The 107,203-nt window shown below is 64.4% G+C and carries 103 protein-coding genes, 3 tRNA genes, 1 other RNA gene and 1 pseudogene (1 of these 108 cut by a window edge); 74 read left to right on the forward strand and 34 right to left on the reverse strand.

What is annotated here, in order from left to right; genetic code table 11:
• On the forward strand, nt 1–603 hold the 3' portion of the coding sequence (locus ACOXXX_RS12885) for a TRAP transporter small permease (RefSeq protein WP_422826999.1). Its footprint begins 81 nt before the window's first position; 603 of the gene's 684 nt are visible here — the last part of the coding sequence; its start codon lies off the left edge, out of view; the stop codon is at nt 601–603.
• Between the two features lie 3 nt (nt 604–606).
• On the forward strand, nt 607–2,034 hold the full coding sequence (locus ACOXXX_RS12890; RefSeq protein ID WP_422827000.1) for a TRAP transporter large permease: 1,428 nt from the start codon (nt 607–609) through the stop codon (nt 2,032–2,034).
• 123 nt (nt 2,035–2,157) lie between these two features.
• Here the strand turns inward: ACOXXX_RS12890 and tpiA are convergent, their stop codons facing one another.
• From tpiA to ACOXXX_RS12915, 5 genes are all read right to left on the reverse strand, one after another.
• Entirely contained in the window at nt 2,158–2,901 is a 744-nt protein-coding gene (tpiA, locus tag ACOXXX_RS12895) for a triose-phosphate isomerase (protein ID WP_422827001.1), read from the reverse strand.
• Between the two features lie 120 nt (nt 2,902–3,021).
• Entirely contained in the window at nt 3,022–3,405 is a 384-nt protein-coding gene (locus ACOXXX_RS12900) for a HesB/IscA family protein (RefSeq protein WP_422827002.1), read from the reverse strand.
• Between the two features lie 58 nt (nt 3,406–3,463).
• Entirely contained in the window at nt 3,464–3,991 is a 528-nt protein-coding gene (locus tag ACOXXX_RS12905; RefSeq protein ID WP_422827107.1) for a sugar O-acetyltransferase, read from the reverse strand.
• A gap of 23 nt (nt 3,992–4,014) precedes the next feature.
• Nucleotides 4,015–4,377 (reverse strand): SUF system Fe-S cluster assembly protein, encoded by a 363-nt coding sequence (locus ACOXXX_RS12910; protein ID WP_422827003.1) that lies wholly within the window; start codon nt 4,375–4,377, stop codon nt 4,015–4,017.
• Nucleotides 4,378–4,455: 78 nt separating this feature from the next.
• Nucleotides 4,456–5,283: a LysR family transcriptional regulator gene (locus ACOXXX_RS12915; RefSeq protein WP_422827004.1), complete on the reverse strand. Its 828-nt coding sequence runs from the start codon at nt 5,281–5,283 to the stop codon at nt 4,456–4,458.
• Nucleotides 5,284–5,377: 94 nt separating this feature from the next.
• Between ACOXXX_RS12915 and ACOXXX_RS12920 the strand changes: the two genes are divergently transcribed.
• Nucleotides 5,378–5,539 (forward strand): hypothetical protein, encoded by a 162-nt coding sequence (locus ACOXXX_RS12920; RefSeq protein ID WP_422827005.1) that lies wholly within the window; start codon nt 5,378–5,380, stop codon nt 5,537–5,539.
• Nucleotides 5,540–5,733: 194 nt separating this feature from the next.
• On the opposite strand, the gene rimK is transcribed toward ACOXXX_RS12920, so the two are convergent.
• Nucleotides 5,734–7,140, reverse strand: coding sequence for a 30S ribosomal protein S6--L-glutamate ligase (gene rimK / locus ACOXXX_RS12925; RefSeq protein WP_422827006.1), 1,407 nt, complete (start codon nt 7,138–7,140; stop codon nt 5,734–5,736).
• Between the two features lie 200 nt (nt 7,141–7,340).
• Between rimK and ACOXXX_RS12930 the strand changes: the two genes are divergently transcribed.
• The 3 genes from ACOXXX_RS12930 (at nt 7,341) to lon (ending at nt 12,196) form a co-directional block, all read left to right on the forward strand.
• A complete protein-coding gene (locus ACOXXX_RS12930) occupies nt 7,341–8,474 on the forward strand; it encodes a Hint domain-containing protein (RefSeq protein ID WP_422827007.1) in 1,134 nt (377 codons plus the stop codon).
• On the forward strand, nt 8,443–9,567 hold the full coding sequence (tgt, locus tag ACOXXX_RS12935) for a tRNA guanosine(34) transglycosylase Tgt (RefSeq protein WP_422827008.1): 1,125 nt from the start codon (nt 8,443–8,445) through the stop codon (nt 9,565–9,567). Before ACOXXX_RS12930 ends, tgt begins: the two co-directional genes overlap by 32 nt.
• Nucleotides 9,568–9,787: 220 nt before the next feature.
• The gene (gene lon / locus ACOXXX_RS12940; RefSeq protein ID WP_422827009.1) at nt 9,788–12,196 is read left to right on the forward strand and encodes an endopeptidase La; all 2,409 of its coding nucleotides are present in this window, start codon (nt 9,788–9,790) and stop codon (nt 12,194–12,196) included.
• Between the two features lie 75 nt (nt 12,197–12,271).
• Here the strand turns inward: lon and ACOXXX_RS12945 are convergent, their stop codons facing one another.
• Complete coding sequence (locus tag ACOXXX_RS12945; RefSeq protein ID WP_422827010.1) at nt 12,272–12,727, reverse strand: tail fiber domain-containing protein; 456 nt, start codon at nt 12,725–12,727, stop codon at nt 12,272–12,274.
• A gap of 406 nt (nt 12,728–13,133) precedes the next feature.
• Here ACOXXX_RS12945 and ACOXXX_RS12950 point away from each other — a divergent pair, with 406 nt between their 5' ends.
• Entirely contained in the window at nt 13,134–13,583 is a 450-nt protein-coding gene (locus tag ACOXXX_RS12950; protein ID WP_422827011.1) for an HU family DNA-binding protein, read from the forward strand.
• 18 nt (nt 13,584–13,601) lie between these two features.
• Nucleotides 13,602–13,676, forward strand: a tRNA-Val gene (locus ACOXXX_RS12955).
• A 50-nt stretch (nt 13,677–13,726) separates the two neighbouring features.
• Here ACOXXX_RS12955 and ACOXXX_RS12960 read toward each other — a convergent pair.
• Nucleotides 13,727–13,885 (reverse strand): hypothetical protein, encoded by a 159-nt coding sequence (locus ACOXXX_RS12960; RefSeq protein WP_422827012.1) that lies wholly within the window; start codon nt 13,883–13,885, stop codon nt 13,727–13,729.
• On the reverse strand, nt 13,879–14,094 hold the full coding sequence (locus tag ACOXXX_RS12965; protein ID WP_422827013.1) for a hypothetical protein: 216 nt from the start codon (nt 14,092–14,094) through the stop codon (nt 13,879–13,881). Before ACOXXX_RS12965 ends, ACOXXX_RS12960 begins: the two co-directional genes overlap by 7 nt.
• Before the next feature lie 69 nt (nt 14,095–14,163).
• Here ACOXXX_RS12965 and soxR point away from each other — a divergent pair, with 69 nt between their 5' ends.
• Nucleotides 14,164–14,652 carry a redox-sensitive transcriptional activator SoxR gene (soxR, locus tag ACOXXX_RS12970; RefSeq protein WP_422827015.1) on the forward strand — a complete coding sequence of 163 codons (489 nt, stop codon included), beginning with the start codon at nt 14,164–14,166 and terminating at the stop codon, nt 14,650–14,652.
• Nucleotides 14,653–14,687: 35 nt separating this feature from the next.
• Nucleotides 14,688–14,763: transfer RNA gene (locus ACOXXX_RS12975), tRNA-Val, on the forward strand.
• 119 nt (nt 14,764–14,882) lie between these two features.
• Here ACOXXX_RS12975 and ACOXXX_RS12980 read toward each other — a convergent pair.
• The 4 genes from ACOXXX_RS12980 to ACOXXX_RS12995 all read right to left on the reverse strand — a co-directional run bounded on the left by ACOXXX_RS12980 (nt 14,883) and on the right by ACOXXX_RS12995 (nt 21,406).
• Nucleotides 14,883–18,008 carry an efflux RND transporter permease subunit gene (locus ACOXXX_RS12980; RefSeq protein ID WP_422827016.1) on the reverse strand — a complete coding sequence of 1,042 codons (3,126 nt, stop codon included), beginning with the start codon at nt 18,006–18,008 and terminating at the stop codon, nt 14,883–14,885.
• A complete protein-coding gene (locus ACOXXX_RS12985; RefSeq protein WP_422827017.1) occupies nt 18,005–19,165 on the reverse strand; it encodes an efflux RND transporter periplasmic adaptor subunit in 1,161 nt (386 codons plus the stop codon). The genes ACOXXX_RS12980 and ACOXXX_RS12985 overlap by 4 nt, the downstream gene beginning before the upstream one ends.
• Before the next feature lie 276 nt (nt 19,166–19,441).
• Nucleotides 19,442–20,371, reverse strand: coding sequence for an NADP-dependent oxidoreductase (locus ACOXXX_RS12990; protein WP_422827018.1), 930 nt, complete (start codon nt 20,369–20,371; stop codon nt 19,442–19,444).
• A 261-nt stretch (nt 20,372–20,632) separates the two neighbouring features.
• The gene (locus ACOXXX_RS12995; protein ID WP_422827019.1) at nt 20,633–21,406 is read right to left on the reverse strand and encodes a hypothetical protein; all 774 of its coding nucleotides are present in this window, start codon (nt 21,404–21,406) and stop codon (nt 20,633–20,635) included.
• A gap of 112 nt (nt 21,407–21,518) precedes the next feature.
• Between ACOXXX_RS12995 and ACOXXX_RS13000 the strand changes: the two genes are divergently transcribed.
• The gene (locus tag ACOXXX_RS13000) at nt 21,519–22,394 is read left to right on the forward strand and encodes a glycosyltransferase family 2 protein (protein ID WP_422827020.1); all 876 of its coding nucleotides are present in this window, start codon (nt 21,519–21,521) and stop codon (nt 22,392–22,394) included.
• 3 nt (nt 22,395–22,397) lie between these two features.
• Here ACOXXX_RS13000 and ACOXXX_RS13005 read toward each other — a convergent pair whose 3' ends face one another.
• From ACOXXX_RS13005 to ACOXXX_RS13015, 3 genes are all read right to left on the reverse strand, one after another.
• Entirely contained in the window at nt 22,398–23,273 is an 876-nt protein-coding gene (locus ACOXXX_RS13005; protein WP_422827021.1) for an alpha/beta fold hydrolase, read from the reverse strand.
• Nucleotides 23,270–23,809, reverse strand: coding sequence for a hypothetical protein (locus ACOXXX_RS13010; RefSeq protein ID WP_422827022.1), 540 nt, complete (start codon nt 23,807–23,809; stop codon nt 23,270–23,272). Before ACOXXX_RS13010 ends, ACOXXX_RS13005 begins: the two co-directional genes overlap by 4 nt.
• Before the next feature lie 130 nt (nt 23,810–23,939).
• Entirely contained in the window at nt 23,940–25,316 is a 1,377-nt protein-coding gene (locus ACOXXX_RS13015) for a M20/M25/M40 family metallo-hydrolase (RefSeq protein WP_422827023.1), read from the reverse strand.
• Nucleotides 25,317–25,598: 282 nt separating this feature from the next.
• Between ACOXXX_RS13015 and hemA the strand changes: the two genes are divergently transcribed.
• From hemA to ispG, 3 genes are all read left to right on the forward strand, one after another.
• Nucleotides 25,599–26,822, forward strand: coding sequence for a 5-aminolevulinate synthase (gene hemA, locus ACOXXX_RS13020; protein WP_422827024.1), 1,224 nt, complete (start codon nt 25,599–25,601; stop codon nt 26,820–26,822).
• Between the two features lie 129 nt (nt 26,823–26,951).
• On the forward strand, nt 26,952–28,214 hold the full coding sequence (locus ACOXXX_RS13025; protein WP_422827025.1) for a helix-turn-helix domain-containing protein: 1,263 nt from the start codon (nt 26,952–26,954) through the stop codon (nt 28,212–28,214).
• 99 nt (nt 28,215–28,313) lie between these two features.
• Nucleotides 28,314–29,444, forward strand: a complete 1,131-nt coding sequence (gene ispG, locus ACOXXX_RS13030; protein ID WP_422827026.1) for a flavodoxin-dependent (E)-4-hydroxy-3-methylbut-2-enyl-diphosphate synthase — start codon at nt 28,314–28,316, stop codon at nt 29,442–29,444.
• A gap of 106 nt (nt 29,445–29,550) precedes the next feature.
• Here the strand turns inward: ispG and ACOXXX_RS13035 are convergent, their stop codons facing one another.
• Together ACOXXX_RS13035 and ACOXXX_RS13040 are read right to left on the reverse strand one after the other, a co-directional pair.
• Nucleotides 29,551–30,300 carry a DsbA family protein gene (locus ACOXXX_RS13035; RefSeq protein WP_422827027.1) on the reverse strand — a complete coding sequence of 250 codons (750 nt, stop codon included), beginning with the start codon at nt 30,298–30,300 and terminating at the stop codon, nt 29,551–29,553.
• A 27-nt stretch (nt 30,301–30,327) separates the two neighbouring features.
• Nucleotides 30,328–31,650, reverse strand: coding sequence for a M48 family metalloprotease (locus tag ACOXXX_RS13040; protein WP_422827028.1), 1,323 nt, complete (start codon nt 31,648–31,650; stop codon nt 30,328–30,330).
• 75 nt (nt 31,651–31,725) lie between these two features.
• On the opposite strand from ACOXXX_RS13040, the gene ACOXXX_RS13045 reads away from it, so the two are divergent.
• The 6 genes from ACOXXX_RS13045 (at nt 31,726) to ACOXXX_RS13070 (ending at nt 40,275) form a co-directional block, all read left to right on the forward strand.
• Nucleotides 31,726–32,868, forward strand: a complete 1,143-nt coding sequence (locus tag ACOXXX_RS13045; RefSeq protein ID WP_422827029.1) for a pyridoxal phosphate-dependent aminotransferase — start codon at nt 31,726–31,728, stop codon at nt 32,866–32,868.
• Nucleotides 32,869–32,981: 113 nt separating this feature from the next.
• Complete coding sequence (locus ACOXXX_RS13050; protein WP_422827030.1) at nt 32,982–34,187, forward strand: N-acetylmuramoyl-L-alanine amidase; 1,206 nt, start codon at nt 32,982–32,984, stop codon at nt 34,185–34,187.
• 130 nt (nt 34,188–34,317) lie between these two features.
• A complete protein-coding gene (locus ACOXXX_RS13055) occupies nt 34,318–36,867 on the forward strand; it encodes a penicillin-binding protein 1A (RefSeq protein WP_422827031.1) in 2,550 nt (849 codons plus the stop codon).
• Nucleotides 36,868–37,032: 165 nt separating this feature from the next.
• Entirely contained in the window at nt 37,033–38,157 is a 1,125-nt protein-coding gene (gene prfB / locus ACOXXX_RS13060) for a peptide chain release factor 2 (protein WP_422827032.1), read from the forward strand.
• 87 nt (nt 38,158–38,244) lie between these two features.
• Entirely contained in the window at nt 38,245–39,021 is a 777-nt protein-coding gene (locus ACOXXX_RS13065; protein ID WP_422827033.1) for a DUF2189 domain-containing protein, read from the forward strand.
• A gap of 57 nt (nt 39,022–39,078) precedes the next feature.
• Nucleotides 39,079–40,275, forward strand: coding sequence for a DegT/DnrJ/EryC1/StrS family aminotransferase (locus tag ACOXXX_RS13070; protein WP_422827034.1), 1,197 nt, complete (start codon nt 39,079–39,081; stop codon nt 40,273–40,275).
• 18 nt (nt 40,276–40,293) lie between these two features.
• On the opposite strand, the gene ACOXXX_RS13075 is transcribed toward ACOXXX_RS13070, so the two are convergent.
• The gene (locus tag ACOXXX_RS13075) at nt 40,294–40,746 is read right to left on the reverse strand and encodes a CreA family protein (protein WP_422827035.1); all 453 of its coding nucleotides are present in this window, start codon (nt 40,744–40,746) and stop codon (nt 40,294–40,296) included.
• 75 nt (nt 40,747–40,821) lie between these two features.
• Nucleotides 40,822–41,298 (reverse strand): pyridoxamine 5'-phosphate oxidase family protein, encoded by a 477-nt coding sequence (locus ACOXXX_RS13080; protein ID WP_422827036.1) that lies wholly within the window; start codon nt 41,296–41,298, stop codon nt 40,822–40,824.
• A gap of 137 nt (nt 41,299–41,435) precedes the next feature.
• On the opposite strand from ACOXXX_RS13080, the gene ACOXXX_RS13085 reads away from it, so the two are divergent.
• The 34 genes from ACOXXX_RS13085 to ACOXXX_RS13250 all read left to right on the forward strand — a co-directional run bounded on the left by ACOXXX_RS13085 (nt 41,436) and on the right by ACOXXX_RS13250 (nt 72,472).
• Nucleotides 41,436–42,599: an isovaleryl-CoA dehydrogenase gene (locus ACOXXX_RS13085; RefSeq protein ID WP_422827108.1), complete on the forward strand. Its 1,164-nt coding sequence runs from the start codon at nt 41,436–41,438 to the stop codon at nt 42,597–42,599.
• A 38-nt stretch (nt 42,600–42,637) separates the two neighbouring features.
• Entirely contained in the window at nt 42,638–42,970 is a 333-nt protein-coding gene (locus ACOXXX_RS13090; protein ID WP_422827037.1) for a hypothetical protein, read from the forward strand.
• Nucleotide 42,971: 1 nt separating this feature from the next.
• The gene (locus ACOXXX_RS13095; RefSeq protein WP_422827038.1) at nt 42,972–43,478 is read left to right on the forward strand and encodes a lysozyme inhibitor LprI family protein; all 507 of its coding nucleotides are present in this window, start codon (nt 42,972–42,974) and stop codon (nt 43,476–43,478) included.
• The gene (locus tag ACOXXX_RS13100; RefSeq protein ID WP_422827039.1) at nt 43,478–45,031 is read left to right on the forward strand and encodes an AMP-binding protein; all 1,554 of its coding nucleotides are present in this window, start codon (nt 43,478–43,480) and stop codon (nt 45,029–45,031) included. The genes ACOXXX_RS13095 and ACOXXX_RS13100 overlap by 1 nt, the downstream gene beginning before the upstream one ends.
• Entirely contained in the window at nt 45,028–45,612 is a 585-nt protein-coding gene (locus ACOXXX_RS13105; RefSeq protein ID WP_422827041.1) for a hypothetical protein, read from the forward strand. Before ACOXXX_RS13100 ends, ACOXXX_RS13105 begins: the two co-directional genes overlap by 4 nt.
• Nucleotides 45,613–45,615: 3 nt before the next feature.
• A complete protein-coding gene (locus ACOXXX_RS13110; protein WP_422827042.1) occupies nt 45,616–47,223 on the forward strand; it encodes a carboxyl transferase domain-containing protein in 1,608 nt (535 codons plus the stop codon).
• A 53-nt stretch (nt 47,224–47,276) separates the two neighbouring features.
• A complete protein-coding gene (locus ACOXXX_RS13115; protein ID WP_422827043.1) occupies nt 47,277–49,229 on the forward strand; it encodes an acetyl/propionyl/methylcrotonyl-CoA carboxylase subunit alpha in 1,953 nt (650 codons plus the stop codon).
• Nucleotides 49,226–49,909, forward strand: coding sequence for a glutathione S-transferase family protein (locus ACOXXX_RS13120; protein WP_422827044.1), 684 nt, complete (start codon nt 49,226–49,228; stop codon nt 49,907–49,909). Before ACOXXX_RS13115 ends, ACOXXX_RS13120 begins: the two co-directional genes overlap by 4 nt.
• A 3-nt stretch (nt 49,910–49,912) precedes the next feature.
• Nucleotides 49,913–50,770: a hydroxymethylglutaryl-CoA lyase gene (locus ACOXXX_RS13125; RefSeq protein ID WP_422827045.1), complete on the forward strand. Its 858-nt coding sequence runs from the start codon at nt 49,913–49,915 to the stop codon at nt 50,768–50,770.
• 34 nt (nt 50,771–50,804) lie between these two features.
• Nucleotides 50,805–51,587: a crotonase/enoyl-CoA hydratase family protein gene (locus ACOXXX_RS13130; RefSeq protein WP_422827046.1), complete on the forward strand. Its 783-nt coding sequence runs from the start codon at nt 50,805–50,807 to the stop codon at nt 51,585–51,587.
• A 227-nt stretch (nt 51,588–51,814) separates the two neighbouring features.
• A complete protein-coding gene (locus ACOXXX_RS13135) occupies nt 51,815–52,180 on the forward strand; it encodes an NADH-quinone oxidoreductase subunit A (RefSeq protein ID WP_422827047.1) in 366 nt (121 codons plus the stop codon).
• Entirely contained in the window at nt 52,171–52,788 is a 618-nt protein-coding gene (locus ACOXXX_RS13140) for a NuoB/complex I 20 kDa subunit family protein (RefSeq protein ID WP_422827048.1), read from the forward strand. The genes ACOXXX_RS13135 and ACOXXX_RS13140 overlap by 10 nt, the downstream gene beginning before the upstream one ends.
• Nucleotides 52,785–53,393 (forward strand): NADH-quinone oxidoreductase subunit C, encoded by a 609-nt coding sequence (locus ACOXXX_RS13145; RefSeq protein ID WP_422827049.1) that lies wholly within the window; start codon nt 52,785–52,787, stop codon nt 53,391–53,393. The genes ACOXXX_RS13140 and ACOXXX_RS13145 overlap by 4 nt, the downstream gene beginning before the upstream one ends.
• The gene (locus tag ACOXXX_RS13150; protein WP_422827050.1) at nt 53,393–53,566 is read left to right on the forward strand and encodes a hypothetical protein; all 174 of its coding nucleotides are present in this window, start codon (nt 53,393–53,395) and stop codon (nt 53,564–53,566) included. The genes ACOXXX_RS13145 and ACOXXX_RS13150 overlap by 1 nt, the downstream gene beginning before the upstream one ends.
• Nucleotides 53,567–53,762: 196 nt before the next feature.
• Nucleotides 53,763–54,983 (forward strand): NADH-quinone oxidoreductase subunit D, encoded by a 1,221-nt coding sequence (locus ACOXXX_RS13155; RefSeq protein WP_422827051.1) that lies wholly within the window; start codon nt 53,763–53,765, stop codon nt 54,981–54,983.
• On the forward strand, nt 54,980–55,303 hold the full coding sequence (locus tag ACOXXX_RS13160) for a hypothetical protein (RefSeq protein WP_422827052.1): 324 nt from the start codon (nt 54,980–54,982) through the stop codon (nt 55,301–55,303). Before ACOXXX_RS13155 ends, ACOXXX_RS13160 begins: the two co-directional genes overlap by 4 nt.
• Nucleotides 55,304–55,397: 94 nt before the next feature.
• On the forward strand, nt 55,398–56,564 hold the full coding sequence (locus ACOXXX_RS13165; protein ID WP_422827053.1) for an NADH-quinone oxidoreductase subunit E: 1,167 nt from the start codon (nt 55,398–55,400) through the stop codon (nt 56,562–56,564).
• Between the two features lie 38 nt (nt 56,565–56,602).
• A complete protein-coding gene (locus ACOXXX_RS13170; protein WP_422827054.1) occupies nt 56,603–57,382 on the forward strand; it encodes an endonuclease in 780 nt (259 codons plus the stop codon).
• Nucleotides 57,383–57,394: 12 nt separating this feature from the next.
• Nucleotides 57,395–57,616 (forward strand): DUF5337 domain-containing protein, encoded by a 222-nt coding sequence (locus ACOXXX_RS13175; protein ID WP_422827055.1) that lies wholly within the window; start codon nt 57,395–57,397, stop codon nt 57,614–57,616.
• Nucleotides 57,617–57,704: 88 nt separating this feature from the next.
• Entirely contained in the window at nt 57,705–58,031 is a 327-nt protein-coding gene (locus ACOXXX_RS13180; protein ID WP_422827056.1) for a hypothetical protein, read from the forward strand.
• Nucleotides 58,032–58,155: 124 nt separating this feature from the next.
• Nucleotides 58,156–58,557 carry a DUF5333 domain-containing protein gene (locus ACOXXX_RS13185; protein ID WP_422827057.1) on the forward strand — a complete coding sequence of 134 codons (402 nt, stop codon included), beginning with the start codon at nt 58,156–58,158 and terminating at the stop codon, nt 58,555–58,557.
• Between the two features lie 4 nt (nt 58,558–58,561).
• A complete protein-coding gene (gene nuoG, locus ACOXXX_RS13190) occupies nt 58,562–60,580 on the forward strand; it encodes an NADH-quinone oxidoreductase subunit NuoG (protein WP_422827058.1) in 2,019 nt (672 codons plus the stop codon).
• Between the two features lie 5 nt (nt 60,581–60,585).
• Complete coding sequence (locus ACOXXX_RS13195; RefSeq protein ID WP_422827059.1) at nt 60,586–60,987, forward strand: hypothetical protein; 402 nt, start codon at nt 60,586–60,588, stop codon at nt 60,985–60,987.
• 7 nt (nt 60,988–60,994) lie between these two features.
• Nucleotides 60,995–62,032, forward strand: coding sequence for an NADH-quinone oxidoreductase subunit NuoH (nuoH, locus tag ACOXXX_RS13200; protein ID WP_422827061.1), 1,038 nt, complete (start codon nt 60,995–60,997; stop codon nt 62,030–62,032).
• Between the two features lies 1 nt (nt 62,033).
• On the forward strand, nt 62,034–62,528 hold the full coding sequence (nuoI, locus tag ACOXXX_RS13205; RefSeq protein ID WP_422827062.1) for an NADH-quinone oxidoreductase subunit NuoI: 495 nt from the start codon (nt 62,034–62,036) through the stop codon (nt 62,526–62,528).
• Nucleotides 62,529–62,598: 70 nt separating this feature from the next.
• Nucleotides 62,599–63,003, forward strand: coding sequence for a carboxymuconolactone decarboxylase family protein (locus tag ACOXXX_RS13210; protein WP_422827063.1), 405 nt, complete (start codon nt 62,599–62,601; stop codon nt 63,001–63,003).
• Nucleotides 63,000–63,602 (forward strand): NADH-quinone oxidoreductase subunit J, encoded by a 603-nt coding sequence (locus ACOXXX_RS13215; protein WP_422827064.1) that lies wholly within the window; start codon nt 63,000–63,002, stop codon nt 63,600–63,602. The genes ACOXXX_RS13210 and ACOXXX_RS13215 overlap by 4 nt, the downstream gene beginning before the upstream one ends.
• A gap of 77 nt (nt 63,603–63,679) precedes the next feature.
• Complete coding sequence (nuoK, locus tag ACOXXX_RS13220) at nt 63,680–63,985, forward strand: NADH-quinone oxidoreductase subunit NuoK (RefSeq protein WP_076446015.1); 306 nt, start codon at nt 63,680–63,682, stop codon at nt 63,983–63,985.
• A gap of 4 nt (nt 63,986–63,989) precedes the next feature.
• The gene (gene nuoL / locus ACOXXX_RS13225; protein ID WP_422827065.1) at nt 63,990–66,149 is read left to right on the forward strand and encodes an NADH-quinone oxidoreductase subunit L; all 2,160 of its coding nucleotides are present in this window, start codon (nt 63,990–63,992) and stop codon (nt 66,147–66,149) included.
• Nucleotides 66,149–67,699, forward strand: coding sequence for an NADH-quinone oxidoreductase subunit M (locus tag ACOXXX_RS13230; RefSeq protein WP_422827066.1), 1,551 nt, complete (start codon nt 66,149–66,151; stop codon nt 67,697–67,699). The genes nuoL and ACOXXX_RS13230 overlap by 1 nt, the downstream gene beginning before the upstream one ends.
• Nucleotides 67,700–67,710: 11 nt before the next feature.
• Entirely contained in the window at nt 67,711–69,153 is a 1,443-nt protein-coding gene (nuoN, locus tag ACOXXX_RS13235; RefSeq protein ID WP_422827067.1) for an NADH-quinone oxidoreductase subunit NuoN, read from the forward strand.
• 114 nt (nt 69,154–69,267) lie between these two features.
• On the forward strand, nt 69,268–70,014 hold the full coding sequence (locus tag ACOXXX_RS13240; protein WP_422827068.1) for a biotin--[acetyl-CoA-carboxylase] ligase: 747 nt from the start codon (nt 69,268–69,270) through the stop codon (nt 70,012–70,014).
• A 13-nt stretch (nt 70,015–70,027) separates the two neighbouring features.
• Complete coding sequence (locus ACOXXX_RS13245) at nt 70,028–70,801, forward strand: type III pantothenate kinase (RefSeq protein WP_422827069.1); 774 nt, start codon at nt 70,028–70,030, stop codon at nt 70,799–70,801.
• Between the two features lie 3 nt (nt 70,802–70,804).
• The gene (locus tag ACOXXX_RS13250; protein WP_422827070.1) at nt 70,805–72,472 is read left to right on the forward strand and encodes a ribonuclease J; all 1,668 of its coding nucleotides are present in this window, start codon (nt 70,805–70,807) and stop codon (nt 72,470–72,472) included.
• Between the two features lie 18 nt (nt 72,473–72,490).
• On the opposite strand, the gene ACOXXX_RS13255 is transcribed toward ACOXXX_RS13250, so the two are convergent.
• Nucleotides 72,491–72,718: a sulfurtransferase TusA family protein gene (locus tag ACOXXX_RS13255; RefSeq protein WP_422827071.1), complete on the reverse strand. Its 228-nt coding sequence runs from the start codon at nt 72,716–72,718 to the stop codon at nt 72,491–72,493.
• Nucleotides 72,719–72,811: 93 nt separating this feature from the next.
• Between ACOXXX_RS13255 and ACOXXX_RS13260 the strand changes: the two genes are divergently transcribed.
• The 4 genes from ACOXXX_RS13260 (at nt 72,812) to ACOXXX_RS13275 (ending at nt 77,566) form a co-directional block, all read left to right on the forward strand.
• Nucleotides 72,812–73,564 (forward strand): cytochrome c biogenesis CcdA family protein, encoded by a 753-nt coding sequence (locus tag ACOXXX_RS13260; RefSeq protein ID WP_422827072.1) that lies wholly within the window; start codon nt 72,812–72,814, stop codon nt 73,562–73,564.
• Nucleotides 73,565–73,966: 402 nt separating this feature from the next.
• Nucleotides 73,967–75,199 (forward strand): hypothetical protein, encoded by a 1,233-nt coding sequence (locus ACOXXX_RS13265; RefSeq protein ID WP_422827073.1) that lies wholly within the window; start codon nt 73,967–73,969, stop codon nt 75,197–75,199.
• Nucleotides 75,196–76,545 (forward strand): cytochrome P450, encoded by a 1,350-nt coding sequence (locus tag ACOXXX_RS13270; protein ID WP_422827074.1) that lies wholly within the window; start codon nt 75,196–75,198, stop codon nt 76,543–76,545. The genes ACOXXX_RS13265 and ACOXXX_RS13270 overlap by 4 nt, the downstream gene beginning before the upstream one ends.
• A 118-nt stretch (nt 76,546–76,663) precedes the next feature.
• A complete protein-coding gene (locus ACOXXX_RS13275) occupies nt 76,664–77,566 on the forward strand; it encodes a fructose bisphosphate aldolase (protein ID WP_422827075.1) in 903 nt (300 codons plus the stop codon).
• 70 nt (nt 77,567–77,636) lie between these two features.
• Here the strand turns inward: ACOXXX_RS13275 and ACOXXX_RS13280 are convergent, their stop codons facing one another.
• From ACOXXX_RS13280 to ACOXXX_RS13330, 11 genes are all read right to left on the reverse strand, one after another.
• Complete coding sequence (locus ACOXXX_RS13280; RefSeq protein WP_422827076.1) at nt 77,637–77,867, reverse strand: N-(5'-phosphoribosyl)anthranilate isomerase; 231 nt, start codon at nt 77,865–77,867, stop codon at nt 77,637–77,639.
• A gap of 23 nt (nt 77,868–77,890) precedes the next feature.
• Nucleotides 77,891–78,109, reverse strand: a complete 219-nt coding sequence (locus ACOXXX_RS13285) for a ribbon-helix-helix domain-containing protein (RefSeq protein ID WP_422827077.1) — start codon at nt 78,107–78,109, stop codon at nt 77,891–77,893.
• Nucleotides 78,106–78,282, reverse strand: coding sequence for a DUF4169 family protein (locus tag ACOXXX_RS13290; protein ID WP_422827078.1), 177 nt, complete (start codon nt 78,280–78,282; stop codon nt 78,106–78,108). Before ACOXXX_RS13290 ends, ACOXXX_RS13285 begins: the two co-directional genes overlap by 4 nt.
• A complete protein-coding gene (fumC, locus tag ACOXXX_RS13295) occupies nt 78,283–79,677 on the reverse strand; it encodes a class II fumarate hydratase (RefSeq protein ID WP_422827079.1) in 1,395 nt (464 codons plus the stop codon).
• Between the two features lie 74 nt (nt 79,678–79,751).
• Entirely contained in the window at nt 79,752–80,237 is a 486-nt protein-coding gene (locus tag ACOXXX_RS13300; protein WP_422827081.1) for an SspB family protein, read from the reverse strand.
• Nucleotides 80,238–80,333: 96 nt separating this feature from the next.
• Nucleotides 80,334–80,984: a DUF1194 domain-containing protein gene (locus ACOXXX_RS13305; protein ID WP_422827082.1), complete on the reverse strand. Its 651-nt coding sequence runs from the start codon at nt 80,982–80,984 to the stop codon at nt 80,334–80,336.
• Between the two features lie 86 nt (nt 80,985–81,070).
• Nucleotides 81,071–82,192, reverse strand: coding sequence for a calcium-binding protein (locus tag ACOXXX_RS13310; protein ID WP_422827083.1), 1,122 nt, complete (start codon nt 82,190–82,192; stop codon nt 81,071–81,073).
• A gap of 251 nt (nt 82,193–82,443) precedes the next feature.
• Nucleotides 82,444–82,794: a transfer-messenger RNA gene (gene ssrA / locus ACOXXX_RS13315) on the reverse strand.
• Between the two features lie 14 nt (nt 82,795–82,808).
• On the reverse strand, nt 82,809–83,258 hold the full coding sequence (locus tag ACOXXX_RS13320; protein ID WP_422827084.1) for a DsrE family protein: 450 nt from the start codon (nt 83,256–83,258) through the stop codon (nt 82,809–82,811).
• A gap of 91 nt (nt 83,259–83,349) precedes the next feature.
• Nucleotides 83,350–83,700, reverse strand: coding sequence for a DUF4345 family protein (locus ACOXXX_RS13325; RefSeq protein WP_422827085.1), 351 nt, complete (start codon nt 83,698–83,700; stop codon nt 83,350–83,352).
• A gap of 111 nt (nt 83,701–83,811) precedes the next feature.
• Entirely contained in the window at nt 83,812–84,522 is a 711-nt protein-coding gene (locus tag ACOXXX_RS13330; RefSeq protein WP_422827086.1) for a FadR/GntR family transcriptional regulator, read from the reverse strand.
• Between the two features lie 76 nt (nt 84,523–84,598).
• On the opposite strand from ACOXXX_RS13330, the gene ACOXXX_RS13335 reads away from it, so the two are divergent.
• From ACOXXX_RS13335 to acuI, 5 genes are all read left to right on the forward strand, one after another.
• Nucleotides 84,599–85,387, forward strand: a complete 789-nt coding sequence (locus ACOXXX_RS13335; protein ID WP_422827087.1) for a DUF2182 domain-containing protein — start codon at nt 84,599–84,601, stop codon at nt 85,385–85,387.
• Between the two features lies 1 nt (nt 85,388).
• Nucleotides 85,389–86,096 (forward strand): DUF1326 domain-containing protein, encoded by a 708-nt coding sequence (locus ACOXXX_RS13340; protein ID WP_422827088.1) that lies wholly within the window; start codon nt 85,389–85,391, stop codon nt 86,094–86,096.
• A complete protein-coding gene (locus ACOXXX_RS13345; protein WP_422827109.1) occupies nt 86,096–86,611 on the forward strand; it encodes a DinB family protein in 516 nt (171 codons plus the stop codon). The genes ACOXXX_RS13340 and ACOXXX_RS13345 overlap by 1 nt, the downstream gene beginning before the upstream one ends.
• A gap of 76 nt (nt 86,612–86,687) precedes the next feature.
• Nucleotides 86,688–87,791 (forward strand): dimethylsulfoniopropionate demethylase, encoded by a 1,104-nt coding sequence (locus tag ACOXXX_RS13350; RefSeq protein ID WP_422827089.1) that lies wholly within the window; start codon nt 86,688–86,690, stop codon nt 87,789–87,791.
• A gap of 106 nt (nt 87,792–87,897) precedes the next feature.
• Nucleotides 87,898–88,887: an acryloyl-CoA reductase gene (acuI, locus tag ACOXXX_RS13355; RefSeq protein ID WP_422827090.1), complete on the forward strand. Its 990-nt coding sequence runs from the start codon at nt 87,898–87,900 to the stop codon at nt 88,885–88,887.
• A 77-nt stretch (nt 88,888–88,964) separates the two neighbouring features.
• Here the strand turns inward: acuI and ACOXXX_RS13360 are convergent, their stop codons facing one another.
• Complete coding sequence (locus tag ACOXXX_RS13360) at nt 88,965–90,587, reverse strand: BCCT family transporter (RefSeq protein WP_422827110.1); 1,623 nt, start codon at nt 90,585–90,587, stop codon at nt 88,965–88,967.
• 276 nt (nt 90,588–90,863) lie between these two features.
• Between ACOXXX_RS13360 and ACOXXX_RS13365 the strand changes: the two are divergent.
• The 11 genes and pseudogenes from ACOXXX_RS13365 to ACOXXX_RS13415 all read left to right on the forward strand — a co-directional run bounded on the left by ACOXXX_RS13365 (nt 90,864) and on the right by ACOXXX_RS13415 (nt 106,017).
• Nucleotides 90,864–92,534 (forward strand): annotated as a pseudogene (locus tag ACOXXX_RS13365) (BCCT family transporter).
• A 283-nt stretch (nt 92,535–92,817) separates the two neighbouring features.
• The gene (locus ACOXXX_RS13370; protein ID WP_422827091.1) at nt 92,818–94,017 is read left to right on the forward strand and encodes an aminotransferase class V-fold PLP-dependent enzyme; all 1,200 of its coding nucleotides are present in this window, start codon (nt 92,818–92,820) and stop codon (nt 94,015–94,017) included.
• Between the two features lie 66 nt (nt 94,018–94,083).
• Nucleotides 94,084–95,505 carry a cryptochrome/photolyase family protein gene (locus ACOXXX_RS13375; RefSeq protein ID WP_422827092.1) on the forward strand — a complete coding sequence of 474 codons (1,422 nt, stop codon included), beginning with the start codon at nt 94,084–94,086 and terminating at the stop codon, nt 95,503–95,505.
• Nucleotides 95,506–95,508: 3 nt separating this feature from the next.
• On the forward strand, nt 95,509–96,795 hold the full coding sequence (locus ACOXXX_RS13380) for a class I SAM-dependent methyltransferase (protein WP_422827093.1): 1,287 nt from the start codon (nt 95,509–95,511) through the stop codon (nt 96,793–96,795).
• A 3-nt stretch (nt 96,796–96,798) separates the two neighbouring features.
• Nucleotides 96,799–97,239 (forward strand): TrgA family protein, encoded by a 441-nt coding sequence (locus ACOXXX_RS13385; RefSeq protein ID WP_422827094.1) that lies wholly within the window; start codon nt 96,799–96,801, stop codon nt 97,237–97,239.
• 5 nt (nt 97,240–97,244) lie between these two features.
• Nucleotides 97,245–98,366 carry an NUDIX domain-containing protein gene (locus ACOXXX_RS13390; protein ID WP_422827095.1) on the forward strand — a complete coding sequence of 374 codons (1,122 nt, stop codon included), beginning with the start codon at nt 97,245–97,247 and terminating at the stop codon, nt 98,364–98,366.
• 55 nt (nt 98,367–98,421) lie between these two features.
• Nucleotides 98,422–99,456, forward strand: a complete 1,035-nt coding sequence (locus ACOXXX_RS13395; RefSeq protein ID WP_422827096.1) for a cysteine synthase A — start codon at nt 98,422–98,424, stop codon at nt 99,454–99,456.
• A 2-nt stretch (nt 99,457–99,458) separates the two neighbouring features.
• Entirely contained in the window at nt 99,459–101,906 is a 2,448-nt protein-coding gene (locus tag ACOXXX_RS13400) for a DUF3772 domain-containing protein (RefSeq protein WP_422827097.1), read from the forward strand.
• Nucleotides 101,903–102,622: an alanyl-tRNA editing protein gene (locus tag ACOXXX_RS13405; RefSeq protein WP_422827098.1), complete on the forward strand. Its 720-nt coding sequence runs from the start codon at nt 101,903–101,905 to the stop codon at nt 102,620–102,622. Before ACOXXX_RS13400 ends, ACOXXX_RS13405 begins: the two co-directional genes overlap by 4 nt.
• Nucleotides 102,623–102,751: 129 nt before the next feature.
• Nucleotides 102,752–102,841, forward strand: a tRNA-Ser gene (locus ACOXXX_RS13410).
• 650 nt (nt 102,842–103,491) lie between these two features.
• Nucleotides 103,492–106,017 (forward strand): hypothetical protein, encoded by a 2,526-nt coding sequence (locus tag ACOXXX_RS13415; protein WP_422827099.1) that lies wholly within the window; start codon nt 103,492–103,494, stop codon nt 106,015–106,017.
• Nucleotides 106,018–106,020: 3 nt separating this feature from the next.
• Here ACOXXX_RS13415 and ACOXXX_RS13420 read toward each other — a convergent pair.
• Nucleotides 106,021–107,147, reverse strand: a protein-coding gene (locus ACOXXX_RS13420) for an IS3 family transposase (RefSeq protein WP_422824954.1) whose coding sequence is annotated in 2 segments (ribosomal slippage) — nt 106,021–106,883 and nt 106,883–107,147 — 1,128 coding nt in all. Because the reading frame shifts where the segments join, the coding sequence is not laid out codon by codon here.
• Between the last annotated feature and the right edge of the window lie 56 nt (nt 107,148–107,203).

The raw sequence follows: 107,203 nt of genomic DNA on the forward strand, positions 1-107,203 counted from the left end.
GGCCTGATGACGATGCTGACCTTCATAAACGTCATTCTGCGCTATGTCTTCAACAGCTCGCTGATCTGGAGCCTTGAGGTCGTTCTTGTGCTCTTCAGCTGGCTGGTGCTTTTCGGGGTGTCCTACGCCTTCAAGGTCACGGCGCATCTGGGGGTCGACGCGGTCACGAACCTGCTGTCGCCCAAGGGCCGCAAGATTGCCGGGCTCTTTGCCGGGGCGGTCTGCATCTTTTACGCGGTGCTGCTGTGCAAGGGCGCCTGGGACCAGTGGGCCCCCTTCGCCGATCTGCCGCCGACGACCGGCACCTGGTTCCCCACGGGCCTGGATACCGAAGCGCGTGGCCGGTCGTTCTTCGAGACCGACCAGATCCCGATGCTGGAATGGATGCGTCCTCTCGAGGACTGGATCAACTACGGCGAACGCTACTCCAAGATGCCGCGTATGATCCCCTATCTGATCCTGCCCATCGCCTCTGTGCTGATCCTGTTCCGCATCTGTCAGGCCACCTGGCGTATCTGGAAGGACGAAGCCACGAGCCTGATCGTCAGCCACGAAGCCGAAGACGCCGTCGACGACGTCGCAGCCATGAACCGCGGAGATTGATCGATGGAAGTTCTTCTGCTTTTCGTAATGATCATCGGCCTGCTGTTCGTCGGCGTGCCGATTGCCGTGGCGCTTGGTGTCAGCTCGATGATCTTTCAGCTGGCGTTCTCGGAAACCTCGCTGGCCGCAGTGGCGCAGACGCTCTATCTCGCCATGGCCGGGCACTACACGCTGCTCGCCATCCCGTTCTTCGTGCTGGCATCGAGCTTCATGTCCACCGGCGGCGTCGCGCAGCGGATCATCCGCTTTGCCATCGCCTGCGTCGGGCACCTGCAGGGGGGGCTGGCCATCGCCGGGGTTCTGGCCTGCATGATGTTCGCCGCCCTGTCGGGGTCATCCCCCGCCACCGTGGTCGCCATCGGCTCCATCGTCATCGCGGCGATGCGGCAGGTCGGCTATACCAAGGATTTCGCCGCCGGGGTGATCTGTAACGCTGGCACGCTTGGCATCCTGATCCCGCCCTCCATCGTGATGGTGGTCTATGCCTCGGCCACGGACGTGTCGGTGGGCCGGATGTTCCTGGCCGGCGTCATTCCGGGCATCCTCGCGGGGACCATGTTGATGATCACGATCTACGTGATCGCCCGCATCCGCAACATGCCCAAGGGCGACTGGAAGGGCTGGGGCGAAGTGTTCGAATCCTTCCGGGATGCGGTCTGGGGCCTGCTGCTGATCGCGATCATCATGGGCGGCATCTACGGCCACCCCTGGATCCGCTTCGACGGGGGCAGCTTCCTCTACTGGCAGCCGGGGGCGTTTACCCCGACCGAAGCCGCCGCTGTCGCCGCCGTCTATGCCTTCTTCGTCGCAAGCTTCATCTACCGCGACATGGGGCCGCTGGCCGCGACCGAAGAGGGGGGGGCGCCCATCCCGCTCATCCGTAAACCCATCGCCATCGTCACGGCGTTCTTTCACCGTGACACCCAGGCGACGCTGTTCGAAGGGGGCAAGCTGACCATCACGCTGATGTTCATCATCGCCAACGCGCTGCTGCTGAAGCACGTGCTGACCGATGAACAGATCCCGCAGGCCATTGCCAACGCGATGCTGGGCATGGGCTTCGGCGCGGTGATGTTCCTGGTGGTCGTCAACGTGATCCTGCTGATCGGCGGGCAGTTCATGGAACCCTCGGGCCTGATCGTGATCGTGGCACCCCTGGTGTTTCCGATCGCCATCGAGCTTGGCATCGACCCCATTCACCTGGGCATCATCATGGTGGTGAACATGGAGATCGGAATGCTGACCCCGCCGGTCGGTCTGAACCTCTTCGTGACCTCGGGTGTTGCGGGCATGTCGATGATGCGGGTCGTCAAGGCGGCGCTGCCGTTCCTGGCCGTGCTCTTCGTCTTCCTGCTGATGGTGACCTATATTCCGGCGATTTCGACCTGGCTGCCCAACAGCGTGATGGGGCCGGAAGTCATCATCAACTAGCGCTTTCCATACAGGCAAATGACGAAGGCGGCGCTGTGACCCAGCGCCGCCTTTTCTGTTTCCGTCGTGTCTGAGTATTTTGGCCAAGAAGAAGCAGGGGCGCGGTGCCGGTGGCCCGAGCGGTCAGGCGCTGGCGTTCAGCGCCTTGACGATTGGCCCGAAATCGGCGGCCTTGAGGCTTGCGCCGCCGACCAGTGCGCCGTCCACGTCCGCCACTGCAAAGATTTCGGCGGCATTGGACGCCTTGACGCTGCCGCCGTAGAGCAGCCGCACGTCATCGGCCACGGCCTGGCCGAACCTGTCGGTGAGTTTCTTGCGCATGAATTCATGCACCTCGGCGATCTGGTCGGTGTTGGGGACCTTGCCGGTGCCGATGGCCCAGACCGGCTCGTAGGCGATGACCAGCTGATCGCCGGTGACGCCGTCGGGTACTGATCCGGCCATCTGTTCGGCCAGCACGTCCAGCGTCTTGCCAGCTTCGCGCTCTTCGAGCGTTTCGCCGATGCAGAGGATCGCCACAAGGCCCGCCGCCCAGACCGCTTCGGTCTTGGCGCGGACCACGGCATCGGTTTCGCCGTGATCGGCCCGGCGTTCGGAATGGCCGGTGATGATGTGGCTGGCGCCCGCGTCCTTCAGCATCGGGGCCGACAGATCGCCGGTATGGGCGCCCTTGTCCTCGGTATGGCAATCCTGCGCGCCGATCATCACGCCCTGTGCGGCGCTGGCCGCGGCCTGGATCAGGGTTGCGGGCGGGCAGATCAGCACCTCTGCCGCGCCACCGGCGGCGTCGAACAGGGCCGAAATCTCGGTCAGGCTGTCGCGGGTTCCGTTCATCTTCCAATTGCCGGCAGCAAGCTTGCGGGGCATGTCGTCTCCTTTGCTTTGGATTTGCGCCATCATCGGGCCTGGCGTGGCGGGGTCAAGCCTCATCCTTCAGGGTGCGGTATCCAGCGCCCTGCCGCAATCAACAGCGAGAAAAGGGCAGGGTCAGCCTTGGCTATGTGAGGTCGCGTCCAGTTCGGTCACGTCCTTGAACTTGATCGACTCGCCGCAGCCGCAGGCGTCCACGACATTGGGGTTGTTGAACTTGAACCCGGATTCCAGAAGCGAGATTTCATAGTCAATCTCGGTGCCAAATAGGAACATCTGCGCCATCGGTGCGATCATCACCCGCGCGCCGTCCTGTTCCACGACCTCGTCATGGGTGTCGGCGGCATCGACGTATTCCATGGTGTATTCCATGCCGGCGCAGCCGCCTTTCTTCACGCCGATGCGCAGACCGGCGCGGTTGTCGCGGGTCATGAGCTTGGTGATCTGCGTGACGGCGGCCGGGGTCATGGTGACCGGCGCCTTTCCGGGGATGCCGAACATGGGTCTCTCCTATCGTCTTGGGTAGCAACCTAAGGTGTAGGCGCGTGAATTCCAAGGGTCAGCGCCGCAGGGGCCGTGCCGGAACGCCGCCCACCGTGGTACCGGGGGCGACATCGCGCGTGACCACCGCGCCCGCGCCGATGATCGCATCGGCACCGATGGTCACGCCCGGCATCAGCATCGCGCCCGCGCCGATCCAGACATTATCGTGGATCGTGATGGGCTGGCCGAACTCAAGGCCCGCGTCGCGGGTCGCGGCATCGCGGGGATGATCGGCGGTGAGGATCTGAACGTAGGGCGCGATATCGACGCGGTTGCCGATGGTGATCGGGCAGACATCAAGCAGCACGCAGCCATAGTTCAGAAAAACATTGTCACCCAGCGTGATGTTGCTGCCGTAATCGACGTAGATGGGCGCGCGCACCGCGCAATCCGAGCCGACGCGCCCCAGCAAATCCGCGAGGATCGCCCCGCGCCCGTCATCGCCATAGATGGTGGCGTTGTAATCGGTCATCAGCCGCTGCGCGCGCTTGCGCCGCGCCACGAGGTCGGAATCGCCGGGGCGGTAAAGCTCTCCGGCGATCATCTTGTCCCATTCGCTGGGGCCGCTCACATGAAGCCCAGTTCCAGCCGCGCCTCGTCCGACATCATGTCCATGCCCCAGGGCGGCTCGAACACCATTTCCACATCGACCTGCTTGACGCCCGGCAGGGGTTCGATGGCGTCGGCCACCCAGCCCGGCATCTCGCCCGCCACGGGGCAGCCCGGGGCTGTCAGCGTCATTGTGACGTTGACCGCGTTTTCGGTGTCGATATCGATGGTGTAGATAAGCCCCAGATCGTAGATATTCACCGGGATTTCAGGGTCATAGACGCTGCGGCAGGCGGCGACCACCTCATCGTAGAGCGGATGGTCGGTGCTGGAGGGCGCAATGAGCGGGGCCCCTTCAAGCGGCGGTGTGGCGTCATTCATGGCCGGACCTCTGCGGTGTCTGGTGGCAATTCTTACAAAAGATATAGGGAATGGCGCGGGCGGCGTAAAGGGCAGGCCTCAGCTGCCGTCGGGCGCGGCCAGCAGCCCGGCCAGCGCGTCGAGGGCCGCGCGTACCGGCGGGTCGTGGCGGCCGTCGTGGTGGCACACCAGCCATTCGTCGTGGCCAAGCGCGTCGATGGCGGGGCCGATCTGTTGCAGGTCGGAGGGCGCGGCAAAGACCGGCAGGATCACTCGGCCGAGCCCGGCACGGGCCATGTCGCAGGCCAGCCGCATGTCCGAGGCGACGGTGACGATCCGGTCGGGGTGGGTGGCGCGCAGCCAGCGTTCCGAGGGGGTGGAGCTGCTTTGCGCGGGCAGGGTGATGTAGCCCTGAACCGAGGCATCACCGGCGAAGGCGGCATAGTCGATCCACCGGGTGCGCCTGCCTGCGAGCCAGGGCTGCTCCGGGCGGCGGTTGCGCACGCCGATATCCGCCTCGCGCCGGGCGATGTCGACATTGGCGTTCGAGGCGAGAAGCTCGGGCCACCAGTCGGTGCCCGCTCCGGTCAGGCGCGCGGCGTTGCGGGCGATATGGCGGGCGGTCCACATCCCGGCGGTGATCCGCACCCGGGGATGCGGCGCAGTGTCGGCAAAGGCGGACAGGTCGGCCGAGAGGCGCCGCAGGTCGGCCATCTCCTCCAGCAGTGCCCGGCCGCGCATGGTCAGCCCATAGCCTTGCGCGCCCCGTTCGAAGAGCCGCGCCGACAGGGCATGCTCCAGCGCGGTCATACGGCGGCCCAGCGTGGGGGCAGAGACGCCAGTGGTTCTGGCCGCCCCGCCAAGGCTGCCCGCATCGGCGATGGCCAGGAACAGGCGCAGGTCGTCCAAAGAGGGTTGGTCTTTCATATTTGAAAGTCCTGTCTTGGTTTTGCCCAGTTTTTGAATGCCATGTGTGGATGTAGATTGGCGTCAGGATATCAATAATGCAAGGAGACAGACGATGACCGCGCGAAATGACATCGGTGAAACGGGGCCGCAGGACCGGTTGACGGCATATGAGGCGGAACGCGCTCTGCGCGAGGCAGAGCATCGCAAAGTCCTGTCGCAAAGGCGCCGCGCCCGCTGGCAGGCGCTGCGGCGGGTGGTGGTACCCTGGGCGTGAGGGTGCGGCACGCGATGGCCAGACCGCGGGATGGCGATCCGACGGTTTCGCGGTGCGCTTTATGGTTGCCGTGTTCGGACGACCTTATTGCGCCGCGTTACCGTCGAACCATCGCCAGCCCGGGGGGCGATCTGGCGATCGCGCGCCGCACCTGCGGTGCTATTCGCGCGGGGCGCATATCCTCAGAGAACCGCTCAGACAGCCGGCTTCCTGCGCCGCACCGGCGTCGGGCGCACGTTCGTTTCGATATGATCGTACAGCAGCCCCGCGATGTTCTTTTTCGACGCGGTTTCAATGCCTTCCAGGCCGGGGCTCGAGTTCACCTCAAGCACTTTCGGCCCTGCCTCGGCGCGCAGCAGATCGACCCCGGCCAGGTTCAGCTTGAACGCCTTGGCGGCGCGGATGGCGGTGTCCCGCTCGTCCTTGGTGATGCGCACCACCTTGGCCGACCCGCCGCGGTGCAGGTTGGAGCGGAAATCGCCCTCGGCCCCGGTCCGTTTCATCGCGGCCACGACCTTGCCGCCGACCACGAGGCAGCGCACGTCCTCGCCCGCCGCTTCCTTGACGAAATCCTGCACCAGGAAATTCGCCCGCAAGCCGCGGAACGCGTCGATCACCGACTGCGCCGCCTTCTTGGTCTCGGCCAGCACCACGCCCTTTCCTTGAGTCGATTCCAGAAGTTTCACGATCAGCGGCGCGGTGCCCACCAGCCGCATCAGCGAATCCGTGTCCTTGGGAGATGAGGCAAAGGCGGTGTTGGGCATGCCGATCTTGTGCCGCGCCATCAACTGATGCGCATGCAGCTTGTCGCGGCTGGCGGTGATCCCGTCCGACCCGTTGACGCAGAAGGTGCCGATGGTTTCGAACTGCCGGATGACGGCGGTGCCATAGGCGGTCACGCTGGCGCCGATGCGCGGGATCACGGCGTCGTAGCGGGGCAGGCGGGCGCCGTCGTAATGCACCTCGGGCGCCATGGCGTTGATCGCCATGTAACAGCGCGTGGTATCGATCACCTCGACTGTGTGACCGCGCTTTTCGCCTTCCTCGACCAGACGACGGGTGGAGTAGTTGTCCTCGCGGCTCAGCACCGCGATGCGCAGCGCGCGGTTGGGTGCGGCGGTGCGGACCTGCTTGCTGGAGTAGACGTCATAGCTCAGCTCGGGCTGGCAGAACCGGTCGGTGGCGACGATGGAGATGTGATCCTTGAGCGCCTCGCGCCCCAGCAGCATGCGGCTGTTCATGCGGTCGCGGTTGGTCAGCGTCAGTTCGATCCGCCAGCTGTCGTCGCCCACCCGCAGGGTCGACGCGATGACGTAGCGCTGTTCGGATTCGCCGTTGGACGAGGTCACGGTGCGCCGGTCGACGATCCGGGCCGAACAGGGAATGATCAGGTCGTCGCGCCCCGGCACCGGATGCACGGTAAAGCGGACCTTGGGGGCCGAGGCAGGCCCGAAGGTTTCGATGTCGAAGGCGTGCAGCGCCGAGGTCCGCGCGCCGGTATCGACCTTGGCCCTGAGGGCAGGCAGGCCCAGATCGGGCAGCGACACCCACTCCTCCCAGCCAAAGCGGATGAGGTCGGGGATCGGGGTGTCGTCGGTCATGGCGCGTCCTTCTGGTCAGAGCGCAGCCCTACCAAGCGGGCCGCGGGCTCGCAAGATCACCTACGAGAGAGGTGTGACACGCGGGTTAAGGCACACGCGTCCCCGGGGCCGATCCCCGCCGGTTCGGCGAAGGGCTTCAGACTTTGTTGACCTTTCTTTCCGAAACTGCGGCGGCGCCACGCCCGATCGGACCCTACAGCATGCCCACCGCAGGCCTTATCTACATCGGTACCTTCGCGGACGCCGATACCAATGAATTCAACTATTCGAACGAAAACGACGCGGTCTTCGCGGGAACGCACGATTCATCGGTCCTGCGCCCGGTCACGGCGACCTTCAACACCGCGCTGCTGAGCAACCTGGTCGAGGATGCTGACATTCTGGCCCTGGCGAGCGGGTTCCAGTACACGCTGGACGGGGTTTCCTATAACACCGTGCAGGATTCCAGCTCGCTTTACTCCGCGAACATCCTGCTGGGCGACGGATCGACGCTGGTGACCGACGTCATCGTGATCCAGATGACGAACGGCCAGACCTTCATCAACGAATTTTCGACGCCGCTTGACGGGCTGCAGATCCAGTCGGTCACGCTGGGCAGCGCGTCGCTGAGTGACAATTACGACGGCTGGACGCTGGGGCCCAGTGTCACCGGTGTGCAGATCGTCTGTTTCGCCAGCGGCACGCGGATCGCCACCCCCGGCGGGCCGGTCCCGGTCGAGGCGCTGCGCGCTGGCGATGCGGTGACGACGCTGGACCATGGCGCGCAACCTCTGATCTGGGTCGGGCGGCAGCGTGCCGACGGGGCCGGGCAGGCGGTGCGCATTGCCGCGCAGGCGCTTGGCCCGGATTGTCCGGCCCGGGCGCTGACCGTGTCGCGCCAGCACCGCGTGCTGCTGCGCAGCCCGATCGTGCAGCGCATGACCGGCACGCCCGAGGTGTTGGTGCCCGCCTGGACGCTCGCGGCCTTTCCCGGGGTGCAGGTGCTTGGCCCGGCAGCGCCGGTGACGTGGCATCACCTGATGCTGCCGCGCCATGCGATCCTATTGGCCGAGGGCGCCCCGGCCGAAAGCTTTTTCCCAGGTGCGCAGGCGCTGAGCGCGCTGCCTCCGGCGGCGCGGCGTGCCATCGGCCTGCTGGCGGCGGGGCCGGGCGGCTATCCGCTCTGCCGCCCCGAACTGCGCGGCAAACGTGCGCTCCAGATGGTGGCGCGCCACCTGCGCAACCGCAAACCGCTGGTGGGTCCCGTTCCCGGGGCCTTGCAGGACGCTTGTCCAGCGCGGGCGCAGGGCCTAAAGGGGCGTCATGAGCACCTCTTTCACCTTGCACGCCACTGACGGCGCCGCCCGCACCGGCGTGATTTCGACCCCCCGAGGGGACATCCGCACGCCCGCCTTCATGCCCGTGGGCACGGCGGGAACTGTAAAGGCCATGCTGCCCGAGTCGGTGCGCGACACCGGGGCGGATATCCTGCTGGGCAACACCTATCACCTGATGCTGCGGCCCACCGCGGAACGGGTGGACCGGCTGGGCGGGCTGCACAGGTTCATGAACTGGGACCGGCCGATCCTGACCGACTCGGGCGGGTTCCAGGTGATGAGCCTCGCCGCGCTCCGAAAGCTCACCGAAAAGGGCGTCACGTTCAAAAGCCATATCGACGGGTCGAAACACGAGATCACGCCGGAACGGTCGATGGAGATCCAGCGGCTTCTGGGCTCGGATATCGTGATGTGTTTCGACGAATGTCCGGCCTTGCCCGCGACCGAGGACGAGGTGGCGAAATCCATGCGGCTGTCGATGCGGTGGGCGGAGCGGTCTAAGGTTGCGTTCGGCGACCGGCCCGGGCACATGCTCTTTGGTATCCAGCAGGGTGGCGTCACCCAGGATCTGCGCGCGGAAAGTGCGAAGGCGCTAACGGGCATCGGCTTTGACGGCTATGCCATCGGCGGGCTGGCGGTGGGCGAAGGGCAAGAGGCGATGTTCGGCGTGCTGGACTATGCCCCGGACATGCTGCCCAAGGACCGGCCGCGCTACCTGATGGGCGTGGGCAAGCCCGACGATATCGTCGGAGCGGTGAAGCGCGGCGTGGACATGATGGATTGCGTGCTGCCGTCGCGGTCGGGCCGCACGGGCCAGGCATTCACCCGCCACGGCGTGGTCAACATCAAGAACGCCCGCCATCAGGACGATCCGCGGCCGCTGGACGAGGCATGCAGCTGTCCCGCCTGCAGCAGCTATTCGCGCGCTTACCTGCACCATGTCTTTCGCAGCCAGGAAATGATCTCGGGCATGCTGCTGACCTGGCATAACCTGCGGTATTATCAGGACATCATGCAGGGCATGCGCAACGCCATCGCCGCGGGCACCTTTGATGCCTGGGAAGCGGCCTTTCACGCGGACCGGGCCGAAGGCGATATTCCCCCGCTTTGACGCTTTTGCCCGCGGGGTAACCCTTGGCACCGAAATCCACAGCTTTCCGGCAAACCGCGCTTGCGCCCGCCGCCGGGCGCGGTCATGCTTCGCCCAGCAGGGTGGGCGCGTGCTTGAAATAGAGGCACCTGCGCCCCACCTTTAGCATCCAGACCGGGGATGGCCGGAGCTGCCGCACAGCGGGGCCGGTGCCATCCTGCCAAGAACCAAGGAAACGAGCATGAAAAAGCCCCTCAATACCTCTTACCCGGTGCTGCCGCTGCGCGATATCGTGGTTTTCCCGCACATGATCGTGCCGCTTTTCGTGGGGCGCGACAAATCCGTCCGCGCGCTGGAAGAGGTGATGGCCGATGACAAGCAGATCCTGCTGTCGAGCCAGATCGACCCGGCCGAGGACGATCCCGCAAGCGACGGCATCTACAAGGCCGGCGTGCTGGCCAACGTGCTGCAACTGCTGAAACTGCCCGATGGCACCGTCAAGGTGCTTGTCGAAGGGCAGGCGCGGGTGCGCATCACCGAATACCTTGAAAACGACGATTTCTTCGAGGCGCGCGCCGAGTACCTGACCGAAATGCCCGGCGACGAAGAGTCGATCAAGGCCCTCGTGCGCACCGTCGCCGAGGAATTCGAACGCTATTCGAAGATCAAGAAGAACATCCCCGACGAGGCACTTTCGGCCGTCAGCGACGCGACCGAACCGGCCAAGCTCGCCGACCTGGTGTCGGGCCATCTGGGCATCGAAGTGGACCAAAAGCAGGACCTGCTGGAAACGCTGTCGATTTCCGAGCGGCTCGAGAAGGTCTATGGCCTGATGCAGGGCGAAATGTCCGTGCTGCAGGTCGAGAAGAAGATCAAGACCCGCGTGAAAAGCCAGATGGAGCGGACCCAGCGCGAATATTACCTGAATGAGCAAATGAAGGCCATTCAGAAGGAGTTGGGTGATGGCGAGGACGGCCAGAACGAAGTGGCCGAGCTTGAGAAGAAGATCTCGGAAACGAAGTTGTCGAAAGAGGCCCGTGAAAAGGCCGATGCCGAGATCAAGAAGCTCAAGAACATGTCGCCGATGTCAGCCGAGGCCACGGTTGTGCGCAATTACCTCGACTGGATGCTGGGCATTCCTTGGGGCGTGAAAAGCCGCGTGAAAAAGGACCTGGGCCGGGCGCAGAAAATCCTCGACGATGACCACTACAGCCTTGAAAAGGTGAAAGAACGGATCGTCGAGTATCTGGCTGTCCAGCAGCGTTCGAAAAAGCTCAAAGGCCCGATCATGTGCCTTGTCGGGCCTCCGGGCGTCGGCAAGACCAGCCTGGGCAAATCGGTCGCCAAGGCCACGGGGCGCGAATTCATTCGCATCTCGTTGGGTGGCGTGCGCGACGAGTCGGAAATCCGCGGCCACCGCCGGACCTACATCGGCTCCATGCCCGGCAAGATCATCCAGGCACTGAAAAAGGCCAAGACGACGAACCCGCTGATCCTGCTCGATGAGATCGACAAGATGGGCCAGGATTTCCGGGGCGACCCGGCGTCGGCCATGCTCGAGGTGCTGGACCCCGAACAGAACGGCACCTTCGTCGATCACTACCTCGAGGTGGAATACGATCTGTCGAACGTGATGTTTCTGACCACGGCGAACTCCTACAACATGCCGGGGCCGCTTCTGGACCGGATGGAGATCATTCCGTTGTCGGGCTACACCGAGGATGAGAAGGCCGAGATCGCCAAGCGCCACCTGATCGAGAAAGTGGTCAAGAACCACGGCCTCAAGAAGGGCGAATTCGAGGTGACCGACGAGGGTCTGACGGATGTGATCCGCTACTACACCCGCGAGGCGGGCGTTCGAAACCTGGAACGCGAGCTGGCGAAGCTGGCCCGCAAGGCGGTGACCAAGATCGTGCGCGGGGCCGAAAAGAAGGTGGTGATCACGCCCGACGTGCTGCCCGACTATCTGGGCGTGCGCAAGTATCGCTATGGTCTGGCCGAGGACGAGCATCAGATCGGTGTTGTCACCGGACTGGCCTATACCAGCGTCGGCGGCGATCTGTTGCACATCGAGGCGCTGCGCCTGCCGGGCAAGGGCCGGATGAAGACCACCGGGACCCTGGGCGATGTGATGAAGGAAAGCATCGACGCGGCTTCCAGCTACGTGCGCTCGATCTCGCCGCAGATCGGGGTGAAACCGCCCCGGTTCGAAAAGTGGGACATCCACGTGCACGTGCCTGACGGTGCCACCCCAAAGGATGGCCCGTCGGCGGGTCTGGCGATGGTGACCTCCATCGTGTCGGTGCTGACCGGCATCCCGGTGCGCAAGGACATCGCCATGACCGGCGAGGTGTCGTTGCGCGGCAACGCGATGCCTATTGGCGGGCTCAAGGAAAAGCTGCTGGCGGCGCTTCGCGGCGGGATCAAGACCGTTCTCATCCCGAAAGAGAACGAAAAGGATCTGGCCGAGATTCCGGACAACGTGAAGGAAGGGCTGGAACTGATCCCGGTCGAGCACGTGTCCGAAGTGCTCAAGATCGCGCTGATCCGCGAACCCGAAGGGGTGGATTGGGATGAAGAGGCCGAAGAGGCCGCAGCCCAGGCCCGGCGCGACGCGGCGGACACCATCGGCTCTGCCATCGCGCACTGAGCCTTACGCCTGACAAGACAAACGCCGCCGAAAGCGATTTCGGCGGCGTTTTGCGTTTCAAGTGCTGCGTCGCGCTTAGCGGATTTGCCGCAGCGGCACGTCGATCTGCGAATAGTTCACCATCAGGTATCCCGCTTCGCCCCTCGTCACCGCGCCCGGCACGTGCCGCTGCACGTCCTGCGCGATGGCCCCGCGGAACACCTGCGGATGCCCCTTGTAGCGGTATTCGTAGATGCCGATGCCGGAGGGCGACACGCCCACCTTGCGAATGTCGGTCTTGAGGTTCTGGTCGCTGATGAGCGCATCTGACAACCCGTCCGATCCGCCCGCGGACGCCGCCGCCGCGACCACCGCAAGGAACAACAGAAGGATCACGACCGACCCGCTAGAGGAGCTTTGCGCATTCCGCGACGAGGTGATCATGTCGGCCCTCAGAACCGGTGCCTTGAGACGCGTGTTCTGGGCGACATCGGCGGCAGAGGCGGTGGCCAGGGTCAGCCCCAGGGCCGTGCTGAACAGAAATTTTTTCATGCGGTTTCTCCTGAAATTTTCAATGCAAAGCATTTCAGAAAAGACGTCAGCCAGCGGTCGGACGGCCGACATAACTCTGTAAATACGGTGCAAAAAGACTAACGCCAGAGCAGTCCGTCAGGCAAGACATTTGCGCCCCGCATGAACTTCGCGCATTAGCGTCTTGTTTTTGTTTTATCTTTCCGGAGGAGGTCGGCCTCCTGCTGCGCCCCAAAAAGGGCGGTGGCACCGCCTATGCCGGGATTTTATCGGAGCGCGGATCACGCCCTGTCGCCAGCGCATCTGCCTCCGATCACCGCCAGGCCGGGTACAAAGCGACAACACTGGATTTCAACGGCTCTTCTGCTATAGTCGCGCCAGGGCTGAGCAGCTCAGAAAAAGAACAACGACGAGAAAGTGACAGGCCATGACCACACCGTCCGCACGCAAGCCGCGCGCCACTTCGAAGGCGAGCACGCGAAAGACGACTGCCACACGCACCAGCAAGACCAGCACGACCGCGCCGCGCGATGATCACCCCGAAACGCCCCAGGCCGCTGAGACAAGCCCGGTGGTCGTGACCAGCGACGCGCCGCTGGTGACCGCGCCCGACCTGAAGAAACGCGACCTGATCAACGCCGTCGTTGCTCGCAGCGGCGTGAAAAAACGCGATGCCAAACCGGCGATTGAAGCGGCCCTGGCGATCCTTGGCTCCGCGCTGTCCGAAGGCCGTGACCTCAATCTGCCGCCGCTCGGCAAGGTCAAGGTGCAGCGTCAGAAGAAGATCGCGCAGGGCCAGGTGGTGACGATCCGGCTGCGTCAGAAGGACGAAGACATAACAGATGCGCCGGACCCTCTTGCACAGGCAGCCGAGTAGGGCTAAGACGCCGCGCACGGGTGATTAGCTCAGTGGTAGAGCGCTTCGTTCACATCGAAGATGTCAGGAGTTCGAATCTCTTATCACCCACCAGAATTCCTGAAAAGCGCGCCGATCACCGGCGCGCTTTTTGCTTTTCCCGGTCATCGGCAGGCGCTGCGCTGCCCTTGACGACAGAGCAGCCGGTCGACATCCGCGCGGTGCTGGAGGGAGGCGAGCTCGTCCGCGATCCGCCGGTCCAGCGCGCGCGGCTGCGGCGGCTGGGTGAAGAGCGCGCGAATGGCGCGACGCAGATTTACCATCTTTCCCTCCTGTCCCGCTCTGCCTGATTTTGCGACTGCGTTGCGGGTTCCGTCGGGCGCAGCCCGATATCACGGGCCAGATGCGGCGTGCGGCGCAGCGCCTCCAGCCGACGCATCTGACGACCGCGGTCCAGCCGACGCGCGATGCGCTGCCACAGGCCGGGTCGGCGGCGGCGCGGGAAAAGCGGGGTAAGGTCTTGGGCGGGCATGGTCATCTCCTTGCAGATTCGGTTTACTTTGCTAGGCTGCTTCCTCAAGCGAACTTGAGGTCAAGAAAAATGTCGCAACCTGGCAAACGCGCGGTGCCGAATGATCTGACCGTCGGGCAGATGGCCCGCCGGGCTGGTGTCGCGGTGTCGACCCTGCATTATTACGAGGCCGAAGGGCTGATCCAAAGCTGGCGCACCCCGGCCAATCACCGCCGGTATGACCGACGCGAGTTGCGCCGCGTGGCGGTCATCCGGGTGGCGCAATCGCTGGGCATCCCGCTGGCCCAGGTGCGCGAACTGCTCGATCGCCTGCCCAAGGGCGCCGCGGTGCGCAAACAGGACTGGGCCGACGTGTCTGCGCTGTGGCGCGACGAGATCGACCAGCGGCTGGCGCTGCTCAACCGGCTGCGCGACCAGCTGGATCACTGCATGGGCTGCGGTTGCCTGTCGCTTGAAAACTGTCCGCTCTACAATCAGGGCGATGCACTGGGCCGACAGGGCCCGGGTCCGCAACGCTGGCTGCCGGGGCAGCGCGACGCGCCCGAGAAAGAGGCTTGATCTCGCCCCCGACCGGCCCTAAACCGCGCCTTGGCGGGTGATTAGCTCAGTTGGTAGAGCGCTTCGTTTACACCGAAGATGTCGGGAGTTCGAGTCTCTCATCACCCACCATGCCAACGCATTGATATCGCATAAATCCCGGTTGATCCGCGACCTGCGCCGCCTTGACAGTTCGTCAGGCGGACCACGCAGTGACGAGCGCAATGTCCCATGCCGACCCCGCTACACCCCTATTCCGCTGGCACCGCGTCCCCCGTCACCGCCCGTTTTTCGCGCTTTTCGCCCAGCATCAGCATCGCCGGCGTGACCACCAGCGTCAGGATCGTCGCGACCACGAGCCCGCCTGCGATGGCCGAGGACAGTTCGGTCCACCATTGCGTCGAGGGCGCGCCATAGACAATCTCGCGGGTGAAGAAGTTGAGGTTCACCCCGATCACCATCGGCATCAAACCAAGCGCCGTCGTCACCGAGGTCAGCACCACGGGTCGCAGACGCTGCGCGCCGGTGCGCAAGGCCGCCTCCAGCGGCGATTGACCGGCGCGTTTCAGATCGTTGTAGGTGTCGATGAGGACGATGTTGTTGTTCACCACGATGCCCGCGAGGGCGATCACGCCGATGCCGCCCATCACCACGCCGAAGGGGCGGCCGGTGACGATCAGGCCCAGCAGCACGCCGGCCACGGAGAAGACGATGGCGCTCATCACGACGAAGGCCTGATAGAAGCTGTTGAACTGCAGCACGAGGATCACGACCATCAGCAGCAGCGCGGCAATGAACGCCCCGGCGAGGAAGGTCATCGCCTCCTGCTGGTCCTGCGCCTCGCCTGCGAAGGAATAGCTGACCCCCTCGGGCAGGTCCGCCGCGTCTAGGCGGGATTGCAGCGCGGTGATCTGGTCGTTGACCAGTACGCCGGGGGCCACGTTCGCCTCGATCGTCACGACCCGCCGTTCGTCGACCCGGCGCAGGGTGCCGACCCGTTCGGTCGGGGCGAAGGTCACGAAGTTCGAAATCGGCACGAGCCCGGCAGAGGTCGGCACCCGCAGGTTGCCAAGCTCCGACAGCGACCGCTCATCGCGCGGAAAGCGCACGCGGATATCGAGCTCGCCCTCGGTGTCCTCGGGTCGGTAGTCGGCCACCGTGATGCCTTGCGTCAGCAGCTGGATCGCCTGTCCCAGCAGGCTGACATCGGCGCCGTAGCGGGCGGCCTCTTCACGGTCCACGAGGATCGACACCTCGACTCCGGGCAGGGGCCGCGTGTCGGTCAAGTCGGTGAAACCGCCGATGTCCTGCATGAGCGCCAGAACATCCTCGACCGCGGCGGATTGCCTGTCGGGATTGCGGGCGGCGATCTGAAGCTGCACCGGCTTGCCGGAGGCCGGTCCGCCGCTGTCGGTCTGCACCTGCACGTCGATGCCTGCGATGTCCGACACATCCGCACGGATGCGTTCGCCGATCTGGGCGGCGGTTTGGCGGGTGTCCCAGTCGGTCAGGTCAAGCTGCAGGATGCCGATGGTTTCCTCGTCGCCCTGGCCCGCGCTCATGGTGGTGCGGGCATAGACGCTGTCGACGCCGTCATAGTCGAGCAGGCGGTTTTCGACCTCGCGCACCAGCGTGTCCCGTTCCCAGATCGAGAAATTGTCGCGGGCGCGCACCTGCACCTGCATGAATTCCGGCTCGACCGAGGGGAAAAAGCTCAGGCCGCGCCCGAATTCGCCGTAAAGCGCGAAAGCGCCCAGCAGAAGGGAGATCGCGAAAAGCAGCGTCGCGCCTGGCCGCAGTATCGCCCGTTCCAGCAGCCGGACATAGGCTCCGGTCGCGCCGCCCATTTGGCGCGGGTCCCCCAGTTCGGCGGCATGAAGCGCTGCCTTGGCGCTGGCGGTTTGCGGTTGCCGCTTGCCGATGACACCGCCCACGACCGGGATGAAGACCAGCGCCATGAAGAGCGAGGCAAAGAGCGTGAGCAGCACCGTGATCGGCAGGAATTTCATGAACTCGCCCACAAGGCCGGTCCAGAAGAGCAGGGGAAAGAACACTGACAGCGTCGTGGCGGTCGAGGCGATGATGGGCCAGGACATGCGCTTGGCGGCGAAGGCATAGGCCTCTTTCTTGCCGGCGCCTTCCTGCAAGCGGCGGTCGGCCAGTTCGACCGTGACGATCGCGCCGTCCACCAGCATCCCCACCACGAGGATGAGCGAGAAGAGCACGACGATGTTCATCGTGTACCCCATGGCCCAAAGCGCCGTCACCCCGGCCAGGAACGCGCCGGGAATGGCAAGCCCCACAAGGATGGCCGAGCGCAGACCAAGGGCAAAAACGACGACGATCATCACAAGGATGATCGCCGCGATCACGTTGGCCTCGAGATCCGAGAGCAGCGATTTGACCTCTTCGCTCTGGTCCTGAAGATACGTGACCTGCACGGTGTCGGGCCAGTCGATGCGCAATTCCTCGATCCGCGCCTGAACGTCGGCCACGGTTTCGATGATGTTGGCGCCCGAGCGTTTCTTGGCCTCGAGCGATATCGCGGGCTGGCCGTTGATCCGGGCAAAGCTGGTCGGGTCGTCAAAGGTGCGCCGCACGGTCGCGACATCGCCGAAGGTCACGACGGCATCGCCGCGCACCTTGATCGGCATGTTCATCACATCCTCGACGTCCTCGATCAGTCCCGGCACCTTGAGCACGATGCGCCCGCCGCCGGTCTCGATGGCCCCGGCCGCGATCAGCCGGTTGTTGCGCTGTAGCTGACCGATGACCTCGTCAAAGCTGAGGTTGTAGGTCTGAAACACCGTAGGGTCGATCAGAACCTCAAGGAATTCGGTGCGCTTGCCGCCGATATCGACCTCGAGCACGCCGGGAAGCCCCTCAAGCTCTTCCTGCACGTCGTCGGACAGCGCGTTCAGCGTCCGTTCGGGCACCGGGCCGGACAGCACCACGGTGATGATCGGGAAAAGTGCGGTGTTGATTTCGGTGATCGTCAGGTCGCGCGCGTCCTCGGGCAGATCGCTTTCGACCCGGTCGGCGGCTTCGCGCACCTTGTCGAGCGCCTCGTCGATGTCGCCCCCGGCAGTGAATTCAAGCTGGACGCTGGCAAAGCCTTCGGAGGCCTCGCTCGACATCTTCTCAAGCCCTTCGATGCCGCCGAATTCGCTTTCCATCGGTTCGAGCAACAGCCGTTCGGCATCGGTGGGGCTGATGCCGTCAAGGCCGGTCGACACGTAGATCAGCGGCAGCGGCACCTCGGGGTTGGCTTCCTTGGGGATCGCGACATAGGCGAAGGTGCCGACGCCCAGGATCATCGCCAGCGCCATGATCACCACGCGGCTGCGCGAAAAGACCGCGTCAATCAGCCCATTCATTCCGTGGCCTCCGGCACCGGGGTATTGTCCGCGGCGGACGCCAGTTCCGGGCGCGCCTCGACCGCTTCGCCGTCCCGCACGAAGCCTTGTCCGATCGTGATGATCTCGGCCTCGTCCGGCAGACCCGTGACCCAGATGCCGTCGACCTCGGCGCGGACGACCTCGATTTCGTGGAAGGTGGCGACGCCGTCCTCGACCGTCTTGACCCCGGTGATGCCATCGGGGCTGAGCGAGACCACAGAGGGGGAGATGAAATGCGCCTGCCGTTCACCCGTGGGGATGCGGATTTCGGCGGAAATGCCTGCCGGAATGGCGCCGTCGTCGTTCGGCACTTCGATCTCGGCCAGGAAGGTGCGGGTTTCGGCGGAAGCGGAGGTGCCGACAAAGGTCACGCGCCCCTCGCGTTCCTCGCCGGTGATGAAGGATACCGCGGCCATCTGGCCATTGCGGATGCGCCCGAGGGCCTGCTGCGGCACCTGCAGCGTGACGGTCAGCGGGCGGTTGTCGACGATCCGGCCGATGTCGCTTCCGGAAGACACGTACTCTCCGGCATCGAGGGTCAGCGTTTCGATCCGACCGTCGAAGGGGGCGGTGATGTTCGTGCTGTCGAGCGCCTCTTCGGCTGCCGTTACCGCGGCTTGTGCGGCGGCGAGCGTGGCCTGGGCCTGGGACACGCGGTCCTGCGTGCCCACACCCCGTTCGAGCAGTTCGGTCGCGTTGTCGAATTCGCGTTGCGCCCGGTCCTGTTCCTCTCGGGCGCGGTTCAGGTCGGCCTCCACCCGGTTGCTGGAGAGCCGCGCGATGATGTCGCCCTGAGACACGTCATCGCCTTTCTCGACCAGAACCTCTGCCACGTCGCCCGAGGCCTCAGTTCGGATCGCCGTGTCACGATCCGGCTGCGCCTGGCCTTCGGCCTGAAAGAACAGCGTGACGGGCCTTGCCTCAGAGGTACGGACGGCCACCGCGACGGGGGCTGGGTCTTCGGCCGCTGGCGTGGCGCTGGCGTCTTCTTCGCCGGGCAGGACAAAGCCGCTGCCCATCCAGGCGACGATGGCGACAAGAATGGCCGCCGCGATCCAGGTGGAGCGGGACGCGCCCTTGTCATTGTCGAAGGTCAGCGCCTGGCGGCTCTCCGTTTGGTCCTGGGGCTTGGTCATGTGGTCTCCGTCAGGCAAATTAGCGTGTGATGCTCCAGCACGGCCCCGACCCGGCGCGCTCCGAAGGCGGGCCGCTTGGTTCGACGCGGATGTTCCGGGGCGGGCTTGCGCATTCAGATAGCAGTATTCTTGATGCCACAATACGACAGGGCGTCAAATTGGTCACCCAAAGACGGGGCGGGCGGAGCATCCGACAGACAGACGATCTGGCAGCGCCCCGCAGGTGTCAGCGGGCGCGCGCCCTTACGTACCGCATTGGGAAGCGGGATCAGTCGCTTAGCCCTGGTCGATCGCCACGACGATCTTGCCCACGGCGTGCCCGTCCTTGAGCGTAACATAGGCGTCGGTCGTCTCCTGCATCGGATAGACGCGGTCGACCACGGGGCGAACGATCCCGTCCTCCATCAGCTTGGCCAGATCCGCCAGCATCGCGCCATCCGGCTGCATGAAGAACCATTCGAACCGGACGCCGTACTTGTCGGCAAGGCCATCGGTATCCTGCCCCTTGATCGACACCAGCGTCCCGCCTTTCCTGAGCACCTTGAAAGACCGGTTCAGCGTTTTCCCGCCCAGCATATCAAAGACGATGTCGTAATCCGACAACTCCTCGTCAAAGGCCTGGCTGTGATAGTCGATCACCACGTCCGCGCCGAGGTCGCGCACCAGATCGACGTTGCGCGGGCTGCAGGTGGTGGCGACATGAGCGCCGAAGTGTTTCGCGATCTGGATCGCCAGCGTGCCGACCCCGCCCGAGCCTGCGTGGATCAGAACCTTGTCGCCCGACTTCAGCCCGGCCTTGGTGATCAGCGCCTGCCACGCCGTCAGCCCCGCCAGCGGGACCGAAGCCGCGTCTTCGTGGCTGATGTTCGCGGGCTTCAGCGCCATTTCGTCGGCCTTCAGGCGCGCAACCTGCGCGATGGCCCCGGCGTCCTCCTGGTTGGCGCGGGCAAAGACGGCATCGCCGACCTTGAAACCGGTGACGTCCTCGCCGACCTCGGTGATCTCGCCCGAGACGTCAAAGCCCATGACATGCGGAAAGGCGAGCGGGATGTTGTCCTTCATCGCCCCGGACTGCAGGATGTAATCGATGGGGTTGATGCTGGCCGCATGCACGGCGATCAGGACGGAATCGTCCTTCAGCGCGGGCGGGTCGATGTCGGCGATGTCGATGGCGGTGTCGTAGTCACGAATGATCGCGGCTTTCATGCTCGTGTCTCCTTGATGCGTGAATGTTCGGCCGCGGTGTGCGACGGCCCATTCGACCGGGTTTGTGCATAGCTATGGCTGCAAAGCGTGAATACAAAGGGGGGCCGCGAAATAGGGCACCGTGGCATGGCCTTTCGTCAGGATTGATCGAGGCCGGTCAGGTGCTGCATGCGATTGCGGGTGACTGGAGATCAGTTCCGTGCGCTGCGACAGCCCCTTAAGACACGACGACAGGGGTTTGATAATAAAAGATTATCACTTCTAAGGCGTGGTGCCGTAGCTATATCCCAGCGCGGCTTCCATCGCCGTGTCGACCTGCGCGCGCAGCCAGGCCAGGTCGTCGGCGTTCAGGCTGTCGGGGGTCGCGGGGCGGGACGGGATCGCAGGTTTGAACTTGGAGCCAAGCCGCTTCATCACCGGGCGATAATCTGCGGCAGGGCTCTCGACGCCAACGCCAAGGCAGACGTCGGACAGAAACCGTTCCGGTGCTTGCTGAACCGCCTCAAGACGGCAGAGCACCACCGACGCGCCGCGCCGTAAGAAGGACAGCAACCCCAGCAGCTTGGCCTGCCGCAACGCAAAAAGATTGGCGAAGGGCGCGCCGGTCAGCGGGTGGCGGTCGTGCTGCAGCGGCTGGCCCAGACCGCCCAGGGCCGCGACCTGCGGGAAATACCGGGCGCGGTCGGCCACGGTGGCCCATTCGGCACGCAGGAAATCGGAGAACGCCAGCGCCTGCATGTCGGGCGGACAATGCCAGGGTTTGGCGTGCATCGACAGCGCCCAGGCCCGCGCGTCGCGCACCACGCAGATCAGCGCCACATCCTCGGGCACCGCCGTCATCTGCGCAAAGCCGTGTTTCCAGCCAAGATCCTCGATCGGTTGCAGCGGCGTGTTGCGGCCCAGAAGGCGCTTGACGAAGTTCGTCCCCGAAGAGCGTTCGCCAAACACCTGGAAGCGCTGCGGGGCGGCTCCACGATGCGTCACCTGCCATCCGCGCTGCGCGAAATCCTCTGTGATCCCGGTGTGTTGGATCATCCTGCCTGCCCGAAATTATGCTTTGTGCGCAACGATACGACAGGCTCGCGCAGATTGCGATTCTCTAATCGCGCGGCCTGCGCTAGGGTTGCGAAAAAGAACGAGGCCCCCGATGCAGACCACAGCCGCCGCGGTCACGATGGTGCGCGATGACGCGTTCTTTCTGCGCGCCTGGCTGCGCCATTACGGCGGCCTGCTGGGGCGCGAAAACTGCTATGTGATCAACCACGGCCGTGGGGCCGAAGTTGCGGAACTGGCGCAGGGCTGCAACGTCATCGGTCTGCCGGGCGATCCGCATCCGAATTTCGACATGAAGCGCTGGCGGCTTCTGAACGGTTTGGTCGGCGGTCTGCGCAGCTACTACAACCACGTGATCGTGGGGGATGTGGACGAGTTGGTCGTCGTCGATCCGGCGGCGGGGCAGGATCTGCTGCAGTTTCTGGCCGATCAGCCGCTGCGCCGGGTGCTGACGCCTCTGGGGCTCGAGGTGATCCACCGCTTCGATATCGAGGATGCGCCGATCACTGACCACATCCTTGGGCCGCGTCGGCACGTGCGGCTGGCGCCGCATTATTCCAAGCCCTGCATTCTGAGCCAGGGCACCAAGATCGCGCGCGGCGGGCACTTTACCCAGGCGTCCAAGCTGTTCACGCCCGATGCGCTCTACCTGCTGCATCTGAAGTTCTGCGATTTCGCCAATTACGCGCAGGTCATGGACCAGCGCAACGCCGTGACCGAGGCGGTAGGCGTGGGGGTCAGGGACGCCGCCATCGGGCGCCACTGGTTCGCCGAGGCGCGGGGCGAGGATCGCGCGGTGTTCGAGGCCTTCACGGCGCTGGAGATGAACGACGGCTTTGATCTGGGCTGGGTGCGCAAGCGCATGCACCGGACATGGAAGCCGCGCGGCGAAACTGGGTTCTGGCAATTCGACCGGCCGGACTATCCGGGTCAGTATCTTTTGCCCGAGCGGTTCAACGGGCTGATCTGACGGTCAGAGTGCGGTGAGGAAATCTCGCAGCGCCTCTGCGGTCGCCTTCGAGCTTTGATCGGGAAAGAAATGCCCGCCGGGGATCGCGGCGTGGCGCATATTGGCCAAGCGGTCGGCCCAGGTGGCGGGGACATCCATCGCCTTGGCCATCGCGCCATCCGCGCCGTAAAGCACCAGCGCCGGTGCTTCAACTTTTCGATGCAAATCCATGGCATCATGTCCGAAATCGACATCTATGGCGGCGCGGTAGTCGTTGCACATGGCGTGGATGCACGCCGGATCGCGCCAGCTTTGACGGTAGGCAACGAGCATGTCTGGCTCGAAATCCGACAGCGTCGCCTTGCCGAAACCCAACAGGCAGCGTTCGAAATAGGCATCCGGGTCGTGGCCGATCAGGGTTTCGGGGAAAGGCGCCGGTTGTGCCAGGAAAAACCAGTGATAGTAGGCCCTTGCAACCTCTTTCGAAAGTTGGGCCAGCAGCAGGTGCGTGGGCACGATGTCCATCAACGTCAGGCTGTCGATCGTGTCGGGCGCGTCCAGTGCAAGGCGGTGCGCGGTGCGCGCGCCGCGGTCATGCCCGGCGAGGTGAAACCGTTCAAACCCAAGCTGTTGCATCAGCGCCTTCATGTCCTGCGCCATGACGCGAAAGCTCATGTCCGGCATGGTTTGCGGTTTGCTGCTGTCGCCATAGCCGCGCAGGTCTGCGGTGACGACGGTGAAATCCCGCGCTAGCATCGGGGCGATGCGCATCCACATCGCGCGGGTTTGCGGAAAGCCGTGCAACATCAGCAGCGGCGGGCCGGATCCTGCGATGCCATAGCAGATCGACTGGCCGTTTACATTTGCAAAACTGTTTTCTGACAGGCCGTTATCGCTCATTTTCCGAGCGAGGATACCAACGTCACATTGTTCCAGTCAACGCCGGGGACAGAGCTTGTCACGGTCGAGTGTGCCGCCATGAGGATCGAGCGGGAGTTCGAATCCAGCATGCCAATCGCCGTATCAACGACGCTGGGCGGGGTGTAGATCAGCGCGAAGGCGGCCGTGGCACCGGTCAGCAAGCCCTTGCTGTTGCTGCGCTTGTTGCCGCTTCCCGTCAACACGCGGAAGAGGTGCAGGAGAAGCATCACGCCCGATACCGCCAGAACCGCGCCGAGACCGATGATGATCATGTCGTGGTAATCGGCCGGGAGCGTGCCCTGGCTCAGGCTGTCCCTGATCTGGTCCTTGCGGTTCGCGATGAGGATTACGACGTAGAACCAGCCAAAGCCCGCCAACATGGAAAGGCCGGGACGGCGTTGGGTGGCGTCCGTCTTGCTGCGCAGACCAGTGCCGTCGGCAAAGGCCGGGTCCAGCCGCTTGAGCCGGCTTTCGAAATCCCCACGGGTCTGTTTTCTGAAGGCGTATTTTCTCATACGCAAAGGGGTAGGCGGCAAATGTGGCGGAGATAAGGACAAAAAAGGCCCGCAGATAGGCCTTAACTCGTTCATTTTCAGTGAATTTGACCGAATTCCGGGGAAATCGCCGGTCTTTCGCGAGGTGACGTTAGGTCACCTTGAGAGCCTCCAGAATCCGTGCCCAACTGCGCGTGCCTTTGTGAAAGCTCTCCAGATCGTATTTCTCGTTGGGCGAGTGGATCTGGTCATCGTCCTTGCCAAAGCCGATAAGCATCGAATCCATGCCCAGGATATCCTGGAAGTGCCCCGCAATCGGGATCGACCCGCCAGAGCCGATATAGGCGGCGGGATCGGGCCATTCGTCTGTCATCGCATGCCGCGCGGCTTCGAAAGCGGGGTGGTCCGTCGGCATGGTCGAGGCCGACGAGGCGCCGTGATCGTGAAACTCCACGCTGCAATCTGGCGGCAGTTGCTCCTTTACATAGGCGCGGAAGTTTTCGCGTATCACGTGTGGGTCCTGCTGGCCGACGAGGCGAAAGCTGATTTTGGCGCGGGCCTTCGATGGCAGCACCGTCTTGAAGCCATCTCCGGTGTAGCCGCCCGAGATGCCGTTGACCTCGCAGGTGGGGCGCGACCAGATCATCTCGAGCGCGCTGCGCCCGTGTTCACCCGCGGGGGTGGTCAGCCCCACGTCGCCCAGGAACGCCGCCTCGTCAAAGCCCAGTCTGCGCCACTGTTCGGCCACTTCGGGCGAAAGCTCGGGCACGCCGTCGTAGAAGCCCGGCACGGTCACGCGCCCCTCGGCGTCGTGCAGACCGGCGATGATGCGCGATAATACGCGGATGGGGTTGATCGCGGGGCCGCCGTACATGCCGGAATGCAGATCCTTGGACGGGCCGGTGATCGTCAGCTCTTCGCCCAGCAGGCCGCGCAGCATCGTGGTGATCGCGGGCACCCGCGAATCGAACAGCCCGGTATCGCAGATCAGCGCGATGTCGGCGCGCAGTTCCTCGGCATTGTCCTTGAGGAAGGGCACCAGCGACGGCGAGCCGGATTCCTCTTCTCCTTCGAACAGGAAGGTGATCCGGCAGGGCAGGGTGCCGGTTTCTTCCTTGTAGGCCCGGCACGCCTCAAGAAAGGTCATGAGCTGGCCCTTGTCGTCGGAACTGCCGCGGCCGCGGATCACCCGGCCCTTGGGCGTATCCTCGACCTGCGGATCAAAGGGGTCGCGGTCCCACAATTCCAGCGGATCGACCGGCTGTACGTCGTAGTGCCCGTAGAAAAGCACATGCGGCCCCGGTCCGTCGATATGGCCCACGACCATGGGATGGCCGGGTGTCGCGCGCTTGCTGGCCTCGATCCCCATGCTTTGCAGGTCGGCCACCAGCCAGTCGGCGGCGCGGTCGCAATCGGCCTTGAAGGCCGGATCGGTCGAAATCGACGGGATGCGCAGAAGATCCTTCAGCCGGTCGGTGGCGGCATCGAGATCGGCATCGATTCGGGACAGAACGGCATCTAGGCTCATGGCTGGGCATCCTTTGGCGGGCGAGCGGTGGCGGGACGGTAGCACCCCCGGGCGCGGTGTCCAGCCGCAGCTTGGCCGAGCCTTGGATGAGACCTTGGGCGCGGTTGCGGGGGGCATGCGGCGGGGCCTAGGTTTGCGATAGATCAAGGCTGCGACCGTAAGTCGTAGGATAAGAGAGTTGCGAAAGGCCGTGGCGGACTATATCCATTCACAAAGTTGAATGCGGGTCTGCCGGTCTGCAACACGGCCGTTTCCGAATGGCCCCGACGACAGGAGGAGCGGGTGAACTATACCGCGAAACTCGATCAGGCCCTTAACCGCCTTCACGAAGAAGGGCGTTACCGCACGTTCATCGACATCGAGCGCAAGCAGGGCCAGTTCCCCCATGCCACCTGGCGCAAGGAAGACGGATCGGAAACGCCGATCACCGTCTGGTGCGGCAACGACTATCTGGGCATGGGCCAGCACCCGGTGGTTCTGGCCGCGATGCACGAGGCGCTCGACGCGACGGGCGCAGGCTCTGGCGGCACACGCAACATCTCGGGCACGACGGTCTATCACAAGCGGCTCGAGGCCGAACTGGCCGACCTGCACGGCAAGGAATCCGCACTTCTCTTTACCTCGGCCTACATCGCCAACGACGCGACCCTGTCGACGCTGCCGAAGCTGTTCCCGGGATTGATCATCTATTCCGATGCGCTCAACCACGCGAGCATGATCGAAGGCGTGCGCCGCAACGGTGGGGCCAAGCGCATCTTCCGCCACAACGACGTGGAACACCTGCGCGAACTGCTGGAAGCGGACGATCCCGAGGCGCCCAAGCTCATCGCTTTTGAATCGATCTATTCGATGGACGGCGATTTTGGCCCGATCGAGGCGATCTGCGATCTGGCCGATGAATTCGGCGCGCTGACCTATATCGACGAGGTGCACGCCGTCGGCATGTACGGCCCGCGCGGGGCAGGGGTGGCAGAGCGCGACCGGCTGATGCACCGGCTCGACATCATCAACGGCACGCTCGCCAAGGCCTACGGCGTGATGGGCGGCTATATCGCCGCCTCCGCCAAGATGTGCGATGCGATCCGGTCTTATGCGCCTGGCTTCATCTTCACCACCTCGCTGCCACCTGCGGTTGCGGCAGGTGCCGCGGCCTCTGTCGCGCATCTCAAGCGTGACCAGAAGCGGCGTGAAGAGCACCAGACCCAGGCGAAGATCCTGAAAACCCGGCTGAAAGCCATGGGAATGCCGCTCATTGACCACGGCAGCCATATCGTGCCGGTCATCGTCGGAGATCCCGTACATACCAAGCAGTTGTCGGACATGCTGCTTGAGGGTTACGGCATCTATGTGCAGCCCATCAACTACCCCACGGTGCCCCGCGGGACCGAGCGTTTGCGCTTTACCCCGTCGCCCGTACATGGCCCGGACGAGATGAATAAGCTCATCCGCGCCATGGATGAGCTTTGGTCACATTGTGCGCTAAATCGCGCCGATCTAACGGCTTAACCCTGTTATTCGTGTATCTTGTCTTGCGGTGTGCTAGGCTCGTCGCAATAAACGCGCGACTCGAATCGTCATGTGTCGCGACCGCAGGGCAGGATCGGGACAACCTATGGGGACAGTGGGGCAAACCGTATGATTGGGCGCAAGTCACCGCGCAAAGAGACGACGGAAGAGGCAAAACCGCGCGGTTTTGACGATTTCGAGTTGCGTCTTGGCGACGTGATGCGCGGAGAGCGGGCCACGCTCGGCAAGTCGCTTCTGGATGTGCAGCGCGAATTGCGGATCAAGGCAAGCTACATCGCCGCCATCGAAAACTGCGATCCGTCGGCGTTTGATACGCCTGGCTTTATCGCGGGTTACGTGCGGTCCTACGCGCGTTACCTCAACATGGATCCCGACGATACGTTCGCCGCGTTCTGTGCTGAAAGCGGCTTTGCCACGGCGCACGGGATGTCCGACAAGGCATCCGTCATCAAAAAGCGCGACGACCTTGGCGGGCAGCCAAAGCCGAAAGCGCGCGATCCCTTTGCCCAGCCCAACATGGCCTTTGTGCCGCAAAGCGATTCCATCCTGTCGCGGATCGAACCGGGTGCCATCGGGTCGTCGCTGGTGCTGTTGGCATTGATCGGCGGCATCGGGTTTGGCGGCTGGACCGTGTTGCAAGAGGTGCAGCGCGTGCAACTGGCCCCGGTTGATCAGACGCCGGTGGTGCTGTCGGACCTCGATCCCTTGGACACCGTGCGCCCGAGCGGGGAAGAACCGACCGATGCGCCCGATGTCGCCGGGGTTTTCACCCCGCCCTCGAACGAGGCGCTGGACCGGCTGTATCGCCCGCAGGCGCTGGACGTGCCGGTGCTGGTCGCGCGCGATGCGCCGATTTCGACCCTCGATCCCGGCAGCGTCGGGGCCTTTGCCGATGCCGCGCAGCGCGATCTGCCGCAGGTGCCGGGCACCGAAGATGCCACGCTTGGCGACGTGGACCGCGCCATTGCCGAAGCGCTTGCCCCGACGCGCGGGCCGCAGGTTCTGGAAGACAGCGTTCCGGGCGTGACCATGCTGGCCGTGCGTCCCGCCTGGGTGCGCGTGCGCGCCGCGGACGGTACCGTGATCTACGAGGCGATCATGAACGCGGGCGACACCTACGAGGTGCCGCAGACCGAGGAACCCGCCACCCTCCGCGTGGGCGAATCCGGGGCAATCTACTTTGCCGTGAACGGTCAGACTTACGGGCCGTCCGGCGCGCGTGGGCAGGTCACCTCGAACCTGCCGCTGTCGGTGGCCAATCTGACCGAAAGCTACAGCGTCGCGTCGATCGAGCAGGATCAGGACCTGGCCCGCGTCGTGGCCGAGCTGAACGCCCCCGCCGCGATCGACGCCCCGGCCGCCGATCAGTGACCGCCTGTCGCGGTTGAACCCTCTGCCAACCATGGCTAGCTATAGACCAGCGCGAAGTGTACACTTCGCCTGACACCTGCCTGTCGAGGGAGCCGCCGCATGAGCCTCAATCACGTCCGTCCATGGCGCAACATCTACCGCCGCACGTCGCGTCAGATCATGGTGGGATCGGTGCCGGTGGGCGGCGATGCGCCGATCACCGTGCAGACCATGACCAACACCCTGACCCCTGACGTGGCAGCCACCGTGGCGCAGATCAGGGCCGCAGCGGATGCGGGCGCGGATATCGTGCGCGTGTCTGTCCCGGACGAGGCGTCGTCAGCCGCGCTCAAGCACATCGTCGCGCAAAGCCCGGTGCCGATCGTCGCGGACATCCATTTCCACTACAAGCGCGGGATCGAGGCGGCAGAGGCGGGTGCGGCCTGCCTGCGCATCAACCCGGGCAACATCGGCAGTCAGGAACGCGTCAAAGAGGTGATCCGCGCCGCACGGGACAACAACTGCTCGATCCGCATTGGCGTGAACGCGGGCAGCCTGGAAAAGCACCTGCTCGACAAATATGGCGAGCCGTGCCCCGACGCGATGGTGGAATCCGGCATGGATCACATCAAGATCCTGCAGGACAACGATTTTCACGAATTCAAGATCAGCTGCAAGGCCTCTGACGTCTTCATGGCCGCCGCCGCCTATCAGCAGCTGGCCGAACAGACCGACGCGCCGATCCACCTGGGCATCACCGAAGCGGGCGGTCTGACCTCGGGCACGATCAAAAGCGCCATCGGGCTGGGCAACCTGCTCTGGATGGGCATCGGCGACACGATCCGGGTGAGCCTGTCCGCCGATCCGGTCGAAGAGGTCAAGGTCGGCTACGAGATCCTGAAATCGCTGGGCCTGCGCCACCGCGGCGTCAACATCATCTCATGTCCGTCCTGCGCGCGGCAGGGGTTCGACGTGATCAAGACCGTGGAGGCGCTGGAACAGCGGCTGGAGCATATCAAGACGCCGATGAGCCTGTCGATCATCGGCTGCGTGGTCAACGGCCCCGGTGAGGCGCTGATGACCGACGTGGGCTTTACCGGCGGCGGCAATGGTGCGGGCATGGTCTATCTGGCGGGCAAGCAAAGCCACAAGCTGGGCAACGAGGCGATGATCGACCACATCGTCGAACAGGTCGAAAAGAAGGCCGCAGAGCTCGAGGCGGCAGAGGCGGCTGCTCAGGCGGCGGAATAAGCCCGCCGTCCGGTGCCATCGTCCGTAGTCTTCTCCGGTTTTCAAATACCTCGGGTCGGGGGGGGGGGGCGGCCCCCCCCCCCCCCCCCGCCCCCCGCGCCGCAGGTCAGGACCGCTCTGCCGCGACGATTTCCTGCATGGTGTCCAGCGGCACGTAGCCGCGCACCAGTTCCTCGCCCATGACGAAGGTCGGCGTGCCGTTGATCTTGAGCGTTTGCGCCAGCGCGCGGGTTTCGGCAATGACCTGCTGAACCTCGTCCGAGTCCATCTTTTCCATCACCGCGTCGGCATCGACACCCAGGGTGTCCGCCAGGCGGCGCAGCACCGGGTCCGACACGTCGCCGGTCAGCGCGATCAGCGCATCATGCGCGGCCTTGTAGGCGTCGTCGCCCGCGACCATCCGCGTGGCGATGGCAAATTGCGACGACCGCAAGGACGCCTCGCCCAGGATCGGGAACTCCTTGACGATGAAGCGGATGTTGCCGTCGCTGGCGATCAGCTCTTCGACCTCGTCGCTGGCACGGCGGCAGTAGCCGCAGCGATAGTCGAGGAATTCCACGACCGTGATGTCGCCGTCGGGGTTGCCGCCGACCCAGGACATGCCGTCCTCAAAGATTGCCTGCGCATTGTCGCTGACCAGGCTTTCGTCGGCGGCGGCCTGCTCTGCGGCCTGCCGTTCCTCGAGCGCGTTGACCGCTTCGATGATGACCTCGGGATTGGCCATGAGGTAGTCGCGCACCGCGTCGCCAAAGGCGCTGCGTTCGGCATCGGTCATGGCGGTGGGGTCGAAGGCCGCCGCCGGGGTGGCCAGAAGCGTCGTCGCCAAAAGGGCGGCGGTCAGGGATCGGGTCATCATACTCTCCTCAGGAAATTGTCATGTCTGTCAGCGCCGGGCCGCGCGTTCCGCTGCCCCTAGCACATCCTGCGATCTTCGCCACGCCGCCGATCCGCGCGGCAGCAGGTCGACCGCGCGCTTGGCATGGATGCCGGCATCCTTGAGCCGCCCCATAAGCGCGTAGCGTTCCGCCGTCGCGGCCGAGGCCATGCCCGCCTGACCGGTCTGGGCATAGGCCGCCCCCAAGTCGCGCAGCACCCGCGCATCGCGCCAGTCGCGCGACCGGGCGCGTTCCAGCGCCTGCAGCGCCGCCTTTGGGTTGCCCGAAGCCAGCAGCGCGCGGCCCAGCCCGCCCTGGATCAGCGCATTGTTGGGGGCCAGGTTGGCGGCGTTCTGATACGTCCGCACCGCCGGGCCCGCCTGCCGCGATTCCAGCAGGATCTGGCCCTTGAGCTCCATCAGGAACGGATCGCGCGGGCGCAGCGCCAACGCACCGTCGATGGCGGCGACGGCGCGGCGCAGGTCGCTTTGCCGGTGATATGCGATGGCCTCGCGCATCAGCGCGATGTCGCGGCTGGGGCTGTCATCTGCGCGCCGCAGGGTCCAGCGCGGCGCGCGGGTAAAGGCCGAAAGTTTGCCCTGCACCCGGGCGAACCAATAGACCGCCGAATTGTCCTCGGGCACGGATTTGCCGTAGGCGGCGACGAATCCCTCCATTGCGCGCAACCGGTCGCGGGTCAGCGGATGCGACAGCAGGTACGGGTCCTGTCGGCCGACCGACAGCGCCTCTTGCCCGCGAAAGATGTCCAGTACCTCGACAGCGCCCTGCGGATCGATTCCGGCGCGCACCAGCGACCGGACCGCCGCCTGATCGGCCGAAGCCTCTTCGGCGCGGGTATGCGCCAGAAACGCCCGCATCGCCGAAGAGGACGTGCCAAAGGCCAGCCCCGCCGCCGCCTGGCCGCTGCCGGTGGCGGCCCCGGTGGCCGCTGCCAGCACCAGGCCCAGCCCCACGGCGGTGCGAGCGTTGCGCATGTTGCCGGCGCGCCGGGCGATGTGCCCGTTGGTGATATGCGCGGCCTCGTGGGCGATCACCGCCTGCAGGGCGCGGGCGGTCTGTAGCTTGTTGATCAGCCCCGCATTGATAAAGATGTGCTGGGTGTCCGCGACAAAGGCGTTCAGCGAATTGTCATCGACGACAAGTATGCGCACCTGGTTCGGGCTCAGACCCGCGGCGCGCAGCACGGGTGCTGCAAGCTGTTCCAGCCCGTATTCGATATCCGCATCGCGCAGCAGCGACACGGCCCGCGCCGGGGCGGCCGCCATCAGCGTCAGCGCCAGCGCGCAGATCAGAAGCTTGAGGTGAGACATTGACGTACCGCTCCGTAAGCCCTTTAACCGCCGGGGCGTCGCCCCCGGGGTTTCGCGCAGTGTAGGGAGGTCGCCATGAAAAACTCAAGCCGTGGGGCAGTCGATCCCTTCATTGTGATGGATGTGATGGAGGCCGCCCGCCGGGCCGAGGATGCAGGCCGCCACATCATCCACATGGAGGTGGGCCAGCCCGGCACGCCCGCCCCGTCCGCCGCCCGCGATGCGCTGGCCCGCGCGATGCAGGACGATGCGCTCGGTTATACTGTTGCGCTGGGGCTGCCTGCGCTGCGCGCGCGCATCGCGAGGCTTTATGGCGAATGGTACAATGTCGATCTCGACCCGGCCCGCGTGGTGGTCACGCCGGGCTCTTCGGGGGCGTTCATCCTGGCCTTCACGGCGCTTTTCGACGCGGGCGACAGGGTGGCGCTTGGGGCGCCCGGCTATCCGTCCTACCGACAGATTTTGCGCGCGCTCGACCTTACCCCGGTCGAGGTGCAGACCGCAGCGGAAAACCGCCTGCAACCGGTGCCGTCCGATCTGGCCACGCTCGATTATCAGGGGCTGATGGTCGCGTCACCGGCCAATCCCACCGGCACGATGCTGGACAAACCTGCGATGTCGGCGCTTATCGATGCCTGCCATGACCGCGGCGCGGCGTTCCTGTCGGACGAGATTTATCACGGCATCGAATACGACCGCCGCGCGGTCAGCGCGCTTGAGATCAGCGACGACGTTTGCGTGATCAATTCCTTCTCGAAATACTTCAGCATGACCGGCTGGCGCGTCGGCTGGATGGTGGTGCCACCCGCGCAGGTCCGTCAGGTTGAACGGCTGGCGCAGAACATGTTCATCTGTGCCCCGCACGCGGCCCAGGTGGCAGCGCTCGCGGCGATGGACGCGGGGGCGGAGTTGCAGGCCAACATGGCCGTCTATGCCGAGAATCGCCGCCTGATGATGCAGGGCCTGCCCGAGGCCGGGTTCGACCGCATCGCACCACCCGACGGGGCGTTCTACGTCTATGCCGATGTGTCGCATCTGACCGGTGACAGCCGCGCCTTTGCGGCGGACATTCTGGAGCATGCGGGCGTGGCCGTCACGCCGGGGCTGGATTTCGACCCGGTGCGCGGTGCGGGCACGCTGCGGTTCTCCTACGCCCGCAGCACCGAGGATATCCGCGAAGGTCTGCTTCGGCTCAAGATCTTCATGCAGAGCCGCTGAGCCTCATCGCCGATCACTTCTTTGTTGAGAGGGGTCGCATCCGGGGTGCCTTTTCGCGCGGTTCGGCGTAGACTTTTCCGCAAAGAAGCCGGGGCAACGGGCGGATGAGCGGTATGATCAGGATATGGGCGGTTTTGCTGTGCGCGCTGCTGGGCAGCGGCGCTTCGGCGCAGGATCTGGGCGGTCTCGCCCGGTTCGAGGGTGGCACGTTGCAGGACAGCCGGTGGGGCGGCACGACGCTGGAATTGCAGCTGAGCCAGGGCGTGCCGTGGCGCGTCTTCACCCTGTCCGACCCCAACCGGCTTGTGCTCGATTTCCGCGAGGTCGATTGGCAGGGCGCGGACCCGGCGACAGTCGACGCCTCCGACAAGGTCACGGCCCTGCGATTCGGCGCGTTCCGGTCGGGATGGTCGCGGCTGGTGGCGGAACTGGCCGAACCGATGCTGCTGGATGAGGCCGAGCTGCGCGTCGATGCCGAGGATGGCCGCGCGGTGCTGACCTTGGCGCTGGAAAGCGCATCCCAGGCTGCTTTTGATGAAGCCGCCGGTGCGCCCAGCGACCCGCGCTGGGATCTGCCGCCTGTGACCGCGCGCACGCCCAGGGCGCGGGGTGACGGGACCGTACGCGTGATGATCGACCCCGGGCACGGCGGCATCGACCCGGGCGCCGAGGCGGGCGGTGTCAACGAGGCGGACCTGATGCTGCAGTTCGCCCGCGAACTGCGCGAGGTGCTGTTGCGCAGCGGCGGCTTCGAGGTGGTGCTGAGCCGCGAGGACGACGTCTTTGTCTCGCTCGAGGCGCGGGTGGCGCTGGCGCATCAGAGCGAGGCGGACATCTTCATCTCTCTGCATGCCGACGCGCTGGACGAAGGCATCGCGCGGGGGGCGGCCGTCTATACCTTGTCCGAGGCGGCGTCGGACGCGGCCTCGGCCGCGCTGGCCGAACGGCACGACCGCGACGACCTGCTCGCCGGGCTGGACCTCAGCGGGTCGGACGACCGGGTGGCGGGGGTGCTCCTGTCGCTGGCGCGGCTGGACAACACGCCGCGCAGCAAGGCGCTGGCCGAACATCTGCTGGGCGGGATCAAGAACGCCGTGGGGCGGGTGCACAAGCGCCCGCTGCGGCAGGCGGGGTTTTCAGTGCTCAAGGCTGCGGATATCCCGTCGGTGCTGATCGAACTGGGCTTTCTGTCGACCCGGGGCGATCTGGAAAACCTGCAGGATCCGGTCTGGCGGGCGGGCATGGCGGCGGGCATCCGCGACGGGCTGGCCGAATGGGCGCTCGAGGATGCGGCCCTGTCGCGTCTGCGCCGTCAGTGACCGCGGCACGCGGCACGGCCAGAACGTTGCGGCATTGGGCGGGAAGCGGCCAAAGCTTGCAAGGATGTGTTTTGACCCGAGGGCGCATCGGGTATAGTTCAAGCGCGCAAAGCCATGGGGGCATACGCAGTTGACCAGATTCATCCTGTCATTTTTCGGCGCGATCTTCAGCCTTGTGACGCTGGGGGCGATGATGTGCGCGATCTCGATCGGCGCCATCTTCTGGATGTATGGCCGCGACCTGCCCAGCCATGAAAGCCTGGCGCAGTATACGCCGCCGACGATCAGCCGGATCTATTCGGTCCAGGGCAGGATCATCGACGAATTCGCGCAGGAACGGCGGCTGTTCACGCCCGCCAACGAAATCCCCGACCTGGTGAAACAGGCCTTCATCAGCGCCGAGGACAAGAATTTCTATACCCACGAAGGCTATGACGTGCGCGGCATCGCCGCTGCTGCCTTTGACGCGATCCGGTCGCGCGGGCGCGACGTGCGCGGCGCGTCGACCATCACCCAGCAGGTGATGAAGAACTTCCTTCTGGGCGGTGACCGGCGGGCGGAACGCAAGATCAAGGAAATCATCCTGGCCAGCCGGGTGGAAAGCGCGCTGAGCAAGGAAAAGATCCTTGAATTGTATCTGAACGAGATTTTCCTGGGCCAGAACTCATATGGCGTGACGGCGGCGGCGCAGACCTATTTCAACAAGACCCTGTCGGAACTTGCCCCGCACGAAGCGGCGTTCCTGGCCTCGCTGCCCAAGGCGCCGTCGGATTACCATCCGGTGCGCCAGAAAGACAGGCTGATGGCCCGGCGCAACTTCGTGCTGCGCGAGATGTTCGAAAACGGCTACCTGACGCAGGCGGTTTACGAGCAGGAGGTCGCAGCACCGCTGCAATCGGTGCAGAATGGCGATTTCGAGCCCTTCCAGAAGGCGCTGCCGCCGCGCGACTATTTCACCGACGAGATTCGCCGCCAGCTGAGCCGCGATTTCGGCGAGGGTGAGTTCTTCTCGGGCGGTTTCAGCGTCCGCGCCACGCTCGATCCGGAAATGCAGGTGGTCGCGGCAGAGGCGCTGCGCCGCGCGCTGGAACAGTACGACCGCAGCCAGGGAATCTGGCGCGGCACCGGCAAGACCATTCCTGCCGAGCAGCTTGGATCGGAAACCGCCTGGCGCACGGCGCTGGCGGATGTGAGCGTGGCGCGCGACATCGATCTGGAAAACCCCTGGTATCCCGCTGTCGTGCTCGAGATCGGAAGCAACGAGGCCCGCATCGGCATCGAAGGCGTGGCTGAGGACGAAGACGGTCACTGGATTCCCGCCAAGGACGTGCAGTGGGCCCGCAAACGCAACAGCGACGGCAGCCTTGGCCGACGCGCGCAGGTGGCTGACGACCTTCTGGACGTGGGCGAGGTGGTGCATGTGCGCCGGATGACCGCCGACGACGACGGGTCGTTCATCCGCTGGACCCTGCGTCAGGTGCCCGAGGTCGAGGGCGGGTTCATGGCGATGGACGTGAATTCCGGCCGGGTCCTGGCCATGCAGGGCGGGTTTTCCTACCAGCATTCGGTTTTCAACCGCGCCACACAGGCAAAACGTCAGCCGGGATCGAGCTTCAAGCCCTTCGTCTACGCGGCGGCGCTCGACAGCGGTTACAGCCCCGCGACCATCGTGGTGGACGCGCCCATCGAGATCAACACGCCGCAGGGCGTGTGGCGGCCCAAGAACGCCAGCAACCAGTTCTACGGCCCGACGCCGCTGCGCACCGGGATCGAACGGTCGCGCAACCTGATGACCGTGCGCCTGGCGCAGGAGGTCGGCATTGATGTTGTCGGGCGATATGCCGAGAAATTCGGGGTCTACGACCGCATGGGCCGGGTTCTGGCCAATTCGCTTGGGTCGCAGGAAACCACGATCTACCAGATGGTCGCGGCCTATGCGATGTTCGCCAATGGCGGCGAGCGGGTGGAACCGACTCTGGTCGACCGGGTCCAGGACCGCTATGGCAACACCGTCTACCGCCATGACAAGCGCGACTGCGTGAACTGCGGCGATCGGTCGATCGCGCCCGACCGCAGCCCGCGCATCGTCAGCAACCGCGAACGGGTGATGGACCCGGTGACGGCCTATCAGCTGACGTCGATGATGCAGGGCGTGGTGGAACGCGGCACCGCCAGCAAGACCGTGAACCTGCCGGTGCCCACCGCGGGCAAGACCGGCACCACCAACGATGCCAAGGACGTGTGGTTCGTGGGCTTTACCAGCAGCATCGTCGCGGGCTGCTACATCGGCTACGACCAGCCGCGGTCGCTGGGCCGGGGCGCGTCGGGCGGCGGCATGTGCGGGCCGGTCTTTCAGCGCTTCATGACCGAGGCGGTGAAAAAATACGGCGGTGGCAAGTTCAACGTGCCCGAGGCCTGCCAGTTCATCAACATCGACCGCTTCACCGGGGCGCGTCTGGGCAGCGGCGCATCGGGGGCCAACGTGGTGGCCGAATGTTTCCGCGAGGGCGAGGAACCGATCTTTGGCATCCAGTTCGACGGCGGCTTTGCCATGGGGGGCAATTTCGACGTGATCCAGCCCGATGGCCGCGCCAAGGAGGTCACGACCTCGACCGGGCGCAAGGCGGTGGTGGGGCCAAAGGCGAGCTTTGGCACGCTCAGTTCCGGCGGGCTTTACTGACCTCCGGGGGCCGTGCCGGATCGCCCTGACGGGCGATGCGAGAGACGCTGTCTCTCGCGCTCTCTGGAGTATTTTGCCAAGAAGAAGGGGGCCGGCGGGACCATCTTGTCCCTGCGGCTGCGGCTTGCTATCACCCGGTTTCAATCATCCAGGCAGGAATTCGCGATGCGCGCAGAGGTTCAGAACAGTGTTGAAAAGATCGAGAAATCGCTTGATCTGCTGCGCCAGCGGTTGGACTGGGACACCGCGCCCCACCGGCTGGAGGAGTTCAACGCGCGGGTCGAGGACCCCGATCTTTGGAACGACCCCGAGGCCGCGCAAAAGCTGATGCGCGACCGGCAGCTACTGGTCGATGCCATGGGCACCTACACCAGCATCAAGCAGGAACTGGCCGACAACCTCGAACTGATCGAGCTGGGCGAGATGGAGGAGGATGCCGAGGTCGTGGGCGATGCCGAGGCGGCGATCCTGGCGCTTGAGAAGAAGGCCGCGGTCAAGGAGCTTGAGGCGCTGCTGGACGGGGAGGCGGACGGAAACGACACCTTCCTTGAGATCAACGCAGGTGCCGGCGGCACCGAATCCTGCGACTGGGCCAACATGCTGGCGCGGATGTATGTCCGCTGGGCCGAGAAGAAGGGCTTTACGGTCGAGCTGCAGTCCGAAAGCCCGGGCGAAGAAGCGGGGATCAAATCCGCCGCCTACAAGATCAGCGGACCCAATGCCTATGGCTGGCTGAAGTCGGAATCGGGGGTGCACCGGCTGGTGCGGATTTCGCCCTATGATTCTGCCGCCAAGCGCCACACCTCCTTCAGCTCGGTCTGGGTCTATCCGGTGGTGGACGACAATATCGAGATCGAGGTGAACCCCGCAGACATCCGCATCGACACCTACCGGTCGTCCGGCGCGGGCGGGCAGCATGTCAACACCACAGATTCGGCGGTGCGGATCACCCACAACCCCACCGGAATCGTGGTGACGAGTTCGGAAAAGTCCCAGCACCAGAACCGAGACATCGCGATGAAGGCCCTGAAATCAAGGCTCTACCAGATGGAGCTGGACCGGCGGAACGCCGATATCAACGCCGCCCACGAGGCCAAGGGCGACGCGGGCTGGGGCAACCAGATCCGGTCTTACGTCCTGCAGCCCTATCAGATGGTGAAGGATCTGCGCACGCAGTACGAAACGTCAGACACCAAGGGTGTGCTTGACGGCGATCTGGATCCGTTCATGGCGGCGACGCTGGCGCTGAACGTGTCGGGCAAGAGCCGGGCCGACGCACGGGCGGACTAGGGTCGGCGCCAAAAGGTACGGCGGAGTCACAGGTTTTCCGGGCCGCCGGGTGCCGCTAGGCTGGGCCGGAACCGACCCGGATGGACCATGGCCGAGACCCTTGAACATGGCGTGCCCGCGTTGCGCGCCGTCGATGCCGACACGTTGAAAGAGGCGGTGCGCCGCGGCTGGCGCGACATGCGGGCGGCCCCCCTTTATGCGCTCATGTTTGCCGGGGTCTATGTGGTGGCGGGCTGGGGCATGGCCTGGATCACGCTGCGCACCGGGACGACCTTCTGGCTGGTGCTGGCCGCCATCGGCTTTCCCTTGCTGGGGCCTTTTGCCGCCGTCGGATTCTACGAGGTCAGCCGACGGCTTGCCGCCGGTCTGCCGCTGGACCGGGCCGGGATCATGGGCGTCGTCCTGCGCCAGTCGAAACGGCAGTTGCCGTCGATCTGCGCGGTGATCGTCATGGTGTTCCTCTTCTGGTTCTTCCTTGCGCACATGATCTTTGCGCTCTTCCTGGGGCTATCGACGATGACCAACATCTCGTCGGGGCTGGATGTGTTCCTGACCCCGAACGGGCTAGCCATGCTCGGCATGGGCACGGTCGTGGGGGCGGGATTTGCGCTCTTGCTCTACATGATCACGGTGTTGGCGCTGCCGCTTTTGCTGGATCGGGAGGTGGATTTCGTCACCGCGATAATCACCAGTTTCCAGTATGTCGCCCGCCACCCGCTGCCGATGCTGGGCTGGGGGCTGGTGGTGGCGCTGATGACCTTTGCCGCGATGGTCCCGGCGTTTCTGGGGCTTCTGGTGGTGCTGCCGCTGTTGGGCCACGCGACCTGGCATCTTTATGCGCTGCTGTCGGGGGGTGATGGCTGAGCCGGACCCCTGCAAACATTCATTGACGCCATCGCCGACGCGCCGCATCAATACCGGATGCAAGAGACCTTTACCGGCAGTTTCACCCAGCAGGAACCGATCCCCGACGCGGGCATCGACGCCGCGATGGCGGTGCTGCAGTCGGGGCGTCTGCACCGCTACAACACCGTGCCCGGCGAGTTTAGCGAAACCGCGCTGCTGGAGCAGGAGTTCGCGGCGCTGACCGGCGCGCGCTACTGCCTGGCCGTGGCGTCGGGGGGCTATGCCATGTCGACGGCGCTGCGCGCGGTCGGGGTGGGGCCGGGGGACCGGGTGCTGACCAACGCCTTTACGCTGGCTCCGGTGCCGGGGGCGATTGCCAGCGTCGGCGCGGTGCCGGTGTTCGTCGAGGTGACGGAGCGCCTGACCATCGACCTTGACGATCTGGCAGCCAAGGCGGGCCAGGCGCGGGTTCTGCTGCTGAGCCACATGCGCGGGCATATCTGCGACATGGACCGGCTGATGGCGATCTGCGCTGCGGCGGATGTCACGGTGGTCGAGGATTGTGCGCATACGATGGGAGCGGCGTGGGATGGCAGGCCCTCGGGGCGGCACGGGATCGCGGGCTGTTATTCCTGCCAGACCTACAAGCACGTCAATTCCGGTGAAGGCGGGTTTCTGGTCACGGACGATGCCGAAACGGCGGCGCGGGCGGTGATCCTGTCAGGCTCCTACATGCTTTATGAACGGCATCTGGCCGCACCGGCGCCAGAGGTGTTTGAGCGGGTGAAATACGCGACCCCCAACATTTCGGGTCGGATGGACAATCTACGCGCTGCGATACTGCGCCCGCAACTGGCCGCGCTTGGCGATCAGGTGACGCGCTGGAACGACCGCTACCGGACGATCGAAGAGGGGTTGCAGGACACGCCGGGGCTGACCCTGCCAAAGCGGCCCGAGGCCGAACGTTATGTCGGCTCGTCAATCCAGTTCCTGTTGTCGGGCTGGAGTGCCGAACGGGTGCAGGAGGTGCTGCGCCGCTGCGCGACACGTGGGGTGGAATTGAAATGGTTCGGCGCGCCCGAGCCGGTGGCCTTTACCTCGCGCTATGACAGCTGGCGCTATGCCGCCAGCGCGCCGCTGCCCGCGACCGACCGCGTCCTGGCCGGGCTGATCGACATGCGCATTCCGCTGACCTTCAGCATCGCCGATTGCGCGCTGATCGCCCGGATCATCCGCGCCGAGGTGTCGAGTGTATTTCAGGCGGGCCACTGAGCGGCCCGAACATCGTTCTCAGGGTTGGTAAAGCGGCACGGTCGAGATGGCGACCTTGGCCGATCCGTTTGTCAGCTCGGCGGCATGTGCGACATAGATCAGCGTCTGGTTCTTCTCGTCGAAGATACGCTTGACCCGCAGGGATTTCAGGATGATCGACCGCGAGGTGCGGAACACGTCCTCTCCATCCTCGTCCTGGTCGATATCGCCGATCTTGATCGGGCCGGTCTGGCGGCAGGCGATAGAGGCGTTTGACGGATCCTCGAACCAGTTGCCGTTGGACAGCCGGTCGATTAGGGATCGCTCGAAATAGGCGATGTGGCAGGTGACGCCCTTCACATCCGGGTCGGGAATTGCCTCGACGATGATGTCGTTGCCGATCCAGTCGACGCCGATTTCTCCCACCTCTTCGGCAGCGGCAGTCAGGGGCAGGGTGCACAGGGCGAGGGTGGCGATAATGGCGCGGCGCATGACGGGCTCTCCGAAAATGAAAAAGGCGAAGCCCCGAATTTCGGGGCTTCGCTGGTCTACGTCAATGGTGACGCATCAGGCCGCAAAGCTGACCACACCGTGATCGCCCGCATCGGGGGTCGAGTCGGTCAGGTTGGCCTTGGCCACTTCGTAAAGGAAGGACGGCGCGCCGTCGGTGGCCCAGATCTCTGCCGTGGTCGGGGTCATGCGGACAAGCTGGATGTCGTCATCCTCCTTGCCGTCCTCGAACCAGGCCGCTGCCATGGCGTTCCAGATTTCGTCTAGCTTGGACCGGTCCTCGACGGCGGCGATCTGGCCTTCGACGGTGCCGTACAGCTTGGCACCCGAATCCGCTATGGCAAAGGTGGCCGCGGCGCTGCCCTGTGCGGCCTTGGCCACGTCGGTGCCCTTGGCGGTGATGAACCAAAGCGCGTTGTCGTCGGGCCGCGCATAAGGCGACATCGGCACGGCGCGCTTGTCTCCGGCGCTCAGCAACCCGGCGCGGACGTCCGAGATTCGGTCCCAGAAAGTGCTTTTCAGTTGGTCTGACATGATGGCTGTCCTTTGAATTATGGCTTGGACATGTAACGCTGTGTCAGGGCACCGGGTTCCGCCGCGCGAGCGTGCTTGACCGGTGGGATGGGCGCGCGTATTAAATGAACGCGCGTTCAATAATGGGAGGGGAGACCATGTTCACCGCCGTGATGCAGTTCGACCTGGGTGAGGACGTGAACGCGCTGCGCGAGATGGTGCACCGCTGGGCGCAGGAGCGGGTGAAACCGATGGCGGCCGAGATTGACCGCAGCAACGCCTTTCCGCCCGCGCTCTGGCCCGAGATGGGCGAGCTTGGTCTGCTGGGCATCACCGTGCCCGAGGACTTCGGCGGCGCGGGCATGGGCTATCTGGCGCATGTCATCGCGGTCGAGGAGATCGCCCGCGCCAGCGCCTCGGTGTCGCTGTCCTACGGCGCGCATTCCAACCTGTGCGTGAACCAGATCAAGCTGAACGGCACGGAGGAGCAAAAGCAGAAATACCTGCCCGGTCTGGTCAGCGGCCAGCAGGTCGGCGCGCTGGCCATGTCCGAGGCCGGTGCCGGATCGGACGTGGTGTCGATGAAGCTGCGCGCGGAAAAGCGCAACGATCACTACCGCTTGAGCGGCAACAAGTACTGGATCACCAACGGCCCCGATGCCGACACGCTGGTCGTCTATGCCAAGACCGACCCCGACGCAGGGTCCAAGGGCATCACCGCCTTTCTGATCGAAAAGTCGATGACGGGCTTCAGCACCAGCCCGCATTTCGACAAGCTGGGGATGCGCGGATCGAACACCGCCGAGCTGATTTTCGACGATGTCGAGGTGCCGTTCGAAAACGTCCTGGGCGAAGAAGGCAAGGGCGTGCGCGTTCTCATGTCGGGGCTGGATTACGAACGCGTCGTGCTGGCGGGCATCGGCACCGGCATCATGGCCGCCTGTCTGGACGAGGTCATGCCGTACCTCGCCGAACGCAAGCAGTTCGGCCAGCCCATCGGATCGTTCCAGCTGATGCAGGGCAAGATCGCCGACATGTACACCGCGATGAATTCCGCCCGCGCCTATGTCTACGAGGTCGCCAAGGCCTGTGATCGCGGCGATGTCACACGTCAGGACGCGGCGGCCTGCTGCCTTTATGCCTCCGAAGAGGCGATGAAACAGGCGCACCAAGCGGTACAGGCCCTGGGCGGCGCGGGGTTCCTGAACGATGCCCCCGTGGGGCGGCTCTTCCGCGATGCCAAGCTGATGGAGATCGGGGCCGGCACGTCGGAAATCCGGCGCATGCTGGTGGGGCGCGAGCTGATGGCGGCGATGGCGTGACGCCCGGGGCCATGCATATCGGGGCAGGGGCGTGAGCTGTGCCGCGCTGGGTTTGGTTCGTACCGGTAGGATTGCTGGTGGCGCTGGCGGGCGTGCTGGGCTGGCGACACGGCTGGGTGGTGGCGAACGTGACGGAAACGCAGGTGATCGACGCCTATGCAGAACGCTACCTCGCCGACCGCGCCCGCGACGGCACCGGCGAAGGGGCCAGACGCTCGGACTGCCGGGCGCAGCCGTCGGAAAGGGCCTGGCTGGTGGTGGTCTGCGGGCCCACGCCGCATGACGCGGCGCGGCACTACACCTACTACGTCGCCCGCGACGGGCGGCTGCGCGACGTGATCGGGCCGGGCGGTAATATTGACGGAGAGTGACATGATGAAATTTTTCAAACACTTGGCGGTCGTTCTTGCGGTGGTCTTCGTCCTGCCCGTCGGCGCGCAGGCGCAGGATTTCCGGTTTTCCTTTGCCGGGACCGAGGAATGCCTCGCCTCTGAAGGGACCGTCGATGAATGTGTCGGCACGGCCGCCCGCGACTGCATGACCCGCAACGACGGTGGCGAAACGACCGTCGGCATGGGCTACTGCCTGGAGCAGGAGTGGATGGCCTGGGACGCGCTGCTCAACATGCATTACGGCGAGGTTCGGGCCCAGGCCCGTGCGGCGGATGCGGAGACCGCGCAATACAACGCAAACATTCCATCGCAGGCCGATGCGCTGCGCGATATGCAGCGCGCCTGGATCGCCTTCCGCGACGCCCGCTGCGACTACGAGCGCAGCCAATGGGGCGGCGGCACCGGCGGGGGGCCTGCCACGCTTGATTGCCTGATGCAGACCACCGCCCGGCAGGCGCTGTACCTGCGGGCGCAGCGCACCGACTGATGCTGGCGCGAGGGCAGACATATGACGCCTTGCGCGCCGGGTTCGACTGGGCGCTGCCGCCGCGGCTGAACATGGCGCACCAGGTCTGCGACCGTTACGCGGTGTCCGAACCGGACCGTCTTGCGATCATCGACCTGACCGGGGAGGCGCGGCGCAATGTCAGCTATGGCGATCTCTGGGCCCTCTCGCGCCGGGTCGAGGCGGCGCTGATCGCGCGCGGCGTGCTGCGCGGCGACCGGGTGGGCGTGCTGCTGTCGCAATCGCCGCTTTGCGCCGCGGCGCATATCGCCTGCTGGCGGCTCGGGGCCATCTCGGTGCCGCTTTTCAAACTTTTCAAGACCGATGCGCTGGCCTCGCGGCTGGAGGACAGCGGCGCGAACGTCGTGGTGACGGACGAGGACGGCGTGGCGATGCTGGCGGGCTTTGGCGTGGCCACCATCGTCGCGAGGGATTTGCCGGAGCCGGCGCTGGCTTCGGCCGCCGGGGCGGACACGGGGCCCGAGGATCCGGCGGTGCTGATCTACACCAGCGGCACCACCGGCAAGCCCAAGGGCGCGCTGCACGGCCACCGGGTGCTGACCGGCCATCTGCCGGGGGTCGAGATAAGCCACGATCTGCTGGGCCAGCCGGGGGATGTTCTCTGGACGCCGGCGGACTGGGCCTGGATCGGCGGGCTTTTCGACGTGCTGATGCCGGGGCTGGCGCTTGGGGTGCCTGTTGTGGCCGAGCGCATGGCCCGGTTCGAGGTGGTGGACTGCCTGAGGATTTGCCGCGACGGCACTGTGCGCAATGTGTTTTTTCCACCCACGGCGCTGCGGATGCTGAAGGCCGAAGGGGCCCGTATCGACGGCCTGCGCTCGGTCGCCAGCGGCGGGGAACCGCTGGGGGCGGAAATGCTGGCCTGGGGGAGGCAGGCCTTTGGCCTGACGATCAACGAATTCTACGGCCAGACCGAATGCAACATGGTGGCCTCCAGCGCGGCGTCCCTCTTCAGCCCGGAACCGGGCTTTATCGGGAAGGCTGTGCCCGGCTTCGATGTCGCGGTGATTGACGAAGCCGGTGCGCAGACCGACGGTGAGGGTGACCTGGCGGTGCGGCGCGGTGCGGCGTCGATGATGCTGGAATACTGGAAGAACCCCGCCGCCACGGCGGCGAAGTTTCGCGGCGACTGGCTGCTCACCGGCGACCGGGGCGAGACGCGCGGGGAGTTCCTGCGGTTTCTGGGCCGCGAGGACGATGTGATCACCAGTGCCGGCTACCGCATCGGCCCGGCAGAGATCGAGGATTGCCTGCTGACCCATCCGGGGGTGGCGACCTGCGGGGTGGTGGGCAAGCCCGATGCGCTGCGCACCGAGATCGTGAAGGCCTACGTGGTGCGCAAGCCGGGGGCCGAGATCAGCGCCGAGACGCTGCGGGACTGGGTGAAGGACCGGCTGGCAAGCTATTCCTACCCAAGGGAAATTGCGTTTCTGGACGCCTTGCCGATGACCGTCACCGGCAAGGTCATTCGCAAGGAGTTGAAGGCCCGCGCGGCGCGGGAGGCGGCGGAATGAGGCGGCTTGCCGGGATTGTCTTCGCGCTGGTCGCCACGCCGCTTCAGGCGCAGGACGTGCCGCTGCCCGAGTTCGCCATCTGCATGGACCGCGAGGTGGCCCGGTACGAGCGGGCGCTGCGCAGGCATCTGGACGGGCCGGACCCGGAAACCTTCGACATCGGCGGCGTCGACGAGGTGGATTACTGCGGCACCGTCGGCATTGTCCGCTGTGATATCAGCGACGCGCCGCTGCCCTGCCAGCGCGATCTGCGGGCCGAACAGGATGCGCTGGCCGAGAAGGTGCGCGCGTCCTTGCCCGCGCCCGAGGCGGTGGCGGGGGCGCATGCCGAGGTGTCGGATGGCCTTTATCCGCAGGTCTGGGCGCTGGCGCACGGCCGCTCTGCCGGGCCGGATTGCACGGGCAGCTCCGAAGTGCTGGAGGTCTGGTGCGAGGCACGCGAGGCCAACCGGCGGCTGCAACTGGCGGTGCTGGCCTGGCAGGTGGCGCGGTTCCTGGATGCCACACCCACGGCGGTCGCGGCGGGCTGGGCCAGCCTGCCGGTGCCGACGCGCCCCCGCGCGCGACCAAGGGAGGGATAAGAGATGAAGCTGCAATCCAAGGCGATGCCGGCCTCAGAGGCGTTTCAGGCCAATGTCAAAGGCCACCTTGCCGCCCTGCGCGTGGTCGAGGAGGCCGCCGCTCTGGCTGCCATCGGCGGCGGCGAACGGGCGCGGGATCGCCACACCGCGCGCGGCAAGATGCTGCCACGTCGCCGCGTGGCCAACCTGCTGGACCCCGGCAGCCCGTTCCTGGAGGTGGGGCTGACGGCCGCACATGACCTCTACGATGGCGATGCGCCCTGCGCGGGCGTGATCGCGGGGGTGGGCCGGGTACACGGGCGCGACGTCATGGTGGTCTGCAACGATGCCACCGTGAAGGGCGGCACTTATTATCCGATGACGGTCAAGAAACACCTGCGCGCACAGGAGATCGCCGAGGAAAACCATCTGCCCTGCCTTTACCTTGTGGACAGCGGCGGCGCGAACCTGCCCAACCAGGACGAGGTTTTTCCCGACCGGGACCATTTCGGGCGGATCTTCTACAACCAGGCGCGGATGAGCGCCAAGGGCATCGCGCAGATCGCCGTTGTCATGGGATCGTGCACTGCGGGCGGAGCTTACGTTCCTGCGATGTCCGACGTGACGATCATCGTCAAGGATCAGGGCACGATCTTTCTGGCGGGCCCGCCGCTGGTCAAGGCGGCGACGGGCGAGGTCGTGACGGCTGAGGATCTGGGCGGCGGCGATGTCCACACGCGACTGTCAGGCGTGGCGGATTACCTGGCCGAGGACGACGCCCATGCGCTGGCGCTGGCGCGCCGGGCGGTGGCATCGCTGGGGCCGGGGCCGGTGGGTTACAAACCCACCCTTCGCCCGGCCGCGCCGCCCGCCTATGATCCCGCCGACATCCTAGGGGTCGTGCCGCCGGACCTGCGCACGCCCTACGACATCCGCGAGGTGATCGCGCGGGTGGTGGACAGGTCGTATTTCGACGAGTTCAAGCCGCGCTTCGGCGAAACGCTGGTGACCGGCTTTGCCCATATCGAAGGCTGTCCGGTGGGCATCATTGCCAACAACGGTGTGCTGTTTTCCGAAGCCGCCCAGAAAGGCGCGCATTTCGTCGAGCTGTGTTCGCAGCGCCGCATCCCGCTGGTGTTTCTTCAGAACATCACAGGCTTCATGGTGGGGCGGAAATACGAAAACGAAGGCATCGCGCGGCACGGGGCCAAGATGGTGACGGCGGTGGCGACCACGTCGGTGCCCAAGGTCACCATGGTTGTGGGCGGCAGCTTTGGTGCGGGGAATTACGGCATGTCCGGAAGGGCTTATGGTCCTCGCTTCATGTGGACCTGGCCCAATGCGCGGATCGGCGTCATGGGCGGCGAACAGGCCGCAGGCGTTCTGGCCAGCGTCAAGCGAGAGGCGATGGAACGCGCGGGCGAGGACTGGTCCGAGAGCGACGAGGCGGCGTTCAAGGCGCCCACGGTCGAAATGTTCGAGCGGCAGTCGCATCCGCTTTATGCCAGTGCGCGGCTCTGGGACGACGGGATCATCGATCCGCGCAAGGCCCGCCAGGTGCTGGCGCTGTCGCTGCACACCACGCTCAACGCCCCGATCGAGGAGACCCGCTTTGGCGTATTCCGTATGTAGGTCCGGGGCGCGGGCCCACCGCCCGCTTTGCGTGCAAGACAGGAGCGCAGGCCATGTTTGACACGATCCTGATCGCCAACCGGGGAGAGATTGCCTGCCGCGTCATCGAGACGGCGCGCAGGCTGGGGCTGCGGACCGTGGCGGTCCATTCGGACGTCGATGCGGGCGCGCGGCATGTGGCGCTGGCCGACATGGCCGTGGGCATCGGTGGCGCCGCACCCGCTGACAGCTACCTGCGCGGCGAACGGATCATCGAGGCGGCGCTCGAGACCGGCGCGCAGGCGATCCATCCCGGCTATGGCTTTCTGTCCGAGAACCCCGATTTCGTTAAGGCCGTTGATGCGGCGGGGCTGGTCTTTGTCGGGCCTTCGGCAGACGCGATCCGCAAGATGGGCCTCAAGGACGCGGCCAAGCGGCTGATGGAGGAGGCGGGCGTGCCGGTGGTGCCGGGCTATCTGGGCGAGGATCAGGACCCGGATCACCTGGCGGCAGAAGCGGGGCGCATCGGCTATCCGGTGCTGATCAAGGCGGTGGCGGGCGGCGGCGGCAAGGGCATGCGCCTTGTGGAACGTGCCGAGGACTTTGCCGATGCGCTGCAAAGCTGCCAGGCCGAGGCGCGGGGCGCGTTTGGAAATCCGGCCGTGCTGATCGAGAAATTCATCGAACAGCCCCGGCATATCGAAATCCAGGTCTTCGGCGATGGCACACAGGCGCTGCATCTGTTCGAACGCGATTGTTCGCTGCAGCGCCGCCATCAGAAGGTGATCGAAGAGGCGCCGGCCCCCGGCATGACGCCGCAGATGCGCAACGCCATGGGGCAGGCGGCGGTGCGCGCCGCGCAGGCCATCGGCTATGCGGGCGCGGGCACGGTGGAATTCATCGTCGACGGGTCGGACGGCCTGCGCCCCGACGGGTTCTGGTTCATGGAGATGAACACTCGCCTGCAGGTCGAACATCCGGTGACCGAACTCATCACCGGCGTCGATCTGGTGGAATGGCAGCTGCGCGTCGCCGCCGGAGAGCCGCTGCCCGCGCGGCAGGAGGATCTGGCGATCAACGGCCATGCCTTCGAAGCGCGGCTTTATTCCGAGGATGTGCCCGCAGGATTTCTGCCCGCGACCGGCCGGCTGGCGCATCTTGCCTTTCCAGAGGGCGTGCGCGCCGACAGCGGTGTGCGCGCGGGCGACGTGATCAGCCCCCATTACGACCCGATGATCGCCAAGCTGATCGTGCACGGGGCCACCCGCGATATCGCCCTGCGCAAGCTGTCCCGGGCGCTGCGCGACACGCAGGTCGCGGGCACGGTCACGAACCTGGGCTTCCTGGGCGCATTGGCCGCACATCCGGGGTTTCGCAGCGGCGCGGTCGATACCGGGCTTATCGCCCGCGACATCGACGCGCTGACCGCGCAGCCCGAGCCTGCGCCGCAGGTGGTGGCGCAGGGCGCGCTTGTCGCGGCGGGGCTGGAGGGGCCAGGCGGATACGACACCGGCTTTACCCTCTGGCAGCCGATGAACCGGACCATCGATCTGCGCCGGGGCGGCGCCGATCTGCCGGTGATCCTGCGGATGATGGGGCCGGACCGCTGCGAAATCCTGGTGCCCGGGGCGACGGTTCTTGCGGACCGGCAGGCCGGTCCCTGGCGCTTTGACGGCGCGCCGGGCTGGGCGACGCATCGCGATGCCGACCGGGTCACGGTTTTTGCCGATCATGGGCTGAGCTTCGACGTGGTCGACCCGCTGGCCCGGGCGGCGGAAGCGCAGGCGGGCGGCAATGTGATCGAGGCGCCGATGCCCGGGATGGTCCGGCAGATCCTGGCCGAGGCCGGGCAGGCGGTGGCGGCAGGCGACAGGCTGGCCATTCTGGAGGCGATGAAGATGGAGCATGTGCTGACGGCATGGCGCGACGGCGTGGTGGCAGAGGTGCTGGTGCCGGCGGGCAGCCAGGTCGAAGCGGGCGCCGCGCTTATCCGGCTTGAGGAAGCGCAGAAGGAGGGCACGACATGACCGACAGGTTTCGGCTGCATCACGTGCAATACGGCCGGTCCTTCCGGGTGCTCTGGCTGATCGAGGAGATCGGGCTCGAGGATCGGCTGGGGCCGCTCGAGGTTGTCGAATACCGCATCGGCAGCGCGGAGATGCGCGAGGGCGATCTGCCGCGTGTGTCCCCGGCGGTGCGCATCCCGGCGCTGGAAATCGGCGATCTGGCGCTAAGCGAAAGCGGCGCCATCGTCGAATACCTGTGCGAAACCTACGCCCCCGATCTGGGCCGTACCGTGGGCGATCCGGAACGTCCCGCCTGGCTGCAATGGGTGCACTACGCGGAAACCATGGCCTCGCTGATCGAGAACCTGAACCTGCAGATGGTGTTCCTGCGCCCGCCCGCGAAGCCTGCGCCCGTGGTGGTCAAGCTGACGGTCGCGCGGCTCAAGGGCACGCTGGCGGGGATGGAGGCGCGGATGGGCGACCATGACTGGCTGTTGCCCGGCGGCTTTTCCGGTGCGGACGTGATGATGGGCTTCAACCTTTTCGCGGTGCCCTATTACGTGGCGCTCGATCCCTTTCCAAAGCTGCAGGCCTACAAGGCACGGATGGAGGCGCGGCCCGCCTACCAGCGCTGCGTGGCGCGCGAAGGGCCGCAGCGGTTCTATGAGCGCGACTTCTATCCGGTGCCCGAGGAGGGCTGAGCCATGTCCGAAAGGGTCGAGATCTTCGAGGTCGGTCCGCGCGACGGGCTGCAGAACGAAAAACGCCCCATTCCGGTGGCGGACAAGATCTCGCTGGTGGATTGCCTGAGCGGCGCGGGATTCCGGCGGATCGAAGTGGCGTCTTTCGTCAGCCCCAAATGGGTGCCGCAGATGGCGGGCAGCGCCGAGGTGCTGGCGGGGCTGACCCGCGCGCCGGGCGTGTCCTATGCCGCGCTGACCCCCAACATGCGCGGGTTCGAGGCGGCGCTGGCCGCGCGCGCCGACGAGGTGGCGATTTTCGGATCGGCCTCGGAAGGGTTTTCCAAGGCCAACATCAACGCCAGCATCGCCGAAAGCCTGGACCGCTTTCGCCCCGTGGCCGAAGCAGCGCAGGCGGCGGGCCTGCCGGTGCGCGGCTATGTCTCTTGCGTGGTGGAATGCCCCTATGACGGGACGACCGCGCCCGCGCAGGTCGCCCGCGTGGTGGCGGCGCTGCGCGACATGGGCTGCTACGAGATTTCGCTGGGCGACACGCTGGGCCGGGCCCGGGCCTCGGCGGTGGACGCGATGCTGGGGGCAGTGCTGGAGGAGGTGCCCGCCGAGCGTCTGGCCGGGCATTTCCACGACACCGCCGGTCGCGCGCTTGAGAACGTGGATGTCGCACTGGCACGGGGGCTGCGGGTTTTTGATGCGGCGGTCGGGGGGCTTGGCGGCTGTCCATACGCGCCGGGGGCGGCGGGCAATGTGGCGACCGAAGCCGTCATGGCGCATGTCGAGGCCGCCGGCTTTGCCACCGGCCTTGACGCGGCGGTGATCGCCCGGGCGGCGCGGCTGGCGCAAGGCCTGCGGGCGCAGGGATGACGGCAGGGCCGCAGGGATCGCGAAGGAGAGTGCAATGGCAGAGATGATCCGGGTGGACACCGATGCGCGCGGGGTTGCGACGCTCTGGCTGGCGCGGGCCGAAAAGCACAACGCCCTCTCGGCGGAGATGCTGATGCAACTTGAGGACGCGGCCGAAAGGCTGGCCCAGGATGCGCAGGTGCGCGTCGTGATCCTGGCTGCCGAGGGGCCGACGTTTTGCGCGGGCGGCGATCTGGCCTGGATGCGGGCGCAGATGGGTATGGACGCAGCCACCCGCCGCGCCGAAAGCGGGCGCATCGCCAGCGCGCTTGCCGCGCTGGCCGCCCTGCCGCAGCCGCTGATCGGGCGGCTGCAGGGCAATGCGTTTGGCGGCGGCGTGGGGCTGGCGTCGGTCTGCGACGTGGTGATCGGTGTGGAGACACTGAAAATGGGCTTGACCGAGACACGGCTGGGGCTGATTCCCGCCAACATCGGCCCCTACGTCATCGCCCGGATGGGCGCGGCGCGGGCGCGACAGGTCTTCATGTCGTCGCGCATCTTCGACGCCAGCGAAGCGGTGCGTCTGGGCCTTTTGACCCGCGCCGTGGCCGCAGAGGCGCTGGAGGCCGCCACCGAGGCCGAGGTCACGCCCTATCTGTCCTGCGCGCCGGGGGCTGTGGCCGAGGCCAAGGCGCTCTTGCGGGCCCTGGGCGGCACGGTGACGCAGGATCAGGTCGATCTGGCCATCGACGCGCTCGCCACCCGCTGGGAAAGCGCCGAGGCCCAAGAGGGCATCGCCGCCTTCTTTGACAAGCGCGCGCCCGGATGGGCCGGGTAGCCGCTGAACGGTTACCCAAGCGGGATGCGGGCGAGTCGGCCTGAGGGAAAGGCCCGGGCCGCGATCTGCTCATTTCCGGCGCAAGCTGCACTGGGACAGCGGCTTTTCTGGGCGTGCAGGGGGGTGGCGTCGGTTGACCCCACCGCGGTGCAGCGATAAGTCAAAGACTACGTCAACCCGCCACTGACCGTGCGCTGCCCGTCGGCGCGTGGGAAAGGAGCCTCCTCGTGGAAGAGATGCTGAGGGAATACCTCCCGATCCTCGTTTTTCTGGCCATCGCCATCGGTCTGGGCCTCGTGCTGATCCTGGCCGCCGTGGTCATTGCCGTGCGCAATCCCGACCCCGAAAAGGTCAGCGCCTATGAATGCGGGTTCAACGCCTTCGACGATGCGCGGATGAAGTTCGACGTGCGGTTCTACCTGGTGTCGATCCTCTTCATCATCTTCGATCTGGAGATTGCCTTTCTCTTTCCCTGGGCCGTGGCGTTCAAGGACATCAGCATGCTGGGGTTCTGGTCGATGATGGTGTTCCTGGGGGTGCTGACCATCGGCTTTGCCTATGAATGGAAGAAGGGGGCGCTGGAATGGGAGTGAGCGACGACAAGGCCCTGGTCACCGAGGTGCAGGGCGACGGCTCTCAGTCGGCGCGGATCAAGTCGCGCCCGTCGGTTGCCGCGCCTTACGGCACCAATACCGCGGGCCCCGACCGCGAGGTCGCGACGCAGAACCTGAACGCTGAACTGGCCGACAAGGGATTCCTGCTGACCTCGACCGAGGATATCATCAACTGGGCGCGCACCGGGTCGCTGCACTGGATGACATTCGGCCTTGCGTGCTGCGCGGTCGAGATGATGCACACCTCTATGCCGCGCTACGACCTTGAACGGTTCGGCACGGCCCCGCGCGCCAGCCCGCGCCAGTCGGATCTGATGATCGTGGCCGGTACGCTGACCAACAAGATGGCCCCGGCGCTGCGCAAGGTTTATGACCAGATGCCCGAGCCGCGTTACGTGATCTCGATGGGGTCCTGCGCCAATGGCGGGGGCTACTACCACTACAGCTACAGCGTCGTACGCGGCTGCGACCGGATCGTGCCGGTCGACATCTACGTGCCCGGCTGCCCGCCGACGGCGGAGGCGCTGCTTTACGGGATCATGGCGCTGCAGCGCAAGATGAGACGGACAGGGACACTGACGCGATGACCGACGCACTCAAGGAACTTGGCGGCCACATAGCGGGCAGGCGCCCGGATTGCGTGCTGAGCTGGGATGTGACGCATGGCGAGCTCAACATCGACGTGGCACCCGCGAACATTCGCGGTTTTGTCGAATTCCTGAAGACCGATTCCAATTGTCGCTTCTCGTCGCTGGTGGACATCACCGCCGTGGATTACCCCGAGCGGGCCAAGCGGTTCGACGTGGTCTATCACTTCCTGTCGATGTACCAGAACCACCGCATCCGCCTGCGTGTGGGCATCCGGGAAGAGGACATGGTGCCGTCGATCACCAGCGTCTATCCGGCCGCCAACTGGTTCGAGCGCGAGGTGTTCGACATGTTCGGCATCCTGTTTTCGGGCCACCCTGACCTGCGCCGCATCCTCACCGACTACGGCTTTCGCGGGCACCCGCTGCGCAAGGATTTCCCGACCACCGGCTATACCGAAGTGCGCTATGACGAAGAGCAGAAGCGTGTCGTCTATGAGCCGGTGAGCCTGGTGCAGGAATACCGGCAGTTCGACTTCATGTCGCCCTGGGAAGGCGCGGAATACGTGCTGCCCGGCGACGAGAAGAAGGAAGGGGCCAAGTAATGGGTGGCCTCTGGTGGTTGATCCTGTCGGCCCTGACGGCCATCCCGATGCTGAAGCTGCTGCCCTTCTTCGGCATCAACAAGTACTGGGCAATCGCCTGCCTCGTGCCCTTCGGCACCATCGCACTGCTGTGGTGGATGGGCATCAAGCTGCAAGAGCTGGAGAAGCTGTAATGTGGTGGGATGTGCTTGATGAAATTGGATCCTTTCTACTTGGTGCAGCAGCCTTCTTGGGAGTCTTGCGCGCAAGTCAAAAAAAACTTTGCGTCGCAAATGTGGAATCGCATCCTCGTGCTAACGGCTTGTTTTTCTTAGATCGGACTCCCCCACGACTCCCCCACGAAGTCATCAATTCAGAGGATCTTGCATAATGGACGGCTCCAAAGGTTTCGAAGACGCCCTGACCGGCGAGCAGAAGATCCGCAACTTCAACATCAATTTCGGCCCGCAGCACCCTGCGGCGCATGGCGTGCTGCGGCTTGTCCTGGAACTCGACGGCGAGATCGTGGACCGTTGCGATCCGCATATCGGCCTGCTGCACCGTGGCACCGAAAAGCTGATGGAAAGCCGGACGTATCTGCAGAATCTGCCGTATTTCGACCGGCTCGATTATGTGGCGCCGATGAACCAGGAACACGCTTGGTGTCTGGCCATCGAAAAGCTCACGGGCGTCGAGGTGCCGCGCCGCGCGAGCCTGATCCGGGTGCTTTACAGCGAGATCGGCCGCATCCTGAACCACCTGCTGAACGTCACGACGCAGGCGATGGACGTGGGTGCGCTGACGCCGCCGCTCTGGGGCTTCGAGGAACGCGAAAAGCTGATGGTGTTCTACGAACGGGCCTGCGGTGCGCGGCTGCACGCAGCCTATTTCCGGCCCGGCGGCGTACATCAGGACCTTCCAGCGGACCTTATCGACGATATCGGCAGCTGGGCCGATGAATTCCCCGCGGTTCTGGACGACATCGACGGTCTGCTGACCGAAAACCGCATCTTCAAGCAGCGCAACGCCGATATCGGCGTGGTGAGCGAACAGGACATCCTCGACTGGGGCTTTTCCGGTGTGATGGTGCGCGGGTCGGGCCTGGCCTGGGATCTGCGGCGCGCGCAGCCCTATGAATGCTACGACGAGTTCGACTTCCAGATCCCGGTGGGCAAGAACGGCGACTGCTATGACCGGTATCTCGTGCGGATGGAAGAGATGCGCCAGAGCCTGCGGATCATCAAGCAGGCGATCGAAAAGCTGAAAGCACCCGAAGGGCAGGGCGACGTGCTCGCCCGCGGCAAGATCACGCCGCCGCCGCGCGGCGAGATGAAGACCTCGATGGAGGCGCTGATCCACCATTTCAAGCTCTACACCGAAGGCTTTCACGTGCCAGAAGGCGAGGTCTATGCCTCCGTCGAGGCTCCCAAGGGCGAATTCGGTGTGTACCTTGTGGCGGATGGCAGCAACCGACCCTACCGTGCCAAGCTGCGCGCGCCGGGGTTCCTGCACCTGCAGGCGATGGATTACGTGGCTTCGGGCCACCAGTTGGCGGATGTGGCGGCCATCATCGGCACCATGGACGTCGTGTTTGGAGAAATTGACCGATGACCCGTATTCTGACCGCGCCGCTGGCGCTTGGTGCGTTGACGCTGCTGGGGGCCTGCGCCCTGCCGCCCGAGGGGGTGAACGACGCGCAGATCGCCAATTTCGACGCAGCGGTGGCGTCGATCGGCTGTGACCTGGTGACCGAGGCCGATTACATCCCGGTCGAGCTGCAGACCGGCATGACCCGGGCGCAGGTTCAGGAAACCGTGGCCTACAAGGTACAGCTGGAACGCGGCGTGATGTTGTCGAATGGCGGCTTCCGGTCGACCGTCGGCGCTTGTGCGCCCACGCCCGAAGCGGCGACACCGGCGGCGGACACCTGAAACGCCGTCAGATGGCCGCCGCGCCGTGTGCCTAAGGGCGCCGCCGGGGGCCGGATTGAACTGACCACGTGACCAGCGTGAAGGACATGCACCGATGCTGCGCAGACTGCACAAAGACCAACCCGAAAGCTTTGCCTTCACCCCTGCCAACCAGGCCTGGGCCGAAGCGCAGATCACCAAGTATCCCGAAGGCCGCCAGGCCAGCGCCATCATTCCGCTGCTCTGGCGCGCGCAGGAGCAGGAAGGCTGGCTGACGCGGCCCGCGATCGAAACCGTCGCCGACATGCTGGGCATGGCCTATATGCGGGCGCTCGAAGTGGCGTCTTTCTATTTCATGTTCCAGCTGCAGCCGGTTGGCAGCGTGGCACATATTCAGGTTTGCGGCACCACGTCCTGCATGATCTGCGGGGCAGAGGATCTGATGGCGGTCTGTAAGGACAAGATCGCCAGGAACCCGCACGAGCTGAGCGCCGATGGCAAGTTTTCCTGGGAAGAGGTCGAATGCCTGGGCTCCTGCGCCAATGCGCCCATGGCGCAGATCGGCAAGGATTACTACGAGGACCTGACCACCGAACGGCTGGCCGAGATCATTGACGAGATGGCGGCGGGCAAGGTGCCGCTGCCCGGCCCGCAGAACGGGCGGTATGCGGCAGAGCCGAAATCCGGGCTGACCAGCCTCAAGGATCACGAGAGCGACAAGCCCGAACATAACGCGAGCGTGCACCTCGCGGTCGAGATCGGTGACACGATCAAGCGCATCGACGGGAGCGAGGTGCCGCTGACGACCCCGTGGCAGGACCGGTCGGACACCAAGGGCGATGCCGAGCCCGGCCGCGGACCCGAAGTGGCCAAGGACGTGCCCGTGGATGAAACCGGCATCGACAAGCGCGAGGCGCCCGCCGAGGAAGCCGCGCGACCGAAGTACAGCGAAGACCGCGGCGAAACGGACACGCAACCCCAGTCCGATGGCGAGAACACCCGACCCGAATCGCTCGACGGGCCCCGCGACGGTAAGGCGGACGACCTGAAGATGATCAAGGGCGTCGGCCCGAAACTGGAAAAGCTGCTCAATAGTTTGGGCTTCTATCATTTCGACCAGATCGCGGGCTGGAGCGACGCGGAACGCGCCTGGGTTGATGACCACCTCGAAGGCTTCAAGGGCCGCGCCACGCGCGATGCCTGGGTGGATCAGGCAAAAGTGCTGGCATCCGGGAGCGAGACGGAGTTTGCTGGACGTGTTAAAAAGGGCGATGTGTACTAGACATTGCAAAAGCATAAACACGGTCAGGGAGTGAAGAAATGAGCGAACCCAACAAAGGGATGAGTTGCGGGCTGGGCTGTTGGGCCCTTGCCGCCGGTGTCGGGCTGCTGACGATTGTCCTGCTCTTGGTGCTGGGCAGTTTCGGCTGGATTGCCGCGATCTTTCTTGGCGGAGTTGTCTTTCTCCTGATCGGCGTACTGACCAGCTGGATCTTCTGCCGCGATCTGCCCGGACCGGTTGTGGGCCCGAACGCCGAAGGCCCGACACACCTGAGCGGTGCGCCCGACAAGACCGAAAAACCCGCAGCCGCGGCCCCGGCCAGCAAGGCGTCGGACGCGAAGCCGGCCGTGGCCACGGCGTCGGCCACAGCGGATGCCGAAGCGGGGGCGGCCGTGAAACCGTCCAAGCCGCTGGCCGGTCAGGAAGAACTCGCGTCGCGCAAGGGCACATGGAAATACGGTGCGGATGATGCGCCTGCCACGCCCGCAGCAGCAGCCGCCGCCGCCTCCGGCGGTGATGCCGGGCCAGGCAGCAAGCCCGTGACCTATGACGCGCCGCCCGAGGGGGGCGCGGACGATCTAAAAAAGATCAAGGGGATCGGGCCGAAGCTGGAACAGCTGTGCAATTCCATGGGCTTTTACACCTTTGCGCAGGTCGCGGCCTGGACCCCGCAGGAAGTCGCCTGGGTCGATGACAACCTGGAAGGTTTCAAGGGCCGGGTGTCGCGTGACGCCTGGGTGGATCAGGCCAAACTCTTGGCGTCCGGAGAGGAAACGGAGTTTTCTAAGAAGGTCGACAAGGGCGATGTCTACGACTAGGAAGCGGCTCAGTTGACGGACCGGAACAGCGATACGGCACGGCAGGGGCGCATCATCGCGCTGGTGATTGCCGGGGTGGGTCTGTTCTGGATCGCCGCAACCGCTTTGGGGGCGTCGCTGGAGTGGAGCAACCGGACCCGCGCGTTCTTTGACCTGGCCGCCCTTGCCGGGTTCGGAACGGCGATCTGGATGATCTACCAGCTCTGGCGGGCCCGCCGGAACGACAAGGACTGACCGAGGCCCCGCGGACGCGGCCTTGGTCGAGGGTATGAAAGCCACGCCGTGTGCGCACCGCGCCGCGCGATGGCGGCGGAGTGATGAGATGCGATTGATTGTGCTGATGATCTGCGGGGCCGCGATGGTGGCGGGCTGCTCCAAGGGGCCGAACCACGTGGCCTTTGACGGCGTCTATTACCGCGCCAAGGTCAAGGCCCCGCGCAACGACCGGGCCAATTTCGTCGCGACGATCAAGCCGGTGTCCAAAGGGCTGAACGGCGCGCGTGCCGCCGGCGCGTACGAGGGCGTCAAGCACTGCATCGAATATTACGGCACCAGCGACATCGAATGGGCCGTCGGCCCCGATACCGCGCCCGAGGCGCTGCCGGTGACCAATGACACGCTGACCTTCCGGGGAACCTGCATCGAGTGAGCGACTTTCACGGCATATCAATGGATTGCGGGCGCGGTTATTGCATATCCGCGCGCCCGATCCCCACCTGTGGCTGGACAGGCCCGCAGTTTGCGGGCCCTTCAAGCCTGCAAGGAGAGATGATATGCGACTGATCACGATGACGGGCCTGGCCCTGGCGCTGGCCGCCACGACCGCAACCGCGAAACCGTCGCTGCGCGACGTGGCCGAGATCGACGACGGATTGCTGGCGGTGGCGCTGGCCGACGAGATCCGCAAGACCTGTGACGATATCTCGCCCCGGCTGGTGCGCGCCTACAGCTATATCACGGCGCTCGAAAACCGGGCCAAGGAACTGGGTTATACCGAGGACGAGATCGAGGATCACGTGACCTCGAAAACGGAAAAGGCGCGGATGCGCCAGCGGGGAGAGGCGTACCTGAAGGCACGCGGCGTCGCCCCGGATGACAAGGCCGCGCTGTGTGCGCTTGGCAAACAGGAAATCGCGAAGGGCAGCCAGATCGGCGCGCTTCTCAGAGCAAGGTGAGACAATGTCAGACCTCCGCAAGATCAATATCGACGGCAAGGAAATCGAGGTGGACGGCGCGCTGACGCTGATTCAGGCCTGCGAAGAGGCGGGCGTGGAAATCCCGCGCTTCTGCTACCACGAACGCCTGTCGATTGCCGGCAACTGCCGGATGTGTCTGGTGGAGGTCGTGGGCGGCCCGCCCAAGCCTGCCGCAAGCTGCGCCATGCAGGTGCGTGACCTGCGCCCCGGCAAGGACGGGGAGCCGCCGGTGGTCAAGACCAACTCGCCCATGGTCAAGAAGGCCCGCGAGGGGGTGATGGAATTCCTGCTGATCAACCATCCGCTTGATTGCCCGATCTGCGACCAGGGCGGCGAATGCGACCTGCAGGACCAGGCCATGGCTTACGGCGTCGATTTCAGCCGCTACCGCGAACCCAAGCGCGCCGCGACCGATCTGGACCTGGGCCCGCTGGTCGAAACGCACATGACGCGCTGCATTTCCTGTACCCGCTGCGTGCGCTTCACGACCGAGGTCGCGGGCATCACCCAGATGGGCCAGACCGGCCGCGGCGAGGACAGCGAGATCACCTCGTATCTTGGCGAAACGCTCGATTCGAACCTCCAGGGCAACATCATCGACCTTTGCCCCGTCGGCGCGCTGGTGTCGAAACCCTATGCCTTTACCGCACGGCCCTGGGAACTGACCAAGACCGAAAGCATCGACGTGATGGATGCGCTCTGCTCCAACATCCGGGTCGATACCAAGGGCCGCGAAGTCATGCGGTTCCTGCCGCGCAACAACGACGGCGTGAACGAGGAATGGATTTCCGACAAGACCCGGTTCGTCTGGGACGGCCTGCGCCGCCAGCGGCTCGACAAACCCTATGTGCGCCGCGACGGCAAGCTGAAGCCCGCGACTTGGCCCGAGGCCCTGGCCGCCGCAGCCGAGGCGATGAAGGGCAAGAAGGTTGCCGGAGTGGTCGGGGATCTGGTTCCGGTCGAGGCGGCCTATGCGCTCAAGCAATTGGTCGAAGGTCAGGGCGGATCGGTGGAATGCCGCACCGACGGCGCGAAACTGCCCGCGGGTAACCGGTCGGGTTATGTCGGCACGGCCACCATCGAAGAGATCGACGATGCCAAGGCGATCATGTTGATCGGCGCCAACCCGGCGATCGAGGCGCCGGTGCTCAACGCCCGTATCCGCAAGGCCTGGACCCGGGGCGCCAGCGTCGGCGTGATCGGCGAAGCCGTTGATCTGACCTATGACCACGCGCATCTGGGCACCGGCCCCGACACGCTGACCGAGCTTCTGGGCCGCGATCATTCGGGCGTTCAGGAAAAGGCGTCGATGATCATCGTGGGCCAGGGCGCCCTGGCGCGCGAGGATGGCGCTGCGGTGCTGGCCGCGGCCATGGCGCTGGCGGAATCGACGAAATCGTCCTTCATGGTGCTGCACACGGCCGCGGGCCGGGTGGGCGCGATGGATGTGGGCGCCGTGACCGAGGGTGGCATCACCGCCGCACTCGAGGGGGCCGAGGTGGTCTATAACCTGGGTGCCGACGAGGGCGACATTCCCGACGGCCCCTTCGTGATCTACCAGGGCAGCCACGGCGACCGCGGCGCGCATCGTGCCGACATCATCCTGCCGGGCGCCGCCTATACCGAGGAACAGGGCCTGTTCGTCAACACCGAAGGCCGCCCGCAGCTGGCCCTGCGCGCGGGCTTCGCCCCGGGCGAGGCCAAGGAAAACTGGGCCATCCTGCGCGCGCTGAGCGCAGAGCTGGACGCGACGCTGCCCTTCGACAGCCTGGCGCAGCTGCGCCGCGCGCTGATCAAGGAGGTGCCGCACCTGGGCGAGATCGACGTGGTGCCGGAAAACGACTGGCAACCGCTCGATCGGGGCGACATGGGCGATGCGGCCTTTGCCAACGTGATGGCGGATTTCTACCTGAGCAATCCGATTGCCCGTGCCAGCGAACTAATGGCCGAGCTCAGCCGTAACGCAAAGGCGCGCAAGGAAACCCCGATCGCGGCGGAGTAAGGCCGATGCGTTCGCATTCGTCGTTTTGGGGGGCGGGGGCCGCCGCCCTTCTGGCGGCCTGCGCCCCGGTGCCCGAGGCAGAAGAGGACGTGCCCTTTCGCCCGGTCTACGAGGGAATCGAAACCCGCCTGCTCGACGGCGATCTGGTGAGCTTTGTGGTGTCGATGCGGGGTGCGCGGGGCCCCGAGGACGTTGCGGACTATGCAGAATGTGCCGCAGCGCAGTATGCTTTGATCCGGGGATACGGTTTTGCCCGGCATTTGCGCACAAATGTGGCCGAAGAGGGTGGCCTCTGGCGCGCAGATGCGGTTTACACGATATCGCCAGCTCTGCCTCGCGGCTTGAAGACGATCGACGCCGAAGTCACCGTGTTCAACTGCGCGGAAAACGGAATACCGATGGTGTGAGGACCTGATGGCTGATTTCTTTACCACGACCGGCGGCATCGCCCTGATCATTGTCGCGCAATGCCTCGCGGTGCTGGGCTTTGTTATGGTGAGCCTGCTGTTCCTGGTCTACGGCGACCGCAAGATCTGGGCCGCCGTGCAGATGCGCCGGGGCCCGAACGTGGTGGGTGTCTACGGCCTGCTGCAGACCGTGGCCGACGCGCTGAAATACGTGGTCAAAGAGGTGGTCGTGCCTGCGGGGGCCGACAAGCCGGTGTTCATGCTGGCGCCGATGACCTCGTTCGTGCTTGCCATGATCGCCTGGGCGGTGATTCCGTTCAACGACACCTGGGTGCTGTCGGACATCAATGTGGCGATCCTTTACGTCTTTGCCGTGTCCTCGCTCGAGGTTTACGGCGTGATCATGGGCGGCTGGGCCTCGAACTCCAAGTATCCGTTCCTCGGAAGCCTGCGTTCTGCCGCGCAGATGATTTCGTACGAGGTATCGCTGGGCCTGATCATCATCGGCATCATCATCTCGACCGGGTCGATGAACTTTGGCGACATCGTGCGCGCGCAGGACGGCGATTTCGGCTTTTTCAACTGGTACTGGCTGCCGCATTTCCCGATGGTGTTCCTGTTCTTCATCTCAGCGCTGGCGGAAACCAACCGCCCGCCCTTCGATCTGCCAGAGGCGGAATCGGAGCTGGTGGCGGGCTACCAGGTGGAGTATTCCTCCACGCCGTTCCTGCTGTTCATGGCGGGTGAATACATCGCCATCTTCCTGATGTGCGCGCTGACCTCGCTGCTGTTCTTCGGCGGCTGGCTGTCGCCGATCCCGGGCCTGCCCGACGGCGCGCTCTGGATGGTGGGCAAGATGGCGTTCTTCTTTTTCATCTTCGCGATGGTCAAGGCGATCACACCGCGTTACCGCTACGACCAGCTTATGCGCCTGGGTTGGAAGGTGTTCCTGCCGTTCAGCCTGGTCTGGGTGGTGTTTGTGAGCTTTGCCGCGAAATTCGACTGGTTCTGGGGCGCCTATGCGCGCTGGACGACAGGAGGCTGACATGACGCAAATGGACTATACCCGCGCGGCCAAGTACTTCCTGCTACAGGATTTCTGGGTCGGCATGAAGCTGGGGCTGAAGTATTTCTTCGGCGCCAAGGCGACGCTGAACTACCCGCATGAAAAGGGGCCTTTGTCGCCGCGGTTCCGCGGCGAACACGCGCTGCGCCGCTACCCCAACGGCGAGGAACGCTGCATCGCCTGCAAGCTGTGCGAGGCGATCTGCCCGGCGCAGGCCATCACCATCGACGCCGAACCGCGCGACGACGGATCGCGCCGCACCACGCGCTATGACATCGACATGACGAAATGCATCTACTGCGGCTTCTGCCAGGAGGCCTGCCCGGTCGATGCCATCGTCGAGGGGCCGAATTTCGAATTCTCGACCGAGACCCGCGAAGAGCTGTACTACGACAAGGCGAAACTGCTGGCCAATGGCGACCGCTGGGAATCCGAGATCGCCCGAAACCTGGAAATGGACGCGCCCTACAGATGATCCATGCGCCCGAAAGTTTGCAGCGAACTTTTGCCGTGGCTTTTGATCAAGGCCCCGAAGGAGGCGTGTGATGTCCGGAAAGACCCCGTTCGAGCTGATGATGGAACAGGCGCAGGAGATGGCCAAGGCCTTCAACCCGGCGCTCTCGTCCTTTGACCCCAAGGGGTTCGAAAAGCTCTGGCCGACGATGCCCAAGGATTTCATGGAAATGAGCTTTGGCAAGGGGGTGAGCAAGGAAGGTCTTGACGCCAAGACCCGGCTGCTTTTGACCCTTGCGGGGCTGACCATGCAAGGCGCGCAGGCCGACACGCAGGTGCGCATGACCGTGCGCCACGCGCTCGAGGCCGGTGCCACCCATGATGAGATTGCCGAGACCATCGCCCAGATGTCGATGTTCGCCGGCATTCCCGCCATGACCCGCGCGATGGAGCTTGCGCGCGAGGTGATGGAAGACAACAAGGATGAGGATTCATGAGCGTCTTTGCCTTCTACCTCTTTGCCATCAGCACCATCGCGGGGGGGCTGCTGACCGTGATCAGCCGCAACCCGGTGCATTCGGTGCTTTGGCTGATCCTGGCCTTTCTGTCGTCGGCGGGGCTGTTCGTGCTGCTGGGGGCGGAATTCGTGGCGATGCTGCTTATCATCGTCTACGTGGGCGCGGTGGCGGTGCTTTTCCTGTTCGTGGTGATGATGCTGGACGTCGATTTCGCCGAACTGAAGGCCGAAATGGCGAAATACATGCCGCTGGCGCTGCTCATCGGAATCATCCTGCTGATGCAGCTGACCATCGCTTTTGGCGCCTGGGAAAGCTCTGCCGCGGCCGAGGGGCTGCGCGCGCAGGTGATCGAGCCGGGGACGCAGAACACCGCGGCACTTGGCCTGATCCTGTATGACCAGTACTTCCTGCTGTTCCAGCTGGCGGGTCTGATCCTGCTGGTGGCGATGATCGGGGCTATCGTGCTGACGCTGCGCCACCGTGCCGATGTCAAGCGCCAGAACGTGCTCGCGCAGATGTACCGCGACCCGGCCAAGGCGATGGAATTGCGCGACGTGAAACCGGGGCAGGGGCTCTGACGCCGTTTTCCTTCAGGAAAACGCACCGGATTTCCTGAGAAATCCGGACAACGACAAAAGACGATGGGACAGAAGCGATGATCGGACTTGAACATTACCTGACGGTGGCGGCGGCGCTGTTCGTCATTGGCATCTTCGGGCTGTTTCTCAACCGCAAGAACGTGATCATCCTGCTGATGAGCATCGAGCTGATGCTGCTGGCGGTGAACATCAATCTGGTGGCGTTTTCAAGCTTCCTGGGCGATCTCGTGGGCCAGGTCTTCACGCTCTTCGTGCTGACGGTCGCGGCGGCCGAGGCCGCCATCGGCCTTGCCATCCTCGTCTGCTTCTTCCGCAACCGCGGCACCATCGCCGTGGAAGACGTCAACGTGATGAAAGGCTGATCCCATGGAATCGCTCATCCTGTTTTCCCCCCTCGTGGGCGCGATCATCGGCGGGTTCGGCTGGAAACTGATCGGCGAACGCGGGGCCATGTGGATCACCACCGGGCTGCTGCTCTTTGCCTGCGCGCTGTCCTGGGTCGTGTTCCTGACGCACGACGGCACCACCGACCACATCCAGGTCATGCGCTGGATCGAGTCGGGCACGCTCAGCACCGACTGGTCGATCCGTCTGGACCGGCTGACCGCGATCATGCTGATCGTCGTGACCACCGTGTCGGCGCTCGTGCATCTGTATTCCTTCGGCTACATGGATCACGATCCGCAGTGGAAAGAAGGTGAGACCTACAAGCCGCGCTTCTTCGCTTACCTCTCGTTCTTCACCTTCGCGATGCTGATGCTGGTGACGTCGGACAACCTGGTGCAGATGTTCTTTGGCTGGGAAGGCGTGGGCGTCGCCTCCTACCTGCTGATCGGGTTCTACTACCGCAAACCCACCGCCAACGCCGCCGCGATCAAGGCCTTCGTGGTCAACCGCGTGGGCGACTTCGGCTTTGCCCTTGGCATCTTTGCGCTGTTCTTCCTGGTCGACAGCGTGCGGTTCGACGACATCTTTGCCGCCGCACCGCAGTTGGCTGAAACACAGCTGACCTTCCTTTGGACTGAATGGAACGCCGCGAACCTCATCGCCTTCCTGCTGTTCATCGGCGCGATGGGCAAATCGGCGCAGTTGTTCCTGCACACATGGCTGCCCGACGCGATGGAAGGCCCGACCCCGGTGTCGGCGCTCATCCATGCCGCGACCATGGTCACGGCAGGTGTCTTCCTGGTCTGCCGCATGTCGCCGCTGATGGAATTCGCACCCGAGGCGATGGCATTCGTCACCTTCCTGGGTGCCACCACCGCGTTCTTTGCCGCGACCGTTGGCCTTGTGCAGAACGACATCAAGCGCGTCATCGCCTATTCGACCTGTTCGCAGCTGGGCTATATGTTCGTCGCCGCCGGTGTCGGGGTCTATTCGGTGGCGATGTTCCACCTGCTGACGCATGCCTTTTTCAAGGCGATGCTGTTCCTGGGCGCCGGGTCGGTCATCCATGCGATGCACCACGAACAGGACATGCGCAACTACGGCGGCCTGCGCAAAAAGATCCCCTATACCTTCTGGGCGATGATGATCGGCACGCTGGCCATCACCGGCGTCGGCATCCCGCTGACCCACATCGGCTTTGCGGGCTTCCTGTCCAAGGATGCGGTGATCGAAAGCGCCTGGGCCGGGACGCAGGGCGGCTATGCCTTCTGGATGCTGGTGATCGCGGCGCTCTTCACTTCGTTCTATTCCTGGCGGCTGATCTTCCTGACCTTCTATGGCGCGCCGCGCGGCGACAAGCACACGCACGAGCACGCGCATGAATCGCCGATGGTGATGCTGGTGCCGCTCGGTGTCCTGTCGCTGGGTGCGATCTTCTCGGGCATGATCTGGTACGGCAGCTTTTTCGGTGACCATGCGCAGGTGAACCGCTTCTTCGGCATTCCCACGCATCACGCCGAGGCGGCCGATGACGGCCACGGCGCAGAGGCCGCCGCCGACGATCACGGCGAAGGCGCGGTCGAGGCAGTGGAGGAACTGGCCGAGGGCGATGCCGAAGCGGCGGTGGCCGATGCCACCGAACCGACCGAGGATCACGGGACGGAGACCGCGAGTGCCGCGGCCCCCGGCGAAGGTGCCATTTACATGGGCCCGGACAATCACGTGATGGACGACGCGCACCATGCCCCCACCTGGGTCAAGGTCAGCCCCTTCATCGCGATGATCTTCGGGCTTGGCCTCGCGATCCTGTTCTACATCGTGAACCCCACGCTGCCCAAACGGCTCGCCGAAAGCCAGCGCCCGCTGTACCTCTTCCTGCTGAACAAGTGGTACTTTGACGAAGCTTATGACTTCCTTTTCGTGCAGCCCGCCAAATCGCTTGGACGGCTGCTGTGGAAGCGGGGTGACGGCAATGTCATCGACGGGTCGATCAACGGCGTCGCCATGGGCTTTGTGCCTTTCGTCACGCGGCTCGCGGGCAAGGCGCAGTCCGGCTACATCTTCACCTATGCCTTTGCGATGGTGATCGGGCTTGCGCTGCTCATCACCTGGATGACGCTGAGCGGAGGAGCGCAGTAATGGACAACCTGCTTTCCATCGTGACCTTCCTGCCGGCCCTCGCGGCGGTGATCCTGGCCCTGTTCCTGCGCGGCGGGGACGAGGCCGCGGACCGCAACGCCAAATGGCTGGCGCTGATCGCCACCTCGGCCACCTTCGTGATCTCGCTCTTCATCCTGGCGCAGTTCGACCGCATGAACACCGGCTTCCAGATGGTGGAAGAGGGCGCGTGGCTGCTGGGCCTTCAGTACAAGATGGGCGTCGACGGCATTTCGGTGCTGTTCGTGATGCTGACCACCTTCATGATGCCGCTGGTGATCGCCGCATCCTGGGAGGTGACCACCCGCGTCAAGGAATACATGATCGCGTTCCTTCTGCTGGAAACGCTAATGCTGGGCGTTTTCATGGCACTGGACCTGGTGCTGTTCTATCTCTTCTTCGAGGCCGGCCTGATCCCGATGTTCCTGATCATCGGCATCTGGGGCGGCAAGAACCGGATCTACGCCAGCTTCAAGTTCTTCCTCTATACCTTCCTCGGGTCGGTGCTGATGCTGGTCGCGATGGTGGCGATGTTCGCCGATGCGGGCACCACCGACATCCCCACGCTGATGGTGCACCAGTTCGGGTCCGAGTCGTTCTCGATCCTGGGGCTGCAGATCGTCGGCGGCATGCAGACGCTGATGTTCCTGGCCTTCTTTGCCAGCTTTGCCGTCAAGATGCCGATGTGGCCGGTCCACACCTGGCTGCCCGATGCGCACGTGCAGGCCCCGACCGCGGGGTCTGTGGTTCTGGCGGCGATCCTGCTCAAGATGGGCGGCTATGGCTTCCTGCGCTTCAGCCTCCCGATGTTCCCGGTGGGGGCCGAGGTGCTGACGCCTCTGGTCCTGTGGATGAGCGCCATCGCCATCGTCTACACGTCGCTGGTCGCGCTGGTGCAGGAGGATATGAAAAAGCTCATCGCCTACAGTTCCGTCGCGCACATGGGCTATGTCACCATGGGCATCTTCGCCGCCAACCAGCAGGGGGTGGACGGGGCGATCTTCCAGATGATCAGCCACGGCTTCATCTCGGGCGCGCTCTTTCTGTGTGTCGGCGTGATCTACGACCGGATGCACACCCGCGACATCGACGCCTATGGCGGTCTGGTGAACCGGATGCCGGCCTATGCGCTGATCTTCATGCTCTTTACCATGGCCAATGTCGGCCTGCCGGGCACGTCCGGTTTCATCGGGGAATTCCTGACGCTGATGGGCATTTTCCAGGTCAACACATGGGTCGCGGCGGTGGCGACATCGGGCGTCATCCTGTCGGCGGCCTATGCGCTCTGGCTCTATCGCCGGGTGGTGATGGGCGATCTGATCAAGGAATCGCTTCGCACGATCAAGGACATGAGCCGCCGCGAAAAGGCGATCTTTGCGCCGCTGGTGGTCATGACGATCTGGATGGGGGTCTACCCCGCGCCGATCCTCGACCGCATCGGCCCCAGCGTCGAGGCGCTGGTGTCCAACTACGACACGGCCCTGGCCGAGGCGCGCGCCTCGACACAGGTGGCCGAGCAAGCAGAGAATTGAGGGGCTGAGCCATGATTGAGGCTGATCTGACTGTCATCCTGCCAGAGATCGTTCTGTCGGTCTTTGCCATGCTGGCGCTGGTGGGCGCGGTCTATACCGAAAAGGACAAGCTCGCCCCGGCACTGCTTTGGGCGACGGCGGCGCTGTTCGTGGCGCTGGCGCTCTGGATCGGGACCAGCGGCGACGGCACCAATGTGGCCTTCGGCGGCATGTTCGTCGACGACGCCTTTGCCCGGTTTGCCAAGGTAACAATCCTGATTTCCGCCGCCGCCGTCCTGCTGATGAGCCAGGAGTACATGTCGCGCCGCGACCTGCTGCGCTTCGAATATCCGCTGCTGGTGACGCTGAGTGCGGTCGGCATGATGATGATGGTGTCGGCGGGCGATCTCATGGCGCTTTACATGGGGCTGGAACTGCAATCGCTGGCGCTTTACGTCGTGGCATCGCTGCGCCGCGATAGCGTGAAGTCGACCGAGGCGGGGCTCAAGTACTTTGTTCTGGGTGCGCTCAGCTCTGGCCTGCTGCTGTACGGCGCGTCGCTGACCTACGGCTTTGCAGGCACGACGCTCTTTTCCGGCGTGATCCAGACCGCCACGGCGGGCGAGATGTCCATCGGGCTTCTGTTCGGGCTTGTGCTGCTGGCCTCGGGCCTGGCGTTCAAGGTGTCGGCGGTGCCATTCCACATGTGGACACCGGACGTCTACGAAGGCTCGCCCACGCCCGTCACCGCCTTCTTCGCCACCGCGCCCAAGGTCGCGGCCATGGCGCTTTTCGCGCGGCTGCTGCACGACGCCTTTGGCGCGGCGGTGGGTGACTGGCAGCAGATCATCGCTTTCCTGTCGCTCTTGTCGATGTTCCTGGGCGCTTTTGCCGCCATCGGCCAGACCAACATCAAGCGGCTGATGGCCTATTCGTCCATCGCCCACATGGGCTATGCGCTGATGGGGCTGGCGGCAGGCACCGTTTTCGGCGTGCAGGCGCTGCTGATCTACATGGCGATCTACGTCACCATGAACATCGGCACCTTTGCCTTTATCCTGAGCATGGAGCGCGACGGCCAGCCGGTCACGGATATCGCATCGCTCAACATGTATTCGAAAAAGGAACCGGGCAAGGCGCTGGCGATGCTGGTGCTGCTGTTCAGCCTTGCGGGTGTCCCCCCGCTGGTCGGCTTCTTCGGCAAGCTTTACGTGCTGCGCGCCGCCTACGAAGGCGGGCTTGCCTGGCTTGCCGTGGCGGGCGTGGTGGCATCGGTCATCGGGGCCTTCTACTATCTGCGCATCGTGTTCTTCATGTACTTCGGTGAAGACCGCGACGAGGGGCTGGACAAGGGCCGGTCGCCGATGCTGGCAGGGTTCCTGATGGCGTCGGCCGCGATCATGGTGCTGGGGGTCGTGAACCTCTTCGGGATCGAAGGCGCGGCCGCGGCCGCGGCGGCCACGCTTGTCAACTGACCCGACATCGACAGACCGATCCAATGGTGACGCGCCCGGGGCGCGTCGCTTTTGGTTTGTGCGCAGGCCAGCCTGCGCGGCCCTTGGCGGACCTGCCATGCCGGTGCACCCGGGATGACGATGCCCGCTGGATATGCGGCCCGGGTGCTGGACGAGGTCGACAGCACCAACGCCGAAGCCGCGCGGCTGTCCGCCGAACTGACCATGCCGACGTGGATCCTGGCACGGCGGCAGACCGCGGCACGCGGGCGGCGCGGGCGGCCCTGGCGCAATCCGGAGGGCAATTTTTCCGCGACCCTGCTGATGTGGCCGTCAGAGACGCCCGACGTCGTGGCACAACGGTCCTTCGTCGCCGCGCTGGCCCTGCACGAGGCGCTGGTCGAGGCGACGGGCCGCACCGCCGGACTGTCGCTGAAATGGCCCAATGATGTGCTGCTCAATGGCGGCAAGGTGGCGGGCATCCTGCTGGAAAGTCTGGGCCAACGGAATGGCGTGCAGCATCTGGCCATTGGTGTGGGCGTCAACCTGTTGCATCCGCCCCCGGTGTCCGAGGTGGAACCCGATGCCGTGCCGCCCGTGGCGCTGATGTCGGCCACAGGGGTCGCGATCGATCCAGAGGCGTTTCTGGACCTGCTGGCGCAGGCCTATGCCAAGGTCGAGGCGCTGTTCGTCGCCGAAGGCTTTGCGCCGATCCGGCAGGCCTGGCTCTTGCGGGCGGCCAAGCTTGGAGAGGTGATCACAGCGCGCACCGGGCGCAGCACCGCGACCGGCAAATTCGACGGGGTGGACATGGCCGGGAACCTTGTCCTGATCACGGCGGATGGGCGCCTCGCGATCCCCGCCGCCGATGTCTTTTTCTGAGAGGGGGCGCGCCATGCTTCTGGCCATCGACTGCGGCAACACCAACACCGTCTTTTCGATCTGGGACGGGCAGCGGTTCCTGGCCACCTGGCGCACCTCGACCGAACACCAGCGCACGGCGGATCAGTACTATGTCTGGCTGTCGACGCTGATGGAATTCCAGAAGATCGAGGCGGTGATCACAGATGTCATCATCTCGTCCACCGTGCCGCGCGTGGTCTTCAACCTGCGGGTCCTCGCCGACCGCTATTTCAACACCCGGCCCGTCGTGGTGGGCAAACCCGAATGCGCGCTGCCGGTCGATGTGCGGGTGGATGCGGGCACCAACGTGGGGCCCGACCGGCTGGTCAACACCGTGGCGGGGTTCGACCTTTTCGGCGGCGACCTGATCGTGGTGGATTTCGGCACAGCCACCACGTTCGACGTGGTGGATACCGATGGCGCCTATGTGGGCGGGGTGATCGCGCCGGGCGTGAACCTGAGCCTGCAGGCGCTGCACCAGGCCGCTGCGGCGCTGCCGCATGTGGACATCTCCAAACCCCAGGGCGTGGTCGGCACCAACACGGTGGCCTGCATGCAATCGGGCATCTTCTGGGGATATGTGGGCCTGGTGAAAGAGATTTGCGACCGCATCAAGGCCGAAAGGGACCGGCCGATGAAGGTCATTTCAACGGGCGGGCTGGCGCCGCTATTCCAGCAGAGTGAAGAGCTTTTCGATGCCTTCAAGGACGATCTGACGATGCACGGTCTGACCGTGATCCATGCACACAACAAGACGATGGGATAACACATGAGCGGTGAACGCCTGATCTATCTGCCCCTGGGCGGGGCCGGGGAAATTGGCATGAATGCCTATGTCTACGGCTATGGCAAACCCGATGAGGAACGGCTGATCCTGGTGGATCTGGGCGTGACCTTTCCGGATATGGACAGCACGCCGGGGGTGGATCTGATCCTGCCCGACATCACCTGGCTAAAGGAACGGCGTGATCGGCTCGAGGCGATCTTCATCACCCATGCGCACGAGGATCACGTCGGCGCCATCGGGCATTTCTGGGAGGATCTGGGCGCCCCGATCCATGCCCGCGCCTTTACCGCCAACATCGCGCGGCGCAAGATGGATGAACACGGCCATTCCGAACAGACGGTCAAGACCGCGTCACCCTGGCCCGAACAGATCACAGCGGGGCCGTTCAAGGTGGGGTTCCTGCCGATTTCGCATTCGATCCCGGAAAGTTCGTCGCTGGTGATCGACACGCCCGAGGGGCGGCTGATCCACACCGGTGATTTCAAGCTGGATGAGACGCCGCTGGTGGGCGAGGCGTTCGATCGCGCGCTCTGGGAAGAGGTGTCGAAGGACGGGGTGAAGGCGCTGATCTGCGATTCCACCAACGTGTTCAGCAAGCACCCCGGCCGGTCCGAGGCGACGCTGGGCCCGGAAATCGAAAAGCTTGTGAAGGACGCCAGCGGCATGGTCGTCGCCACCACGTTCGCCAGCAACGTCGCCCGGGTCAAGACCCTGGCCGAGGCCGGAGAGCGGGCAGGGCGGTCCATCGTCCTTTTGGGGCGGGCGATGCGCCGGATGATCGAGGCAGCAACGGAAACCGGCGTGCTCAAGGATTTTCCGCCGGTGGTGTCACCGGAGGATGCCACCAGCATCCCGCGGGAAAACGTCATGCTGCTGGTCACCGGGTCGCAGGGCGAACGCCGCGCGGCCTCGGCCCAACTGGCGCGGGGCAAGTATCAGGGCATCACCCTGAAAGAGGGCGACACCTTCCTGTTCTCGTCCAAGATCATTCCCGGCAACGAACGCGGCGTGATCCGCATCATGAACCAGTTCTCCGAAGCGGGCGTTGATGTGGTCGACGACAACGACGGGCTTTACCACGTGTCGGGCCACGCCAACCGCCCGGATCTCGAGATGATGCACAAGGTCGTCAATCCGCAGGTGGTGGTGCCGATGCACGGCGAACACCGGCATCTGCGCGAACATGTCAAACTGGCGCAAACCGGCGGCAAGAAGGGCGTGCTGGCGGTCAACGGCATGATGATCGACCTGTCGGGAAACAGCCCCACGGTGGCGGAATACGTGGACACCGGACGCACTTACGTCGATGGGTCGGTCCAGATCGGCGCGCTGGATGGCGTCGTGCGCGACCGGATCCGCATGGCGCTGAACGGGCATGTGATCGTGACGGTGATCCTGGACGAAAACGACGATCCGCTGGGCGATCCCTGGTGCGAACTCATGGGCCTGCCCGAAGAGGGGCGCAGCCGCGTGCCGCTGGTCGATGTGCTCGAGGAAGACCTGGGCCAGTATCTGGGCCGCGCCGGAAACAAGACGCTGACCGACGATGACAAGCTCGACGAGGGCCTGCGCCGCGTCGCGCGCCAGACCACGCAGAACGAGATCGGCAAGAAGCCCGAGGTCACGGTGGTTGTCAGCCGGTTGAGCTGACGTAGCCAGCGGCGGGGGCTATCCGCCCTTGCGGATATCCCAGACCGTGGCCGTCCCGTCGGCCACGGTCTTTTCGACGCGGTGCCCGGCCTCGTTGCAGAAATGCGGCACATCGACGACCGCCGCCGGATCGTCGGTGCGCAGGCGCAGCACGTCGCCGGGGGCGAGTGTGGTCAGGCGCTTGCGCGCTTTCAGCACAGGCAGGGGGCACAGAAGCCCGGTCGCATCAAGGTCATGCAGTGTCATGGCGTCAGAGTTAGGCCCGATGTTACAGACTGTCCACAGGGTTGTGACGCGTCCTTGCGTGACGCGGGTGCCGCGACAGGCTATGTGCACGTCATGTTCGGAATCGAAATCATCGACGCGGGGCTTCTGCCCGCGATGTTCGTGGCGCTGCTGGCGGGCGTGATCTCATTCCTAAGCCCCTGCGTTCTGCCCATCGTGCCACCTTATCTGGCCTTCATGTCCGGGGTCAGCGTTGCGGAAATGCAGGCGGGCGGGTCGGCGCGGATGCGTGCCGGGCTGGCGGCGCTGTTCTTTGTGCTCGGCTTGTCGACGGTGTTCCTGCTGCTGGGCTTCACCGCCTCGGCATTCGGTGCGTTCTTCCTGCAAAACCAGGTGCTTCTGGCGCAGATCTCGGGCGTTGTCGTGATTGTCTTCGGCCTGCATTTCCTGGGTGTCTTCCGCATTCCCTTCCTTGACCGCGAGGCGCGGATCGAGGCCGGCGATACCGGCGGATCGGCCTTTGGCGCCTATATCCTGGGGCTGGCCTTCGCCTTTGGCTGGACGCCCTGCATCGGCCCGCAACTGGGCGCGATCCTGAGCCTGGCCGCGTCCGAGGCGTCGGTGACGCGCGGCACGCTGCTGCTGGGGGTCTATGCCGCGGGCCTTGGCATTCCGTTTCTGCTGGCGGCGCTGTTCCTGAGCCGCGCCATGACGCTGATGAACCGGATCAAGCGACACATGAAACTGATCGAACGGGTCATGGGCGTTCTGCTGATCGCCGTCGGGCTGGCGCTGGTCACCGGCGCGTTCTCGGCGTTTTCTTTCTGGCTGCTCGAAGCCTTTCCTGCGCTTGGCATGCTGGGTTAGAGCAGGATGCGATAGGCTTTGATCTGCCTTGAGCGGACCTTGGGTAACCGGCTGACGAGCCGCGCCATTGCAGTCGCGCGCGGATGCGATCAGGTCTTTCCGCTCAGGCGCTTTATGCCAGCCAAGTCCGCACGCCATCCACGCTGTGCACCAAGCTCAGCCAAATCGCAGCCGCGTGGGGGCGCGACTGCGATGGCGCGGCGGCCTTCGGCCTTGAGTCCGCGCCGGGTGGTTGGCTCGTACGTCCGCTTCAGACTGCTCGCGCGCGATTTGATCTATCTGCGTCCCGCTCTAGCAACAATCCCGGCCCAGACGCGGCTTTGTCGCCTTTTGCCTTACTCTTGCCCCTTTGCCCCGCTACGCTTTGCGCAAATGTGATGCAACGGCGATCAGAGGTCAGCCATGGACAAGCCGCGCCAAGACGTTCGGACGCGCCGGGTGTTCTACATCCCCGGCTACGATCCCATCCATCCGCGCCGCTACCGCGAGCTATACCGCAAGGAAGGCGCCGCACAGGCCGAGATTTCGGGCTATAGCATCGCGCTTAAACCCAAAAAGACCAAGGGGCCTTACGGCTGGCGCGTCACCGCGGCGATGGACGGAGCCGTGTCGGCGGCGGATGTGCAGGTGCTGGTCTGGTCCGACATCGTCCGTGACAGCATGTCGAATTCGATCCCCGCGACCTACTGGCAGCTCGCGCGCACCGCCTGGACCTACATCGCCAGCGGCGCGCTGCGGCGGCTGATGCTCTTGCGCAAGGGGCCGGTGATCGCCGCCCTGTATCCCGTCGGAATGCTGCTCTTGCAGCTTCTGCTGGCGCTGGTCGTGGGCTGGGCGGGCTATGCCGTCGTCACGGCACTGCTAAGCCCTTGGATCGGCATCGTCGCCACAGGGCTGGGCCTTGCGCTCTGGGCCGCGGCGGTGGTGCTGGTGCTGCGCTGGGTCAAGGGCAAGGACGGCAAGTTTTTTGCCTACTACCTCATGCATGACTACGCCTATTCGGCGCAGCACGGCGGCGCCAACCCGCCCGAGCTCGAGGCGCGGATGGCCGAATTCACCGACACCATCGCCGCGGCCCTGCGCACGCCGGTCGACGAGGTGCTGATCGTCGGGCATTCGTCGGGCGCGCATCTCGCGGTGTCGATCCTGGCCGACCTGATCCGGCAGGGCCGGGTGCCCGCAAACGGCCCGAAACTGGCGTTTTTGAGCTTGGGCCAAGTGGTGCCGATGGTGTCTTTCCTGCCCAAGGCCACGCGTCTGCGCGCCGACCTGCGCTATCTTTCCGCGCGAGACGAATTGACCTGGGTAGATGTCACCGCCCCCGGCGACGGCTGTGCCTTCGCGCTGTGTGATCCCGTGGCGGTGTCGGGCGTGGCGCCCGCGGACAAGCGCTGGCCGCTGGTCTTTTCCGCCGCCTTCACCCAGACGCTGAGCGAGGCGCGCTGGAAGGAACTGCGCTGGAAGTTCTTCCGCCTGCATTTCCAGTACCTCTGCGCCTTCGACCTGGTGCGCGATTACGACTATTTCCGCATCACCGCCGGACCGCTGAGCCTGGCCAGCCGCTATGCCGGGCGCAAACCGTCCAACAGCCGGATCGACATCCCGGTGTCGAAATTCACCTCGATCGCCGCATGATCCCACCCAAGCCCCGCGCGCGCAGCGACCGCGTGTCGCTTTGGCGTTATGTCAGGCTGTTTCGGCAGGACATCCTGTCGGCACAGCCCGCGCGGCTGTACCGCGCCTGGATGGCTGAATTTCGCACACCGTTCTTTCGGTCCTACCTGGTCAACCAGCCCGATCTGGTGCGGTTGGTGCTGAAGGACCGGCCGCAGGACTTTCCGAAATCCGACCGCATCGGCGAAGGACTGCGCCCGCTTCTGGGCAATAGCGTGTTCCTGACCAACGGCGCCACATGGCAGCGGCAGCGCCGGATCATCGACCCCGCGTTCGAGGGCGGGCGGCTGCGCGACACCTACGGCCAGATGTGGGCCGCCGCCTGCGCCGCCCGCGACCGGCTGGCCGCGCGCGCGGGCGAAGAGGTCGAGATCGAGGAGGTCACCAGCCACGCCGCTGCCGACGTGATCTTTCGCACGCTCTTTTCCATCCCGATCGAGGACAGCATCGCGAGCGCGGTGTTTCACGAATTCCGCGCCTATCAGCGCACCCAGCCGATCCTGAACCTTGCCGCCTTCGTGCCGCTGCCGTCCTGGATGCCGCGGTTCTTTCGCCGCGATACCCGCGCGGCGGCGGCACGCATTCGGGGGCTGATCACGCAACTGACCGAAAGGCGCATGGCCGAGATCGCGGCGGGAACCGCCCCGGACGATCTGGCCACCAAGATCATGACCACCGCCGATCCCGAAACCGGGGACCGGTTCTCGACCGAAGAGATGGTTGATCAGGTCGCGATCTTCTTTCTGGCCGGGCATGAAACCAGCGCCAGCGCGCTGGCCTGGGCGCTGTACCTGATGGCGCTTTATCCCGACTGGCAGGACCGTGTCGCGAGCGAGGCGCAGGCGTTGAGCCGTGGCGATTTCGCCGAAGCCGCAAAGCTCAAGATCAGCCGGGACGTGTTCCGCGAAACCCTGCGGCTGTATCCGCCGGTGCCGATGATGGTGCGCGAAACCTCCTGCCCGGAACGGTTCCGCGACCGCGACGTGCCCAGGGGCGCGCAAGTGGTGCTGAGCCCTTGGCATCTGCACCGCCACGAACGGCTCTGGGACAATCCCGACGGCTTCGATCCGGCCCGCTGGGCCAGCGAAAACGGCCGGACCTGCGCGCGCGATGCCTTCATCCCCTTCTCGGCCGGTGCGCGCGTCTGCACCGGTGCGGGCTTTGCCATGGTCGAGGGAACGCTGCTCCTCTCGCTCCTCTTGCGGGATCTGCGGGTCGCGCCGGCGGAGGGGCGCGTGCCCGAGCCCGTGGCCCATCTGACGGTGCGCGCCCGCGATGGGATCGCGCTGCGCATCACCCGCCGCTAGGGGCCGCAACCCTTTATTTTCAAGGGTTAGCGCTAAACTCCAAAGGTCTGTCTACCCAAGCGTTTGCGGCTCGCGTAAAGACGGGGAAAGAGGGTTCAACAGGGATTGATGACAGACCATGGCACAGCACAGCGCAGCATTCGAGGCCCAGGCCCAGCGGATGACCACCGGCAAGGGATTTATCGCCGCTCTTGATCAAAGCGGCGGGTCGACTCCCAAGGCGCTGCGGCTTTATGGTGTGGAAGAAAGCGCCTATTCCGGCGATGAAGAGATGTTCGGCGAAATTCACAAGATGCGCGCCCGGATCATCACCGCCCCGGATTTCACCAGCGACAAGGTGCTGGGGGCGATCCTTTTCGAACGCACCATGCGCGGCGAGATCGACGGCAAACCGGTGGCGCAGCTCCTGTGGGACGACCGCGGTGTGGTGCCGTTTCTGAAGATCGACAAGGGGCTTGAGGATGAAGCGGACGGCGTGCAACTGATGAAGCCGATGCCGGGGCTCGAGGCGCTGCTGGCCGAGGCGCGGGAGTTCGGCATCTTCGGGACAAAGGAACGATCGGTCATCAAGACCGCCAATGCCAAGGGCATCGCCGACATTGTCGCCCAGCAATTCGAGGTGGCGCATGTGGTGATCGGCGCGGGCCTCGTCCCCATTCTGGAGCCAGAGGTCGACATCCATTCCGACACCAAGGCCGAGGCCGAGACGATGCTGAAGGATGAGATACTGGCGCATCTGGACAAGCTGGAGGACGGTCAGGACGTGATGCTCAAGGTCACGATCCCCGATGAAGCCGGGCTTTACGATGCGGTGGCGGATCATCCGCGGGTGCTGCGAGTGGTGGCACTGTCGGGCGGTTACACGACCGACGACGCCTGCGCGCGTTTGTCGAAAAATGCCAAGATGATCGCCAGCTTTTCGCGCGCCCTGACCGAGGGGCTGAGCAAGCAGCAATCCGACGCGGAATTCAACGCGGCCCTGGGCGACAATATCGACAAGATCTACCGCGCGTCGATCTGAATTCTGAGGGCAGACGCCAAGACTTTTCGCAAAAGTCTTGGCAAAGGTTTTCAGAAAACCTTTGCGCCCGTCAGGTGAAACGCCGGACCGGTTCGCGGTTGCAGAAGATCACGACCTGTCCGGCATTGATCACGGCGCTGTAACCGCGCCGCCGCAATTCGCGTTCAAAGGCCGCGCGCCCGATCATCCTGTCCACATCCCGCAAGGACCGGCGCACGACGCTGCCGTCGCGCGCGGCTTTGGAGGAAAAGATTTGCCGCAGCCAGATGTCGGGCGGGATCGTGACACGCAGTTCGCTCATGGTCCCAGACTGCGCGCTGACGGTTAACGATCCCTGAATCGCTGCAGCACATACACGCGGATCGCCGACGCGAGGCCGACGTCCAAGTCACGCTCCGCATCGATTTCGGCGGCCAACTGGTTGATCGCCTTGCCATCTTCCGCCGCAATCTCCCGGAACGCCCGCCAGAACGCATCCTCGAGCGATACCGATGTCCGGTGACCGCGCAATGTCAGCGACCGCTTGACGGGCCGCCCACTCATCCGTCCTGCTTCTTGCCGTCCAGCGCCTTGTCGGCCTTGTCGCGCAGCGCTTCATCCAGACGTTTTTCCGCCTTCGTGCGGCCGTGGGTGACGGCGTTCCGATCGGCGCGGGCCTTCTTTTCGGCCCGCGCCTTTTCTTTGCGAAACCGGTTCAGGTTGACCGGCGTCGACATCTACTTCGGCCCGATCATGTCTTCGGGCCGCACCACGCGGTCAAAGGTCTCTTCGTCCACAAAGCCAAGCGCCACCGCCTCTTCGCGCAGGGTGGTGCCGTTCTTGTGCGCGGTCTTGGCGACCTTGGTGGCGTTGTCATAGCCGATGGTCGGCGCCAGCGCCGTGACCAGCATCAGCGATTCCTTCATCAGCTTGTCAATCCTGTCGGTGTTGGCCTTGGTGCCGACAACCATGTTGTCGGTAAAGCTGCCCGCCGCATCACCCAAGAGCTGCATGCTTTGCAGCACGTTGTAGGACATCATCGGATTGTAGACGTTGAGTTCGAAATGCCCCTGGCTGCCGGCAAAGCCGACGGCGGCGTCGTTGCCCATCACATGCGCGCAGACCATGGTCAGCGCCTCCGCCTGGGTCGGGTTGACCTTGCCCGGCATGATCGAACTGCCAGGCTCGTTCTCGGGCAGGATCAACTCGCCCAGACCCGAGCGCGGGCCGGACCCGAGAAGCCGCATGTCGTTTGCGATCTTGAAGAGCGACGCCGCCACGGTCTTGAGCGCGCCCGAGAACATCACCATCGCGTCATGGGCGGCCAAGGCCTCGAACTTGTTGGGGGCGGTGACGAAGGGCAGGTCGGTGATCGCCGCGATTTCGGCGGCGACGCGGGTGTCCCAGCCCTTTTTGGTGTTGAGCCCGGTACCGACGGCGGTGCCGCCCTGCGCCAGTTCGTAGATGTCGGGCAGGCAGGCCTCGACCCGTTTTATGCCCTGTGCCACCTGATGCGCGTAGCCGCCGAATTCCTGGCCCAGGGTCAGGGGCGTGGCGTCCTGCGTGTGGGTGCGGCCGATCTTGATGATGTCGGCGAATTCCTCGGACTTGGCGGCCAGCGCCGCGTGCAGTTTCTTCAGGCCCGGCAGCAGCGTGTCGCGCGCCATCATGCCGATGGCCACATGCATCGCGGTGGGGAACGTGTCGTTGGAGCTTTGCCCCATGTTGCAATGGTCGTTGGGATGGACGGGCTTCTTGGACCCCATCTCGCCGCCCAGCATCTCGATCGCGCGGTTCGAGATCACTTCGTTCGCGTTCATGTTGCTTTGCGTGCCCGACCCGGTCTGCCAGACCACCAGCGGAAAGTTGTCGTCGAACTTGCCGTCAATCACCTCTTGCGCGGCGGCGGTGATGGCGTTGCCGATCTCGGCCTCCATGTCGCCCTGGGCCATGTTGACCGTGGCGCAGGCCTTCTTGATCACGCCAAGCGCGCGGATGATCGCGACGGGCTGACGTTCCCAGCCGATGGGAAAGTTCATGATCGACCGCTGCGTCTGCGCGCCCCAGTATTTGTCGGCGGGCACGTCGAGGGGGCCAAAGCTGTCGGTTTCAACGCGGATGTCGGTGGCCATGGAATGCTCCTTGAGTATGCAATTGCATGCCGTTTAGCGGGCTGCGCAGCCTCGGGCAAGGTGCGCCCGCACCGCTATTTGCGAAAGGAATCGAGGCTGACCACATCCGCAGGCTTGGCGGTGTCGGCTTTTTTCTTTTCCGCAGGCTCTGACCGGACGGGAACAGGATCGGGGCGGGGGGCGTCGTCCTCCTCGTCCTCGGCATCCTCCTGCGTTTCAAACCGCAGGCCGAATTCCACCGACGGGTCCACGAATGTCTTGATGGCGTCGTAGGGAATATAGAGCCGCTCGGGCGCGTCGCCGAAGTTGAGCGAGACGGAAAATCCGTCGTCGGTCACGTCCAGGTCGGCGAACCAGTGCTGCATCACCACGGTCATTTCACCGGGGTAGCGGTCGTAAAGCCAGTCGGCGATCTCGACATCCGGGTGGTGGGTGTCGAAGGTGATGAAGAAATGATGCTCTCCGGGAAGGCCGTCCGACTGCACGCCGGTCAGCACCTCCTGTATCAGGCCGCGCATCGCGCGGTGCATGAGATTTCCGTAGTCGATGCCGCCGGACATGCCGCAAATCCTTTTTCCTGTAGCCGCAGCATATTCAATTCTGTGCGAAACGAAAGAGCGGCGAGGGGGTTTTTCGCCGGTCGCGCGCGCGCCTGCCTAGCCGATGACCCTGGTGATTTCCCGCAGGATTTTCAGGCGGATGGCGCGGGGATAGTCACGGTGCCCGCGCGCCGTCAGGACAAAGCCGTCGCGGGTGATCAGAGCCCGACGGTAGAAATTGGTGATGGCGATGCCAAGGGATTCGATGGCGATGCCGTTGATGGTGATGCCCATGCGTTCGGCGCGGCGGCGCACCGGCCCGACCTCGCCCCCGGCATTGGGGGTGCCGTCGCCGGACACGTCGATGATGCGCCGCGGGCAGTGCATCACCGGGCCGAACTGATCAAGCGCGAAATCCAGCGCCTCGGCCGGGGCGGTGTCGGACAGGATGAACGCGCGCTCCATTTGCCGGGCCTGGTTGGCGAACCGTTCCGCGTCAAAGGTGGTGCGGATGCGGGTCCAGGGAATGCTCATGACCTGCTTGTCGGTGCCCGACCACTGCATGACCGACAGCATCGCGTCGCCGCGCACGAGGATCTCCACGATTTCGGGGTCCTGCAGCGCATCCGCCAGACCATCGGTCTGAAACCGGTATTCGCCCGGATCGACCGAGTTCGACACATCCATGGTCAGCATCAGCGCCGTCTCGCAGGCCCGCGGCGGCGTGGCCAGACAGGTCAGGCCAAGACAGAAGATCAGTCGCAACATGGCCCCATAGGGCGTGGTGCGGGCAGGCGGGTCAAGGGGGGATGTGCAGCCCCCCCTTGCCGGATCGGCTGTCCCGGCGCCGATGCCTAGGTAAAGAGGAAATCCGCCTCGCTGAAGTCGCTTTCCTGCGTGTTCAGCACGATGATCGTGTGATCGCCATAGGTCATCTCGACCGCCTGCTGGCCCTCGTAGGTGGTGTTGGTGATGTCGAGCCGCGCCACGGGATCGGCTGGATTGCGCAGGCCGGTGACGCGGATCGTGTCGACGCCGTCCTCGAAATCCTCGATCACGGTGGTGCCGCCGCCGAAAAGCGCGTTGAACACAAACTGGTCGGCGCCTTCGCCGCCGTTCACCGTGTCCTCGCCAAGGCCCGAATTGAGCGTGTCGTTGCCCGCATCGCCGTGGATGTCGTCATTGCCGTCGCCGCCGGTCAGCAGATCGTCGCCGTCGCCGCCATACATCGTATCATTGGCAAAACTGGCGCCCGAGCGGTCATTGCCAGCGCCCAGATTGATCAGGTCGCGGCCATAGCCGCCGTTGAACGTGTCGTTGCCGGATCCGCCATCGATCGTGTCGTTGCCGGGGCCTGCGCCGCCGCCGTCGTTGCCGGGACCGCCGACCAGGCGGTCGTTGCCATCGCCACCGCCCAGCCGGTCATTGCCGTCACCGCCGAAAGAGGTGTCGTTGCCCGCACCGGCGGGCATGCGGTCGTCGCCGGGGCCCCCTTCGAGCCGGTCGTCGCCATCCCCTCCCAGAAGCCCGTCATTGCCATCGCCGCCGATAAGATTGTCATTGCCGTCCTGACCTTCGAGCCGGTCATTGCCGCCCAGACCCCGGATCAGATCGTCGCCGGAAAACCCGACGAGCGTGTCGGCCTCGGTCGAGCCGTCCATGGTGTCATTGCCGGAGAAGACGATGCTGGCCGCCAGCTGGGCGTCGTTCTGAACCTGGATGGCCTGGTAGAGCTCGTTCGCATCTCCGTCGATGTCGGTCACTTCTGTCGCCAGAATGCCATTCTCGAAAAGCTGGATGGTGTCCACGGTGCCGCTGACGACGCCGGTGTTGGAATAGCTGAAGCTGCCCAGATAGCGGGCTTCCTGCGCGCCGTCGACCACGACGATCGTGGTCGTCGTCGCGACCGTCACATTGCCGGAAAAGAACGGGATGTTGAAAAAATCGACGGGCTGGGTTGTCTCGAAAATGGCCATTAAGGGCACTCCGGTAAAATGGTTTGTGATGCGCAGTAGAGTAAAAAATTTTCGTTTTGACAATATGCCGGTTTTTCGGGGAAATCAAACGCCGGGCGCGGGCCCGAAGGTCACCGCGGTCGCGTTGGTTCGGGCCGCATCAGGTCGCGGTCCGAGCGCAACCGCAGGCCAGGATGCGGGCATTGTCCGGACGCGCGGCACGGGGCGGGGGCCGCCTGAAAGCGGTGACATGGTCCGGGAATGGAGGGGAAAGTGCAGGCTTCTGTTGCCAGGTGCCTGCGAACCCCGCCTTACGCTGCTAGGCGCAAGGACTTAGATTTCGATCTTTCGGACTGCTTACGCAGCCAGAGCGACCGGAGCACGATTGTCATTTGCAATTGTACTGTTTTCGCCGGTAACGGTGGCAGACCGCCGAGACAAAGCTAACCCCTTTAGACGTTCGTCGATCCTGTTTCCACCCCATGGCCGCCAAATGAACGGGTTATGGTGGAGTGGCCGGGTACCGCCCCCGGGTCCGATCCGCTTATTACGAGCGCGTTTATGTCCATAGTCTGTTGCCAGACAGGGAAAACATAGGCTTGCGCACGGCCGAATACAAGAGCCGTGCGCAGCACTGTCACGGTTTGATATAGGTATAGCCCTGCTGTTGCAGATGAGCGAGCTCCGCAACGCCCGATGGCACGATATCCTCTTCCCAGACGTCGAAAAGATCGTCGCTGTAGTTGATGTCGCGACCGACAAGCGTGTTGTTGCACACGTGGAACGACACGTTCTGCGACTTCAGGCTGCCGATGATCGTTTGCAGGGTGTCGTCCGACTTTGCGTTCATGACAAGGCCGACGCCGTTGCCGTGCATCACCACCTTGAGATCGAGGTTTTCGGCCCCCACGGCGTTGATGTGGTTCTGGATGTTGCGCATCGCACCCTTGTACGTCTTTGAATCCTCTCCGCCATTTCCGTTTATGTGGTAGACCACCTTCTGCTTGCCGTACCCGGCGTCCTGCGCCGCCAGCGGCCCGGCGAAGGCAAGAACGACGGCGAACAGAACTGCGATAAAACGAGTCATGGTATCCTCCCTTATGACCATGCCGGATCGTAGCAGAAGGTCGCGCGGCTGCGTCACGTTGTTTTTGAGAGTCGTGTACTCTGACCCCGCGTCAGAGGTTCCAGAGGATCAGCCAGGCCGACGGGATCGCCTCGAAGGCGAAATAGAGGATCGCCTTGGATTTCGGCGGGTCGTCGAGCGCGATGGACAGAAGTCGTCCGGCGCCGGCCCCGGCATAGGCCACCCCCAGCATGAGATAAGCCCAGGGTTCGCCCAGGATCAGACAGCCCAGCCCCAGCGCCACGAAGAGCCCGCCCGCCGAGGCGCGCAATTCGCTGAGCCCCATGGTGCTTTGCGTCGTGGTAAGGTGCAAGGCGCCCGCGGTGTAGCGCGGTGCGAGAAAACCGAAGAGCCCCAGCGCCACGGTCAGCAGGGCGAGGACGGGATTGATGAGATCGAGCATGGCGGTCCTTGGCGTTATTGAAGGACACAGGTAGGGCGGATCGCCCGCAGGGCGATACGAGAGACGCTGTCTCTCGTGCTCTCTGGAGGTATTTTGCCAAGAAGAAGGGGATCAGCCTGCGCGCGCGGCCAGAACGTCGCGCGCGAGCTGCCGGGTATAGCGTTCCAGGTCGTGCAGGCCGGTGTCGATCGCGGCGGCGTCGCGGTCGCGCAGGGCGGCGGCGATACGGCTGTGTCGCGCGATGATCTCGACCCGGCTGCGGGCGGTGAAAGTGATCATGTTCATCAGCGGCTGCATGCCTTCGACCGCGCCTGCGAGTTGGTAGGAGAGGACCGGGTTGGCCGCGCCGTCGACCAGAGCGCGGTGAAAGGCCACGTCTGAGGCGCAGAAAGCCTCGTCCGAGAGATCGGGGCGCGACTGGCGCGCGATTTCCGCCTGCAGGGCGGCAAGATGCGCGTCGGTTCGGCGTTTGGCGGCCAGCGGCGCGCAGGCGCGTTCGAGCGCGAAGCGCGCCTCGCAGGCGGTGTCGAAGCTGATGGCGTTCATCGACAAGAGCAGGGTCGATGTGGTGATCTGCTGGCCGTAGGCGTCGGGATAACTCAGGTGGTTGATGAAGGCGCCGCCGGTGGCGCCGCGCTGGGTGCGGATCAGGCTTTGCGCCGCCAGCCGCTTGAGTGCCTCGCGCACCGTCGGGCGGGAGACGCCGAACTGGTCGGCCAGCTCGGCCTCGGACGGCAGGCGGTCGCCCACCATGAGGCGCCCGGCCACGATGGAGGCACGGATGTCGCTGGCGATCTGGGCGGACAGGTCGGGTTTTTTCATTTGTCAGACAATTTGGATTTGCGCGCAATTTAGATGTCTGACATTCCTTTGGTCAAGCCACGAGTCGGGAGGACAGATGCAGGGGATCATTCGCAGCGGAGCCTGGCTGGCGTTCTTTGCCGCCATCTTGCTGGCCTGGGTGTTCCTGTACATGATGGCGATGGACATGGGGCTGGACCTTCTGGGTCGCCCCGATGCCATGGGCGAGGCGATGCGGGGCATGGATCCGCGCATGGACATGAAGATGCCGATGGCCGAGTTCGGGCCGCTGTTCACCATGTGGGCGATCATGATGGCGGCGATGATGCTGCCGACGCTGGTGCCGACCTTGCGCGCCTATGACGACCTCATTGTCAGCGCCGGGGCGACGCGGGCGGGCTGGCTGGGCGTGCTGGCGGGGTATTTCGCGGTGTGGGTCGGGTTTGCGGCGCTGATCGCGGCGGCGCAGCAGGCGCTTTTGTTCGCAGGCGTGGTGGACATGCTGGGCATCGGCACCTCGGCGCTGTTTCAGGGCGGGCTCTTGATCGTGGTGGGCGCGTTCCAGTTCACCCGGATCAAGCAGGTCTGCCACGGCGTCTGCCATGCGCCCACGGTCTATTTCCTCGGGCATTGGCGTGAGGGCGCGGTGGGCGGGCTGCGCATGGGGCTGGCCTTGGGCGCGTTCTGCGCGGTCTGCTGCTGGGGCTTCATGGCGCTTGGCTTTGTCGGTGGGGTGATGAACCTTGCGTGGATGGGCCTCGCCACGCTTTTCATGGTGCTGGAAAAGCTGCCTGACATCGGGTGGCGGGTGATGAAACCGATGGGCTTTGTGCTGATCGCGGCGGGTGTCGCGGTGGCAGGCTGGCCCCTGATTGCGGGAGGATGAGATGGCGGTGAAACGGGTGTCGGAATCGGACAAGCTGCCGATCAGTCAGCGGATCGACCAGCGCATGGCCAACCCCAAGCGGCGCAAGATGGTGCCGACGGAATGGGCCATCAAGGGCGAGCTGTTCCTGAACTGTTCGTGCGAGCTTTTCTGTCCCTGCGTGGTCAGCCTGGGGGCGCATCCCCCCACCGAAGGGCATTGCCACGCCTGGATGGCCATCGCCATCGACGAGGGGCATTACGAGGGCGAGGATCTGTCGGGGCTGAACGTCGGGCTGATGGTCGACATCCCGGGCCGCATGGCCGAGGGCGGCTGGAAGGTCGCGGCCTATGTGGACGAACGCGCCAGCGGCAAGGCCTATAACGGCATCCTGCAGATCTTTTCGGGGGCGGCCGGCGGCACGACGGGGCTGTTCACCATGCTGGTCAGCGACATCGTCGGGGCCGAGCGCGAGAAGGTCGAGATCGTGCGCGACGGCAGGAAACGCGGGCTTTACATCGGGCGCAAGATCCAGGGGGAGATCGAGATGATCGAGGGCGCGAGCCCCGATCATCCGGTGATGATCTCGAATTCCAAATACTGGATGGGGCCGGATATCATCGCGGCGCGGGGACTCAAGTCCAAGGTCAGGGATTTCGGCCGGATCTGGGATTTCGGCGGCAAATCCGCCGAGATCTGCCCGATCGACTGGAAGGGCCCCAAGCCGTGATGATCACGCCGGAGTATTGTGTTGCGATGGCGCGGTACAATGCCTGGCAAAACCGTCAGGTGAAGGCGGCGTTCGAGCGGCTTTCGGAGGCGACGCTGACCAAGAACCGGAAGGCCTTTTTCGGGTCGCTTCTGGGGACGGCGAACCATCTGCTTTGGGGCGATCTCATGTGGATGCACCGGCTGGACGGCGGCGCGGCGCCCGAGGGCGGGATCACAAAATCCGCCGCACTTTGCCCGTCGGCCGCCGACTGGGCGGTCAAGCGGTTCCGGGCCGATGCGCGCATCCTGCTCTGGGCCGAAGGTCTGAAGGCGGTGGACCTGACCGGGCCGCTGACCTGGTATTCGGCGGTGAAGAAGGTGGAGATCAGCAAATCGATGGGACTGTGTGTGATGCATCTTTTCAACCACCAGACCCACCATCGCGGCCAGATCCACGCGATGCTGACGCAGGCGGGGGCCGATGCGCCGGTGAGCGATCTGCCCTTCATGCCTGACGACGGGCCCTGGCTGTGATGGCCGGTGACGCGCGCGTGCCGCGACGCCCCACCCGCCATCCCGCAGGGCGATTTTTCATTCCAGGGAGGACGGAATGGCATTGATTGCACCTTCGCGGCGTTTGCGCAGGACGCCGTTTTCCGACGGCGTCGAGGCGGCGGGCGTCAAGGCCTACACGGTCTACAACCACATGCTGCTGCCGACGATGTTCCGTTCGGTCGAGGAGGACTACCGCCATCTCAAGGAGGCGGTGCAAGTTTGGGATGTCGCCTGCGAGCGGCAGGTGGAACTGCGCGGGCCCGATGCGGGCCGCCTGATGCAGATGCTGACGCCGCGCGATCTGCGCGGCATGCTGCCGGGGCAGTGCTATTACGTGCCCATCGTGGACGAGACCGGCGGCATGCTCAACGATCCGGTGGCGGTGAAGCTGACCGAGGACCGCTGGTGGATTTCGATTGCGGATTCGGACCTGCTGCACTGGGTCAAGGGCATCGTCTACGGCTTTCGCCTGGATGTTCTGGTGGACGAGCCGGACGTGTCGCCGCTGGCCGTGCAGGGCCCAAAGGCCGAGGATCTGATGGCGGCGGTCTTTGGCGACGCGGTGCGCAAGATCCGGTTCTTCCGGTTCGGTGTCTTCCAGTTCGAGGGGCGCGATCTGGTCGTGGCGCGGTCGGGCTATTCCAAGCAGGGCGGGTTCGAGATCTACGTCGAGGGCGGCGATATCGGCATGCCGCTTTGGAACGCGCTGATGGAGGCGGGGCAGAGCATGGACGTGCATGCGGGCTGTCCCAACCTGATCGAGCGGATCGAGGGCGGGCTTTTGTCCTATGGCAACGACATGACCCGCGACAACACCCCGCATGAATGCGGGCTGGGCCGGTTCTGCAACACCGCAACCGCAATCGGCTGCGTCGGGCGCGATGCGCTGCTGCGGGTGGCAAAGGAAGGACCCGTGCGGCAGATCTGTGCGTTGGATATCGGTGGCGAGCGCGTGCCGGGCTGCGACAGGCTTTGGCCGGTGATGGCCGGAGCCAGGCAGGTGGGCAATGTGTCGAGCGCCGCGTGGTCGCCGGATCACGACACCAACGTCGCAATCGGCATGGTGCGGATGACGCACTGGGATGCGGGCACCGAACTGCTGGTGCGCTGCCCCGACGGCGATCGGCCCGCGGTGGTGCGCGACGGGTTCTGGGCCTGAGAGAGGTTCGAGTTCAGCGGGCGCGGGGGGCCAGCCCCTCTTGTGCCCGGGTGATTTTGGAATGACGAAGCAGGGGGCTGGCCCTGCGGATTGAAAGGAATGCGCGATGTTCAAGGCATTGGTTGTAGAGAAGAACGATGAGGGCAAGACCTCGGCCTCGGTCAAGGAGATCAACCTCGACGATCTGCCAGAGGGCGAGGTCACGGTGGCGGTGGAGTATTCCACGGTGAATTACAAGGACGGCCTGTGCATCGGGCCGGGCGGTGGCTTGGTGCGGAATTATCCGCATGTGCCGGGCATCGACTTTGCCGGGACGGTCGAGGAAAGCTCGGACGACCGCTACAAGCCTGGCGACAAGGTGGTGCTGACCGGCTGGCGCGTGGGCGAGGCGCACTGGGGCGGCTATGCGCAAAAGGCGCGGGTCAAGGCAGACTGGCTGGTGCCGCTGCCCGACGGGCTGGATACGCGGCAGGCGATGGCGGTCGGGACCGCCGGGTTCACCGCGATGCTGGCGGTCATGGCGCTTGAGGATCACGGGCTGTCGCCGGACAAGGGCGAGGTGCTGGTCACCGGGGCCGCGGGCGGTGTCGGGTCCGTGGCGACCGCGATCCTGTCCAACCTCGGCTATGACGTGGCCGGTGTCACCGGACGGCCCGAAACGGCGGATTACCTCAAGGGCCTGGGCGCGACCAAGATCGTGCCGCGCGAAGACATCAACGAGACCGTGAAGCGCCCGCTGGAAAGCGAAAGCTGGGCGGGTTGCGTCGATGCGGTGGGCGGCGCCATGCTGGCGCGCGTGCTGGGGCAGATGAAATACGGCGCCTCGGTTGCGGCGGTCGGTCTTGCCGGTGGCGCGGGCTTGCCTGCGACTGTGGTGCCGTTCCTGCTGCGCGGTGTGAACCTGCTGGGCATCGATTCGGTCATGCAGCCCTATGACAACCGTCTGCGCGCCTGGACCCGGATCGCCAGCGATCTGCCGATGGACAAGCTCGAAGCGATGGTGCAGCCCGCGACGCTGGACGATCTGCCGAAGCTTGGTGCGGACATCCTGAAAGGTCAGGTGAAGGGCCGCGTGGTCGTCGACGTGAACGGCTGACCCGGGCTTGAGCCCCCAAATGCAAGACGCCCCGCCGATGACCGGCGGGGCGTTCCTTTTTTCTTAAAGGCCGGGCCTCAGCGCTTCTCGCTCATCAGCCCCTTGAGGATGGCCCAGCACATCAGCAGCAGCACCAGCGTGAACGGAAGGCCGGTCGAGATCACCATCGCCTGCAGCGATGACAAACCGCCGCCGATCAGCAGCACGATGGCCACCAGACCTTCGAACACGCACCAGAACACCCGCTGCGGTGCCGGCGCGTCGATCTTGCCGCCTGCGGTGATCGTGTCGATGACCAGCGAGCCCGAGTCGGACGAGGTCACGAAGAACACGATGACCAGCACGATGGCGATGGTCGAGGTGATCGAGGCCAGCGGCAGGTCGGCCAGCATCCCGAAGAGCGAAAGCTCGGGGCTGTAGCTGTCGATCACGTAGGCTTTCACCTGGCTGGCCGAGTTGGTCAGCACCTGTTCGATCGCCGTGCCGCCGAAGACGGCCATCCAGAGCACGCAGACGAGGCTGGGGATCAGGATCACACAGGTGACGAATTCGCGCACCGTGCGGCCACGGCTGACGCGGGCGATGAACATGCCGACGAAGGGTGACCAGCTGATCCACCAGGCCCAGTAGAAGGCGGTCCAGCCCTGACGGTAGCTGTCGTCTTCACGGCCGAACGGGTTCGACAGCGGAATAAGGTCCTTGGCATAGGCCACGAGCCCTTCGCCGAAACCGGTGAGGATCAGCAGCGTTGGGCCTGCCAGAAGCACGAAGAGCAGCAGCAGGGCGGCCACGACCATGTTGACCTCGGACAGGACCTTGACGCCGCCGTCCAGCCCGCGCAGCACCGATACCAGCGCCACGGCGGTGATCGCGCAGATCAGCACGACCTGGCTGGTGACGGTGTTGGGCACGCCGTACACGAACTCCAGACCCGCAACCGCCTGCTGCGCGCCGAAGCCGAGCGAGGTGGCGAGGCCAAAGAGCGTCGCAAAGACCGCCAGGGTGTCGATGATATGGCCGGTCCAGCCCCAGACGCGGTCCCCGAAGATCGGATAGAAGGCCGAGCGGATCGTGAGCGGCAGACCCTTGTTATAGGTAAACAGCGCCAGCGCCAGCGCCACCACCGCGTAGATCGCCCAGGGGTGCAGACCCCAATGGAAGATCGTGCCCGCAAGGCCGATGCTGCGCGACGCATCGACGTTTTCGGGGATCAGTGTGCCATCCTCGGTAAAGGGTGAGGGCACCCCAAGCGGCGAGGAAATCGCCATGTGATAGACCGGTTCGAGCACGCCGAAGAACATCAGGCCGATGCCCATGCCGGCGGCAAAGAGCATCGCGAACCAGCCGGTGTAGGTGTAATCCGGCGTGGCCTCGGTGCCGCCCAGCCGGACCGAACCCCAGGGGCTGACGATCAGGAACAGGCAGAAGATCACGAAGATGTTGGCCGAAATCAGGAAAAACCAGTCGAAAGTGCTGGTCAGCCAGGGCCGAAGCGCGCCGAACATGTTGGTCGCCTGTTCCTGGAACAGCAGCGCATAGGCCACGAAGGCCACCACGCTCAGCCCCGAGATCAGGAAGACCGGGTTGTGGATGTCAAAGCCGAACGGGCCGACCTGACCATCGATGTTGTCCTGACCGATGTCGTAATCGGTGTCGATCAGGTTGACGTCTCCGTCCGGCGTCGGAACGCCTTCGGGCATGGATTGATCTGACAAGTCACTGTCCTCCGTGTTGTTGTTTTCAGAAGCCTGCGGCCCCCCGTTCGGGATCGGCTTCACGCGGATCGGCAGCCCCCCGGGGCCTGCCTTGGATCGCCTAAGCATGCCGCTTTGGGCAGTGAATGGCCACCCCCGGACCGCTGCATGCTCACAGACGTAGCAATTGCTTTTGAAAACGACTTCTGCAAGGGTTTGCGCCTAAACAAAAATCGCCCGCAATGCGGGCTGCTCCGCAAACGCGGGCAGGGAGGGGACAAGATGACAATCAAACCACCGCTGACGGAGTTGCCGATCAAGACGGCAGACTCCGGCTTTTATCGAGGATTCACCAAGGACGTGACGATCACGGCCAAGATCGCCGTGGGCGCGCTCATCCTCTGGGCCATCGCCTTTCCGGACAATGCGGCGTCGATGCTGGGGGCGCTCAACAGCATCATCCTCGCGGGCTTTGGCGCCTGGTATGTCTACGTGATGGCGTTTTTCGTCATTCTGTGTTTCGCGCTGGCGATTTGGCCCACGGCCGGACGGCTGAAGCTCGGCCAGCCCAGCGACGAGCCGGAGTTCGGCAATTTCTCTTGGTTTTCGATGATGTTCGGCGCGGGCATCGGCATCGGCATGCTGACCTTCGCCACCGCCGAGCCGATGTATCATTTCGCCAAGAACCCCGCGACGATCCAGGGGCTGACCGAAGGCAGCACCGCCGGGAACGTGCGTGATGCCTATATCTGATCCTTCACCCACTGGGGGCTGGCGGCCTGGGCCTCCTATGCCATCGTCGGTTTGGCACTGGGCTATTTTTCGTACCGGCGGGGCCTGCCGCTGACCATCCGGTCGGCCCTGGCGCCGCTCTTCGGCAAGACCCTGTCGGGTCCGCTGGGCCATGTGGTCGACGTGGTCGCGGTGGTGGCGACGGTTCTTGGCGTGGCGCAGACGCTGGGCTTCGGCGTCGAACAGTTCATCGCGGGGCTGAGCCGCATCGGCATGGGCGACTGGCTTTATTCCCTGAATGATGCGGGCGAGCAAAGCTCTTCGACCCTGGCGATCATCGTGGCGCTGGTGGTGATCATGGGCGCCTCGACCCTGTCGGCGCTGTCGGGTGTGGGCAAGGGCATCAAATGGCTGTCCAACATCAACATGGGGCTGAGCTTTTTCGTGCTGGCCTTCTTCATCATCTTCGGCTCGACGCTCTTTGGTCTGCAGGCGCTGTTCCTGGGGATCTGGGATTACCTGCTGTCGATTCCCGGCAACATCTTCACCGTCTGGAACGCCGACGGGACCGAGGTCGGTGACGCGCTGGCCGGATGGCAGGGCGGCTGGACGATCTTCTACTGGGCGTGGTGGATTGCCTTTGCCCCCTTCGTCGGCGTGTTCCTTGCGCGGATTTCAAAGGGGCGGACGATCCGCGAATACGTGCTCGGTGCGATGATCGTGCCCGCGGTCATGTGCTTTGTCTGGTTCGCCCTGGTGGGCGGCACCGCCATCGACCTGGAGCTTTCGGGCGTGGCCGATGGGGCCATTCAGGGCGCGGGGCAGGAGGATCAGCTTTTCGCGATGTTCGCGGTGATGCTGAGCGACAGCCTGGCCTGGATCATGTCGGTGATCGTTGTGATCCTGCTGCTGACCTATCTGGTGACGTCCGCGGACTCGGCCGTGCTGATCATCAACACGATCAACGCCGCCGGCGACGAAGGCCCCAAGGCCCGCCCGCATATTCTGTTCTGGGGGGCGGCGCTGGCGCTGGTCGTGGGTGGCCTGATCATCGCGGGCGGTCTGGGCGCGATCCAGACCGCGATGGTGATTGGCGCACTGCCGTTCAGCCTGGTGATGGTGCTGATGGGCATTTCGCTGATCAAGGCGATCTGGAATGACGGACGCCGCCAGGCGCAGGGCATTCCGACGACCGAAGAAGGCATCGCCGCGGCGGAGTGATCCGCAGGACATGAGATTTGGAAAGGCCCCGACAAGTAAATGTCGGGGCCTTTTCTGTCCAGGTCTTGCCAGCGCCGCCCCGTGGGGCCGGTGCGGCGGTCGCAAGCGGCCTTGATTCCGTGCGGGGCGATGAAATTAACCGTCCGCTCTCGGAAACGGACACGCCAACGTGTCCGACCGGCTGAGCGGGGTAGGCTCGTGCCGACAAGGGGGAACGTCGCGCCCAGCTTGACCCTTTGCGCAATCACCGCTTTGTTGGCCCGGGGTTATGAGGGGGCAGATTATGCTGGATATCGATTTTGTCAGGGCGCAATTTCCGGCTTTCGGGGTGGAGGCGCTCCGCGATCAGGCGTTTTTCGAGAATGCCGGCGGGTCCTATGCCTGCGGGCAGGTGGTGGACCGGCTGACCCGCTTTTACCGCGAACGCAAGGTGCAGCCCTACGCGCCTTATCCGGCGTCGGAACTGGCGGGGGCCGAGATGGACGAGGCCCGCACCCGCCTTTCGGCCCTTCTGGGGGTCGAGCCGGAAGAGCTGTCCTTTGGCCCCTCGACCACGCAGAACACCTACGTGCTGGCGCAAGCCTTTCGCAAATTCATGCAGCCCGGAGAGGCGATCATCGTCACCAACCAGGATCACGAGGCCAATTCCGGCCCCTGGCGGCGGCTGGCCGAGGACGGGATCGAGATCCGCGAATGGCGGATGGATCCGGACACCGGGCATCTCAATCCCGATACGCTGGAGGATCTGCTGGACGAATCCGTGCGGCTGGTCTGTTTTCCGCATTGCTCGAACGTGGTGGGCGAGATCAATCCGGTGGTCGAGATCACCGCCCGCGCCCATGCGGCGGGGGCCTTCGTCTGCGTCGACGGGGTCAGCTATGCGCCGCACGGCCTGCCGGACGTAGGCAGCCTGGGGGCCGACATATACCTCTTTTCGGCCTACAAGACCTACGGGCCGCACCAGGGTCTGATGGTCATCCGCCGCGCCCTGGCCGAGGCGTTGCCGAACCAGGCGCATTTCTTCAACGCCGACGCGCTTTACAAGCGGTTCACCCCGGCGGGGCCGGATCACGCGCAGGTCGCGGCCTGCGCGGGCATCGCCGATTACATCGAGGCGCTGGCGGCGCATCACGGCGTGGCCCCGGACGGCGTGCACGACCTGATGCGCGCGCAGGAGGTGCGGCTGTTGCAGCCCCTGTTGGATGCGCTGAGCGATCGCAACACCCTGCGCCTTCTGGGCCCCGCCCGCGCCGAGGACCGCGCGCCAACGGTCGCGGTCGATCTGGGCCGTCCGGCCGAGCCGGTGGCGGCGGAACTGGCCAGCCATGGCATCATGGCGGGGGGCGGGGATTTCTATGCCGTGCGCGCGCTCAAGGCCTTGGGCGTGGACCACGATAAGGGGGTGCTGCGGATGAGCTTTGTGCACTACACGACCGAGGATGAGGTCGCCCGCCTGATCACCGCGTTGGACGCGGTGCTGTGAGGTCAGGTTTGACCTTGCGCGCTGCGCGCTATGTTGCCGGTTTGACGGAATAAAACGGGCGATACCTTGGCAGATACTTCTCCGATCATCCTGTGGATCAGGCGCGACCTGCGGTTGAGCGATCACGCGGCGCTGGATGCCGCGGTCTCGACCGGCCGTCCGGTCGTGCCGGTCTTTGTACGCGACGGTCTGGTCGACGCGCTCGGCGCCGCGCCGAAATGGCGTCTGGGGCTGGGGCTGGACTATTTCGCCCAGGCGCTGAAGGACAAGGGATCGCGGCTGATCCTGCGCTCGGGCGACGCGCTGGAGGTGTTGCAAGCGGTGATCAAGGACACCGGTGCAAGCGCCGTCTACTGGATGCGCGCCTATGATCCCGACAGCGTGGACCGTGATACCAAGATCAAGGAAACTTTGAAGGATCAGGATGTTGCGGCGCAAAGCTTTGCCGGGCACCTGATGTTCGAACCCTGGACGGTCGAAACCAAGGCGGGCGGCTTTTACAAGGTCTACACGCCCTTCTGGAACATGGTGAAGTCGCGCGACGTGGCGGCCCCGAAATCGGCGCCGTCCGAGATCGCCGCCCCCGACAGCTGGCCCGAAAGCGAGGCGCTGGACGACTGGGCGCTGGGGGCTGCGATGCAGCGCGGCGCCGACGTGGTGCGCCCTTTCGTGCAGTTGGGCGAAGGGGCGGCGCAGGCGCGGCTGGGGGCCTTCATGGGATCCAAGGTGGCCGATTACGACACCACCCGCGATCTGCCCGCGGTCGACGGCACATCGAACCTGTCGGAAAACCTGGCCTTGGGCGAAATCAGCCCGCAGCAATGCTGGCACGCAGGTCTGCGCGCCCGCGAGGAAGGCAAAGCCGGGGCTGAAACCTTTCTCAAGGAACTGGTGTGGCGCGAATTCGCGTATCATCTGATGTGGCACACCCCGCGTATCCTGTCTGACAACTGGCGCGAGGATTGGGATGCCTTCCCCTGGAACGAGGATGAGCGCAAGGCCGAGGTCAAGGCCTGGAAACAGGGGCGCACCGGCATCCGCTTTGTCGATGCCGCCATGCGCGAGCTTTACGTCACCGGCCGCATGCACAACCGGGGGCGGATGATCGTGGCAAGCTATCTGACCAAGCACCTGATGTGTCACTGGAAGATCGGCATGCGCTGGTTCGAGGATTGCCTGATCGACTGGGATCCGGCATCGAACGCGATGGGCTGGCAATGGTCCGCAGGTTCCGGCCCGGACGCCACACCCTATTTCCGCGTGTTCAACCCGGTGACCCAGCTTGACAGGTTCGACAAGGACCGCGCCTACGTCCACCGCTGGCTGGGCGAACCGGGCGCGAAACTTTCCGGTGACGCGGCCCGTTACTTCGAAGCCATACCAAAAAGCTGGAACATGGCGCCGGACGACCCCTATCCCGAACCGGTGGTCGCGGCGGACGAGGGGCGCGAACGCGCGCTGGCAGCATATGAAAACAGGGACTTCTAACCTATGACATTCGTGAACACCTGCCCGCCGGGCACCCCCGGCGACCGATTTTCCGGTACGGATGAAAGGCGGGCCGACGGGGCCGTGCTGACCGATGCGAGCGGTCAGACAGGGCTGCCGCGCTATTTTGCCCGCGTTTTCGAGATGGCCAAGGGCATGAACAAGGGTCGGCTGGATTTCACGCTTCCCGACGGCCGCCGCTTTCGCGCCGAGGGGCGCAACCCGGGTCCGGTGGCCGAACTGGACATCCACAACCCCGACATTTTCGCCCGGCTTATCCGAGAAGGCGATCTGGGCTTTTGCGACGCCTACTTGGACGGGTGGTGGAGCACGCCGGACCTCATGGCCTTCATGGACCTCGTGCATGCCGATAACGACGACATGTACGACGGCTTTCCCGGCATGGGGCTGGTGCGGGCGTTCGAGCGGCTGCGCTTCTGGTGGCAGGGCAATTCCAAACGTCAGGCGAAAAAGAACATCAGCTACCACTACGATCTGGGCAACGAATTCTACAAGTTGTGGCTGGATGACACGATGACCTATTCCAGCGCCCTGTTTGAGACCGGCAAGGAAAGCACAGAGGCCGCGCAGATCGCGAAATATGCCAGCATGGTAGACCAGATGGGTGCCAAGCCGGGCGATCACGTGCTGGAAATCGGCTGCGGCTGGGGGGGCTTTGCCGAATATGCCGCCAAGGAGCGTGGGCTGCGCGTGACCGGGCTGACCATCAGCCGCGAACAGTACAACTACGCCGTGGAGCGGATTGAAAAGGCTGGGCTTTCTGACCGCGTGACCTTCAAGCTCCAGGATTACCGCGACGAGCGCGGCACCTACGACGGCATCGCCAGTATCGAGATGTTCGAGGCGGTGGGCGAGAAATACTGGCCGATCTATTTCGACACCGTGCGCGAGCGGCTGAAGCCCGGGGCCAACGCAACGCTGCAGATCATCACCGTCCAGCACCGGCGCTGGAAGGTCTACAAGCGCGGCCCGGATTTCATCCAGAAATACATCTTTCCGGGCGGCATGCTGCCCAGTCCGGTGGTCCTGCGCGAAGAGATCGGCAAGGCCGGGCTCAAGGTCGCGCGATCGGTGGAATTCGGCAAAAGCTACAGCGAGACGCTGCGCCGCTGGCACGAAACTTTCAACGACAGGTGGGACGAAGTCGCGCGTCTGGGCTTTGACGACCGGTTCCGCCGGATGTGGAATTTTTATCTGACCTCTTGTGCGGCGACCTTTCACAGCGGTAACTGTGATGTGACACAGATCACGATCACAAGGCCGAGTTGACCCATGCCCACAGCCGCACGCCTGTTTGCCGCCATCTGTCTGGCAATCCTGGGCTTCGTGGTGTCGGGCATGATCAAGCAGGTGATGCCGCCGTCGACGAACTTTGGCATCTTTTCCTACGTCAACGCTTTTATCGGCCTGGTGTGTGGCTGGGTGATCGTCGGCAGCCGCGCCGGGCGTGGCACGGCGGCCGCCATCTCGAACGGCTTCACCGGCATGGTGGCGATGGTCCTGATCGGTCTGGGCGTGCAGGCGATCAACGAGATGACGCGCCTGGCGATGAAACACCGCTTTGACGGGCCGGTTGAGGCGTTCGCCGCGATCTTTGAGCTGGGCATCGAATACGGCAGCATCATGCTGACGGCGCCCATCGTGTTGACGCTGTTCGTCGGCGCGATCGTTACCGGGCTGGTCACGGAATTCGCCGCGCGCAACTATCGGTGACGCACGTGCCCGATCTGTTCTTTTACGGCACGCTGTGCCATCTGCCGCTTCTGCATCAAGTGCTGGGGCACGACCGGGTGAAATGCCTGCCCGCAACGCTGCCCGATCATGAAAGCCGCTGGGTGGCAGATAACGCCTTTCCGATGATCCAGAACGCTCCGGGGCAGGCGGCCCGTGGGCTGTTGGTGCGTGGGCTGGGGGACGACGATCTGGCCCGGCTCGATTTCTACGAAGGCGGGTTCGGCTACGATCTGCGCGCTGTGACGGTGCAGACCGACGAGGGCGCGGCCCCGGCGCAGGTCTATTTCCCGCAGCCGGGGCTCTGGCAGCCCGGCGCGCCCTGGTCGCTGACGGACTGGCAGGAAAAATGGGCCGCCGTGACGCTGTCAGCCGCGGAAGAGGCGATGGCCCGCTACGGCATCGCCCCGCCCGAAGAGGTGCGGCCGCTGATGCCGTTCTTCCGCGCCCGGGGCTGGGCGCGCCAGCTTGCCGCGACACCGGCGCCGCAGACCCTGCGCAGCCGGATGACGCTGGACGATGTCGAGATCCTGCGCCACCGCAAAGGGTATGACGGGTTTTTCCGCATCCGCGCCGTCGACCTCCAGCACCGCCGCTTTGACGGCGGCCGCAGCCATCCAGTGTCGCGCGAGATGTTCATCGCCTTCGACGCCGCGCTGGTGCTGCCCTACGACCCGCAGCGCGACGAGGTGCTGTTGATCGAACAGCTGCGATACGGCCCGATCGGGCGCGGGGATCCTGCGCCTTGGGTGCTGGAACCGATTGCCGGGCTGGTCGACGCGGGCGAAGACCCCGCCGATTGCGCCCGCCGCGAAGCCGGGGAGGAGGCGGGGCTGACCTTGGGCGATCTGCGCCCGATGGCGCGGGTCTATGCCTCCCCGGGCTATACCAGCGAGTTCTTTCATTGCTTTCTGGGGCTTTGCAGTCTTGCGGACTACCGCACCGGTCTGGGCGGGCTCGACAGCGAGAACGAGGATATCCGCAGCCACGTGATCCCCTTCGACAGGGCGATGGAGCTGATCACGACAGGCGAGATCAATGCCGGACCGCTGGTGATGATGATGCTGTGGCTGGCGCAGCACCGTGCAGGGCTGCGCGCGGCGGCTTGAGTTCCGCCCGCCGCCCGCCTAAACCGACACAAACACTTGGGAAGGGGAACGCGCCATGCGTATCGCGTCTGATCTGGCCAGCGCCGTCGGGAACACACCGCTGATCCGCCTCAACAAGGCGTCCGACGCCACCGGTTGCGAGATCCTCGGCAAGGCCGAGTTCATGAACCCCGGCCAGTCGGTCAAGGACCGCGCGGCGCTTTTCATCATCAAGGACGCGGTGGAAAAAGGCCTGCTGAAGCCCGGCGGCACGATTGTCGAAGGCACCGCCGGCAACACCGGTATTGGCCTTGCGCTTGTGGGTGCCTCGATGGGCTTTCGCACCGTGATCGTGATCCCGGAAACGCAAAGCCAGGAAAAGAAGGACATGATCCGCCTGGCGGGGGCCGAACTGGTCGAAGTGCCGGCAGCCCCCTACAAGAACCCCAACAATTATGTCCGGTATTCCGGCCGCCTGGCCGAGGAGATGGGCCGCAATTCGAACAAGGGCGTGATCTGGGCCAACCAGTTCGACAACGTCGCCAACCGTCAGGCCCATATCGAAACGACGGGCCCCGAGATCTGGGAGCAGACCGACGGCAAGGTCGACGGCTTTATCTGCGCCGTGGGGTCGGGCGGCACAGCGGCAGGTGTGGGCGCGGCGTTGCAGCCCAAGGGGGTCAAATGCGGTATTGCCGATCCGATGGGGTCGGGGATCTACACGCTCTATACCGAAGGTGCCGCCAACGCGACCGGCGGGTCGATCACCGAAGGCATCGGGCAGGGGCGGATCACCGCCAACCTCGAAGGGTTCAAGCCCGACTACCTTTGCCAGGTCACGGATGAAGAGGCGCTGCCCATCGTCTTTGACCTGCTCAGCGAAGAGGGGCTGTGCCTTGGCGGGTCGAGCGGCATCAACGTCGCGGGCGCGATGAGGATGGCGCGCGAACTGGGGCCCGGCCATACCATCGTCACCATCCTGTGCGATTACGGCACGCGCTATCAGTCCAAGCTCTTCAATCCCGAGTTCCTTGAGGCCAAGGGCCTGCCGGTGCCGAACTGGCTGCATGGCGCCCCCGCCAGCATCCCCGGCGTGTTCGAGGACGTGTAATCGTGTTGCGCTGGCTGCTGTCCATCGCCGCCCTGATCCTGTGCCTTGCCACCGGCGCGGCAGAGGCGCAGCGCGGGCCGGATACGGAGCGCACGCCGGATTACAACGTCTGGGAGAACGTTGCGGAACGTGCCGAACAGTCGATCAGCGAAGGGCAGGCGTCTGATACCGCGCTCGAGGATTTGCGCAGCGAAATCGTCGCCTTCCGCGAACAATTCCTTGAGGCGCAGGGCGCCAACAGTCAGCGCATCCAGACGCTGCAATCGCAGCTCGACGCGCTTGGCGACCCGCCCGAAAACGGCGAGGAAGTGCCAGAAATCGCCGACCGCCGGGCACAGCTGCAAGAGCAGCTTGCCACCCTGCGCGCGCCGGTGCTGGCCGCGGAAGAGGCCTATACCCGCGCCGACGGGCTGATCGGCGAGATCGATAACACCATCCGCACCCGGCAGGCCAACCAGCTTTTCGAACTGGGGCCCGCGCCGATCAATCCGACGCTCTATCCCGGCGCGCTGCGGGACCTGTCGTCGTCGGTCACGACGCTCTGGTCGGAACTGCACGAGGCCTGGATGTCGCCGGTGCGCCAGACCGACCTGCGCCAGGCGCTGCCGGTGGTCATCGGCCTGCTGGTGCTGTCGGTCGTCCTGCTGATGCGCGGGCGCGAATGGGTGACGCGGCTTGTGCAAAGCCTGCGCCGCCGCACCCGGCCCGGCACCGGCGTCTGGAGCTTTCTGGCTTCATTCGGGCAGATCCTCGTGCCGCTTGCTGGCATCTTCACCCTGTCGGCGGCGTTGTCCGCGACCGGGATGATCGGGGCGCGAGGCGAACTGCTGCTCGACCGTCTGCCGGTCTGGGCGGCGGTGCTGCTGGTCATCCGCTGGCTGGCCGAACAGGTGTTTCAGAAGGGCGATGCCCCGTCCGGCACCCTGCAGCTCAGCGCCAAGCACCGCGTCGAGGGGCGGTTCTATGCCAACGTGCTGGCGGGCCTTCTGGTGTTGCGCGGCATCCGCATGTCGCTGACCGAGTTCGACGATTATTCGCCGTCGACGGTGGCGGTGCTGCAATTCCCGATCGTCGTGATCTGCGCGCTGATGCTGTTCCGGCTGGGGCAGATCCTGCGGCAGGCGGAAACCTCCGAATCCGATGGCACCGGCTTCGACGGTCCGGGCTTCCGGCTGGGTCTGGCGCGGTACCTGGGCCTTTTGGCGATGGCCGCAGGCTGCATCGGGCCGGTGCTGTCGGCGGTGGGCTATGCGCGGGCCGGCGAATACCTGGTCTTCCCGATGATCGCCACGCTGGCGCTGGCGGCGCTGCTGATCGTGCTGCAGCGCTTTGCCAACGACCTGTTCGAGCTGTTCACCGGGCGCCCCGCCTCGGACGGCGATTCTCTGGTTCCGGTGCTCGCGGGTTTTGCGCTGGCGGTGGCCTCGCTGCCGCTGCTGGCGCTGATCTGGGGCGCGCGCGTGGCCGACATGACCGAGATCTGGGCCCGCTTCCGCGAAGGCTTCCTGATCGGCGAGACACGTATTTCCCCGACCGATTTCCTGACCTTCCTGCTGGTCTTTGCCGTGGGATACGGGCTGACCAAGCTCTTGCAGGGCGGTTTGCGGTCCTCGGTCCTGCCGCGCACGCGCATCGACATCGGCGGGCAGAACGCGCTGCTGTCGGGCATCGGTTATGTGGGTATCTTTATCGCCGCGCTGGTGGCGATCACCGCGGCGGGCATCGATCTGACCGCGCTGGGGTACATCGCGGGCGCCCTGTCGCTGGGTATCGGCTTTGGCCTGCAGAACGTGGTGTCGAACTTCGTCTCGGGCATCATCCTGCTCATTGAACGACCGATCGGCGAAGGTGACTGGATCGAGGTCAACGGCAACATGGGCACGGTCAAGGATATCTCGGTCCGCTCGACACGGATCGAAACCTTCGACCGCACCGACGTCATCGTGCCCAATGCCGATCTGGTGTCGGGCACCGTCACCAACTACACCCGCGGCAACACGCTGGGCCGCGTGATCGTGTCGGTGGGGGTGGCCTACGGCACGGACACCCGCAAGGTGGAAAGCATCCTGACCAGTATCGCCCGCGAACATCCGCTGGTGATGATGAACCCCGAACCCTTCATCTATTTCAAGGGCTTCGGCGCGGATTCTCTGGATTTCGAAATCCGCGCCATCCTGTCCGATGTGCTCAATATTCTGGTCGTGCAGAACGAGATGCATCACGAGATCGCCAAGCGCTTCGCCGAAGAGGGGATCGAGATTCCGTTTGCGCAGCGCGACATCTGGTTGCGCAATCCCGAGGCGCTGCGCAGCGGCACGGCACCCGAGGATCGGCCGTTGGCCCGGTCGGCGGCCTCGTCGGGATCGGGCAGCGGCAACACGGATGAACGTACCGCCGGCATGCAGTCCGACCCCCCGGACGCGCCCGACGGGCCGGATGGCGACCGGTGACCGCCCCGCTTTTCCGCGACGACCCCTACCTGCGCGACTGCGAGGCGCAGGTTACGGGCATCACCCCCGAAGGCGGCATCGTTTGCGACCAGACGGTGTTTTACGCGACCGGCGGCGGCCAGCCCGGCGACAGCGGCTGGATCGACTGGGGGCAGGGACCGGTGGCCATCGCCACCTGCGTCAAGGCCGGGGATGAGGCGTTGGCGCTGGTCCCGGCGGAACCCGCGGCCCTGCCTGCGGTGGGCACCCGGATCACCCAGCGGCTCGACTGGGACCGGCGGCACCGGCAAATGCGCGTTCACACGGCGCTGCACCTGCTGTCTGTTGTGATCCCGCTGCCGGTCACCGGCGGTCAGATCTCGGCCGGCAAGGGGCGGCTCGATTTCCAGATGCCCGATCCGCCCGAGGACCGCGACGGAATCGAGGCGGCGCTCAATGCCCTGGTCGACCGCGACCTTGCCGTGACCGAGGACTGGATCACCGAGGCCGAGCTTGTGGCCAACCCCGGCCTGGTCAAGACCCTGTCGGTGCAGCCCCCGCGCGGCGCGGGCACCATCCGTCTGGTGCGGATCGGGCAGGGCCGCGGCCAGGTCGACCTGCAGCCCTGCGGCGGCACGCATGTCGCGCGCACCGCAGAAATCGGCCAGTTGCGCCTCGGCAAGATCGAAAACAAGGGCAGGCAGAACCGCCGCGTGAACCTGCTTCTGGATCGCTGATCCTGGCCGCTGGAAAGGCCCGGCGAGCGTCGTTCCGGCGTGCGCAGTCGTCAAACGCGCAAGGCCGCGGGCTTTTTGTGAAAACCGTGCTTGCAAGTAGTGCGCTAGATTGGATAGACACCGCCCGACGGAGCGGTGGCCGAGTGGTCGAAGGCGCACGCCTGGAAAGTGTGTAGGCGGGAGACCGTCTCCAGGGTTCGAATCCCTGTCGCTCCGCCACTTACCCTTGCGAAAGCGTTCTCCCGATCCGGCTACGGCCGGATTTTTCCGTTGTTTTCGAGGGTTGTGCGGGAGGGGCTGAGCACTGGCACCTGCGCCAGGAGCCCCGGAAACGGTCTCTCCGGGCCGATATTCTCCGGACCTGATGACTGCGCGGATTTGGTGAATAGTCTGTAAGGCGTTGGTTCTTATGCGGTTTTCTGGAGAGTGAAAAATGTCTTCAATGCCAGTCTCGTTTGGTCACATGGAACTGAAATCGGAATTCTTGACCCGCTGTCGGCCAGTAGGCTGGTGAGATCGCGGCAGCGCAGCATTCGACACCAAGGGCGGATTCCGGTCATTAGCTGCGGGTGCGAAATGCAGAATTACTCTGGCCGGAAGCGGTCGTTCACAGCATCGGTGCCCTGCAAACAAGAACTGGACGACGGCAGATACAATGTGGTCTATCGAGTAGCGGGTAGAGCATCTTTGAAACGCATAAAACGGGGCCAACGAAATGCAGTTTGATGGCGCTGTCTTCGCCGTCAGCAAAGAGGACCTTGGTTTAGGATTCGGCTATGTGGGAGAAGCCCGCGCATCGGAAGATTGAAGGTACGGCAAGGCCTCTGCGCGTAGCATACCTCGTAGATTTGGCTACGTGCGAAGACCTATTGATCGACAAGATCATTGCCGAGAGTTTCAGTCGTTGGTCTGGTCGACGCACTCCGATTATCTCTGCATCCCCGGATGGGGTTGATCCTGCTTATGCGTCGTGGCTGAATGCATTCGATGCTGACTTAATTTATAGTTTTGCCAATCTGACTGACGACGCTATCGGCTTGCTAGACGAAGAGTTGGCTCCCGGAATCCTTCACCATCATGAGGACAGGTATCGCGACCCTGAAGGCGAGCGCCGATATGACATTGAGCTTCCACTCCAAGGATTGTCTTGTCTTTCTGTGTTGCCAATGTTCGCTAGTCGGCGCTGGGGTTTCGGCGATAAACCGCAAGACATTTTGAGCTTTGACAAGTTCTGGGATGGATCCGATGACATGTTTGTCCGTGAAAATTTTGGATTTCTTTCAACCAGCTTTGGCAACGGTCAACTCGCTGACTCAGCCCCGGAGTTATTTAAGTGTTTGACGTTGATCTCAGCGAAATCACTTGCAAACCGCCAGTACGGCAAGAGCGAGCACGCCAAATATGAAAGTGACCCTCGCGCCTTTTTGCAGGCTCTTGCAGAACCTGGAGCGGTTCTACCACCCTGCCAATTGTCAGAGATGTTTTGTCACTATCTTGAACCGAAGAATTCTTTAAAGCGAACTGGTGTCAACGTCATCGTCGGGGATGAAGTTGCGGATCGTTTAGTGTTTTGGAATGGCCACAACCGATTTCCTCGGAATGCGCTAACCGGTACATCATCCATTCGCATGTCAGTCGCGCAAGCAAAAGACACCGAATTCTTGAAACTAGTTGGGCGTTTCTTGGACCGCCGTGGAATCCAAGGTGAACAGGACGCGCCTGTTGCTACTGTCAGATCAACTTCGCTGACAGAGGATGAACTCGCTGACATTGCTGAGCGCATCAAGCCAGAAGGCAAGACGTGGCAACGCTTTGCAACCGAAGCAATCTCAGATGCTGACTGGGCAATTCCCGAGTTTTGGGAAGAGCGGACTTACTTCACAACTGGCTCGGCGGCCATCTCGCGGGAACCAAAGGGTCAGCAGAGAAGTGAACTAGAAAATGGTCGCTCGGACCTCCCGCTCGCGACGCCTTGGCACTTGTCTGAAAACTATTTGCCGCCCAGCGTCCGTGAAGGTCAGTGGATGGTAGATTTGTTGATTGAGCGGGAGATCGATCACTGCAAGTTCTCGAATGTTGTCCACGAGTGGATCATGCCTCGCAGGCTTCGTATTGACCCATTTTTTTCCATCAACCGGGAGAGTTCATCTTCTCGTATTCATCAGAGATACTGTCAGAGGCCAACGAGGTCTGGGCGTTTGAGTGCTTCGATAGAACTAGCAGTCCGACAAGCGTCATTAACAGTCCCGAACGATGATAATGCCTTCTTCGGCGCACTGCTGGACTTTCAAAGGAACCGTTTCCTTCGGACACGAGGGAACAAAGTTGCCCTTCAGAAGCCACCTCCTCCAAAGGTTATGGATGCAAAGTATTCCGACAAGGGCCGATATCTGCTTGGCACCCTACAGCATTTTGGCAATTTGCCTGATGCGTTTCAAACACTGATGCATGGTTTTTGGCGAGAAGGGCTCCGAAGGTTAGGTGCTGACCCCTCGCACTTGGATGATGAGCTGGAAGCCAGATTTCAAAAAATCATGGCCAAGCGATTGCGTGCAGCCAATGAAGAATGGGAAGTGAATAGCCAAGATGACCGGCAAAAAGTTGCAAAGGAAGCGTTGAGGATTGCCTCTCAGATACGACGTCCGGAACGCTTTGTGCGGTATGACAAGCTAGCTTCGCGCTATAGCGACCTGGTCAAGAAATTCATTGAAGAGAACCCGCATGTGAAAGAAGGCCTAATAGAGGAGTATCTTTCAGCAGGTGAGTTGGATGCGTCAATCCAGTACCTCTGCGAGCGAAAAATCCTGTTTCAGGGTCACGAATGGCAATGTCATAATTGCTTCAACAAGAATTGGGTCTCAATTGATGACTTGTCCAGCTTGATGACGTGCAATGTTTGCCAAAATAAAGAACTTCCGCCTGTTTCGGGAGGGTGGCAGTTCAAGGCAAGCGGCTTCTTTGTCGAGGCTTATAGCGACCATGGAACCGAACCAGCAATATGGGCACTGTGGCAGCTTGCAGAGCGCGCGAAAGCTTCATTCTATTTCTTACCATCTACATTGATCTGGTTCGACGGACATCGAGAAGATGGTCCCAATGACTGTGAGATCGACCTTCTCGCGGTGGTGGATGGCGAAACAGTCGCGGTTGAAGCGACAACTTCCAAAAATCTAAAAGAGTCAGAAATCGTGAAACTCGCGGCGTTTGCAGCAAGGGTCCGCCCAGACAAATTATACATTGTCTGCGGTGCAGATGGCCAGAATGCACGTGTGCGACTTTCAACAAGGATTAGGAGCCGCTTGCCGGAGGCGGTGGCAGTTGAAGTCGCGACTTACGAAGTTTCAAGCGAGCGCAGCGACCCTTATGATCAGCCCCAGTTGAGTGGTCCGATCTGATTGTTAGTGCATGACTGGCCTTTGGTCCATCTGAACGATGGCTTCTGGCGCTGGCGGGCGGTAGCCCAGAGCACTATGTGGGCGTTTCGTGTTGTAGTGCTTCCTCCATTCTTCGATCAATATTTGCGCCTCGCGTAGGCTGTAGAAGATTTCGCCGTTCAAGAACTCATCCCGGAACCGGGCATTGAAGCCTTCACAATATCCGTTCTCCCAAGGCGACCCGGGTTCGATGTAAGCGGTCTTTGCTCCGACAGCCTCGATCCAGTCCCGCACGGCCTGAGCAACGAACTCCGGGCCATTGTCAGACCGAATGAACGACGGGATGCCGCGCAGGATGAACAGGTCGCTCAAGGTGTCGATGACCTTGCCCGAGTTCAGCTTGCGATCCACACGGATGGCCAAACATTCTCGGCTGTATTCATCGATGATGTTGAGCGTGCGGAACGCCTTTCCATCTTCGGTGCGGCAATGCACGAAGTCATAGCTCCAGACATGATCGCGCCGTTCCGGCCGAAGCCGGACACACGATCCGTCATTGAGCCAGAGCCTCCCTTTCTTCGGTTGTTTCATTGGCACTTTCAGCCCCTCTCGTCGCCACAGCCTTTCGACCCGCTTATCGTTCACATGCCAGCCAGCGTCTCTCAGCAGCGCAGCGATCCGACGATAGCCGTATCGGCCATACTGCCGGGTCAGTTCGATCATGTCGGCCACCAATCGTTCTTCATCCCGGCGGCCAACTGGCACCCTGCGCTGTGTGGATCGGTGCTGTCGCAGTACCCGGCAGGCGCGGCGTTCCGAGACATTCAGCTCGGCACGAACGCGATCAATGCAAGCACGGCGACGAGCGGGGCTTAGAAGTTTCCCTTTGCGGCCTCTGCAAGGATCAGCTTGTCCAACGTCAGATCGGAAACAGCTTTGCGCAGCCGCTCGTTCTCTTTCTGAAGCCGCTTCAATTCCTTCAACTGGTCTGTGCCCATTCCACCGTACTTCTTCTTCCACCGGTAGTAGGTCTGTTCAGTCACGCCAATCTGCCGGATCGCATCCAGTCGCGGCAGACCTTGCCCCGTCAGAACCTCAACTTGCCGTAATTTCGTGACAATCTCCTCGGGCTTTGGTCGCTTGTTGGCCATGTGTTTCCTCCGTTTTCCTAAACATAGCGGAGGACCACTTCAGTGGGGGAGGACCA

This window comes from Thalassococcus sp. BH17M4-6 (assembly GCF_049323015.1).
Lineage (GTDB): Bacteria > Pseudomonadota > Alphaproteobacteria > Rhodobacterales > Rhodobacteraceae > Puniceibacterium.

What these genes read in the sequence shown, in the direction of transcription:
- ACOXXX_RS12890 (WP_422827000.1), top strand. Translation starts at nt 607, where the DNA reads ATGGAAGTTCTTCTGCTTTTCGTAATGATCATCGGCCTGCTGTTCGTC.
- tpiA (WP_422827001.1), bottom strand. Translation starts at nt 2,901, where the DNA reads ATGCCCCGCAAGCTTGCTGCCGGCAATTGGAAGATGAACGGAACCCGC.
- ACOXXX_RS12900 (WP_422827002.1), bottom strand. Translation starts at nt 3,405, where the DNA reads ATGTTCGGCATCCCCGGAAAGGCGCCGGTCACCATGACCCCGGCCGCC.
- ACOXXX_RS12905 (WP_422827107.1), bottom strand. Translation starts at nt 3,991, where the DNA reads ATGATCGCCGGAGAGCTTTACCGCCCCGGCGATTCCGACCTCGTGGCG.
- ACOXXX_RS12910 (WP_422827003.1), bottom strand. Translation starts at nt 4,377, where the DNA reads ATGAATGACGCCACACCGCCGCTTGAAGGGGCCCCGCTCATTGCGCCC.
- ACOXXX_RS12915 (WP_422827004.1), bottom strand. Translation starts at nt 5,283, where the DNA reads ATGAAAGACCAACCCTCTTTGGACGACCTGCGCCTGTTCCTGGCCATC.
- ACOXXX_RS12920 (WP_422827005.1), top strand. Translation starts at nt 5,378, where the DNA reads ATGACCGCGCGAAATGACATCGGTGAAACGGGGCCGCAGGACCGGTTG.
- rimK (WP_422827006.1), bottom strand. Translation starts at nt 7,140, where the DNA reads ATGACCGACGACACCCCGATCCCCGACCTCATCCGCTTTGGCTGGGAG.
- ACOXXX_RS12930 (WP_422827007.1), top strand. Translation starts at nt 7,341, where the DNA reads ATGCCCACCGCAGGCCTTATCTACATCGGTACCTTCGCGGACGCCGAT.
- tgt (WP_422827008.1), top strand. Translation starts at nt 8,443, where the DNA reads ATGAGCACCTCTTTCACCTTGCACGCCACTGACGGCGCCGCCCGCACC.
- lon (WP_422827009.1), top strand. Translation starts at nt 9,788, where the DNA reads ATGAAAAAGCCCCTCAATACCTCTTACCCGGTGCTGCCGCTGCGCGAT.
- ACOXXX_RS12945 (WP_422827010.1), bottom strand. Translation starts at nt 12,727, where the DNA reads ATGAAAAAATTTCTGTTCAGCACGGCCCTGGGGCTGACCCTGGCCACC.
- ACOXXX_RS12950 (WP_422827011.1), top strand. Translation starts at nt 13,134, where the DNA reads ATGACCACACCGTCCGCACGCAAGCCGCGCGCCACTTCGAAGGCGAGC.
- ACOXXX_RS12960 (WP_422827012.1), bottom strand. Translation starts at nt 13,885, where the DNA reads ATGGTAAATCTGCGTCGCGCCATTCGCGCGCTCTTCACCCAGCCGCCG.
- ACOXXX_RS12965 (WP_422827013.1), bottom strand. Translation starts at nt 14,094, where the DNA reads ATGCCCGCCCAAGACCTTACCCCGCTTTTCCCGCGCCGCCGCCGACCC.
- soxR (WP_422827015.1), top strand. Translation starts at nt 14,164, where the DNA reads ATGTCGCAACCTGGCAAACGCGCGGTGCCGAATGATCTGACCGTCGGG.
- ACOXXX_RS12980 (WP_422827016.1), bottom strand. Translation starts at nt 18,008, where the DNA reads ATGAATGGGCTGATTGACGCGGTCTTTTCGCGCAGCCGCGTGGTGATC.
- ACOXXX_RS12985 (WP_422827017.1), bottom strand. Translation starts at nt 19,165, where the DNA reads ATGACCAAGCCCCAGGACCAAACGGAGAGCCGCCAGGCGCTGACCTTC.
- ACOXXX_RS12990 (WP_422827018.1), bottom strand. Translation starts at nt 20,371, where the DNA reads ATGAAAGCCGCGATCATTCGTGACTACGACACCGCCATCGACATCGCC.
- ACOXXX_RS12995 (WP_422827019.1), bottom strand. Translation starts at nt 21,406, where the DNA reads ATGATCCAACACACCGGGATCACAGAGGATTTCGCGCAGCGCGGATGG.
- ACOXXX_RS13000 (WP_422827020.1), top strand. Translation starts at nt 21,519, where the DNA reads ATGCAGACCACAGCCGCCGCGGTCACGATGGTGCGCGATGACGCGTTC.
- ACOXXX_RS13005 (WP_422827021.1), bottom strand. Translation starts at nt 23,273, where the DNA reads ATGAGCGATAACGGCCTGTCAGAAAACAGTTTTGCAAATGTAAACGGC.
- ACOXXX_RS13010 (WP_422827022.1), bottom strand. Translation starts at nt 23,809, where the DNA reads ATGAGAAAATACGCCTTCAGAAAACAGACCCGTGGGGATTTCGAAAGC.
- ACOXXX_RS13015 (WP_422827023.1), bottom strand. Translation starts at nt 25,316, where the DNA reads ATGAGCCTAGATGCCGTTCTGTCCCGAATCGATGCCGATCTCGATGCC.
- ACOXXX_RS13025 (WP_422827025.1), top strand. Translation starts at nt 26,952, where the DNA reads ATGATTGGGCGCAAGTCACCGCGCAAAGAGACGACGGAAGAGGCAAAA.
- ispG (WP_422827026.1), top strand. Translation starts at nt 28,314, where the DNA reads ATGAGCCTCAATCACGTCCGTCCATGGCGCAACATCTACCGCCGCACG.
- ACOXXX_RS13035 (WP_422827027.1), bottom strand. Translation starts at nt 30,300, where the DNA reads ATGATGACCCGATCCCTGACCGCCGCCCTTTTGGCGACGACGCTTCTG.
- ACOXXX_RS13040 (WP_422827028.1), bottom strand. Translation starts at nt 31,650, where the DNA reads ATGTCTCACCTCAAGCTTCTGATCTGCGCGCTGGCGCTGACGCTGATG.
- ACOXXX_RS13045 (WP_422827029.1), top strand. Translation starts at nt 31,726, where the DNA reads ATGAAAAACTCAAGCCGTGGGGCAGTCGATCCCTTCATTGTGATGGAT.
- ACOXXX_RS13050 (WP_422827030.1), top strand. Translation starts at nt 32,982, where the DNA reads ATGATCAGGATATGGGCGGTTTTGCTGTGCGCGCTGCTGGGCAGCGGC.
- prfB (WP_422827032.1), top strand. Translation starts at nt 37,033, where the DNA reads ATGCGCGCAGAGGTTCAGAACAGTGTTGAAAAGATCGAGAAATCGCTT.
- ACOXXX_RS13065 (WP_422827033.1), top strand. Translation starts at nt 38,245, where the DNA reads ATGGCCGAGACCCTTGAACATGGCGTGCCCGCGTTGCGCGCCGTCGAT.
- ACOXXX_RS13070 (WP_422827034.1), top strand. Translation starts at nt 39,079, where the DNA reads ATGCAAGAGACCTTTACCGGCAGTTTCACCCAGCAGGAACCGATCCCC.
- ACOXXX_RS13075 (WP_422827035.1), bottom strand. Translation starts at nt 40,746, where the DNA reads ATGCGCCGCGCCATTATCGCCACCCTCGCCCTGTGCACCCTGCCCCTG.
- ACOXXX_RS13080 (WP_422827036.1), bottom strand. Translation starts at nt 41,298, where the DNA reads ATGTCAGACCAACTGAAAAGCACTTTCTGGGACCGAATCTCGGACGTC.
- ACOXXX_RS13085 (WP_422827108.1), top strand. Translation starts at nt 41,436, where the DNA reads ATGTTCACCGCCGTGATGCAGTTCGACCTGGGTGAGGACGTGAACGCG.
- ACOXXX_RS13095 (WP_422827038.1), top strand. Translation starts at nt 42,972, where the DNA reads ATGATGAAATTTTTCAAACACTTGGCGGTCGTTCTTGCGGTGGTCTTC.
- ACOXXX_RS13100 (WP_422827039.1), top strand. Translation starts at nt 43,478, where the DNA reads ATGCTGGCGCGAGGGCAGACATATGACGCCTTGCGCGCCGGGTTCGAC.
- ACOXXX_RS13105 (WP_422827041.1), top strand. Translation starts at nt 45,028, where the DNA reads ATGAGGCGGCTTGCCGGGATTGTCTTCGCGCTGGTCGCCACGCCGCTT.
- ACOXXX_RS13110 (WP_422827042.1), top strand. Translation starts at nt 45,616, where the DNA reads ATGAAGCTGCAATCCAAGGCGATGCCGGCCTCAGAGGCGTTTCAGGCC.
- ACOXXX_RS13115 (WP_422827043.1), top strand. Translation starts at nt 47,277, where the DNA reads ATGTTTGACACGATCCTGATCGCCAACCGGGGAGAGATTGCCTGCCGC.
- ACOXXX_RS13120 (WP_422827044.1), top strand. Translation starts at nt 49,226, where the DNA reads ATGACCGACAGGTTTCGGCTGCATCACGTGCAATACGGCCGGTCCTTC.
- ACOXXX_RS13125 (WP_422827045.1), top strand. Translation starts at nt 49,913, where the DNA reads ATGTCCGAAAGGGTCGAGATCTTCGAGGTCGGTCCGCGCGACGGGCTG.
- ACOXXX_RS13130 (WP_422827046.1), top strand. Translation starts at nt 50,805, where the DNA reads ATGGCAGAGATGATCCGGGTGGACACCGATGCGCGCGGGGTTGCGACG.
- ACOXXX_RS13140 (WP_422827048.1), top strand. Translation starts at nt 52,171, where the DNA reads ATGGGAGTGAGCGACGACAAGGCCCTGGTCACCGAGGTGCAGGGCGAC.
- ACOXXX_RS13145 (WP_422827049.1), top strand. Translation starts at nt 52,785, where the DNA reads ATGACCGACGCACTCAAGGAACTTGGCGGCCACATAGCGGGCAGGCGC.
- ACOXXX_RS13150 (WP_422827050.1), top strand. Translation starts at nt 53,393, where the DNA reads ATGGGTGGCCTCTGGTGGTTGATCCTGTCGGCCCTGACGGCCATCCCG.
- ACOXXX_RS13155 (WP_422827051.1), top strand. Translation starts at nt 53,763, where the DNA reads ATGGACGGCTCCAAAGGTTTCGAAGACGCCCTGACCGGCGAGCAGAAG.
- ACOXXX_RS13160 (WP_422827052.1), top strand. Translation starts at nt 54,980, where the DNA reads ATGACCCGTATTCTGACCGCGCCGCTGGCGCTTGGTGCGTTGACGCTG.
- ACOXXX_RS13165 (WP_422827053.1), top strand. Translation starts at nt 55,398, where the DNA reads ATGCTGCGCAGACTGCACAAAGACCAACCCGAAAGCTTTGCCTTCACC.
- ACOXXX_RS13170 (WP_422827054.1), top strand. Translation starts at nt 56,603, where the DNA reads ATGAGCGAACCCAACAAAGGGATGAGTTGCGGGCTGGGCTGTTGGGCC.
- ACOXXX_RS13180 (WP_422827056.1), top strand. Translation starts at nt 57,705, where the DNA reads ATGCGATTGATTGTGCTGATGATCTGCGGGGCCGCGATGGTGGCGGGC.
- ACOXXX_RS13185 (WP_422827057.1), top strand. Translation starts at nt 58,156, where the DNA reads ATGCGACTGATCACGATGACGGGCCTGGCCCTGGCGCTGGCCGCCACG.
- nuoG (WP_422827058.1), top strand. Translation starts at nt 58,562, where the DNA reads ATGTCAGACCTCCGCAAGATCAATATCGACGGCAAGGAAATCGAGGTG.
- ACOXXX_RS13195 (WP_422827059.1), top strand. Translation starts at nt 60,586, where the DNA reads ATGCGTTCGCATTCGTCGTTTTGGGGGGCGGGGGCCGCCGCCCTTCTG.
- nuoH (WP_422827061.1), top strand. Translation starts at nt 60,995, where the DNA reads ATGGCTGATTTCTTTACCACGACCGGCGGCATCGCCCTGATCATTGTC.
- nuoI (WP_422827062.1), top strand. Translation starts at nt 62,034, where the DNA reads ATGACGCAAATGGACTATACCCGCGCGGCCAAGTACTTCCTGCTACAG.
- ACOXXX_RS13210 (WP_422827063.1), top strand. Translation starts at nt 62,599, where the DNA reads ATGTCCGGAAAGACCCCGTTCGAGCTGATGATGGAACAGGCGCAGGAG.
- ACOXXX_RS13215 (WP_422827064.1), top strand. Translation starts at nt 63,000, where the DNA reads ATGAGCGTCTTTGCCTTCTACCTCTTTGCCATCAGCACCATCGCGGGG.
- nuoK (WP_076446015.1), top strand. Translation starts at nt 63,680, where the DNA reads ATGATCGGACTTGAACATTACCTGACGGTGGCGGCGGCGCTGTTCGTC.
- nuoL (WP_422827065.1), top strand. Translation starts at nt 63,990, where the DNA reads ATGGAATCGCTCATCCTGTTTTCCCCCCTCGTGGGCGCGATCATCGGC.
- ACOXXX_RS13230 (WP_422827066.1), top strand. Translation starts at nt 66,149, where the DNA reads ATGGACAACCTGCTTTCCATCGTGACCTTCCTGCCGGCCCTCGCGGCG.
- nuoN (WP_422827067.1), top strand. Translation starts at nt 67,711, where the DNA reads ATGATTGAGGCTGATCTGACTGTCATCCTGCCAGAGATCGTTCTGTCG.
- ACOXXX_RS13240 (WP_422827068.1), top strand. Translation starts at nt 69,268, where the DNA reads ATGACGATGCCCGCTGGATATGCGGCCCGGGTGCTGGACGAGGTCGAC.
- ACOXXX_RS13245 (WP_422827069.1), top strand. Translation starts at nt 70,028, where the DNA reads ATGCTTCTGGCCATCGACTGCGGCAACACCAACACCGTCTTTTCGATC.
- ACOXXX_RS13250 (WP_422827070.1), top strand. Translation starts at nt 70,805, where the DNA reads ATGAGCGGTGAACGCCTGATCTATCTGCCCCTGGGCGGGGCCGGGGAA.
- ACOXXX_RS13255 (WP_422827071.1), bottom strand. Translation starts at nt 72,718, where the DNA reads ATGACACTGCATGACCTTGATGCGACCGGGCTTCTGTGCCCCCTGCCT.
- ACOXXX_RS13260 (WP_422827072.1), top strand. Translation starts at nt 72,812, where the DNA reads ATGTTCGGAATCGAAATCATCGACGCGGGGCTTCTGCCCGCGATGTTC.
- ACOXXX_RS13265 (WP_422827073.1), top strand. Translation starts at nt 73,967, where the DNA reads ATGGACAAGCCGCGCCAAGACGTTCGGACGCGCCGGGTGTTCTACATC.
- ACOXXX_RS13270 (WP_422827074.1), top strand. Translation starts at nt 75,196, where the DNA reads ATGATCCCACCCAAGCCCCGCGCGCGCAGCGACCGCGTGTCGCTTTGG.
- ACOXXX_RS13275 (WP_422827075.1), top strand. Translation starts at nt 76,664, where the DNA reads ATGGCACAGCACAGCGCAGCATTCGAGGCCCAGGCCCAGCGGATGACC.
- ACOXXX_RS13280 (WP_422827076.1), bottom strand. Translation starts at nt 77,867, where the DNA reads ATGAGCGAACTGCGTGTCACGATCCCGCCCGACATCTGGCTGCGGCAA.
- ACOXXX_RS13285 (WP_422827077.1), bottom strand. Translation starts at nt 78,109, where the DNA reads ATGAGTGGGCGGCCCGTCAAGCGGTCGCTGACATTGCGCGGTCACCGG.
- ACOXXX_RS13290 (WP_422827078.1), bottom strand. Translation starts at nt 78,282, where the DNA reads ATGTCGACGCCGGTCAACCTGAACCGGTTTCGCAAAGAAAAGGCGCGG.
- fumC (WP_422827079.1), bottom strand. Translation starts at nt 79,677, where the DNA reads ATGGCCACCGACATCCGCGTTGAAACCGACAGCTTTGGCCCCCTCGAC.
- ACOXXX_RS13300 (WP_422827081.1), bottom strand. Translation starts at nt 80,237, where the DNA reads ATGTCCGGCGGCATCGACTACGGAAATCTCATGCACCGCGCGATGCGC.
- ACOXXX_RS13305 (WP_422827082.1), bottom strand. Translation starts at nt 80,984, where the DNA reads ATGTTGCGACTGATCTTCTGTCTTGGCCTGACCTGTCTGGCCACGCCG.
- ACOXXX_RS13310 (WP_422827083.1), bottom strand. Translation starts at nt 82,192, where the DNA reads ATGGCCATTTTCGAGACAACCCAGCCCGTCGATTTTTTCAACATCCCG.
- ACOXXX_RS13320 (WP_422827084.1), bottom strand. Translation starts at nt 83,258, where the DNA reads ATGACTCGTTTTATCGCAGTTCTGTTCGCCGTCGTTCTTGCCTTCGCC.
- ACOXXX_RS13325 (WP_422827085.1), bottom strand. Translation starts at nt 83,700, where the DNA reads ATGCTCGATCTCATCAATCCCGTCCTCGCCCTGCTGACCGTGGCGCTG.
- ACOXXX_RS13330 (WP_422827086.1), bottom strand. Translation starts at nt 84,522, where the DNA reads ATGAAAAAACCCGACCTGTCCGCCCAGATCGCCAGCGACATCCGTGCC.
- ACOXXX_RS13335 (WP_422827087.1), top strand. Translation starts at nt 84,599, where the DNA reads ATGCAGGGGATCATTCGCAGCGGAGCCTGGCTGGCGTTCTTTGCCGCC.
- ACOXXX_RS13340 (WP_422827088.1), top strand. Translation starts at nt 85,389, where the DNA reads ATGGCGGTGAAACGGGTGTCGGAATCGGACAAGCTGCCGATCAGTCAG.
- ACOXXX_RS13345 (WP_422827109.1), top strand. Translation starts at nt 86,096, where the DNA reads ATGATCACGCCGGAGTATTGTGTTGCGATGGCGCGGTACAATGCCTGG.
- ACOXXX_RS13350 (WP_422827089.1), top strand. Translation starts at nt 86,688, where the DNA reads ATGGCATTGATTGCACCTTCGCGGCGTTTGCGCAGGACGCCGTTTTCC.
- acuI (WP_422827090.1), top strand. Translation starts at nt 87,898, where the DNA reads ATGTTCAAGGCATTGGTTGTAGAGAAGAACGATGAGGGCAAGACCTCG.
- ACOXXX_RS13360 (WP_422827110.1), bottom strand. Translation starts at nt 90,587, where the DNA reads ATGCCCGAAGGCGTTCCGACGCCGGACGGAGACGTCAACCTGATCGAC.
- ACOXXX_RS13370 (WP_422827091.1), top strand. Translation starts at nt 92,818, where the DNA reads ATGCTGGATATCGATTTTGTCAGGGCGCAATTTCCGGCTTTCGGGGTG.
- ACOXXX_RS13380 (WP_422827093.1), top strand. Translation starts at nt 95,509, where the DNA reads ATGACATTCGTGAACACCTGCCCGCCGGGCACCCCCGGCGACCGATTT.
- ACOXXX_RS13385 (WP_422827094.1), top strand. Translation starts at nt 96,799, where the DNA reads ATGCCCACAGCCGCACGCCTGTTTGCCGCCATCTGTCTGGCAATCCTG.
- ACOXXX_RS13395 (WP_422827096.1), top strand. Translation starts at nt 98,422, where the DNA reads ATGCGTATCGCGTCTGATCTGGCCAGCGCCGTCGGGAACACACCGCTG.